A 115343-nucleotide genomic window follows, 5' to 3' on the forward strand; every position below is an offset into this window, starting at 1 on the left:
CGCGACCGACCATAGCTCTACCAGGGCCTCATTCCGTTCCTCTCCTGGGCGGCCCAAGGATGCCTCTCGCATGACGACGCTGCGACCCACTGCTCGCCCCAGCACCCCGCCCACCGCCACGGTCGCCCCGGCGGACACCGCGTCCACCAACGTCGTGACGCCGAGGGGCGGCAGCTGGAACCGCTCCGCCGCTCGCGAGGTCCCCATCGCCGAGCTCCAGACGAAGTTCGGCTGGACGGAGCAGAGCTGGGAGACCGGCCTGCTGAAGGCGGCGGACGCGGCGGGCAGCAAGACGCGCGGAGGCAATGGCCAGGTGTCCGCGGCTGAAATCGAGGCCTACCTCGCCGCGCCCACGGACGGGCGCTACCTCACCTCCACGGCGCTCCAGCAGGGCCGCGCCGCGGTGGACGCGAAGCTGGCCAAGGGTGGCGGCGCGCCCGTGGACGTGGATGCCTTCGACTCCAAGTGGCAGGACGGGCTGGCGAAGCGCGCCGACCTCCTGGGTGGCAACAGCGACGGCAAGGTCACCCAGGACGAACTGGCGGCCTACATCCAGAAGTCCAAGGCCAACCAGGTGGACGGCACGCGGTGGGTGCCGGACCAGCAGATGGCCGCCTTCCAGAGCCGCGTCGCGGAGTCCGCCGGAGAAGTGGACCCGCTGCGTCCCACGGGTGGCGAGGGCAAGGGGTTGGAGCTGGTGAAGCAGTACTCACGACTGATGCTGGACGAGGGGAAGAACGTCCCCACCTTCGTGAGCTACCTGCTGTCCGCCGCCGACATCAAGGAGACGCCCGCCGAGGTGGACCGCACGAAGAGCACCTTCGTGAGAGACCCGTTGTTGGGCAGCAAGGGCGTCACCGACTCCGACTACAACAACATGGGCTTCGACCGCGGGCACATGAAGGCCGCCGAGGACTCCCCCAACCAGGAGGCGATGAACGAGAGTCACCAGATGACCAACATCGCCCCCCAGCACGGCAACCACAACCAGCAGGTGTGGCGCACGCTGGAGCGGGCCGTGACGGACCTGGTGAAGGAGACCGGCGGCAAGGCGCACATCCTGACCGGCAACCTGTTCCTGGGCGCGGATGGCAAGCCGCTGCCCCCGGAGTCGGTGGAGACGACGGGCGCCAGGGACCGCAAGATTGGCGTGCCCACGCACAACTTCAAGACGGTGCTGCTGGAGCTGCCCAACGGCAACGTGACGATGTTCGCGTACATGGTGCCCAACGTGAAGGACGGGCCCTCGAAGAAGGACGCCATCATCCCGCTGCTGGAGTCCTCGCGCGTGCCGGTGGACCAGCTCGAGCAACTGCTGGGGCAGGACCTCTACGCGCAGCTCCCCAAGAGCGTGCAGGAGAAGCTGGAGAAGGACACGTCCGCCCCCGGCGCCTTCCAGCTCCAGGGCAGCGAGTACCAGTCCGTCACGCTGCTCACGAAGCGGTAGTGCCTCCCTCGCTCCGGGCCTTCTCCCACCGGCCCGGTGACGCGCGGTTCGCCTTCAGGGCGCAGTGGGCAGGGCGATGTAGTGCTTGCCCAGCTCGTTCAGGACGCCAGGCGCGCCCAGGAGGCTCGCGAAGCACGGGTCATTGGTCCACCGTCCGGTGAACCACGCGTAGCGGAACACGTCCGCGCGGCGCTCGCAGACGGCCACCATCTCCGTCATCTGCGCCTTCGCCTTGGCGACCGAGTCGATTTGCGCGCCATCCTGTTGCTGGTGGCAGTTGGCGAACTCGGTGACCCAGAACGGCTTGCCGTACTTGGTGAGGCGGTTGAGCTGGCCATCGAGCCCGTAGTCGTACCAGTGGAACGCCAGGTAATCGATGCGCGGCTCGCGGTTGCCGTTCTCCGCGCGATACGCGGCGAAGAAGGCATCCAGCCAGACCACGGGGTCCTGGTACCCCGACACCGTGCCCCAGTTCATCGCCGGGCCCACCAGCTTCACGCCCGTGTTGGTGGCGACGCTCTCGTACCGGGGCCACAGCCGCGCGGCGGCCTGCGGCGTCATGTTCGCCTGGTCCCTCAGGTTCGGCTCGTTGAGCAGCAGCAGGTACTCGATGTGGGGATTGTCCCGGAGCATCGCCTCGATGCGCGCGGCGTCGAAGTCGCCGTTCCAGAGCATGGGGATGAAGTCCATGCCGTAGCGGGTGCGGAAGTCCGTCGGCACGTGGGTGTTGGGACGGGAGCTCCAGTTGTACCACCAGCTCACACCTGGGGAGACGGCCGCCATGTCCTCGGGCGTCGCCAGGTCGAAGGCGATGCCGCGCTTGGCGCTCTTGATGAGCGGAGGCGTCTGGGTGCCCGCGTCCTCGGTGGAGGGACGCCCGGACTTGATGGGGTCCGCCGGGTCGCAACCCAGGAGCAGGTACAACGCGATGGAGAAGGGTGCGAGCCAGCGTCTCATGTGCCGTCACCTCCGCCCGCGAGGGCGCGTGGAGACGGTCATCCTAGTGCGAGGAATGGCGCGGTGCGGCTCTTCGATGAGGCGGCGATCTGGGCGGGTGTCCCCGCGGCGACGATGTGGCCCCCTTCGTCTCCGGCGCCGGGCCCCAGGTCGATGACCCAGTCGCTCGCGGCGACGACGCGCATGTCGTGCTCGACGAGGATGACGGTGTTGCCCGCCTCCACCAGCCCGTCGAGCTGCGCCATCAGCTTGTCCACGTCCGCGGGGTGCAGGCCCGTGGTGGGCTCGTCCAGGACATAGAGGGAGTGGCCTCGCTGCGTGCGTTGCAGCTCCGTGGCCAGCTTGATGCGCTGGGCCTCGCCGCCGGAGAGCTCCGTCGCGGGCTGGCCCAGGCGCAGGTAGCCCAGGCCCACCTCGCGCAGGACACCCAGGGCGCGGTGGACGTGGGGCTCCTCGGTGAAGAACGCGTGGGCCGCGTCCACCGTCATGCCCAGCACGTCGGCGATGTTCTTCCCCCGGTAGCGGATCTCCAGCGTCTTCGCGTTGTAGCGGGCGCCGTGGCAGGTGGGGCAGGGCGCGTAGACGCTGGGCAGGAACAGCAGCTCCACGCTCACGAAGCCCTCGCCCTCGCACGTCTCGCAGCGGCCCTTGGCCACGTTGAAGGAGAAGCGCCCGGCGTCGTACTTGCGTGATTTCGCCGCCGGTGTCGCGGCGAAGAGCTTGCGGACATGGTCGAACAGGCCCGTGTACGTCGCCAGGTTGGAGCGCGGCGTGCGGCCGATGGGCTTCTGGTCCACGCGCACCATCCGGTGGATGTCCTCCAGTCCCTCGGTGATTCGGCCGCCCGTCGTCACCACCTCGGAGCGCTCCAGCAGCTCGCCCTCCTCCTCGTCCTCGGGAGGCTCGTGGCCCAGGTGCGCGGCCACCAGCTCCACCAGCACCTGGCTCACCAGGCTCGACTTGCCGGAGCCGGAGATGCCCGTCACGGTGGTGAAGACGCCCAAGGGAAAGTCGGCGCTCAGGCCGTTCAGGTTGTTGCGGGAGACGCCTCGCAGGCGCAGCCAGCCCTTGGGGGCGCGCGGAGGTCGGGGACGCGGTGCCTCGGCCTCGAAGAGGTAGCGCCGCGTCTGGGACACCTCCACGTCCTTCAGCCCGTCCAGCGGACCGCTGTAGAGGATTTGGCCGCCCTGCTCTCCGGCGGCGGGGCCCACGTCGATGACCCAGTCCGCGTGGCGGATGACGTCCACTTCGTGCTCCACGACGAAGAGCGAGTTGCCGGAGCCCTTCAGCGAGTCGAGCGCCTTGAGCAGCGCCTGCGTGTCAGCGGGATGCAGGCCCGCGGAGGGCTCGTCCAGCACGTACACCACGCCGAACAGGTTGGAGCGCACCTGGGTGGCCAGCCGGAGCCGTTGCAGCTCACCCGGGGAGAGCGTGGGTGTGGCGCGCTCCAGCGAGAGATAACCGAGGCCCAGCTCCAGCAGGACGTCCAGGCGCTCCACCAAATCCCTGGCGATGCGCTCCGTGACGAGCGCCTTCTCGGGATGCTCGCGCGTGAGCTTCTTCAGCGCGGACGCCGTCCCTTCCGCGTAGGGCTGGAGCAGGGTGGCGACGCGCTTGAGCGGCAGGCGTGACAGCTCTCCGTAGTCCAGCCCCGCGAAGGTGACGGACAGGGACTCGGTGCGCAGGCGTTTGCCGTGGCAGACGCGGCACTCACCGCTCTCCATGTAGCGCGACACGCGCTTCTTGATGAGCGGGCTCTGCGTCGTGGCGAAGGCCTGGAGCACGTACTTTCGGGCGCTGGTGAAGGTGCCCATGTAGCTGGGGGCCGTCTTGCGCTTGAGGGCCTGACGCGTCTCCGCGGGGGTGAAGCCCGCGTACACGGGGACGGTGGGCTGCTCGTCCGTGAAGAGAATCCAGTCGCGGTCCTTCTTGGGAAGGTCTCGCCACGGCGTGTCCACGTCGTAGCCAAGCGTCACCAGGATGTCGCGCAGGTTCTGCCCGTGCCACGCGGGCGGCCACCCGGCGACGGCCCGCTCGCGAATGGTGAGCGAGTCATCCGGCACCAGCGAGCGCTCCGTCACCTCGTAGACGCGACCCAGGCCGTGACAGTTCGGGCACGCTCCCGCTGGCGTGTTGGGGGAGAAGGCGTCGGAGTCGAGGTGGGGCTGGTTCGGTGGATAGGTGCCGGCGCGCGAGTACAGGAGGCGCAGGGAGTTCGACAGCGTCGTCACGCTGCCCACGGACGAGCGCGTCGTGGGGGCGCCCCGGTGTTGCTGGAGCGCGACGGCGGGAGGAAGTCCCTCGATGGAGTCCACCTCGGGGATGCCTGCCTGGTCGATGAGGCGCCGAGCGTACGGGGCCACGGATTCGAAGTAGCGCCGCTGGGCTTCCGCGTAGAGCGTCCCGAAGGCCAGCGAGGACTTGCCCGAGCCGGAGACGCCCGTGAAGACGACCAGGGCATCGCGTGGCAGGTCCACGTCCACGTGCTTCAGGTTGTGCTCGCGGGCGCCACGGACTCGGACGAAGCCTGCCCGGGTGTTGCCGGAGCTGACTGGGATGTGGAGACGGCGGGGTCGGCTCATGGGGGACGCTCCTCCGGGCGTCCTACCGAATCTGATGCCGGAAGGCGTGGAGGAACAGGCTCCAACCGACGGAGCCCGTGGTTGAGGCCATGGGGTTGCCCGCCAGGAGTACTCGCCCTACACGTGCCGAGTCCGGCGGGTTGTGCCTAGGAAACGCCCTCCCACCCAGCGGAGGAAAATAGAGACCAGCGCCAGGACCCCCGAAGCCAAGGTCGCATAGATGGGCATGAAGATGAGGGCAACGGCCGCCTGGGCATCCGCGTCCAGATTGCTCCAGACAAAAACCTGTCCGGCGAGGATCAGCACGGGCGCACTGACAGCACCGGTGATGAGCCCCCAGGTCACCGGGGGCGTCCTGGGCACTCCGTATGCGAGAACGACACCCAAGGCGACAAGGCAAACCAGTGGGACGGCGACGTACGGGACGAGCGTGAACATGGCGCCCCGGTCCTCTGAGCCGATGTCCGAGAAGAGGCGGGCCAGCTCCGCACTCAGTGGATTGACGATGACGCTGAAGAGCGCGGCGGCGACCAGTGCCTGCAGGGACTTCATGATGCCCCCTTCTTCCTTCGTGCTCCGGACACCGTACCGGGCCTCCATGAATCCCAGTGGGAACTAATCGAACGACAATCAATCACCCATGGTTATCGATGAGGCGAAGAGGGAGGGCGCTCGCGCGGTGCCAGCTCTTGGGGCACCGCGCTCCGTCAGTCGAGCAACTGCATCAGGTCCGCGCGGGTGATGGCGGCGCCACCCGAGGCGCCTCCACCCAGCGCCGACTCGAACAGCGCGCGCTTCTTGTCCTGGAGCGTGAGGATCTTCTCCTCCACCGTGCCCTGGGACACCAGGCGGTAAACCATGACGGGGCGCTGCTGGCCGATGCGATGCGCGCGGTCCGCGGCCTGGTTCTCCACGGAGGGGTTCCACCAAGGGTCCACCAGGAACACGTGGTCCGCCGCCGTGAGATTCAGGCCCGTGGCGCCCGCCTTCAGCGAGATGAGCATCACCGGCGGACCCTTCGGGTCCTGGAAGGACTCCGCCACGGCGCCGCGATTGGACGTGCTGCCGTCCAGCCGGATGAAGCCGATGTCCGCTTCCTTCAGCGCCGGCTCGATGAGGTCCAGCATGGACGTCCACTGCGAGAAGACGAGCGCCTTGTGTCCGTCCTCCACCGCCGTGCCGAGCGCCTCCAGGAGCGCCTGGACCTTCGACGACGTCTTCGCGTGCTGCCCCGGGACGAGCGCGGGATGGCACGCCGCCTGACGCAGCCGCAGCAGTGCCTCCAGCGCCTTGAGCACGCTGCCGCCCGCCTCCAACTGGGACACCACCTCCTCGCGGGTGGCGGAGTACACCGCGTCGTAGACGGCGCGCTCATGCTCGCTGAGCGTGACGTGACGCACGGACTCGGTGCGCGGCGGAAGCTCCGGGGCCACGTCCCGCTTGAGCCTGCGCAGCACGAAGGGACGGATGCGCGCGCGCAGTCGCTCGGCGGCGCCCTTGTGGTTGTCACCGACGGGACGGGCCCAGCGCTCCTCGAACTCCTTGCGCCCGCCGAGCAGCCCCTGGTTGGTGAAGTGCATCAGGCTCCACAGCTCCTCGAGCCGGTTCTCGATGGGCGTGCCGCTGAGCGCCAGGCGGAAGGTCGCCTCCAGCCCGTACGCCGCGCGCGCCACCTGGCTGTCGGGATTCTTGATGGCCTGGGCCTCGTCGAGCACCACCATGTCCCACGTCTTCGCGCCGAGGACCTCCGCGTCCAGGCGCATCAGCGCGTAGGTGGTGAGCGTCACGTCGGCCGTCTCGTCCAGCGAGCGTCCGGGGCCGTGGTACACGGACACCTTCAACGAGGGACGGAAGCGCTTCACCTCCGCGTGCCAGTTGGGGAGCACGCTGGTGGGCGCGACGACGAGCGTGCCCTTGCCCACCATGCAGATGGTCTGCAGCGTCTTGCCCAGGCCCATGTCGTCCGCGAGCACGCCGCCCAGGCCCGCCTGACGCAAGAAGGTGAGCCAGCTCACGCCCTGGAGCTGGTACGGCCGCAGCGTCGCAGTGAGGTCCGCCGGGAGCCTCGGGTCGGGGAGCTTCTCGAAGCCCTGCACCAGGGGCGCCAGCCGCTCCAGGCCGGGCGGGGACGGATGCTCCAGCGCCTCGCACAGGTCGGTGAGCTGGGGGATGGCGTGGTTGGCGAGCCGTCCATCCGAGCCGCGCGCCGCCAGCAAGTCCGTCACGCGCTGGCCATGCGACTTCAGCCACGCGGTGGGCAGCGGCGCCCAACCACCCCCCTGAAGAGGCACGAGGCCCAGCCCCTCCTCCCACGCCTTCATCACCGCGCCCGCGTCCACCGTGCGCGGCGCATCCGGTCCCGCGCCCTCCACCTGGAAGTCGAAGGAGAAGTCCACGCGTGGGGCACCCGCCTCGGTGGTCCCCGCCTTCACGTCGAGCATGGGGCGCAGCTTCACGTCCGGGCTGACGAAGCGCGCCGCATCCCCGGTGAGTCCGCCGCGCCAGCGCCGCAGCTTGTCGGCGAGCTGCAAGGCCTCCTGGCCCTGCACCGTCACCCGGCGACCGGGGACCATGTTCAGCTCGTCGCGCAGGCCGTGGATGAGCTGCTGCTCGGCGGTCTCGTTGCGCACGGGCACCGCGCCGGTGAGGTACACCATGCGCCCGTTGTCGATGCGCACCGTGGGCGGTGAGCCGTACACGAGCGTGGGCAGCACGGAGAGTCCCGTGCCCAGCGCGTCCAGCTCCAGTGAGATGCGCGGCTTGAGCGTGCGGTCGATGCGGGGCAGCCGCTGGCTCTTCACGTCCACGGGCAGGCGCCGGGCCATCTCCGGCAGCACCTTGCCGGTGAGGTCGCCCATCTGGTCGGGCGAGAAGACGCGCTCCTGGGGCAGGTTCTCCAGCCGCGAGCCGGTGAGCGACTGCTCGCCCATGCGGAAGAGGATGCCCCCGCCCACCGCGACGCCAGCGCTGACGACTTCGGTGGCGCGTGGATCTCTATCCACCTTCAGCACCGTCTGCTCGCCCCGGTCCTCCACCGTGACGCGAGGCAGGAGCAGCTCGCTGGATATCGAGACCAGGTTTCCGTCGAAGAGCACCGTGCGCGCCGGCTCCAGCGCGCGCAGCAGCGCCTCCAGTCGCTCCGGAGGCAGCGCGCCTCGCGTGGGCTTCGCGAGCAGCGCATCGGCGACGCGGTCGCACGGCTCCACCTGGATGCGAGCGGCCTCCACGGGGTTCGTCAGCAGCGAGGACAGGCTGCGCGCCAGGAGTCGCGCGGTGTTGTCGGGCCGGACCACCAGGCGCTCCAACTGGAGTCCACCGTCCACGCGCTTGAAGCGGTACACCATCCGCTCCGGCTTCGGCGCGGCGCCAGGGCGCGGGGCGGACGGAGCCTGCATGCGAGGAGGCGCGGACGGAGCCTGCGTGCGGGGCGGCGCGGACGGAGCCTGTGTTCGGGGAGGCGCGGACGCGGCGGCGCGGGGCGGCGCGCTCTTCTGCGTGGAGTGGTGGAGGAAGAGGGCGGCGGCCACCACGTGCTCGCACGGGTCCGCCTTCCCCTTGCAGTCGCACTCCCAGATTTCGTCCTCGGGATAGAGGACGGTCGTCACCGGCGCGGGGCGACCGGTGGCGCGCACGCGCAGCACCGTCTCCTCTTCACCGACGGACTGCACCGAGACGGCGCCGGCACGAGCCAGGCCCATGCCGGCGGACCAGGTCTCCGGGCGCGCTTCCTCCTGGATGGTTTCGAGCAGGTCGGCGGTCGCGGACATACGGGGACCGCCTCCCTAGCTCCGTTGACGGACCCGGCGCAATGCTCGCCTGCGCCGGGCCTGTAGGGGCGTGGCTACGGGTAGGTGTCCAGGTACGCGCGGTGGCTGTTGGAGAACTCGAAGAGGGTGAACTTGTCCCAGTTGATGGACCAGGTCATCAGGCCCTTGAAGCCGGGGTAGCCCGCGGTGTTGCGCAGGACGTAGGTCCCACCGAAGGACTGGCCCTTGATGAGGTAGTCGAGCGCCTTGTGCACGTTGGCCGGCGTGGTGTACCCGCCTCCCGCCGCCTGCGGTGAAGAGGGCAGTCCGATGAGAATCTGGTCAGGCCGGAGCGCGGGGAACATCGCGCTGCTGTTGCCGCCCACGGGGAAGCCGCGCAGCAGCATCTCCGCCATGGCGACGTGGAAGTCCGGCGTGCTCTGCGCGTAGGCCCGGCCGTCGAGCGCCGTGACAGTCCCGGTGTTGTAGTGCTGCACGTGCAGGTACGTGAGCCTGTCGCGCAGCGAGTAGATGACGGGCAGATACGCACCCCAGGGGCCGCCGTAGGCCGCCATGCCACCCTGCACATAGGCCGTCTCCGGCGCCATCGTCAGGACGAAGCCGGAGCCGTTCTGGTTGAGCAACTGGCGGGTGGCCTGGATGAGGTTCGTGATTCGCGGCGTGGTGGGGTTGCGGAAGTCCGTGTCGCCGCCATTGAGCGACAGCGAGCTGCCCTCCAGGTCCAGGTCGAACCCGTCGAAGCCATAGGTGTTGATGAGGCCCTGCATGGTGGTGACGAAGTTCTGCCGGGCGGCGGCGTCATCCAGGTGCACGGTGCCGTTGGCTCCGCCGATGGAGATGAGCACCTTGCGCCCCTGGCTCTTGAGCAGGGCGACGTCCGCCTTGAAGTCCGCGACGCTGGAGTTGTACGGCGTGAAGGCCATGTTGCCGGAGCCGGCGCCGCCCACGGGCTCGGCGAACGCGACCTGGATGACGTTGAACTTCGCGGAGATGTCGCGCAGCCGGATGTTCGTCGAGCCGTTGTCGAAATTGTGCCAGTAGCCGACCAGGAGCTTGTTGCCCACCGGCTGCGTCCCCGTCGTCGTCGCGGAAATGCTGTTGCTCGCCGAGGAGCGGTTGCCCGCGGCGTCACGCGCCTTCGCGGTGAACGTGTACGTCGTGTTCGCGGCCAGCCCCGTCACCGTGACGCTGGTGGAGCCGGAGGTGGTGGCGGACGCGGACGCGCCGCCATTGACGAAGACCTCGTAACCGGTGACGCCCACGTTGTCCGTGGACGCGCCCCAGGACAGCGACACGCTGCTGGCGCTCACGCCGGTGGAGGCGAGGTTGGCGGGAGTGGAGGGCGCCACCGTGTCGTTCGCCGGACGGGGCGACGTCGTCACGCTGTGCGCGGTGCTCGCGGTGGAGCGGTTGCCCGCGGCGTCACGCGCCTTCACGGTGAAGGTGTACGTGGTGTTCTCCGCGAGGCCCGTCACGGTGACGCTGGTGGCCCCTGCCGTGGACGCGGAGGCGGTGGTGCTTCCGTTGGTGAAGACCTCGTAGCCGGTGACGCCGACGTTGTCCGTGGACGCGCCCCAGGTCAGCGACACGCTGTCGAAGGTCTTCGCGGTGGAGGTGAGTGAAGCGGGCGTGGATGGGAGCTGCGTGTCGGGCTGCGGATTCCCCGTACGTTCCAGCCACAAGGCCAGGACGTTGGGCGGTTCCCAGCCCACGAGGGAATAATGGGACTGACGGCAGTCGTAGGCCTTGCCTCCATAGGAGGCGATGTCGCCCACGGTGTACTGCGTGTTGGGGGCCCAGGCCCCCCGGTCCGCCGCGAACGCGGACGTGGGAAGCAGGGTGCTGAGCAGGGTGACGAAGGCCACCAGGGCGGTGAGTGCCGCCCGGGGGAGGTGTCCTGGAAGCTGCATGGCGTCTGCCTTTCGGCTGGGGGAAACCGAAGAGAGAGGGCCACCCCATTTTTCGGGTCATTCAAGCTTTACGTTTTTCCTGCGCGCCAGAGGACCGGGCGAGCGACCGGCTCCGTGATTTCTGGCGGGGTGCGCCCCATTTCCGGGGTGAGGGGCAAGGGCCGCCTGTCATTTCGCGGGGTTGACGATGGCCTTCGGAAAATAAAAAGGCCGTGTCGATCTCCCGCGAGTCTGTTCGACGAAGGAGTAGAGCCCGGGACAACGGGCACGTACGAACCCCAGGAACCTGAAGGAGAACGACATGCGATTCATGGTGCTGGTCAAGGCGACGAAGGACTCGGAAACGGGCGCGCCGCCGAACGAGAAGATGCTGACCGAGATGGGGAAGTACAACGAGGAGCTGGTGAAGGCGGGAATCATGCTCGCGGGCGAGGGACTCCACCCCAGCTCCAAGGGCGTGCGGGTGCGCTTCTCCGGCACGAGCCGGACCGTGATTGACGGCCCCTTCGCGGAGACCAAGGAGTTGGTGGCCGGCTTCTGGCTGTGGCAGGTGAAGTCGAAGGAAGAGGCCATCGAGTGGGTGAAGCGCTGTCCGAACCCGATGCCCGGCGAGTCGGAAATCGAACTCCGTCAGGTGTTCGAGATGGAGGACTTCGGCGCGGAGTTCACGCCCGAGCTGCGTGCGCAGGAAGAGCGTCTGCGTGAGCAGGTCTCGAAGAGCTAGGCGCCCCAGCCCTCTCCCACACCCCGCGGAACGCACGCGGCCCCATCGGGTGCGGGGCCCGTGCGTGACATCACCACCTCGGCGTGTATGGCATTTCTCCATGCCGCTGTGGACGCTGAGCGCGTGAGCCCCCGGTTCACGTGACGTTTGTTTTTGATGACCGCCTGTCGCACTTCGCCTGGCATTCCTTGCCCACGGCGGAGGTGCGTCTGGGTGAGCCCCTTGTGTGTGTATTCCACGGGCTGGCGCATTCCCGAAAACGTTCGTTCGTTGCCTCGCGCGTGCGTGGATTATTCCCATGCGTGTCGATTCATGTCTGTCTTTTTCGCCGCGCGAGACAGGTCGCGAGGCAATGTCAGACCCCTGGTGCACAACGCACGTGGCTCATTCATCTCCATGCGGTTCATGAATTGTGAGGGTTCAGAATGTCCCCGTCATTCCAGCAGGGCACCCGTTCGCTTGCGCAGGTCCTGGAGCAGATTCGTCGTTGTGCGGCGAGCGTCACGCGGTATCCGCTCGATATCCTCACCGCGGAGGCCCACCTCGAGGACGAGCTGGGCATCGACTCGGTGAAGCTCGCCGAGATTGCCGCCGTCGTCGCGCGGGAATTCAACCTCCCGGTGGACCGGCTGCCGCGTGGCTCGAAGGCGCGCACGCTGGGCGCCATCTCCGAGCGCGTGGTGGAGTTGTTGGCGGAAGCAGCGCCTGCTCCCGTCGCGGCGCCCGTGGTCGCCCCCTTGTCGGGAGAGCGCGCCACCCACCCGCGCGAGGTGTCTTCCTCGCCCGCTGCGTCGTCGGACCTGGAGGCCCAGGTGCGCTCCGTGTTCGCTCGTGTCACCCGGTATCCCCTGGAGCTGCTGACGCTGGAGGCGGACCTGGAGGACGAACTGGGCATCGACTCCGTCAAGCAGGCGGAGGTGATGGCGGTGCTCGTCAAGGAGCTGGGGCTGGAGGTGGGGCCGAAGCCCTCCCAGCGGCTGCGCACGCTCTCCGCGCTGTGCGAGGCGATTCGCATGTCGCGTGGGGGCGTGAGCGCGCCTCGACGCGAGGTGGAGCAGCCGGTGCGTGCCGCGCCTCCGCCCTCCGTGGCCCGGCTGCCCTTCGAAGGGAAGGTCGCGCTCGTCACGGGCTCGGGCAAGGGCATCGGCAAGGTCATCGCCATGCGGCTGGCCAGCGCGGGAGCGACAGTGGTGGTGAACTCGTTCCATTCCCGAGACGAAGGGGAGCGGACGGCCCAGGAGATTGTCGCGGCGGGGGGCAAGGCGCTGCACCTGTGGGGCTCCGTCGCGCAGGAGGAGCACCTGGAGCGGCTGTTCGCCTCCATTGGTGAGCAGTTCGGCGGTCTGGACTTCCTGGTGTGCAACGCGTCCAACGGCCTGATTGGGCCGTTCGACCGGATTTCTCCGCGCGACTGGGACAAGGCGTTCCGCACCTGCGTCACCGGCACCTACGAGTGCGCCATGCGGGCGCGGCCGTTGATGGCACGGCGGGGAGGCGGGGCCATCGTCACGATGTCCACGTCCATGTCCCAGCGGTACATGCATGACCTGGGCTGCCAGGGCGTGGTGAAGGCCGGAGTCGAGTCCCTCACGCGCTACCTGTCCGCGGAGCTGGCGCCCGAGGGCATTCGCACCAACTGCGTGTCGGCCGGGCCGGTGCACGGAGAGCTGCTGGGGATGTTCCCCAACGCTCCTGGGCGCGTTACGCGCTGGGAGTCGGCCACGCCCGGTGGGCAGCTCTGCACGGCGGATGACGTCGCGGACGTGACGGAGCTGCTCCTGGGGCCGAAGACGCAGCGGGTGAACGGCGCCATCTGGGTGGTGGACGGCGGGCTCTCCAGCACGGTGGATGGCCTGTTGCCCGTCGGGCAGCGGCCTTCCAACGGACACGACGTGCGGGCGCTGCTCGCCCTGGATTCCTGAACACCTTCGAACGGGGAGAACGCCATGGGTTACTTCGCTGTCCCGTACGTCATCCACTTCGATGACACGATGGCCTACGGGAGCCATCACTTCCTCACCAACTTCAAGTTCCAGTGCGCGGGCCGAGAGCACCTGCTCTTCGGGCCCCACTTCTTCGAGGTGCCCGAGTTCCGCCGCGACTTCGAGCGCGTTCTCCTGCTCACGTATGAGGGGTACTCGCGCAACCTCGCGCCCGCGAACCTGGGCGACCGGCTGGTGGTGCTGACGTCGTTCGAGGAGCGGGGCGAGGTGTCGGTCCGCTTCTGCTTCCGGACGTTGAAGCAGGACGGAACGCCCGTGGCCTGCGGCTACCAGACGGTGCTCTGCGCCGACAAGGAGACCGGAGCGCTCTGCCCGTTCCCCGACTCGTTCCGCCCGTGCTTCGAGTCCCTGGCCGACATGTTCGAGCCCGCCGCGACGCTGAGCTTCCGGGAGCGCGCGCTCAAGGGCGGCACCGCCATGTCGGAGCTGTTCTCGGAGAGCGTCCGGGGACTGGCGAGGCAGCTCCTCGCGGACCCGACCGCGTTGGGGTCGGCTCGGTTGGTGGAGGCGATGGCGCCGGTGCGCACCACTCCGAAGGAGGCGGCGGCCTTGGGGCTGCCTGTCGGTGCCACCGCGTTCCTGTTCGCGGGGCAGGGCTCGTTCGAGCCTGGGTTGTTCGCGCGACTGCTGCTCCTTCAGCCGGAGCTGCGCGATGAACTCGCGGCAGTGGAGGACGTGGCGCGGCGGTACGGGTTCGAGGTGGGGCCCTTGCTCGCGGCCCGTGACGCGGACGAGGTGCGGCGGGTGCTGGAGCAGTCGCCCCGGTTGGACCAGCTCGGCATCTTCTTGTCGGGAGTGCTCGGGGCGCGGTGGCTGATGCGCGAGGGCCGGGCTCCCGACATCTTCGTGGGGCACAGCTTCGGGGAGATCGCCGCGATGACGGCGGCGGGGGCGCTGGATGTGCGGGGTGGCGCGGAGGTGGTGTGCCTGCGCAGCCAGGCGCTCCAGTCGGTGTCGGACGACCTGGGAACGCTCGCCGCGGTTGCGTTGGGGGAGGCGGAGGCGTCGCGGACCCTCGCCGAGTGCGGCGCGGCTGGGCTGGTCATCGCGGGTCGCAACCACGCGAAGCAGACCGTGGTGGCGGGGGCGCGCGCGGAATTGGAGCGGCTCCGTTCACACCTGGAGCAGCGGGGACAGGGCTTCACGTTCGTGGCCAGCCGGTATCCGTTCCACCATCCAGGGCTGCGGAGCGCGGCGGAGGCGTTTCGTGCGGCGCTCGCGCGCGTCGAGATGCGGCCACCGCGAGGACCCATCTACTCGCCGATCGAGCGAAGGGTGTACTCAGGGGGGCCGGGCGAGTTGGCGGACGCGCTTGCTTCTCACCTGGTCCACCCCTTCGACTTCCAGGGCGCGGTGGAGTGGTTGTCGCGCTCGGGTTGCACGCGCTTCCTGGACTGTGGGACGGAGGGGCGACTGGCGCGCATCGTTCAGCGCATCCTCCCGGCGACCGCTGTCACCGAGCTGAGCGCCATCGCCGGGTTGCTGCCCTCGGAGGCGGCCTTCGTGGTGCCGTCGCTCGGGAAGGGTGAGGGCAGGACTCCGCCGGCGGGCTCGGCCCCCGTGGTGCCGGCTCGTGGTGATGCGGCGGAGGAAGTGCCGGAGGTCGCCATCGTCTCGCTCGGGTGTCTGTTTCCGGGTGGAGCGTCGGACCCGGAAGCCTACTGGCGGAACATCCGTCAGGGGGTGAGCGGCATCGTCGACCCGGGCGCGAGCGAGCCTTCCCTGGTCACCGACTTCGTGGGTCCCACGGGGACGCCGGACCGCGCCTACACGCTCCTCACGGGCGCGGTGCGAGACGCGGACCTGGTGGCTCCGCGAGGTGTCGACCCCGCGCGCTTCCACCGGTACGTCCGGGAGCAGAAGCTCCTGGCCATCGCGCTCGCGCAGGGAATGACAGGGCTGGAGGGCATCGCCACACGCTCGCCCGAGCGCATCCAGTGTCTTCTCGGCTCCACGGCGGAAGGGTCGTCCGAGTACGACGCGGCGCTCAGCCTGGAAGCGGGAGAGGCCCTCCTCCGAGCGAACGGGATGCACGGGGCCGACCTCGCGTTGCTGTCACAGGCGGCGCGTTCGGTGATGGGAGTGGAGACGCGGTCTTCCGAGCTGGCGCCGCATCCCACGCTTCAGGCGGTGGTGACGGACGTCGTGGGACGGGGTGTCTCCACGGTGTTGCTCGATGCCGCGTGCGCGTCCTCGCTCTATGCCATCGCGCTGGGGATGAAGTCGCTTCAGCAGGGGGATGCGGACCTGGTGCTGGCCGGCGGAGTCTTCTCGCCGGGCCCTGGCAACAGTTGTCTCTTCTCCCAGTTCAACGGGCTCTCGGGGACCGGGAGTCGTCCGTTCGATGAGCGGGCGGATGGAGTCATCTTCGGAGAGGGCGCGGGCGTCGTGGGGCTGATGCGGCTGCCGGACGCGCTCTCCGCGGGGCTTCCGGTGCGGGCCATCGTCCGGGGCACGGGGCTGTCCAGTGATGGGCGCAGCAGCTCGGCGAACGTTCCGCGCGTCGAGGGCCAGGTGTCCGCGATGAAGGCGTGCTACGCGGCGGCGGACATCGACCCGGCCACCATCCAGTACCTGGAGGCCCACGGCACGGCCACGCCGGCGGGGGATGCCACCGAGCTGAAGTCGATTGCGAAGGTCTTCGGCGGCAGGCGCGAGGGCATCCAGCTCGCGAGCGTGAAGGCGCTGATTGGCCACGTGGGCTGGGCGGCGGGCGCGGCCTCGGTCATCAAGTTGTGCAAGGCGCTGGAGCACCGACTCATTCCAAGGCAGGCGAACTTCGAGCGACCTGGCGCGGAGCTGCGCGCGCTGGGCCCCGACTTCGAGGTGAGCCTGAGCGAGCAGCCCTGGCCCGAGAATGGCGAGCATCCTCGCCGTGCCGCCACGAACGGCTTTGGCTTCGGGGGAACCAACGCGCACTTGGTGCTCGAGGAGTATCGGGGTGGGCGTGTCGCGCCGAGCGCCTCGGCACGGGCGGGCCAGCGCGGTGAGCGGGTGGCGGAGCCTCGAAGTGGGCTTCGTGCACCGAGCGCCTCGAAGCGGGCGGGGCCGAGTGGTGAGCTGGTGGTGGTGGCCGCCGAGGGGGTGTTCCCGGATTCGAGCGGCCTGCCGGGTGTCGGTGTGCCGTCCGAGGTGGGAGCACGCTTCGACGCCGCGGCCTTCAGGCTGCCGTCCTCGCTGAGGCTGTTGCCGGACATCGCCGAGGACATGGACCTGACGCAGGGGCTCGCGCTCACGGCCGCCAGTGCGCTCGTCCAGAAGCTGGAGGGCTTCGATGGACTTCGCGCGGGAACGGCCCTCGTGCTCGGCCTCGAAGGGAAGACGCGCAGAGGCGTGGAGGCCATCCAGCGCGTGTTGGCCGCGTCCACGCGTCGCAAGCTGAGAGAGCGCGTCCTGAGGGCTCCGGAGCAGGCGGCGTTGTTGCCGCTGGCGGAGCGCTTCCATGACGTGGTGCTGGGGACGCTGCGTCCCTCGGGGCCCTACACGCTGCAAGGGATGATGGCGAACGTCACGCCGGGGCGCGTGGCGGGAGCGCTGGATGTGAAGGGCCCCAACTTCGTGGTCGATGCCGGAGGGGCTTCGCTGGCCGCCGCGCTGAAGGCCGCGCGAGGGGTGTTGGAGACGGGCTTCGAGCTGGTGCTCGTGGGTGGGGCGCATGTGCTCCGCCCTGGGGCTGTCGCGAGTGGGTCTCAACCGGAGGAGGGCTTGATGTTGTTGGCGGTCACCACCGCCGAGAAAGCCGCGCGGCGAGGTCTGAAGGTGCTGTGCCGCCTCCAGATGTCGGAGGCCACGGACTCACGAACGGGGGCCGGCCATGTGCTGCCGCCACACTCTGCGCGCGAAAGCTTGGAAGTCCTCCGAGCGGTGCGGGCAGCCGCCGAAGGACGTCCCGCCACGCTGCGGTTCCATCCGGAAGCCGCGAGCGGTGTCCGACTGGAGCTTCAGCTCCTGCCGGAAGGGGCCGCGCGGCCGGAGCGTGGGCTTCAGCCTCGGTCCACCACCCAACCCGTGGGACTGGGAACCGAGAAGAGGATGGCCTCTCCGGACTCGCGTCACGCGGAGCCGAAGGAGGTCGCCGCCGAAGAGGCATCCAGCGGCTTCGACCACAGTGCGCCCATCGGCTATTACTCGCCCGTGCTCGTCGAGCACCCCGTGCGGTCAACGCGGCCCACGCGTCGCGACGTGCGTCGCGTCCTCGTCATCGCGGAGGACGAAGCGCTGGCTCACGAACTGGAGCCTCATGCACGCCGGCTGTTCGGGCCTGACCACCTCGTGCTCTTCGCGGGCGAAGCGAAGTCAGCGGGACAGGTTCGCGGCATCGACCTGACCCGCGAGGAGACGGCCGACGCGGCGCTGGAGGCGTTGGGCTTCTCACCCCAGCTCATCCTCGCCGTCAGTCGAATCGAGCCGCATGCGCGCGAGGCCGAGGTGGTCTCCGACACGGCGCTGCGCCACGAGGCGCTGGAGTTGCTCTTCCTCGCCGCCCGTCGCTCCTACGAGCCGCTCCTCACGGGAGAAGTCACGCTGGCGAGCGTGTGCGTGGGAGGCGTGGGCCCCGGGCGCGTCCTGCACCCGATGACCGGTCTGTTCGCCGGGATGCTCAAGTCCGTCGCTCGTGAAGTCCCGGCGCGAAACGTTCGCGCCATCGCGACCTCACGGCGGAGCCTGCCCGAGGCCCTGGCGCAGGCCCTGGCCGAGTTGGACTCGGAGGAGGAAGGCACCCCCTCGGTCGAGGTCTGCTTCGACGGAGAGGCTCGGTGTGTCCGCCGACTCCGTCCCACCGCCCCTCCGGTGCCTGGCTCATCCACACTCGATTCCAGCTCCGTGGTGTTGCTGACGGGAGGCGGGCGAGGTGTCACGGCGGTGCTCGCCGGGGCACTCCTGAAGCGGTACGGCTGCACGGTGGTGCTCCTGGGACGCAGCGACCCGGAAGCCGCGCCCGAGCGGGTGCTGCACGCCCCGGAGGACCAGCTTCCCGGGGTGGAGCGGGAGTTCTACGCCTCGGAGCTGGCGGCGAAGCCGGGCACGCGGATGCCCGAGCTGCGAGCACGCTTCGAGCGATACCTCGCGGTCCGGGAGCTGCGGTCCACGCTGGTGGGCCTCGCGAAGCTGCCAGGACGCATGGTCTACCGCGTCGCGGACGTCACGAGCCCGGGAGACGTGGCACGGGTGATGGACGAGCTCACTCGAGAGCACCGGCGCCTGGACCTGGTGGTCCACGGAGCGGGCACGCAGACGTCCAAGAAGCTCAACCGTCGGCGTCTCGCGGAGCTTCGCACGAACCTGGACACGAAGCTGCTCGGGCTTCGCAACCTGCACGCCGCCTGCGCGAGCCGCTTCGCGCGTCCCGTGCCGTTCCATGTCCTCACGTCCGCGTTCAGCTTCATCGGCAATGACGGACAGGCGGACTACGGCGCGGCGAACGAGGCGCTGGACCGCCTGTGCGCCTGGGCCACTGACGCCAATCCCGGGACGCCCTGGTGCAGCGTGGGGTGGCTGGCCTGGGACGGAATCGGGATGACCCGAGGCTCCGAGTATCGCGTGCTCGGCGCCAGCAGGAAGCTGCGCGGGATTCGCGCGGAGGAGGGCGAAGCGCTGTTCCTCCAACTCCTCGAGGGCACTCCGCGCGAGTCCATCCACGTGCAGCTCACGGAGAGCGAGCGCTCCTACTACGGCCTGGAGGTTCTGCCCGCGGAGCCCCCGCCAGCGACGGAGCCTTCCGCCGTGTTGAGAGACCTCGTGGTCGATGCCGCCAGCGTGCCATGCCTGGAGGACCACCTCGTCCGGGGCACGCCCACGCTGCCGGGGGCCTGGGCGCTGGACTTGATGCTGCATGCCGCGCTGGGCGACGGGCGACCGGAGCTTCGCACCGTCACCATCGAAGACGTGCGGTTCTCCCGCTTCATCCGCGTGAAGACCGGGGGACGTCAGGACCTGCGGGCCGAGTGCACCCAGCTCACCGACGAGCCTGGCCGTCACTGCGTGCGAGTGAAGCTGCTGGGCGACATCGTCCATGCCTCCGGCGTGGTGCTCGAACGAGACCTCGTCTTCGCGGAGGCCCGCTTCACGTTGTCGGCCCAGCCGCCCCAGGGCACGCCGGGGCTCGACGCCGCGACACCCTCGGGACGCGGCCTCCTCGCGGAGGACCCCCACTGCGCGCGGGGCGGACCCATCGAACTGCGGAAGATGTTCGACTGCCTGGAGGACATCCGCCTGGAGCACTCGGCGCGCTTCGCGAGGCTGGGGCTCCCCGCGCGGCGAGAAGAGGCGGGGGCCACCGTGCCCGCGCTCGTCCTGGACGCGGCGCTGCGACTGAGCGCGATGCATGTGGATGGAGTGTCGAGCGCCGTCTTCGCGCCCATCCAGTTCGAGCGAGCCACCTTCGACCGCGGGCTGGTGGGCAGGACGGATGGACCGCTGCGGCTGTCATTGAAGGCGCTGAGTCCCCGGCTGGACGGGGACATCCTCCAGTGCGGCACCGTCGCGGCGGTCGACGAGGCGGGGCGCTTGCGAATGCTGCTCGAGGGCGGCCTCGCGCGTCCCATGGCTTGAACCCTCTCTCCATCGGGTGAACACAATGAACTCCACCGCACTGTCGACGGCATCCCTGCCCATCGATGACCCGAAGCCGCTCCGCGCGGAGTTGCGTCGGGTGATGCCTCCCGAATCCTTCGAGCCACAGCCTCATCGTGGTGTCATCGCGCTGGCGCTGGTGCCAGTGATGATGGGGCTCACCGGCCTGCTGGGCTGGGGCGGACTGCCCTGGTGGCTCTGTCTGCCGCTCTCGTTCCTGCTCGGGCAGATGGTCACCACCGTGGGGCTGGCCGCGCACGAGGCGCTGCACCACGCGGTCTTCCGCAGCCGACGCTGGGAGGAGGTCCTCGGGTGGGCGGGCTTCGGCCCGTTCCTCGTCACGCCGGGCAACTGGCGTGCGTGGCATGTCCAGGCGCACCACAGCGCCGCGAACATCCACCAGAGAGACCCGGACATCCTCCCGCGTCAGCAGGACCTGAGCACCCAGCGGTTCGCGCGGTTGTTCCATGCGATTTCGCCGGGTTCGGGCACCTGGGTCAGCTACGTCAGCTTCGGCCTGTTCTTCACCGCGCAGGGCCAGGCGTTCCTGTGGCACCACATCCGCCAGCCCCAGTTCCGGCACGTCCGCATGAACCTCGTGAAGGAGCGAATCCTCACGGTGCTCGTCACGGCGGGCTGGCTCGCGCTGGGCTTCGCCATGGGGCCGCGAGGCGCGCTGTTCGCGCTCGTCATCCCCCTGCTCGTCGCCAATGTCACGCTGATGATCTACATCGCCACCAACCACTGGCTCCTGCCTGCGTCCGAGGACAGTGACAACCCCTTCGTGAACACCGCGAGCGTGGAGACCCACCCGCTGATGGACTGGGCCCATCTCAACTTCAGCTACCACCAGGAGCACCACATCTTCCCGGCCATGAGCCCCCGCTTCGCGCCGCTGTTGCGGCAACGGCTGCGGGAGCTCAAGCCGGAGGCGTCCGCCGTCTTTCCCCATGTCCACGCCCTGCGCACCCTGTACTCGCGCCCGGCGCTGTACTCGCCCACGGACGGCACCGTGCTGGTGGGCAGGGACGGCACTCCCGCCGTGAGCACGGAGGAGCTGCGCAGGCGACTCGACTCTCCCGGGCAGGCCATGTCGTGAAAAAAGGGGGCGCCTCGGACCCGATGCGCTGCTCCGAGGCGCCCTTCGCCCGCCGTGCAGGGCCGGGGGGAAAATCGCCCGGAGCGCGCGACGCCAGCGCCGTCGAGGCATCCGAGCGCCCAGCCCCCTCTGGCCCTTCGCGGGAGATGCACCCACATGGCAGGACTTTTCGACCCCCTGGCGCTCCGTGAGAATGTCGTCGCGCGCAACCGCATCTGGCTTGCGCCCCTCACGAACCAGCAGAGCCATGCGGACGGCACGCTGTCCGATGACGAACTCCACTTCCTGTCACGGCGCGCGGACGGGGGCTTCGGGCTGCTGGAGACCTGCGCTGCGCACGTGGAGCAGGACGGCAAGGCCTGGCCGGGCGAGCTGGGCGTGCACGACGACGCGATGCTGCCGGGCTTGCGCAGGCTGGCCGAGCGAATCCACCAGGGCGGCGCGCTCCTGTCCGCGCAGCTCTTCCACGGGGGGCTGCGAGCCGACCCCGCCGTCAGCGGCCTGACGCGCTGGAGCGCGAGCGCTCACACGGAAGAGGCGGACCGCTGCAGGGCGGGGACGGAGGAGGATATCCAGGGCGCCATCGAGGCCTTCGCGAGCGCGGCGCGCCGCTGCGCGCAGGCGGGCTTCGACGGCGTGGAGCTCCACGGCGCGCATGGATACCTGCTGTCGCAGTTCCTGAGCACCACGTACAACCGTCGAGAGGACCGCTGGGGCGGCTCGCTGGAGAATCGCTCCAGGCTCATCCGCGAGACGCTGGCCGCCGTCCGTCGCGCGGCGCCCGGACTGGTTCTCGCCGTGCGCCTGTCTCCCGAGGACTTCGGGCAGGCCAAGGGCCTGGACCTGGACGAGACGATTGAAGTCGCGCGGATGCTCGCCCAGGAGGGCATGGACGTCCTCCACCTGTCCCTCTGGCGCTCCGCGCTCAACACCCACAAGCGGCCGCAGGAGCACGCGACGACACTGTTCCGCGCGGCGGTGCCTCCGCGGGTCAAGATTGTCGTGGCGGGGAACATCTGGACGAAGGAGGACGCCGAGGCGCAACTGGCGCTCGGCGCGGATGCGGTGGCCCTGGGTCGCTCCGCCATCGCCAACCATGACTGGCCCGAGCGTGTCCGCCGGGGCGACGCCATCCAGCGCGCCCCCATCCCCGCGGAGGTGCTGCGGCGGGAAGGGGCGTCAGCGGGCTTCGTCGACTACCTGCGCGCCTGGAAGAACTTCGTCGTCCCATAAGGGCGGCGCCAGCGGGAGGCCCTGGCTTCCGGGGCCCCGGGTCTCCTGGAACCCCGTTTTTTGTCTCATCGAGACTTTAAATATATGACGAGGTCGTGCGTCCTAATGGGCGCCCGACAACTTGATGGTGTGGGGCCGAACACCTCACTTCTTCTTTCAGGACCTTCGTCATGAAAAGCCGCACCCAGTGGATGCTGTGCTCGCTGTCCTTCGCCCTTGCCGCCTCTCCCGCGCTGGCCGGTGACACCTACCGCCTGCAGGACGACAACGGCCAGGAGGGTTACTCCGACGAAGGCTATGCCAGCGAGGAGGCCTCGGAGGACAAGGGCGGCGGCAAGGGGTTCGCGCTGGGCCTGGGGGTTGGATACGGCGCCCCGTACGGCCAGCTCGGCTCGCCGGCGCCGGACGATGACGACGAGAACAAGCTGGGGGACCTGGTCTCCGGCGTCATCCCGATTCAGTTGGAGGCGGGCTACTTCTTCAACCCCAACGTGTACCTGGGCGCGACCTTCCAGTACGGCATCGTGAGCCTGAAGGACGAGTCCAGCAACTGCAACGACACCGGTATCAGCTGCAGCGCGAGCCAGCTCCGCCTGGGCGTCAACGTGGCCTACCACCTCAACGTCACGCCCAAGATCGACCCCTGGGTGAGCCTGGGTGTCGGCTACGAGTTCCTCAACCAGTCCGTCAAGGCCGAGGAGAGTGGTGAGTCCGCCACCGCCAAGGTCTCCGTGAAGGGCTTCGAGTTCATCGCCGCCCAGGTGGGCCTCGACTACCGCATCACCCCGAAGTTCTCGGTGGGTCCGTTCGCCACCGTCACCGCGGGCCAGTACTCGTCCGTCACGACGTCCTTCGAGACGAGCGTGGACATCCCCGGCCTCGAGGACCTCGAGGAGACCGACGACCTGGAGACGAAGAAGATCCACGGCTTCATCTACGGCGGCGTCCGCGCGCAGTACCGCTTCTAGTCGTCGTGAGACGTCGGGCCGGGATGCACCGGCCCGACGTTCCGCTGTCTGGAGCGCGGCCGTCAGATGTACTCGTCGAGCCAGTCGAACATGCGGTGATTGGCGACGGCCTGAGCGGCCTCCTGGCAGTGCAGGAGTCCGGTGTCCTCCTCCGTGAAGAGCAGGTAGTCCTTGGGGCACGTCAGCGCGTCGTAGAGCTGTCTCGCCTGGGCCCCCGAGTACGCTTCCGCGGTGCCGTCCATGACGAGCGTGCGGCAGCGGATGCGGTGGACGACCGGCACGTTGGTGAACTCCCGCAGCTTGAAGAGCAGGTCCGACGGTGAGCTGGCGCCGTGCTTGGACATGGCGTCGCGCATGTACCAGCGGTACAGGAAGACCTGCGACATGAGCTCGTAGAGCGCCGCGTCGAACGCGGCCGGGTCCGTGTCGAGCAGCTTCATGATGTCGGGGAAGTAGCCGTTGAAGTTGTCGAACTGCGACTTTCCCCAGTCGAGGACGCCCGGGTTGGGGATGAGAATCTTCAGGCGCCGCTCGAAGGCCGCCGCGCGCGGCACCAGCGCCCCGCCCATGCTCCAGCCCAGCAGCGCGAGCCTCCGCGAGTCCACGCCGGAGATTCGCACGGCGAAGTTGACCACGGGCGTGATGACCTTCTCCCAGTCGGGCCGGAACGTCAGGTGTTGCGCCCGGACGGCCATGCCCTGACCCGGCGCGTGGACGATGAGGCAGTGGTAGCCCCGCGCGAGGGCGTCATCAATCACATACTTGGACTCCTCCGGCCACGCGTCGCGGCCCTGCTGGAAGATGAGCAGCGGCGCATCCCCGCGCGTATGCGGAGCGCGGAAGAAGTAGCCGGGGAGGGTGGTGTTCTCGTAGGGAATCCGCACGGGCGTCGCCGGAATCTCGAGCAGCCTCAGGGCCTTGTCGTAGGTGTCCACGGCCTTGCGCCCCGTGGCCAGCACGCTGGGGTGTCCCGGCTCCGGGTGGTGGATGAGCGCCGCGCGATAGTAGTTGGCCGCGCGCAGGTAGGCGTTGCCCGCGCTGCGGGAGTGACGGCGGGTGAGGCTCGCGTCCCCCATGGCCCGGAGTCGGTCCGCCGTGCTGACCCACTCGGTGGGCCAGCTCCATTCGTCCTCGGGGTGGATGCGGCTGGCGGTGTCCAGCACCTCTCCGATATCCGCCTGGGCGCTGTACGTCGCGGCCAGGAAGTGCAGGAGCTGGTTCTCCATGATGGGGTCCGACAGCAATCCCAGCTCATACCAGGGCCGCGAGGGCTCCTGGGCGCCGGGTGACGGCGCCTGGCCGGGAGCTGGCGCCGCGAGCGAGGAGTTGGCGCGCAAGAGCGCGAACCCTCCGGTGAGCCCCAGGCCCGCATGGAGCAGGGAACGGCGATTCAAGCTGAAACCCATGGTGTGCTGCCTCCTGTTCAGGATTTGGAGGCTGGAACACCCGTCCCTTTTAATTCTGTCATCGCGACCCGAAATCACAGACGCGAGGGCGACAGGGCGTCGAAAAGCACATGCGGCGGCGGGAAGAGCACGGAGCGTCCCGTGCCTTCCCCAGGCTCCTTCAGGATGTGTTACTCCATCGATTGAATCGTGCGATTGGTCCGCGCGATTGTCAAGGAGGCCCGCGCCAGGCGCGGGGCTATGGCGTGGTGAACTGGGTCAGCCAGTTCAGGTTGGTCCGCAGGGACCAGGGCGCGGTGCCGGTGCGCCAGGTCGAGTCGAGGAAGAGCCCGGTGCAGCCCCCCGTGCGCATGTAGCAGTGGTCCGCGTTGAGGTCTCCGAGCTGGATGTCCTTGATGATGTACCAGCCGCTGTTGTTGCTCTGGAAGCAGGACGTCGCCAGGGGGCAGGACTGGCCTGTCGTCTCCGTGTTTTGAGCGCGGACGGAGGACTCGGTGGGGCCGACGAAGATGTCCTGCTCGCCGTTGATGATGCGCAGGCGGTTGCTCGGCAGCGCGCGGTTGCCGTTGGCCACGCAGGAGCTCAGGTTGTAGATGGAATATTGGACGCCCGCGCCCAGGCCGTAGGCGGCTTGGACTCTCGAGTCATGGTTCTTGGCGAGGATGGCCATGATGGAGCCCTGGCTGAAGCCCGCCACGACGATGCCCTTGGAGCAGTCCGCCTTGGCGCGGGCACACAGCGTACCGACGGCGCTGGTGGACCGGCTCCCGTCATAGATGCACTTGGAGCGGGTGGCCATGGAGGAGCAGGTGCCGAACGTCCCGTTGTCGTACTCGACGGTGGCGGCGACATAGCCGCGCGACGCCATCTCCTCCACGGCGGCCAGCGCCGAGGAGTGCTCGTACGGCTCCGTGGTGCCCACCGTGTAGATGAACACGGGGTACTTGCCCGAGGCCGACGGCTCCTGGCCGCGGAGGTTGTACGTGGAGCCGCACAGCGAAGTGCCTCCGCCCCGGTACGTCGCCGTGAAGCTGCTCAGGGACTGCGCTCCTGCTGAGGACGTCCAGGCCAGGGTCAGGAGCAATCCAAGACGGAAGGTCAGCTCTGTCTGCTTCATGACTTCTCCTCGTGGGTGACGTGGGACTTCAGGTCCGGGGCTTCGGGCTCCGGACCGACGTGAGCCAGCACTGCATTCACAGGCGGCCCCGTCCTCACGATTAAGACTCCGAGGATGTCTCCTCGTCTATCTGATTTTTCGTACTGTTATGTTTTTCCTCGTTTTGTTCCGCGTCGCGAAACATGGATGTCATTGTTTCGCGAGGCGGAATGTCAGTCGAGGTGTTCGGGCGACCCCGGGTGAAGCGCGACGAGGTCCCCTGGAGGAAGGGACTGCGTCCCTGGGGAGTCGTGGAGTTGCCCAGGCACATGCGCGGGGTCTCCCTGCGAGCCCTGTGGCACCAGGGTCCATCCATTGGCGGCAACGTGGACCTGTCGCTCTATCGGGGGGACCCGGCCTTCTTCGAGCGGTCCTTCACGGTCGAGACGTATGCCCCGGGGTTCGCGGCTTCGGCGTCACTGGAAGGCAGCCTCGTCTCTCAGGACCTCGAGTCCGCTGAAGCGATGCCCCCTCGGAAGAGCACCCAGCAGGCCCGCGCCGCCGAAGCCGCGAACTGGTGCTCGTGGGACCCAATCAGCTGAGGATCCTCCCGACAGGCGAGGACCGGAGGGCCGCGCTGACCTTGAAGGCCACGGTGCGCTGGGACCTGGGCACGGTGGCCGGCGTCGTGGCGGAGTTCGCCTACGTGAATGACCCGAACAAGACGGAGTTCGTCGACGATGACACCGGCGTGGCGGTGCCTGTCTTCAAGGATGCGAACACCTACGGAGCGACGGTGATGCTCCAGGCTCGTTACTGAGCGGGGCAATCCTTCGCACGGTGTCCTGGCTGTGATTGGGTTCATCCAGGGCGGGAGTCGCTCCTGGATGAACCCATGACCCCCGCGCTTCCCTCGGGCGTCCCGACTCGCGAAGCGAGGGACGTATCACCGGGTACAGCGCGGGGGGCTGGGGGCTGGCTTCAGTTGCGACGCTTGGTCGCGAGGAACTCCGCGGCCCAGCGCTTCACCGTGTCCGCCGCATCGGCGCCCTCGGCCGGGCGGAGGGTGGGGAGGATGGACGGCGCGGACGGGCCTTCTTCACCCTGGGGACCCACGGACTGCGTCTGGCCCTTCTTGCGGACCCAGACGCGGGGGCCGGTCGGAGTGGGCGTCGCGGCGCGCGCGGGCGTCTCCGCCGCGCTCTCCGAGCGACGACGGCGAGACAGGATGACATCCGGAATGGAGTGGGGCGCGGCGTGCTCGACCCAGGCGGCGTGGAGCCGGCCCGTGGCCACCATCTGCCGACGCTTCTGGTAGTGCGCCGAGCAATAGCCGAGCGTGCGGACGGGCTGTCGACACCCGATGACTGCGCAGGCCACGGGCTGCTCGACGACGGCCTGGATTTCAGGCTCGGGCGGCGGAGCGGGGGCCTTCTTCCGCACGGGGACGGAGGGGGCGGAGTAGGGCTGGCCGCTCAGGCGCTCGGACAGACGGCGCATGGCCGTCATCAGCGGGGCGAACGACTCCTGCACGGCGCCTTGCACGATGGCTTGGAAGGCCTCATCCAGTGACGGCGTCGCCGAGGAAGCGCCGCGCGCGGGAGGAGAGCGGGAGGGTCGGGGGGAGGGGGTGACGCGACGGGCTCTGGGCATGTAGCGCTTGGCGTAGCACGGCTCAGGTTGTTCGACCATTGTGAATCCAGCCCGCTCCCCTGGTGGGTCATCCAGACTCGGTCCTCGGGGCAGGCGCGCTCTTGCTCCAAAGCCTCTCCAGGTGACGAGCGCCGCTGGCGTGATTGCAAATCGCGAAGAGCGCCTTTCCCCGTGGGTCCCGTGGAAGTGGTTCATAGAGCCAGCTTCCGCGCTGCTACAGCCCGAGGCGCACAGGCCTTGTCCGCGGTTCAGTGCCCGGGGAATCGGGTCGAACTTGACCAGATTTAAACATGAGTGTCCAACTTATGGCCCATGGCGGAAGGGGAGCGTGAGAAGTGATACCCGATGAAGCAAGCAGCCGCTCCATGAAGGCAGCCATCCTTGTCGTGGGACACGGGCCTGTCGGCGCCGCGACTGCGTGCCTGCTCGGTCGGCTTGGCGTCCATACAATCGTCATCGACAAATCGAGCACGGTGTTCCCGCAGCCGCGCGCCATCGCCCTCGACAACGAGGCGCTGCGCGTCCTGCAGATGGCGGGGCTCGCGGACGATGCCTTTCCCCGAATCGCCATTCCCTGTGTGAAGCTGCATTCACCTTTCTTCGGCCAGTTCGGGCATGTGAACACGGCGGGCAGCCTCGACGGCCATCCGAAGCTGGTGACGTTCGCTCAGCCCGAACTGGAGGCGGCGCTGCGTCGACAGGTGGCGACGCTTCCCTCCGTGGAAGTCGTGTTGGGCCTCCAGGTGGTCCGTGTCGAGGAGACCGCCGATGAGGTCATCACGACGGTGCGGGACGTGGAGGGCCGTGAGCGCCGGATTCATTCCGCGTACGTGGTCGGCGCGGACGGAGCGTCCTCCTTCGCGGAGGACTGGTTGATCATCGACGCGCTCGACGTGCCCAATCCCATCGACCACATCGAGTTCATCTGTGACCCGCGCAGGCCCACCCCGCACATGCCGAGCCCCGGTGGACGTGAGCGCTGGGAGTTCATGCTGGCGCCAGGGGAGACGCGCGAGGAGATGGAGAGCAGGGCCTGGTGGCCGGCCTGCGCGATGCGGCGAACCTGGCGTGGAAGCTCGCGGCCATCGTCCAGGGCCGCGCCGTCCCCGGCATCCTCGCCAGCTACGACACCGAACGGCGTCCGCACGCCAGGGCGATAATTGATCTGGCCAGGGTCATGGGCAGCCTGGTGATGCCTCGGAGCGCGCTCCTTGCCCAGACGACGGCGCTGCTGGCGGCGGCGTAGCAGACCGGGCCCGTGGGCCAGATGAACGGCGAACGACGTTGCTACTCCCCGCGCTTCCGACGCGCCGTTGCCGCGCTCGGCTTGCCTCCGCGCGGAGTGGAGGCGGGTGCGTCGAGCAGCGCGGGCAGTTCCATCGTCGCCAGCCTGCGCGCCTCCTCGCGGGGAACGCCCAACGACTTCAAGCAGAACTCCACCGCGTCACTGCCCGCGTCACGCCAGGTGCGATGTCCCTCCAGCACCAGGAGGATGGCGCCGAGCGTGGCGCTGGCCATGAAGCTGACCGACGACGGCAACTGGTCGATGCGGAAGTCGTACTTGCCGCTCTTGTGGCCGTCGACGAGGTCCTGGGTGGGTTGTCCCATCCACAGTGACTGCATCGACTGTTCGCTCATCGCGAAGCGGAGCAGGAACCGCCCCCAATGGGGCTCTGCATGGGCACGGCGCACGTAGAAGCGGACGCCCAGGGCGAGGCGATGCGCGGGGTCCGTGACTCCCTCGCAGCTCGCCGTAATCCGGTCATACATCTCGGTGGCGAGGTCATTCGCGATCTGCCGGAAGAAGACGTCCGTCGACTCGAGATTGTTATGGACGGTGCCGCGAGCAACGCCGGCCGCCTGGGCCAGCTCGCTCATCGATACCTGCGTCGAACCCTTCTCCGCGAACAACTGCACCGCTGCTTCCTGGATGCGGCGCTGGGCGGCGCTCATCGAGCGGCGTCGGCGTGCGGTCTTCATGAACCGGACTGTCACACATCTGGTGCTCGATGGGCGGCGAGTTCATGGATTGGACACATATGTGTAATTTCAAGCCCCGTGGTCTAGATAGAAGGCGAACAGGAGCGGGAGCTGTGGTGAACCGGCCGGCATTCGCAGAACAACGGCGAACATCCCGTCGCCGTACTCCCCCTCCATGAAGCGCGAGATGCCCACGCTGGGGACGCTCATGGGCGCCACCGGGTACCACACGGCCTGCTTCGGCCAGTTCCCCGCTGAGGACCCGGCGGCCTGCGACGAGTTCATCAACTGCGACTACAACTGCATCCGCGAGAGTGATGCGCAGGTCGTCCGCCTGCTCGAGGCGCTCGACGCCAGCGGCCAGACCGAAGACACGATTGTCGTCTTCACCTCGGACCACGGCGAGATGCTCGGCGTCCACGGGATGCGCGGCAAGGGCGTGCTGCCGTATCGCGAGTCAATCCAGGTGCCGCTGCTCGTCCGCCACCCGCTGCATGCGGGAAGCTGCTCGACGGCGACGCTGGCCAGCCACATCGCCATGGCGCCGACGCTCCTGGGCCTTGCCGGTGTGCCGACGGAGACCGTCCTTCGCGAGGTCCCAGCGCTGGTCGAGAGGGACCTCAGCGGCGTGATTCGCGCGCGTGACGACGCGGACCCTCGCGCCAACGGGGACGGCAGCCTGCTCCACTGGACCAGCCTCGTGTACCAGGACCATGTCGCGGCGCTGGCGTTCGACGAGGAGCACAAGCACAGCGGTGGCGCCACCCGCGTGTTCTCCCTGGGCAAGTCACAGTTCCGCGGAACGCTGACCCGGCGCGGGCAGATGCGAGGTGTCTTCAACGGCCGGTACACGTTCGCGCGCTACTTCGCGCCGACCCAGCACAACACGCCAGGAGACCTGGGATGCGCTGATGGCGCTGAACGACCTGGAGCTCTACGACACCGAAACCGACCCCGGCGAGCTCCACCACGTCGCCAGCAACCCGGAAGCGGCCCGCGAGCAGGTGATGCGGATGAACGCCAGGCTCAACCGGCTGCTCGCGAAAGAGGTCGGCGTCGACGACGGCCGCCACCTTCCAGGACCGGCCCGCTTCTGGCGTGCGTCCTAGCGCGTAGCAGCCCGCCATTCCCTCCCGCGCGCGGCGAGCCTGCCGCGGTTCCGGGCAGGCGGTTCGGCACGCAGGGGCGGCGCATGGGCCGCATTCCGTGCCATCGCGGGAGGCCCTCTGCCGTGAAGTGGCGAGACCCGAGACCGCGGCACTCAGGGATGAAGGAGGCTGCCGCGATGGACCGGTCCGTGGTGACAGTGGGTTGTGACAGCGCGGGTCCAGAAAAGAAAAAACCCCAGTAAGTCCGGAGACTTACTGGGGCAATTCCTGGCGAGGAGTACGGGACTTGAACCCGTGGCCTCCGGCGTGACAGGCCGGCGTTCTAACCAACTGAACTAACTCCCCATAAACCTTGGGCGGAACAGGGATTGAACCTGTGACCCTCGCCTTGTAAGGGCGACGCTCTGCCGCTGAGCTATCCGCCCGCAGGCGTGTTCCGCGTTGCGACGAGCGGGCTTTTATAAGTGGCCCACTCCCCTGTCAAGCACCTGTTTCGAAGACCCAGGATCTTCGTCACCGGCCGCGCGGAGCGTGAAAACGCTCGTGCGGCCGGTGACTTAGGTCCCTAGGGGACGGGCGCGACGTCCACCGTGCCCAGGTTCTCCGGGGCCACGCCATTACCCGAGCCACCCGGCTGCCCATCCGGCTGCCAGTCGCCGTAGCAGTACGGGCCGGTGCCGACCCGGAATCGCCACAGGTAGCCGTCGTTCAGGGCGGCGTTCGCCGGCAGGTCCGCCCGGTACTCGTCATCGTTGTTGGTGTCGCTCTGCACCACGCCGGCGACCCAGGTCCACGCCGGGCTCACACCCGGGTCCTGCGTCTTGGGGCCATGGCCCAGCTCGGCCGAGAGGGTGGTGGCCGGGGGAGGGGCGTTGGTGACGCCGTCCTCGTAGATGAACCCGTACATCGTCCTGCCGCCGCCCAGGTCGCTGAGCTTCAGCGGCCACTGGAGCCGGCAGTAGTCGATGCCCGAGTGGTTGCCCACGGTGAGGGCGTGCTGCTGGCCCTGCGTGTAGCCGCCCACGTCGCTGCCGTCCTTGTCGCAGTAGGTCCACGTGGAGCCGTCCGTGGTGTAGCGCAGGCTCACGGCCCGGCTCGTCGTGTAGGCCGGACGCAGCTCCGTGGTGAACTCGTCCGTGTCCGCCTCCCCCGAGGCCTCGCCGGAGTACGTCGCCGGCTTCCAGGAGAACGACGCCGGGGTGACGGAGGCGTCCACGTCCGCGTTGCCCAGGCCGACCTGCACCTGGAGCCCCGTGCCCGCGCCAGGCCCGTTGGTGACACCGGGGATGCGCACGCGGCCCGTCACGGTGACGGCGTCGCCGCTGCCCACCGTCGTCCCGCTCACGCCCTGGAGCCGGCAGACGCCCGTGGCCGCCGCCTGCACCGTCAACGTGCCCGAGTCCGCGATGTCGAAGTCGTCATCCGTCCCGTCCGCGTCGCAATACACGTAGGGGCCGGTGTCCAGCTTCACGCGGTAGGCGAAGCGGAAGGTGCCCGCCGTGCCCGGGTTGGGCAGGGTGGCCCGGTACTCGTCATTCTGGTTGTTGCCCGTGTCGGCGCCATGCGTCGCCGCCACCCACTGCCAGCCTCCGCCCGTGTGAGGGCTGCCGGCGGGGCCATAGCCCAGCTCCGCGACGATGCCCGCACCGGCGCCCGCGCCCGGCGTCACGCCCGCCTCGTGCACCTGCACCGCGATGACCTTCGAGGCCGCCTCGCCAATGGCGTAGGCCTCGACAGGGGGCGCCGCTTGCGTCTCACCGCCCAGGCGGCACCAGTCCACCTGGGGAGGCACCACCGCGGCCACCGTCAGGACCGACGCCTGCGCCGTCTGGTAGCCGTTGGCGCTGCCATCCCGGTCGCAGTAGGCCCAGGCCCCGGTCTGATACCGGAAGCGCACGGCCACCGCGTAGGTTCCCTCCGTCGAGGGCGCCGTCAGCGACGTCTCGTAGGAGTCCTGCGCCCCGCTGTCCGTCTCGCCCGAGAAGCTCGCGGCCGTCCAGCTCCAGCCCGTCCCCGTCGCCGGGTCCGAGTTCGCCGGGCCATGGCCCACTTCCGAGGTGATGCCCGCGCCCGCCGCGCCGCTCGTGACGTCCGTCACCGTCGTCACCAGCACCTTGCCGTGCACCACCTGCGTGGCGCCGCCCGGCGTCGCGGTCAAGGTGGCCGGACCCACGAGCTGGCACGTGTCCACCGCCACGGGCTTCACCTCCAGGTCGCCGGCCTGGTCCAGCGAGAAGCCGTTGCCGAGCCCGTCCGCGTCGCAGTAGCGGTACGCACCGCCATTCACATTGAAGCGGAAGGCGAACTTGTAGCGGCCCACCGTGCCCGGGTTGGGCAGGGCGGCCTTCCACTCGTCGTTGCTCCCGCCGCCCGACTCCCGGTTGAAGCTGGTGCCCGTGGAGGTCCACTGCCAGCCCGCGGAGTCCGGAGCAGCCGCCTCCGGGCCATAACCCACCTGACCCTGGATGCCCGTGCCTCCGCCCGTGCCCGGCGTGACGCCCTCCATGTAGACCTGGGCGTAGATCTCCTTCGTCGCCTGGCCCACGCGGTACACCTCGCTGGGCGGCGTCTCGGTGGCCTCACCGCCGAGCTTGCACCAGCCGATGGAGATGTCCTGCGCCGCGCTCACGGTGAGCGTGCCCATCTTCGTCGTGTCGAAGCCCGTGGGGCCGCCGCTGTTGCCATCCGAGTCGCACAGCAGATACGCGCCGTCGTTCACCTTGAAGCGGTACGCGAAGCGGTAGCTGCCCAGCGTGCCCGGGTTGGGCAGCGTCGTCTCGAACTGGTCGTTGTTGCCGACCTCGTCCTTGTACACAGCGGTCGTCGTCCAGTTCCACTGCGCCGATGTGGCCGGATCCGCCGCCGCCGCCGGCCCCCAGCCCAACTGGCCCACCAGGCCCGTGCCCGCGCCCGCGCCGCTCGTCACGCCCTGCACGAAGACCTGCGCCAGCACCTTGCGGTTGGCCACCGCGTCCGTCGCGTACGTCACCGTCTCCGGCGTCGTGTTCCCATCCGGCCCCAGCTTGCAGTAGCCGATGACCTTGGGGACCACGACTTCACCCGCGACGGTGAGCTGGCCCAGCTGCGCCAGCTCGAACTCCTGGCCGCCGTCATCCACGCCGTTGCCGTCGCAGACGCGGAGGGGGCCGCCGTTGGCGCTGAAGCGCACCGCGTAGCGGTAGTCGCCATTGAGGCCGGGGTTGGGCAGCGTGCCCTTCCACTCGTCGTTGACCTCGAAGTTGTCCTTGTTCCAGGCCAGCGGCGTGGCCCAGTTCCACAAGGGCGAGGTGCGCGGGTCCTCACCCGCGGGACCCCAGCCGAGCTGACCGGAGATGCCCGGGCCCGCGCCCACCTTGTCCGTCACGCCCGGCAGGTGCACCTGGGCGAAGACCGTCTTGAGCCCCGTCGTCTGCGTGGTCTGGTAGTTGATGACCTCGGGGGCCTTCTGGTCTTCGCCAATCTTGCACCAGCTGACCTGCGGCTTCGGCGCCTCGGTGCCGACGGTGAGCGTGCCCAGCTTCGCCAGGCTGAAGGCCAGCTCGCCCTCGGCGCTGTCGTTGACGCCGTCCGCGTCACACACGCGCCACGCGTTCTCACTGATGCTGAAGCGGAAGGCCAGCTTGTACGTGCCCACCGTGCCCGGGTTGGGCAGGTCCGCTTCCCACTCGTCGTTGTTGCCGTGCTCGGCCTTGTAGACGGCGGGGACCCAGGTCCACGCGGCGGAGTCGCGCGGGTCCGAGTCCACCGGCCCCATGCCCAACTGGGCCACCAGCCCCGAGCCCGCGCCAGCGCCCTGGGTGATGCCCGCCGCGTACACCTGGCCGGCCACCTTGAGCAGCGTGGTGTCCGTGGGACGGTAGAACAGCTCCGGGTTGGCGCGGTTCCCGTCCGGGCCCAGCTTGCAGTAGTCCACGCGCGGCCGGGTGATGAACACGCGGCGCAGCATGTCCTCCGCCACGCCGTTGGCGATGCCGTCGCCGTCCGCCATCACCCACGTCTTCCCTCCGTCGATGGTGAAGCGGATGGTGATGACCCACTCGCGGCTCTCCCCGCCGATGGCCGGCTGGAGCAGGACGTTGCCCTTGTAGATGTCCGCCTCGCCGCTGTCGGAGTCGCCCTCGTACGTGGCCTCCTCCCAGGTGTAGCTGTCCTGGATGAGCAGCTCGCCGTTCGCCGGCGCGAAGCCCACCTGCGCGCGCACGCCGCCGCCCTGGCCCACGCCCCGGGTGAGGCCGGCCACGGTGATTGCGCCGCGCACCAGCACGCCCACCGGCTGCCCGCCGCTCACCGCGTCGAGGTTGCCGTTGATGATTTCGGCCTGGTCGATGTTCGCCGCCGGGGGGCCCTCGTAGTTGAAGCCCCTCACCAGCACGCCATAGGCGCCGTCCGGATTGACCACCCGCACGTCCACCTGCGCGGTGCTCGCCGAGGGCGAGTAGCCGTAGATGCGGAAGGCGTTGACCACGACGACGCGCAGCGCCTCCTGGTTGCCCAGGTAGAGCTTCGCGCCCGGCTCGAAGCCGGAGCCATAGACGTTGATGAGCGTGTTGCCCGCGATGGGGCCGCCGTTGGGGGTGATTTCCCTCACGGTGGGCGGGGTGGCCGAAGGAGGCAGGCCACCCTCCGGGTCATCACCACAGGCGGCGAGGAGCAACGACAACACGAGAAGAAGGGACCTCGGACAACGCGACGACATCGGCCATCACCCCTTGACGCCGCCGGCGGTCAACCCGCCGACGAGGTGCTTCTGGAGAGCGAAGAACAACGCCATGACCGGCGCGGAGACAATCAACGCGCAGGCGGCGAACTTGCCCCATTCCACCTTGTACTCGCCCACGTACCGCTGGAGGGCGACGGGCAGGGTGAAGCGGGTCGGGTCATTGATCAGCGTGGCGGCGAGGACGAACTCGTTCCACGCCGTCATGAAGGAGAACAGCGCCGTCACGGCCAGCGCGGGGCGGGCCAGCGGCAATACCACCTTGATGAACACCTGGAAGGGCGAGGCCCCGTCCATCACCGCCGCCTCCTCCAACTCGCGCGGCAGCGTGTCGAAGTAGCCCTTCAACATCCAGATGCAGAAGGGCAGGGCGGTGGTGGCGTACACCAGCACCAGCCCGGTGAGGCTGTCGAGCAGCCGCAGCCTCTGGAGGATGCCGTAGATGGGCACCAGCATCAGCGTCGCCGGGAACATCTGGGTGACGAGCAGGGCCTGCATGCCGCCCTCCTTGCCCGGGAACTTGAAGCGCGACAGCGCATACGCCGCCGTCACCGCGAGCGTCAGCCCCACCACCGTCGTGGCACCGGAGACGATGAAGCTCGCCATCACCTGCCGGCCGAACACCCATCTCCCCTGCGCATCCGAGCTGAGCAGCACCTCCCGGAAGTGGTCGAACGTCACCGCGTCCGGGAACGGGTTGGCGGTGAGCGACATGCTGTCCGACGGCGACAGCGCCATCTTCACCACCCACAGCACCGGGTAGAGCGTCACCATGCACATCAGGCTCAGCCCCATGTGGATGAGGGCCATCTTCAAGCCGGAGGGCTTCTTCATGACGCCTCCTCGGGCTTCATCAGGCGCCGGGTGAAGACCGACCAGCCCATCAGCACCACGAAGATGAGGACCGAGTACGCCGCCGCGAAGCCGTACTGCTCGTTGCGCTGGAAGGCCCAGCGGAACGCCTCCGACACCAGGATGTCCGTGGCGCCGCCCGGCTCGCCTCCGGACACCAGGTAGATGATGTTGAACATGTTGAACGTCCACACGCTGCCCAGGATGACGGCGGGCAGCATCGCGGGCTTGAGCAGGGGCAGGGTGATTCGCCGGAACTGCGTCCACTTGCTGGCCCCGTCCACCTCCGCGGCCTCGTACAGCTCCGGGGGGATGGACTGCAGCGCGCCCAGCGCCACCACCATCATGAACGGGAAGCCCAGCCACGTGTTGGTGGCCACGTTGGCCGCGAAGGCCGTGGAGAAGCGGGTGAACCAGCTCACCGGCTCCAGGTCCAACGCCACGAGCAGGCCGTTGATGGCGCCGAACTGCCGGTGGAACATGCCCTTCCACATCAGCGCGGTGATGTAGTTGGGCACCGCCCACGGGATGATGAGCAGCACCCGATACACCCCGCGCATCTTGAGCAGCGGGTCCTTCAGGATGAGCGCCAGCCCCAGGCCGATGCTCACGTGCAGCACCACGTTCACCACCGCCCACAAGAGCGTCACCGCGAGCGTGAAGTAGAACGAGAGCGGCTCGGTGATGCTGTAGCCACGGCTGGCCAGGATGTCGACGAAGTTGGCCAGGCCCACGAACGTGTACTGCCCCGCGTCGTGGTGGAACAGCGACAGCGTCAGGCCCACCGCGAAGGGGATGAACACCAGCACCAGCAGGCCCGCCGCCGCGGGCGCGACGTACGTCACCGCGCGCGAGACATCCGGATAGCGCTGACGGAACGTCTGGCTCTGTGCCGGCCGCCGCAGCACCCACGCGGTGCCTCCTCCCAAGGCCATCACTCCCGCGAGCGTGAGCCAGGGCATGGGGCTGGCTTCGGGCGGACGCTCCCGGTGCAGGGCCCGGTAGCGACGGTCCGCGAGCGCGCCCGCGTCCTCGGGCCGGGTTCCGCCCTGGAGCACCGCGCGCAAGGTCAGCTTCATGGGCTCCCACACGCGCGCCATCTCCAGCGTGTTGGGCATGGGCGTGGCGTCCTTCGCCGCCTCGCGGAAGGAGGAGATGAGCGTGTCGTCCTTCACCTCCTGGAACTGGTAGGCGGCGACGTTCGCCGGAATCTGCCGGCCCACCGTGGTGCGCACCCGCGAGGACTCGCCCAGCGACAGGAAGCGCGCCAGCTCGTGCGCCCGCGCGGACTGCTCCGAGCGCGAGGAGACGAACGCCGCCTCCACGCCGAGGAAGGGCTTCATCGGCGTGCCCGTCTCGCTCACCGTGGGCAGCGCCACCACGCGGTACCGCACCGACGGCGCGATTTCTCCCGCGAACCAGGGGCCGCTGATGGTCATCGCCACGCGGCCGTCGTTGAAGAGCGTCTTCACCAGCGCCCCCGACACCTCCTGGGGCATCATCCGCTCGTCCTGGAGCTTCTTCACGAAGGCCAGCGAGCGCGCCATCCCTGGCGTGTCGAAGCTCGCGCGGCCCGTGGCGTCGAACAGCGGCCCGTCGAAGCCGAAGAGGAACGGCGCGTGGAAGTAGAAGTCCCCGCTCTCGTACGCCAGGCCGAAGCGCCCCTCCGCCGGGTTCGACAGCGTGGGCAGCAGCGCCAGCAGCTCCGCGGTGGTGGTGGGCGGGCGCGGCACCAGCTTCGTATTCACGTAGAGCGCCAGCGACTTGAGCGACATCGGATAGCCGTACACCTGGCCATCCACCTCCAGCGCCGCCACCGTGTTGGCGAAGTAGTCGGCACGGACGAGGGTGCCCGTCGTCGGCGCCAGCAGGTTCTGTCCCTGGAAGTTGCGCAGCCGCTCGTGGTTGAAGATGAAGACGTCGGGGCCCGCGCCGTGGGGAATGGCGTTGGTCAGCTTGGCCGCGTAGGCGTCATAGGGCAGGGCGAGCATGTCCACCCGCACGCCCGTCTTCTCGGTGAAGAGCGTGGTGGCCTGGAGGAGCGCGGCCTCCTCTCCACCCCGGTACGCGTGCCACAGCTTGAGGGGCTCGGGCTGGGCTTCCGCCGCGTGCGCGCTCCACGCCATGGCGAGCAGCACCAGCGCCACGAGCCTGTTCAAGATGCCACCTCCAGCGACTCGCGCTCCACCGGGTGGCGCAAGGCCACGGAGCCGTCCTCGGTGAACACGTGCAGCGCGTCCGCCATGGGCGCCAGGAACACCTTGTCGCCCACCGACACCTGGGTGCCCTTGTCGAAGCGCGCGGCCACCGGCCCCGACTCCGTGTTGACGAAGGCGTACCCGTCGAACCCCAGCCGCTCCACCGCGTCCACCGTGCCCGCCAGGGGCCCCAGCGCCGCCACGCGCAGGTCCTGGGGACGCAGCCCCACCAGGACGTTGGCCGCGCCCGGGGAGAGGTCCGCCGGGGAGAGCAGCGTGAAGCCCTTGCCCACCAGGTTCGCCCCGTCGCGCCGGGCCTCCAGGAAGTTCATCGCCGGTGAGCCCAGGAAGCCCGCGACGAAGCGGTTCGCCGGTCGGTTGTACAGCTCCAACGGGGGCCCCACCTGCTGCAACACGCCCGCGTTGAAGACGGCCACCCGGGTGGCCAGCGTCATCGCCTCTACCTGGTCATGGGTGACGTAGATCATCGTCGCGCCCAGCCGGCGGTGCAGCCGCGCCAGCTCCCCGCGCATCTGCACCCGCAGGGCCGTGTCCAGGTTGGACAGGGGCTCGTCGAAGAGGAAGACCTTCGGCCGCCGGACGATGGCGCGCCCCATGGCCACGCGCTGACGTTGACCGCCCGACAACGCCTTCGGCTTGCGCTCCAACAGGTGGCCCAGCTCCAGCATCGCCGCGACTTCGTCCACCCGGGAGGCGATCTCCGCCTGGGGGAACTTCCGCAGCGTCAGGCCGAAGGCCAGGTTCTCCCGCACCGTCATGTGGGGGTAGAGCGCGTACGACTGGAAGACCATCGCCACGTCGCGGTCTCTCGGGGGCACGTCGTTGACGCGCGCTCCGCCGATTCGCACCTCGCCCGCGTCCACCTGCTCCAGCCCCGCGATGAGCCGCAGGAGCGTCGTCTTCCCACAGCCCGAGGGGCCCACCATGACCAGGAACTCGCCCTGTCCCACCTGAAGGTCCACGCCCTTCACGATGAGATTCGAGCCAAACGACTTCTTGATTCCGTTCAGGGTGACTTCGGACAAGACACACTCGGAAAATGAGGGGAGGAACGGCGGGGCACATTACCCGGAGCCTCGCGCTTTCCTCAAACCCGCCGGGTTGGGCGCGGTGCGTCATTCTCGCGCCGGGCCATCCAGAAGTTTCCGGGGTCCGTAGAGTGGCAACGGGGGTGGCCGCCTTGTCAGCCCCGGAAGGCGCTTGTTATGGAAGACGACATCCGGTTCGCCGAGGTCTACCCCACCGTATGAGCACTCCCCGTTGGTCCCTCCCGAGGGGCGCGACCCTGGTCGCTTTTCTGTTCGCCGTCGGTTGCAGCGAAAGCGACTACGTCCGGCTCTACCACAGCGAGGCCCGCGCCCCGAGCTACACCGTCGAGGACGTCGAGTCGATGAAGCACATGGGAGCGACGTTCACCGACCAGGGGGTCAACTTCGCCCTCTACTCGGAGAACGCGACGCGGCTGGAGCTGCTCCTGTTCGATGACCCGGAAGGCAACCGGCCCTCGCGCACGTATCCGCTGACGCGCTACGGGGACGTGTGGAACGTCTACGTGGAGGGCGTGGGCCTGGGGCAGCACTACGGCTTCCGCGCGTGGGGCCCCAACTGGGAGTTCGACGAGCGCTGGTTCCCCGGCTCCATCCACGGCTTCCGCGCCGACGCGGACGTGGACGGCAACCGCTTCAACCCGAACAAGCTCCTGACGGACCCCTATTCGCAGGCGCTGCACCGGGACCACGACTGGAGCAAGGGCAGCACCGCCAGCGGCCCCGCGCGCACGGAGGTGACGTACGCGGCCTCCGCCAAGAGCGTGCTGGTGCAGAGCGGCTACCAGTGGGGCGAGGCGGAGCGGCAGTGGCGGGACAACCGCCAGAACGAGCAGTGGGCGGGCCACAAGTGGCAGGACCTCATCGTCTACGAGGTCCACGCCAAGGGCTTCACCGCGGACCCCGCCAGCGGCGTGCGCTTCCCCGGCACCTACCGGGGCCTGGGCGAGAAGGCCGACTACTTCAAGGACCTGGGCATCACCGCCGTGGAGCTGCTCCCCATCCACGAGAAGCCGCTGGATGGCGGCTACTGGGGCTACCAGACCATCAACTTCTTCGCGCCCGAGCTGTCCTACGCCGCCTTCAAGCGGCCGAACGAGGTCATCGACGAGTTCAAGTGGATGGTGGAGGAGCTGCACAAGCGCGACATCGAGGTCATCGTCGACGTCGTCTACAACCACACCGGCGAGGGCGGGCTCTGGCGCGAGAAGCTGGAGTCGGATGACGTGCTGCCTGGCGATCCACTGGACTCGTTGGACCCGGCGGAAGTGGCGGGCGTGTACTCGTTCCGCGGCATCGACAATCAGGCGTACTACGGCCTCACGGGGGACCGGCGGCTGTACTGGAACAACACGGGCGTGGGCAACCAGACCCGGCCCAACCACCGGCCCATGCGCAAGCTCATCATCGACAGCCTGCGCTTCTACACCGAGGAGCTGCACGTCGACGGCTTCCGCTTCGACCTGGCGCCGATCCTGGGCGAGAGAGATCAGGACTACAACCGCTGGGACGACCCGAAGAACACGGTGCTTCAGGAGATTGTCGATGACCCGGTGCTCCAGAAGTACAACACGCGCATCATCGCGGAGCCCTGGAGCGCGGGCGGCTGGTACTGCATGCCCATGGGCGAGTTCCCCAACTCGCAGACGCAGCCGGGCAACGGCTGGTACGAGTGGAACGGCCGCTTCCGCGACTGGTGGCGCGCGTTCATCAACCGCGACGACTGGAAGCTCAACTCCAACGAGGGCTCGCTGTGCGGCAGGCCGGGCTCGGCGGACGGCGCCTTCCTGATGTACGGCAGCAAGGAGTGGTACTCGCGCAACGGCCGCCGCCCGTATCACTCGATGAACTTCATCACCGTGCACGACGGCTTCACGATGTACGACCTGTTCACCTACGAGGTGAAGCAGAACAAGTGCGGCCCGCTCAACCCGGTGTGCTGTGACACGCCCAACAGCCCCTTCTGCGACAAGGTGAGCGGCGAGGACCACAACCGCTCGCGCAACTGGGGCCCGGTGGGTGACACGCGCGGGGAGAGCATGCGCCGGCAGATGATGCGCAACGCCTTCATGGCGATGATGATCTCCCACGGCACGCCGATGATTCTGGGCGGCGACGAGTGGATGCGCACGCAGCTGGGCAACAACAACGCCTACTCCACGCGCGCGGACAACCCGTTCAACTGGTACCAGTGGGGCGCGTACCTGGCGCGCGACGAGCGGCACCGGATGTACGAGTTCGTCAAGGCGGCCATCCGCCTGCGCAAGGAGCACGCCTACGCCTTCGCGCCATCGGACTACGAGAAGGGCTCGCCCCTGGTGTGGAAGAGCGCCCAGAACACCGAGGAGGTGGGCTGGGACACCAAGCAGTTGATGATGCACTACCCGGACACGTCCTACGGCCCGGAGCTGGTGGTGCTCATCAACATGGAGCCGCGCGCGGTGGAGTTCACCCTGCCGCCGGGGCGCCAGTGGAAGCGGCTCATCGACACGCAGGCCTACTTCGACAGCCCCGAGTACCTGTCCGCCACGGGCCTGGAGTCCCGTGTCACGGGCAACTCCTGGCTGGACGCGCCGTCCCCCGTGACGGGGGTGACCTACGGGGTGCCCGAGCGCACCATCGTCGTCCTGCGCGCGGAGTAGGGGCAGGCAGCCGAGGTGCGCTATAAGCAGGGCCCGTCCATGCGAGTCCTGCCAGCGCGCCTCGGCGCCCTCCTGCTGCTCCTCATCCCGCTCGTCACCCTGGCCGACGCATCGAGAGATCGCTTCGGCGCAGCGGGCTACTTCCGCATCATGACCCGCCCGGACTTCTCGGGAGGCTCCGGTCAGCTCGGTTACTACTGGCTGTACGGCCGGCTCCTCAACGAGAGCCCCTACGGCGAGCTGAACCTGCGACTGGACGTGCTCCAGTCCGCGCCCGGAACGGATGAAGCGTGGGCGGAGGTGCACACGCGCTTCTCCGGCACGTCGTTCCGCTCGGCGGACCCGGGCAACGGCTCCTTCGTCAACTTCCGCGCGGACTACCTGTTCGTGCGCGCCGGCAACATCCTGCTCGACAGGGTGACGTGGCAGCTCGGCACGCTCGAGGACCGGTGGAATGACTTGCACATCTACGACCAGCGCCCGGCGACGCTGCTCTGGGACACGGTGGGCCTGTCCGGCACGTACCAGGCGGAGCGCTACGACGTGCTGCTGGCGGTGGGTGACAGCGGCTACACGCTGCGTCCCCAGAAGTACAACACGGTGCTCACCGGCGCCGCGTCCTTCCGCTACCGGCTGATTCCGGGACACCTGGAGTTGGGCATCCGCGGGCAGCTCGGCTACGAGCCGAAGGTGCGGGGCAATCGCAACGCGCTCTACGCGTCGCCCAACACCAACTACGAGGACTTCGTGCGGCGCGAAGTCGTGCAGCGCTACTTCGAGCAGAACCCGGGACAGGCGGACTACGAGGTGGGGCGCCTGACCCCGCGCAGCGCGCTGTCGTACCGGGCCGCGGGTTACGTGGGCTTCGGCAACGTGGGGCCGCTCATCTGGGACAACCTGTACCTCACCTTCGAGCGCAAGCACCCCGACCAGGCCTATACGGAGTTCGTGCGCGACAGGGAGTTCCAGGTCTTCATCGCGGACCAGACGGACGAGCGCTACGAGGCGGCGCTGGGCAACGAGGCGTACCTGAAAATCATCCCCGACAAGCTGGAGGCCCTGTGGGGCGTCTGGGTGGGGTACGCGTACAACAAGGACAACGCCATCAAGCCCGGCGACGATGACCGCTTCATCGCGTCCACGGTGCTGCGGCTCCAGTACTTCCTCACCGAGCGCGTGCACCTCCTGGCGGAGACGAGCATCGCCACGGAGCGCAGCCAGAACGGCAACCTGTATCGCAACCACATGGACTCGGTGTTCACCAACACCGGGGGCATCCCGGACTCGCGCGGCTTGGAGTACGGCGACAGCGACACGCGCAACACGTGGCAGGGAAAAATCGGTGTCGTGCTCACGCCGACGGGACGGGGCATCTACGCGCGCCCCAGCCTGCGGCTCCTGTACGGCATCCAGCACTCCTCGCAGCACGCGGCGTTCGGCAATTCGTTCGTGGATAGCCTGGACCAGTACAACACGTACATCGGCCCCGAGCGCCACTGGCACTCGGTGGTCGCCATCGAGGCCGAAGGATGGTTCTGAGACAGCGGTGGATGGTCGTCCTCCTCCTGGCGCTCACGGCGTCGGGCTGCCTGAAGCGGCAGGGGCCGCCGGTGCTGGCGCCCGAGGGCACGGTGGTGGCGGTGGCCTATATCCGGGACGACGCGCAGCGACGTGGCACCGTGGCGCAGGTCCCCGAAGGTGTCCGGCAGCGCATTCAAGAGGCCCTGGCCAGGCGCAACCTCAAGGTGGAGGAGGTGCCCTACGAGCGGTACGCCACCGAGTTCGCGAAGGTGACGGACTCGCAGCGCCGCTTCGCGATGCTCAAGCAGCAGGCCCCGGAGGCCCCGCTGCTGCTCCTGGTGGAGACGCGGGTGTCGTTCTTCGGCCAGGTGGGCGGGCGCTTCTCCTGGGACGTGTACGTGAAGACGACGGCGAACCGCGCATCGTCCAAGCTGGAGCCGACCAGCGACTTGCAGGACTACGGCGCCGCGCTCCAGTTCGACCAGCAGCGCGAGGATGACGCGCAGAACGAGGTGTCCCGCCAGATTTCGGGACAGGCCGCCGCGCTGTTCGACTCGTTCCTCGCCTCGCCCATGCTGGTGCCGAACACGGAGGGTGGCCCTGGCGTGGTGCCCGGCCTGGACGCGCCGGCGGGCGAGGGAATCGAGCCGGGCAAGAGCACCCCGTCGGAGCTGCCGCCGCCCGGGCCCGAGGCTCCGCCCGTGCCGCCTCCCACGCCCAAGCCGTACCGGGGCCTGTGGATGCCGCCGGAGGGCGATGCCATCTACTTCGCGCTGGTGGACCGCTTCTCCAACGGGGATGCGGGCAATGACGGGACGGTGGATGCGAAGGACGCGCAGGCCTTTCACGGCGGAGACCTGCAAGGTGTCATCGACCGACTGGACGGGCTGAAGTCGCTCGGTGTCCGCACGGTGTGGCTTTCACCCGTCTTCCAGATGCGGACGGAGAAGTTCCATGGCTACGGCGCCTTCCACGGGTACTGGGTGGAGGACTTCGACCGGATAGAGCCTCGCTTCGGTGACGCGGCCCTGCTGACGCGGCTGTCGGAGGAGCTGCGGCGCCGGGGCATGCGGCTGGTGCTGGACGTGGTGCTCAACCACGTGGGGCCGGAGACTCGGCTCGCGCGTGAGAAGCCCGAGTGGTTCCACGGCCTGGGTCCCATCAAGAACTGGGAGGACTCGCGCGAGCTGGTGATGCGCGACGTGCACGGGCTGCCGGACCTCGCGGTGGAGCAGGAGGAGGTCTACGCGCACCTGCTGTCGAAGTCGCTGAAGTGGGTGGACGCGGTGAAGCCGGCGGGCTTCCGCCTGGATGCCGTCAAGCACCTGCCGATGGACTTCTGGGCCCGCTACAACGACGACGTGCGCGCGCACGCGGGCAACGACTTCCTCCTCCTGGGCGAGCTCTTGGACGGCGACCCGGTGCTGCTGGCGCGGGTGATGAAGGAGGGGCGCTTCGGGACGATGTTCGACTTCCCGCTGGCCTTCGCGCTGGTGGATGTCTTCTGTCGCAACCGCTCGCCGGCGCACCTGGGCGCGGTGCTCTTCAACGACAGGTTGAACCCCGCGCCCGGCTCGCTGGTGACGCTGCTGGACAACCACGATTTGCCCCGCGTCATGAGTGAGTGCGGCGGGGATGTGGAGAAGGTGAAGCGCGCGCTGGCGGTGCAGCTCACCGCGCGGGGTGTCCCGGCGCTGACGTACGGCATCGAGGAAGGACTCACCGGCGCGAAGGAGCCGGAGAACCGTGGTGACATGCGCTTCACGCCGGACCACCCGCTGCGTTCGTGGATTGGTCGGCTGTTGGAGCTGCGGCGGGGCAGTGGGGCCCTCCAGCGTGGCGAGACACTGGTGCTCGCCGCCCGGGAGGACCTCTTCGCCTACGCCCGTGTGACGCCCGACGAGGCGATGCTCATCGCCATCAACTCCGGGACGAAGCCCCGCGACGTGTTCCTCCCCAGGGAGCTGGGCGAGGCCGGACGTGCCGCCGACCCGCTGACGGGCTCCGAGGGCATGCTGCCCCGGCTCGCCGAGTCTCCGTACTTCCACGTCTCGACGCCGCCTGGAGCGGTGACGTTGCGTCGGCTGAAGCCCCGCGCGCCGGGTGGCTTCGCGGCGCTCGCCACGAAGGCGCGGGCGTGGTGGCGCGGAGAAGGCGCACGGCGCACGGTGGTGCTCGCGACGGGGGACGCCTCCGTGCGCGTGGTGGGCGGCGGGCCGGAGCTGGGCGGGTGGAAGGCCGAGCGCTCGCTGCGCCCGGAGGCGGGCGCCGTGACACTGTCGCTGCCCGTGGGCGGCCTCTTCGAGTACAAGCTCGTCCGGGACGACGGCCCGGGGAAGTTCGCCTGGGAAGGCGGCCCGAACCGGCTGCTCTTCGTTCCCGAGCCGGACGCGTCAGGCCTCGACAGCCAGGGTCCCCTCCGCGTGGAGGTGGCCTGGGAGCAAAGCCCCGTCGTCGCGGCACCGTCCGCCCTCGTCACCCCTCATCTCCTCCGCTCCCGACCGGAGCCCTGACCCAGAGCTCGAAGTGAACGACCGACTCCTCCGCGCCGCACGCCGCCAGCCCACCGACACCACCCCGGTCTGGCTCATGCGTCAGGCGGGCCGCTACCTGCCCGAGTACCGCGCCATCCGCGGCAACATCGCCTTCCTGGACCTGTGCAAGCACCCGGACCTGGCCGCCGAAGTGACGGTGCAGCCGGTGACTCGGCTGGGCGTGGACGCGGCCATCATCTTCTCCGACATCCTGATTCCCGTGGAGGCGATGGGAATCACGCTGGAGCTGGGCGACAAGGGCCCGCACTTCCCCCAGCCCGTGCGCACCGCGGCGGACATCGACAAGCTGGGCGTGCCGGACCCGGTGGAGGGCACCGGCTTCGTGGCGGAGGCCATCCGCCGCACGCGCAAGGCGCTCAACGACTCCGTGCCCGTCATCGGCTTCGCGGGCGCGCCCTTCACGCTGGCCGCGTACATGGTGGAGGGCGGCGGCTCCAAGAGCTACATCCTCATCAAGCGGCTGATGTTCGAGCAGCCGGAGCTGGCGCACCGCCTGTTCGGCAAGCTCACCGACACGCTCATCCCCTACCTCAAGATGCAGGTGGAGGCGGGCGCGAGCATCGTCCAGATTTTCGACTCGTGGGGCGGCGAGCTGTCGCCGTGGGACTACGAGCGCTTCTGCATGCCCTACCTGACGCGCATGGTGTCCGAGCTGAAGGCCACGGGCGTGCCCGTCATCGTCTTCGGCGTGGGCATGTCCACACACCTGCCGCTGCTCAAGCGCACGGGCGCGGACGTGGTGGGCCTGGACTGGACGATGCCCATGGACGAAGGCCGCCGCGTGCTGGGGCCGGACGTTTCCGTCCAGGGCAATCTGGACCCGCTGCACCTGTTCCTTCCGCGTGAGGAATTGGATGGGCGCGTCAAAGACATCCTCCTGCGCGCCGGCCCCGTGGGGCACATCTTCAACCTGGGCCACGGCATCCTCCCGCCCACGGACCCCGAGGCCGCGAAGTTCGCCGTGGAGGCCGTGCACCGCCACGGTGTCGCCCTCCGTCAGGGAACGCTGACGCCGTAAAGCTTCAGGGCCGCTGCGCGCCCGTCTGGGAATGCGCGCGGCCCGCCGTAACCTTTCACGCCACACGGAGCCCGACTCTTGTGGCGTGAAAGGTCTCTGCGCGAGTCATTGGGCGCCGCGTCATCCCTGTACTGTCTGTGTTTGGTTTCAGGCACGGGCATTGCTCCGTCGCCGGCCAGCAGCCCGCCATTCATTCGCTCAACTCGATTCTGACCTCTTCGACCCGGACCGGTGCGGCTGAACCCGCGGCACCACGAGGAGCGTATGCACCATCGTCAATCACACCCCCGAACCACCTTCAGCTCTGCCATCACCTTGTTGGCCCTGGTGGCCTTCACCTGGAGCGGCACGGCCCAGGCGCAGACCTTCACCCAGGGCATCGCGGACAACTTCGTCGCGCCCACCGAGCCGGTGTCGCCCAGCGCCGGCATGCTCAGCTACATCACGTCGGTCTACAGCGTCCCCGGCTCGCGTCCCTTCGACGACGCGAGCGGCGACCGGTGGTTCGCCACCACCTTCACCAACCTGCGCCGCAATGGCCCCATCTGTGGTGCCACCCTGCGCATGACGGTGCGCAACCTGGGCAGCAATGACTCCATGGGCTTCATGTTCATGGGACCGGGCGGCACGCCGCTCGCCACCGGGTGGGGCGACTCCCTGCCGAACCTGGGCGTGGCCTTCGGCGCCACGGGCACCATCAACCTCAACCTGGCGGCGCTCCCGGGCGCGGTCAACCTCATCCCCACCCTCAACGCGCAGGGCTTCGTGGACGTCATCGTGCAGGACGACTCCGCGGTGGACTTCGTCTCGCTCACCGTCACCCAGTGTCGCGTGGACGTGTACTCGAAGGACACCCTCAGCGACGTCGGCAACACGCCGACGGTGGACCCCATCTGGGTCAGCCCCGACATTCGCGTCTGTCAGACGCTCGGCTGCGTCGGCCACCAGAACCCCGAGTTCGGCCAGCCGAACTACGTCTACGTGACGCTGCGCAACAACGGTCCGCTCGTACCCGTGGGCAACCCGGCGAGTGGCACGCTGCTCGTCTATTACACCGGCTCCGGCGGCGCGGCTGTGTGGCCCACGGACTGGGCGCCCATCGGCTCCATCCCCGTCAGCCTCGCCGCGGGTGCCACGCAGGAGTTCTTCGTGCCCTGGACGACCGTGCCGGCGCCGGGCCACTACTGCCTGCTGACGCGCTGGGTGTCCGCGCAGGACCCGATGACGCTGGTGGAGTTGCCGGGCTCCAACACGCTCAACAACACGCGCTGGAACAACAACCTGGCGTGGAAGAACATCAACGTGGTGAACCTGACGTCGTTCGCGCCCTCGAGCGAGTTCGACTTCCGCCTGCGCAACCTGCTGCGTGACGCCCCCGGCACGGCGGCCCTGGAGGTTCGCATCCCCCAGCGCACCGGTGGTCCGTCCTTCCTGCAGCGCGGTCAGCTCATCCTCACGCTGCCCCAGGAGCTGTGGGCCCGTTGGCAGCATCAGGGCACGGGCTTCGAGGTGGTGGGCGAGCGCCAGGTGCGCATCGTCAACCCGAATGGCGCGCGGCTGGAGGGCCTGACGTTGGATCCGGACGGCGCTCACCACGTGGGTGTGCGCTTCTCCGCGCAGGTGACGGATGCAGACCAGGGCAAGTTCGAGGTGGAACTCGTCCAGCACTCGGCCAGCCAGGAGAACCCGACCAAGGTCGAGGAGGCGGGTGGTGTTCGCTTCGACATCACCGTGGGTCAGCCGGCGAACACCCAGCCGAAGTAGTCGTGCGCGGGGCCTGGCCCCGTGAGTCACCGGACGAGGGGGTGGAAGTGCCCGTCATGGGCCCTTCGCCCCCTCGTTCGCTTGCGGGGACGACGTGCCCCCGGCCAAGTGCTCGCGGATTGACTCTTGAGTCAATCGCGGGTTGACGCGGCGCATCACCGCCCGTTAGATGGGCCTCACTCGTCGTCTTGGGAGGGTGAGGCACACATGGCAAGCGAGAAGCGTAACGGTCACCGCAGGGTGGCCATCGTCCGCGGCCTGCGGACCCCATTCGTCAAGGCGGGCACCGTCTTCGCCGGGCTCACCGCGCTGGATTTGGGCCGCATGGTGGTCCAGGAGCTGGTGCAGCGCTCGGACCTGGACCCGAACCTCATCGACCAGTTGGTGTTCGGCACGGTGATTCCTTCGCTGACGGCGCCGTCCATCGCCCGCGAAGTCGTCATCGCCGCGGGCCTGCCGATGAAGATTGAAGCGGCGACGGTGACGAAGGCCTGCGCGACGTCCATCCAGGCGATGACGACGGCGGCCAACTCAATCGCGGTGGGCGAGGTGGACGTGGCCATCGCCGGTGGCACCGAGGCGATGTCGGACGCGCCCGTGTTCACCAGCCGGCCCCTGGCGCACGCGCTGGCGGCGGCCTCCAAGGGGCGCTCGCTGCCGGAGAAGCTCAAGCCCTTCCAGAAGCTCAAGGCGACGGATTTGGTTCCCGTGCCGCCCGCCATCGCCGAGTACTCCACGGGCCTGTCCATGGGCGAGAGCGCGGAGAAGATGGCCAAGGAGAACGGCATCTCCCGCGACGAGCAGGACCGGATTGCCCTGGCGTCGCACAAGAACGCGGCGGCGGCGTGGAAGGACGGCCGCTTCGACGACGAGGTGATGCACGTGTCGGTGCCGCCCCGGTACGAGACGACGGCGACGCGCGACAACATCATCCGCGAGGACTCCACGCTGGAGGCGCTGGGCAAGCTCAAGCCGGTGTTCGACCGCAAGTACGGCACCGTCACCGCGGGTAACGCGTCGCCGCTCACGGATGGCGCCGCGGCGCTGCTGTTGATGAGCGAGGAGCGCGCCCGGGCGCTGGGGTACGAGCCCTTGGGCTACCTGCGCTCGCACGCATACGCGGCCACGGACCCGGGGGACCAACTGCTCCAGGGGCCGGTGTACGCGGTGCCCACGGCGCTCAAGCGCGCGGGGCTGAAGCTGTCGGACATCGACCTCGTCGAGATGCACGAGGCCTTCGCCGCGCAGGTGGGCAGCAACCTCCAGGCGCTGGCGTCCAAGTCGTTCGCGAAGAAGGCGGGCTGGAGCGAGCCGGTGGGGGAGATTGACCGGGAGCGGCTCAACGTCACGGGAGGCTCCATCGCCATTGGTCATCCCTTCGGGGCGACGGGGGCGCGCATCGTCACCCAGGCCCTGAACGAGCTGAAGCGTCGGAACAAGAACACGGTGATGTGCACCGTCTGCGCCGCCGGCGGCCTGGGCGCCGTGGTGGTCCTGGAGCGTGCGTGATGGCCATCAAGCTTGAAGAGCTCGAGGCGAAGCAGGGCTTCTCCCTCTCCGTGGAGGACGGCGTCGCCGTCGTCTCGTTCGACCTGCCGGACTCGGCCGTCAACACGCTGTCCCCCGAGGTGGGCGCGGCCTTCACGCTCCTGCTGGAAGAGGTGGAGCGCGAGTCCCACGTGAAGGCGGTGGTGCTCATCTCCGGCAAGAAGGACAGCTTCGTCGCCGGGGCGAAGATCGACTACCTCCAGACGCTCAAGACGGCGGAGGAGGCCACCCTCATGAGCCAGCAGGGGCAGGCGGGCTTCGACCGGCTGGAGGCGTTCCCCAAGCCCGTCGTCGCGGCCATCCACGGCGCATGTCTGGGCGGAGGCCTGGAGTGGGCGCTGGCGTGCCACTACCGCATCGCCACGGACAGCCCCAAGACGACGCTCGGCCTGCCGGAGGTACAGCTCGGCCTGATTCCCGGGGCGGGTGGTACGCAGCGGCTGCCCGCGCTCATCGGTGTTCAGGCGGCGCTGGACCTCATCCTCACCGGGAAGAACGTCAAGCCGTCCAAGGCGAAGAAGCTGGGCATCGTCGACGAAGTCGTGCCGACGCCCATCCTCCGCGCGGTCGCGCTCCAGCGCGCCCGGGAGCTGGCCGAGGGCACGCTGAAGCCCGAGCGCACGCACGGCCAGGGCTTCAAGGCGGTGGGGCAGAAGAAGGGCGTCGCGGGCTTCTTCCAGGGGCTGGCGAACAAGGAGCTGTGGGCGGAGGTGGCGTTGGAGGACAACCCGCTGGGCCGCAAGGTCCTCTTCGACCAGGCACGCAAGCAGCTGCGCAAGAAGACGCGGGGCAAGTACCCGGCGCCGGAGAAGGCGTTGCAGGTGGTGCGCGCGGGCCTGGAGTCCGGGCGCAAGGCGGGCCTGGAGGCGGAGGCGAAGGCGTTCGGCGAGCTGGTGATGTCGGACGTGTCGAAGCGGCTGGTGGAGGTCTTCTTCGCGACCACGGCGCTCAAGAAGGAGAACGGCACGGCCGACGCCAGCGTGAAGCCGCGCGAGGTGAAGAAGGTCGCGGTGCTGGGCGGCGGGTTGATGGGCGGCGGAATCGCCTACGTGGCCGGCGTGCTCCAGGGCGTGCAGGTGCGGGTGAAGGACAAGGACGACGCGGGGACGAGCCGCGCGCTGAAGCAGGTGCAGGGCATCCTGGACGAGCGCGTGAAGCGGCGCTCACTCACGTGGCGCGAGGCGGCGGCGAAGCAGGCGCGAATCACCGCGGGCACCGACTACAGCGGCTTCAAGGCGGCGGACCTGGTCATCGAGGCGGTGTTCGAGGACCTGAAGCTCAAGCACCGCATCCTCGCGGAGGTGGAGGCCGTCACCGGCCCCGACGCCATCTTCGCGTCCAACACCTCCAGCATCCCGATTACGGAGCTGGCCAAGGGCAGCCAGCGGCCGGCGCAGGTCATCGGCATGCATTACTTCAGCCCGGTCAACAAGATGCCGCTCTTGGAGATCATCACCCACGCGGGCACGGCGGACTGGGTGACGGCCACGTGCGTGGAGGTGGGGCGCAAGCAGGGCAAGACGGTCATCGTGGTGAATGACGGGCCGGGCTTCTACACCTCGCGCATCCTCGCGCCGTACATGAACGAGGCCGCGCACCTGCTGGCCGAGGGCGCCGACATCGCCGCGCTGGACAAGGCGCTGGTGGAGTTCGGCTTCCCGGTGGGGCCGATGACGCTGTTGGACGAGGTGGGCATCGACGTGGCCCACAAAGTCGGGCCCATCATGGAGGCGGCCTTCGGCAAGCGCATGGCGGCGCCGAAGTCGCTGGACGGCGTGGTGGCCGATGGCCGGCTGGGTCGCAAGAGCCAGAAGGGCTTCTACGTCTACGAGAACGGCAAGAAGAAGGAAGTGGACCCGACCGTCTATGCCCTCCTGCCGCATGGCAAGGAGCGCAAGTCGTTCGATGCCTCGGAGATGGCGGAGCGGCTGGTGTTGCAGATGGTGAACGAGGCCATCCGCTGCCTGGGCGAGGGCATCCTCCGCAGCGCGCGCGACGGTGACGTGGGCGCCATCTTCGGATTGGGCTTCCCGCCGTTCCTCGGTGGGCCGTTCCACTACGCCGACAGCCGTGGGCCGGCGGAGGTGCTGCGCAAGCTGGAGCACTACCAGGACAAGCTCGGTGAGCGCTTCACGCCGGCGCCGCTGCTGGTGGAGATGGTGAAGGCGGGCAAGACGTTCTACCCGCGCTGAGCCCGTGGCCGCCGGGGTGGGGGAGCGTGACTTCCCACCCCGGTGCTTGACCAGGGCGGTGTTCTAGGAACAGCCTGCCGCCCGAATGGCCCGCTCCGCGTCTCGCACCATCGCCCTGGTCGTCCTCGTCGCAGTCCTGCTGTGCAGTGCCGCCGCGGCGGCCGGGGCGTGGCGCTACTTCCACAAGAATCCGCAGAACCCCGTCGTCCGCCTGGACGAGTACGTCACCATGGGTTGGGTGGCGTGGGACTCGAGCTGGTACATGCGGATTGCCCAGGAGGGCTACCAGTACACGCCGGGCGAGCAGAGCTCGGTGGCCTTCTTCCCGCTCTATCCGCTGCTCATCCGCGCGGTGGAGACGCTGGGGCCCAACGTCTATCAGGCCGGGGTGCTGATAACGCTGCTGTGTGGCCCGCTGGCGCTGCTCATGTTCACGCGCTGGGCGAAGCTGCTGACGGATGACGACACGGCGCTCAAGGCCGGGCTGCTGATGGCGATGTATCCCTTCACCATGTACTTCTACGGCGCCATGTACTCGGACGCGCTGTTCGTCCTGCTGGTGGTGTCGGCCTTCCTGTTGTTGGAGAAGGGGCACCTGGCGCCCGCGGTGCTGGTGGCGGCGGTGGCGACGGCGGCGCGGCCGGTGGCCCCCGCGGTGGTGCTGGGGTTGTTGGTGCGGCGGCTGGAGTGGAAGCACGCCCGGGGCGAGAAGTGGGGCGTGGTGGACTTCATGCCGGTGCTCTCGGGGTTGGGCTTCGGTTGTTACATGCTCTTCCTGTGGCACAAGTTCGGAGACCCGTTCGCGTTCGTGAAGGTGCAGGGCGCGCAGGGCTGGGAGCAGACCCCCGGCTGGCACACATGGCTCAAGGTGAGCTGGTTCGAGCGCGTGGTGCTGAATCCCTCGGACAAGCGCGAGGCATTCCGACTGGCGGCGCACGCGTTCTTCACCTTCCTGGCGCTGGCGCTGGTGTGGCCCACGCGCAAGCTCTTGGGGTGGGGCTATGCGGTGTATGTGCTGGCGATTGTCGGCCTGCCCGCGTGGTCCACGAAGGACTTCATGGGCATGGGGCGATATCTGCTGTCCTCGTTCCCGGTGTTTCTCACGGGAGCGCTGTTGTTGAGGCAGCGGCCTCGGGTGCTCCAGGGTGCGCTGGCGGTGGGTGCGGTGTCGCTGCTCGTGTTGTCCTGGGCCTTTGGCGCGGACTACTACATCTCATGAGCACGCTCCTCGAGCAGGCCTTGGCGCTGTACTCCGGGCTCCCCGCCGCCGAGCGTTTTCATGTGCATGCGCGTGCGTCGTCCGCGCCGCTGCTCGCGGTGGCCGAGCGGGTGTCGGGTGGCACCGTGGCGGACCTCGGTTGTGGGCACGGTCTGCTCTCCGCGCTGCTGGCGTTGGCGGAGCCGAGTCGCACGGTGCACGGCGTGGACCCGGACCCGCGCAAGGTGGAGTGGGCGCGCCGGGCGCTGGCGGGAGTGCCCCAGGTGAAGCTGTCGGAGGGCACGGTGGAGGACGTGCTGGCGCCCGCGCTGCCGGGAGCGTGTGACACGGCGGTGGTGTGCGACGTGCTCTACCTGCTGCCCGAGGCGAAGTGGCCCGCGTTCCTGCGCACGGTGCACGGGCTGCTCAAGCCAGGAGGGCGCTTCCTGCTGAAGGAGGTGGAAGGGGATGGCTCCTGGAAGCACCGCAAGGCGCTGGCGCAGGAGTGGGTGATGGTGTCGCTGCTCGGGCGCACGAAGGCGAGCGGTGGAATGGTGCTCAAGCCTCGCGCGGAGATGACGGTGCTGCTCGAGGACGCGGGCTTCGTCGTGCGCGACGTGGTGGACCTGGGGCGAGGCTATACGACACCCCATGTGCTCTATGTCGCGGAGGCGAGTGCTCCGTAGGTCGTGCCGCGACGGAGCAGGGTGGCCGCCTTCCGTCGTGAGGTCACGTCCGACGCGGTGCAGGTTGACCGCGCGCTGAGTCTCTGCGGCGAGCGTCGCGGATGTCATGCCGCGTTGCGGGCTGCTCCCGCTGGTGCGCTCTAATTCGCGGAAGCGAGAGTCGCGTAGCTATGGAGCTGGATGCCCCGCTCGGTGAGGCACGCCCTCACGAGAGGGCTGGTGAGGGCCGCCAGCTCCGCCTGCCAGCCATAGCGCCACGCTGGGTCCTCCGGCACATGCGGAGCGCCCTCACCAGGGTGACAACCCAGCTCGAAGTCTCCCGAGGGCAGTGCGTCCAGAGCGGCCAGCAACGCCGCCTCGTCCAGTCGCCCCGCCTCGAACACGCCGCCCGCGCTCACCCGGCGCACTCCCTGGGCCGCACGAGGCGCGGTGCGCGCCAGCACCGTCAGCAGCGTCGTCTTCAGCGCGGGCCCAGGCGTCCGCAGCCACCGCATACGGGGCAACGCATCCGGCCAGCGCAACGGCAGCTTCTCCCGCGCGGCCAGTGCCTCCACGAGAGGCCGGATGCCCGGAAGCACATGCAGGTGCTGGTGCCCATCCAGGTGGTCCACCGCCACGCCCAGCGCGCGCGCCCGCCGCAGCTGCGCGTCCAGCTCCAGCGCCACCTCCTCACGCCGGACCTTCCCCATCAACCAGTCCCTCGCGAAGTCCGCCCAGCTCCCGCGCAGCCTTCCCCCGGGCGCCACCGTCCTCACCGCATGCGCGGGAGCGGCCGGAGTCAGCCGGGTGGACAGCGCCAGATGCAGCCCCACCGCGAGCCCTTGAGCCCTCGCGCGGTCCGCCGCCTCCGACGCCGTGGGCCCCATCGCCAGCAGCGTGGCGCTGGTGACGATGCCCTCGCGATGCGCGCGGAGGATGCCCGCGTCCAGCGACGGGTGCAGCCCCAGGTCGTCCGCATTCACTACGAGGCGCGTGGGGCGTGAAGTCACGGCGGGCTCTCAGCCCCGCGCCGTGCGGCCGGACACCGTGCGCAGCGGCTGCACCGACGGCGGCAGGCGCACCGGCTGCGTCGGCGGCGCTGGCGTGCGCGTCTCCGGGTACAGCTTCACCAGCTCCTTCACCATCTTCACGATGACCGACGGCGAGGCCAGCGTGGACACGCCACGCGTGCGCGGGAAGTAATCCACACCCATCTGGAACACGCGGAAGCCCTTGCGGATGGCCTTCACCACCAGCTCCGCGTCGATGAACGAGCCCTGGCTCTTGAGCTCCATGGACTCCAGCACCCGGCGGTGCATCACCTTGAAGCTGAAGTTGACGTCCTTGATCTGGATGTCGAACAACGCGCGGATGAGCATGTTGTAGACGAACGAGTAGACGATGCGCTTGGGCCCCTCGCTCGTGCGGTCGAACCGGAAGGCGCAAATCATGTCCGCCTCCAGGTAGTCCATCAGGTGCAGTGAGCGCTCCAGCTCCCGCAAATCCCACGGCAGGTCGATGTCCGAGTAGACGACGATGTCCTTCGTCGACGCCGCCAGCCCCGTGCGCATCGCTCCACCCAGCTTCAGGTTCACCGGATGGTTGATGACCCGCAGCTGCGGAATCCGCTGCGTCATCGCCTCCGCCAGCTCCTGCGTGCGGTCCGTCGACGCGTCGTTGACGACGATGATTTCGAAGTCGTCCGTCAGCTGGGAGAGCGCCTCCACCGCGCGCCCCACCGCCCGCTCGACGTAGTCCTCCTCGTTCCATGCGGGAAGGAAGAGGCTGATGCTGGGGTACTTGGCCACGGAGGACCTCGGGGTACGGGGGGACTGCTCGGGCGGCTCGGTACCAAGCCCCGGGTCCTAAATCAATCATGGGACTCCCACCTGAAATCACCTGTGTGGTACCGTGGAGTCACCATTTTCCGGGGATACTGTGACCATCAGGCCCTGCACCTTGTTGGTGGTGGACGAAGCGGAATCAACCCTGGCCCGGCTGGCGCGGGCGCTCGGGCCGGACGACTTCTGCCTCCGGCTCGTCTCTCCCGGCCCCGAGGTGGGTCGGCTGGCGCGGGAGGTGGACCTGGTGGTGTGGGTCGCCCGCCCGCCTGGAGAGCCGCCAGCCCGGGACTGGCTCGACAAACTGCTGGCCCTGGAAGGACCGCCAGGGCCTCCCGTGGTGGTCCTGGCAGATAGGGAAACCCGGGCCTTTTGGGTGGGTGCGCTGGCCCTGGGTGCCGAGGTCGTCTTTGACCCATGGGATGCGGAAGAACTGCGGGCCCGGGTGGGCAAGAGTCTGCGGACCCAGGCCCGTCTGACTCAGCTATCCAACCAGGTGGGTGAGCTGCAGCGGCTGTCTTCGACGGATGGTTTGACGGGGGTCCACAACCACCGCCATTTCCAGGAGCGGCTGCGCGAGGAGTTCCGCCGGGCGCAGCGCTACGACGACCCGCTGGCGCTCATCCTGTTGGACCTGGACCACTTCAAGCAGGTGAACGACAGGCATGGCCACACCACGGGGGACGGAGTGCTCCGGGAGGTGGCCGCCACCCTCCAGGCCAGCGTGCGCGAAACGGACCTGGTGGCTCGCTACGGGGGCGAGGAGTTCGCCGTCCTGCTACCCCGTACCCACCTGACGGGGGCCCTCTCGGTGGCGGAGCGTGTGCGCCGCGATTTGGCGACCTTACGGGTAGGGCCGGATGGAGCACTTCAAGTCACGGCCTCCCTGGGCGTCTCCAGTTTTCCCCACCGCACCGTCCTCAGCCCCGAGCAGCTCCTGCTCACCGCCGATGAAGCGCTCTACCGGGCCAAGGACGAGGGGCGGGATCGCATCTGTCTCCACTCTCAAATGCCCCTCTTGCCGCCCTCCTCGTCGCAGGGCGACTGACCTGGGTCAAAGACCCTGGGTTGATATTGACCCGGCAATAGGGGATGAGTCTAGGATGACCCCGGCCCCCGATTGTCGGGGAGTCGAATCATCTCGTGATTCCATGGGTTTGCAGTGCCCCACCGGCTGGCAAACGCATTGCAAATGTCATGGGACGGAAAGAATCCCATGGGACCCCTCGCCGCACAGCTCCCGAAGCCCGAAGCCGCCCCGCGCGGCCGGCTGCTGCTCGTGGACGACGAGGAGAACATCCTCAAGTCCATCCGGCGGGTGCTGCGTCGAGGTGACTGGGATATCGAAACCGCGACGGACGCCGAACAGGCGCTGAGGACGGTGGAGGAGTTCCGTCCCGAGGTCGTCATCTCCGACTTCCGCATGCCCGGCATGAACGGGGTGGAGTTCCTGACGCGGGTGAAGCAGCAGGAGCCGCGCGCCCAGCGCATCATGCTCACGGGTCAGGCGGACCAGCAGGCCATTGAAGAGGCCATCAACCGCTCCGAAATCTTCCGCTTCATCTCCAAGCCCTGGAACGACAGCCACCTGGTGCTGACGGTGAAGAGCGCGTTCGAGCAGTACGCGCTGCAGGCGGAGAACGAGCGGCTGTACCGGGTGACGACGGCGCAGAACGCGGAGCTGAAGCTGCTCAACGCGGACCTGGAGGAGCGCGTCGCGCAGCGCACGCGGATGCTCAGCCAGGCCAAGCGCGAGTGGGAGCTGTCGTTCGACTGCATGGAGACGCCGCTGTGTGTCGTCCGCGGTCGCGACTTCGCGGTGCGGCGGGCGAACCTGGCGTATGCGCATGTGGCCGGGCGCTCCATCGAGCAGATTCCGTCGGACGTCGCCTGCTATCGCTACCTCTTCGGCCGCAACGAGCCGTGCACGGGGTGCCCGCTGCCGGCGGCGATGGAGAGTGGCAAGGGCGCGCGGGGTGAGGTGCAGCAGGGGGGCCGGACGTACGTGGTGGCCGCGTACCCCATGGCGGGGGATGAGCGGGTGGTGTGCACCTATCGCGACGTCACCGAGGAGCAGGCGATGACGCGCCGGCTCATCGAGACGGAGAAGATGGCGGCGGTGGGGCAGCTGGCGGGGGGCGTGGCGCATGAAATCAACAATCCGCTGGGCGGAATCCTCGCGTTCGCGCAGCTCATGTCGCGCGACGCGGGCCGCGACGACGCGGACCTGGAATCGTTGGGACTGATTGAAGAGAGCGCGCTTCGCTGCAAGCGCATCGTCGAGAGCCTGCTGAAGTTCAGCCGGCACAGCCGCGTGGAGGACCGGCGGCTGTTCGACTTGTCGCGCTGCGTGGAAGACGCGGCGGTGCTCTTCCGCGCGCAAATCAAGGCGACGCCTCGCGCGGTGCTGTCCCTGGGTTTGAAGGAAGGGCTCCCCAAGGTGTACGGGGACCCCGGCACGCTCGCGCAGGTGGTGCTCAACCTGCTCCAGAATGGCCTTCAGGCGCTGCCCAAGCGCGAAGGCAAGCTGACGCTGGAGACGGGCCGCGAGGGAGACCGCTGCTTCTTCGCGGTGTCCGACACCGGCTGCGGAATCGAAGAGCGGCACCTGCCGCGCATCTTCGAGCCTTCCTTCACCACCAAACCCCCCGGTGAGGGCACCGGGCTGGGTCTGTCCATCGCGTACCGCATCGTTCAGGACCACGGGGGCAGCTTCCACGTCGACACCCAGGTGGGCGCCGGCTCCCGTTTCACCGTCTTCCTGCCCATTCCCCTGCAGCTCGAGAGGTTGCCGTGAACCAAGTCAAGCGCGCCAAAGTCCTCGTCGTGGATGACGACTCCGTCGTCCTCAAGGCCGTGACGCAGATTCTCCAGCGCGAGGGCCACCCGGTGGTGGCCATTGATGATGCGGTGGAAGGTCTGACGGCGGCCAAGGACCCGTCCATCGACGTCGTCGTCCTCGACATCAAGATGCCGAACCTGTCCGGCATGGACCTGCTCCGCGGAATCAAGGCGGACCGTCCGGATGTGGAGGTCATCATGATGACGGCCTTCGCCACCGTGGAGACGGCGGTGGAGGCGGTGAAGGCGGGGGCGTACGACTACCTCACCAAGCCCTTCGAGAACATCGACGAGGTGAGCCTCACGGTGGCCAAGGCGGCCGAGCGCAAGGCGCTCAAGGACCGCACCCGCGCGCTGGAAGAGGCGCTCACCGTGCGCAGCCAGTTCGAGGACCTCATCGGCCAGTCGCCGCAGATGCGCTCGGTCTTCAAGCTGGTGGAGACCGTCAGCCACTCCACGGCCACGGTGCTCATCCAGGGCGAGAGCGGCACGGGCAAGGAGCTGGTGGCGCGCGCCATCCACTACCGCAGCTCGCGCAAGGACAAGCCCTTCGTCGCCGTCAACTGCTCGGCGCTCACGGAGACGCTGCTGGAGAGCGAGCTGTTCGGCCACATCAAGGGCAGCTTCACCGGCGCCACGGGCAACAAGAAGGGCCTGTTTGAAGCGGCCGACGGCGGCACCATCTTCCTGGACGAGATTGGCGACGTGCCTCCCGCCACCCAGGTTCGCCTGCTGCGCGTCCTCCAGGAGGGCGAGGTGAAGCGGGTCGGCGCCAACGAGCCCGTCAAGGTGGACGTGCGCGTCATCGCCGCCACGCACGTGGACCTGTCCCGCGCCAAGGAGCAGGGCAAGTTCCGCGAGGACCTCTTCTACCGCCTCAACGTCATCACCATCGACCTGCCGCCCCTGCGCGACAGGCCGCAGGACGTGCCGCTGCTCGCGCACCACTTCCTGAAGCTGTACGCATCCAAGGCGGACAAGAAGGTGGCGGGCATCTCTCCGCGCGCCATGGAGGCCCTCACCTGCAACCGGTGGACGGGCAACGTGCGCGAGCTGGAGAACGTCATCGAGCGCGCGGTGGTGCTCACCAGCAACGAGGTCATCGACGTGGAGGACCTGCCGCCCGGCTTCCAGTCGGCGCCGCAGGCCGACTCGGCGGTGGAGGTCTTCTCGCTGGCGCACCTGCCGTACGCCCAGGCCAAGCGCCTGGCGATGCGCGCCTTCGAGCGCCGCTACCTGTCCGCGCTCCTGGAGAAGAACAACCAGAACGTCTCCAGCGCCGCGCGCGCCGCGGGCGTGGACCGCTCCAACTTCCGTCGCCTCCTCAAGCAGTACGAGGTGGCCGGCCGCTCCATGAAGCCGCGCGTCCTCAAGGACGACGACGTCGACGGAGTCGAGCCGTTGGAAGCAGCCTCCTAGTTCAACCCTCTTCGCCAGGCTCGCGGACGCGCTCCGCGAGCTGGCGTTGAATCGTCTCGTAGCGCTCGGCCAGCTCCGCCTCGAGCCCGTTCCGGGTGGGGGTGTAGAAGCGCCGGGCGCGCAGGGCCTCCGGCAGGTAGTCCTCCGGGACGTAGTTGCCCTCGAAGTTGTGCGGGTACTTGTAGCCGCCCCCGTAGCCCAGCGACTTCATCAGCTTCGTGGGCGCGTTGCGCAGGTGCAGCGGCACCGGCAGCGCGCCTTCCTTCGTCACGGCCTCGCGCACGGCGGTGTACGCGGCGATGACCGCGTTCGACTTGGGCGCCAGGGCCAGGTACGTCACGGCCTGGGTGAGGGGCAGGGTGCCCTCGGGCAGCCCCACGAGCTGGAAGGCCTGCAGCGCGTCCACCGCCACGCTCAGCGCGCGCGGGTCCGCGTTGCCGATGTCCTCCGAGGCGAAGATGACCATGCGCCGGAGCACGAAGAGGGGGTCCTCGCCCGCCTCCAGCATCCGCACCATCCAGTACAGCGCGCCGTCCACGTCGCTGCCGCGCATGGATTTGATGAAGGCGCTGATGACATTGTAGTGCTCCTCGCCGCCCTTGTCGTAGAGCAGCGTCTTCTGCTGGAGCGCCTCCTCCGCGACCTTCCGGTCCACCTTCTCGCCGCCGTGGGCCGCGGCCACCTCCAGGCCGGTGAGGGCCTTGCGCGCGTCACCGCCGGCCGTGCTCGCGAGGAAGCTCAGCGCGTCCTCCTCCACCACCACCTTGCCGCCCAGGCCTCGTGCGTCCTCGACGGCCCGGCGCAACAGCGGCACCAGTTCCTCTTCCTCCAGCCCGCGCAGGGTGACGACGCGGCAGCGGGACAGGAGCGCGGCGTTCACCTCGAACGACGGGTTCTCCGTGGTGGCGCCGATGAGCGTCACGGTGCCCTTCTCCACGTGGGGCAGCAGGGCGTCCTGCTGCGACTTGTTGAAGCGGTGGATTTCGTCGATGAACAGGAAGGTGCGCTGGCGATTCAGGTTCCAGCGCTCCTGGGCGCGGGCCACCGTCTCGCGGATGTCCTTCACGCCGGCGAGGACGGCGGACACCGAGTCGAAGGCGGCGCCGGTGGAGCGGGCCACCAGCCCCGCGAGCGTCGTCTTGCCGGTGCCCGGAGGTCCCCAGAGGATGAGGCTGGGGACCTGGTCGCTTTCGATGGCGCGGCGCAGGAAGCGACCCTCTCCGGTGATGTGCTCCTGGCCGACGAACTCGTCGAGGGCCCGGGGACGCATCCGCTCCGCGAGCGGCGCCCGGCGGGCCTGCTCCTTCTGGCCGGCGTGTTCGAAGAGGTCCATGGAAGCCCCAAACCTAGCGCCCCGAAGGCCGCCTCGCCGGGGCCTCTGTCTGGTGGGCGGGCCCTCGCGCAAATCAGGGGAGCGCCCGGGTGCCCGCCTGGATTAAAAAGCCCCCGCGTGCAGACCCTCGTCATCGTCGCGAAGAAGGACAACCCGGAGGCGGTGGCGCTGGCGGCGCGTATCCGGGAGACGTACCCGCACCTCACCGTGCTGGGGGACCGCTCCCTGGCCCATGTCCTGGGCTGGCCTCGGATAGAGGACCGGGAGCTGGCGGCCCGGGCGGACCTGACGGTGGTGCTGGGAGGCGACGGCACCCTCATCTACGCGGCGCGCCTGTTGGGCGGACGCGGCGTGCCCATCCTCGGCGTCAACCTGGGCAGCCTGGGCTTCATGACGGAGATTCCCGTGGAGGAGCTGTTCTCCACGCTGGAGGAGGTGCAGGCCGGCCGCTTCCAGGTGGACTCGCGCATGAAGCTGACGTGCCGGCTCATCCGCAACGGCAGCGTGCTCATCGAGGACGAAATCCTCAACGACGTGGTCATCAACAAGGGCGCGCTGGCGCGCATCGCCGACCACGAGACGTCCATCGATGGGGTGCCCATCACCACGTACAAGGCGGACGGCGTCATCCTCGCCACGCCCACGGGCTCCACGGCCTACTCGCTGTCGGCCGGCGGGCCCATCGTCCACCCGTCGGTGGACTGCACGGTGCTGTCGCCCATCTGCTCGCACGCGCTCACCCAGCGCTCCATCGTCGTGCCGGCGGACCGGGTCATCCGAATCACCCTGCGCAGCGAGACGGCGGACACGTACCTGACGCTGGACGGACAGACGGGCCACGGGCTGCAGGGCGGCGACTGCATCGAGGTGGTGCGCTCCGCCAACCGCGTCAACCTGGTGCGCAACCCCCGCGTGGCCTACTTCTCCATCCTTCGCCAGAAGCTCCACTGGGGCGAGCGCTGAAGGGCCATCGCGTCCCGTGTTCCTGATTCTCTCGAAGGTGCTGGACCTCTTCCTGGCACCCCTGACGTGGGCGTTGCTGCTGCTCGTCGTCGGAGGCGCGCTGCTTCGCCGCAGGCCCCGGCTCTCCCGGGGGCTCACGCTCGCGGGCCTGGGGGTGCTCTACCTCTTCTCCACCGACGTGGTGTCCACGCTGCTGACGTCCGTGGCGGAGTCGGGCGCGAAGGACACGTCCGAGCCGGGCGTGACGTACGACGCCGTCATCGTCCTGGGCGGAGGGTTGGACCCGGCCGCCACGGAGCGCACTGGGCGCGTCGAGTTCAACGCCGCATCGGAGCGTGTGCTGAAGGGCTTCGAGCTGGTGCGCGAGGGGCGCGCTCGCCACGTCTTCATCTCGGGCGGCTCGTTGGACCCGCGTCCCGAGGCCGTGGTGGAGGCGGACGTGTTGTCGCGCTTGCTTCAAGAGTGGGGCGTGCCTGCGGAGCGCATCGTCACCGAGGGCCGGAGCCGGAACACGCGGGAGAACGCGCTGGAGTCCGAGCGCATCATCAGCGAGCGGGGCTGGAAGCGGCTGCTCCTGGTGACGAGCGCGGCGCACATGCCTCGCGCCGCGGGCTGCTTCGCCGCCGTGGGACTGCGGCCGGACACGCTGCCGGTGGACGCGCGGATGCCCGCCACGCGCCCGGGGAGACTGAGCTGGGTGCCCCGGGCGTCCTCCCTGTCGCAGAGCACGGACGTCCTGCGCGAGCTGGCGGGACGTGTCGTGTATCGACTCCGGGGCTGGACGACGCCGTGACGTCGGCGCCGTCGTCGAGGGCCCTCAGCTCGCGGCGCGGCGCAGCGGCACCTCCTCCACGGGCGCGGTGCGCTGGACGGCATCCGCGCGCAGCCAGGCCAGCGTCGTCAGGCGGTCCTCGTCGAGGATGCGCTGGGTGGTGACGCGGTCCGGGTAGCAGCGCATGAACATGTTGGTGAAGTGCGAGCCGTAGTGGATGAACTCGTCACGCGTGGGCTCCCGCAGCGGACGCACGCACGCCTCGAAGTGGGGCTCGTGGAAGTAGGCCATCGCGAAGCGCTCCCGCGTGTTGAGGGCGACCTTGTGCGGCGTCGAGAGGAGATAGCCCCGCGTGAGGAACTGGAGGATGTCTCCGGGAAAGACGGTCAGGACATCGGGCACGGGCTTCACGAAGGTCCACGGTTCCTCGTGCTCGTACATGCCCGCGGAGCTCTCGCCCGGCAGCCAGTTGCGGAGGCGCTTCTCGCCCTCCACGGGGGGGCGGATGTAGAGGCCTCCCACATCGTCCTGCGCGGCGATGACCAGCATTCCGTAGTCGGTGTGCGCGCCGATGCCTCGGGTCGCCATGGGGGAGCGGGCCGGGAAGCGCAGCACGCGCATGTGGTGCCACCCGTCTCGAGTCAGCGCCGTGAGCGTGTCCACCTCCAGGCCCAGGCCCAGCGCCACCAGACGCAGCAGGCGCTCTCCCGTGGAGCCCAGCTCGTCGGTGTGTTCCTTCATGTCGTGGCGGTACGCCTCGTCCGGCCAGGGCGCGGGGCCGTGGCAGGGCCAGCGCGACTGCACGCGCGCGTCCGTGAGGGGCACGTCCTTGCAGACGGTGAAGACCTCCGAGTAGTCCGCCTCGCCCGCCGTCAGCTCCTCGCCGGAGGCGACGTAGCCGCTGTAGGTCAAATCACTCACGCAGCGGGACTTGGCGTCGAGCGGCTGGCGGAAGAAGCGGCGGCTCGACTCGAAGGCGCGCCGGGCCTTGTCCGCCTGGGTGGGACTCATGCCGAGCTGGAAGATGCCGTCGCGCCTCCAGGCTCGAATCAGGGAGAGCCCGAGTGCGACGTCGGACTCGCTTCCACTCACGGATTGCGGCAACTGAAACGTCTCGAGCTCGGCCATGGGAACTCCCGCGTGGGGGTGGTGGGGAGCTCGCCCGGGCCGGGTTTGTCACGTCGCAGAAGAAGGGGTGCTCCGCCGGCGCGGCAGTGGAGCAATCCCTCGCGTTCATTGCCAGACACGGGGCAAAAGGCACCCAGGTTTCAAGCGGCCCGAGTGTCTGGAAGTGAATGAGAGGGGCGGGTCAATTCCAGCCAGGGCTACTTCATGGGCGGTGCGGGTCGGCGCGCGTCGGGGGCCAGCGTGCTCCCGCCCAACCGGATGATGCGGCCTTCGGGCTTCGCGCGCGGCGCGGGCTTGCCCGACTTGAACGCGTCGGCGAGCACGTCCAGTGGCGAGCGTCCGTCCTTCAGCGCGGGCGTGGTGGGCAGGCCCTTGAGCACGTCGTAGCCATCCTTGCCGCTGGTGAGGAAGTTCAGCGTGGCGAGCCGGTACGTCGCCTCGGCGTCCAGCGGCTTGCCGTTCACCTTCACGTCCACCACGCGCGCTCCGGCGGGCTTGCGCGGGTCGAACGTGAAGCGCAGGCCCGACACCTGGAGGAATCGGCCGGGCCGGGCGTCCTCGCGGGCCAGGCTGACGCCATTCTCCAGGGCCGCGCGCAGCGTGGCGCCCTTCACCTCCGCCACCACCAGCTCGTCCGTGTACGGCATCAGCGAGTGTAGATCCCTGCGCGTCATCACTCCGGCGGGCAGCACGCTGTCCGCGCGCAGCGCCCCTCCGTTGACGATGGCCACGTCCGAGCCCGCCGCCTCGCGGAAGGCATCCGCGACGAACGAGCCCAGGTTCGTCTCCCGAGTGCGCACGTGCGCGGTGAGTGCATCCAGCGCCACCGGCGTCTTGCCCACCGGCTCCGCCAGCCGCGCGAACAGCGGCCCATAGGCCTTCATGGCCTCGTTGAACCCGGCATCCTCCGGCGCCTTCTTCGTGACGGGAATCCGCGTCCAGGACGTCTTGCGAACGGTGCCCGTCGCCGGGTCCACGTCCAGCGACAGCCTGCCCAGCTCCAGCGCGTCCGAGGGCACCTTGAAGATGGGCGTGCCCGTGGTGCGGTCCGCCGCGCCCACGTGGTCATGGCCGCCCAGAATCACGTCGACCTTCACGCACTTCGCCAGTTGCCGGTCCTGCTCCAGCGGCAGGTGCGTCAGGCCCACCACCACCTTGGCCCCGGCCTCGCGCAGCTTCGCCACCGCGTCCTTCGCCGCCGCGCAGATGTCGCCGAATTGGGTGTCCGGCCCCGCCTTCGTCGAAGTCTTCGTCTCGGTCAGCACCACGCCGAACAGGCCGACGGGGATGCCTCCCACCTCGCGGACCTCGTAGGCCTTCACGCCCTCGAACAGCGCGCCCGTCTTCGCGTCCGTCACGTTGGCGCCCAGCCACGTGAAGCGCGACTGGCGGATGCGCTCGCGCAGCACCTCGTCGCCGAAGTCGAACTCGTGGTTGCCGAGCACCGCGACATCCAGGCCCAGCGCGTTCCACGCGTCCACCATGTGCCGGCCCTTGAGCTGCTGGCCGTCCACGTCGAGCAGCGACTCCACCGACGGCGACAGCGTGTCGCCTCCCATCACCGTCAGCACGTGCGGGGCAGGCGTCTCGTTCAGCACCTGCTTGCGCAGCGTGGCCACCCTCGCGAGCCCGCCCCGGTCGCCATGCTCCTGCGGCTGCACCTGGTACACGTCCGCCAGGTGGAGGAACGTCAGGCGCGTCGTCCCCTTGGGCGCGGCGGGGACGGCGGCCCTCGATTGGCTCGGAGTCAGTGCCAGGAACAGCGCGAGCGGCAGGAGCAGGACCCCACGTCGGGCCAGCGCTGTCGAGGTCGTCATCGCGAGTCGTTCTCCAGGGGCGCCCGCACGGCGCCGGGGCTCGCGGAAGTAGCGCACTCACGCGGGGAAGGCGAGCGCCCCGCCTTCACGGCCCGTCCTGACACGAGGTCAGCTCTGGAAAACGTGAATCGCTGCTGCGCCGTGTCATGACTGAAAGTTACAGAAATCACACGTAGGCGGTTTGCTCGCACTTCACTGCGGTTGCTAGGACCCGCCTTGACCCCAAGAGGAGGTTGTCACCATGCGATACAACGTGTTGAGCGCGTTGCTGCTGGCCGGTCTGTTCGGCTGCGGCGACTCCGCGCTCGAGAAGCAACAGGGCTCCGGTCAGGAGACAGCGCAGGTCGTCCAGCAGCTCACGTCATCGACGCGGCCGGGCATGGGTGCCACCGTCTATTCGGGTGGCACGACGTTCCGCACCTGGGCTCCGCTGGCCAGTCGCGTCTTCGTGGCGGGCGACTTCAGCAGTTGGGGCTGGGTGGAGCTCGGCAACGAGTTCAACGGCAACTTCTCCGCCGACGTCGCGGGCGCGGTGAAGGGGCAGAAGTACAAGTTCGTCACGCGCAACCAGTGGGGCAGCGACGCTTGGCGCGCGGACCCGCGTTCGGCGTGGCAGGAGAACTCCACGGGCGCCAGCATCATCTACGACCAGGGCGAGTACTGGTGGAACGCGCAGCAGTTCAGCACGCCGGGCTTCAACGACATGGTCATCTACGAGATGCACGTGGGGACCTTCAACGACTCTCCGGGCTTCGGGCCGGGCAACTGGAACAGCGCCATCGCCAGGCTCGACCACGTGCGCGACTTGGGCATCAACATGGTCCAGGTGATGCCGGCGTACGAGTTCGCCGGGGACTTCTCCTGGGGCTACAACGCGGCCTTCCCGTTCGCGCCGGAGAGCGCCTACGGCTCGCCCAACGACATGAAGCGCTTCGTGGACGAGGCGCACTACCGGGGCATCGGCGTCATCTTCGACGTGGTGCACAACCACTACGGGCCCAGCGACCTGCCCATGTGGTGCTTCAGCGGTGACTGCCTGGGCAACGGCGGCGAGTACTTCTTCACGGACAGCCGCAAGGTGACGCCGTGGGGTGACACGCGTCCGGACTACGGCCGTCCCGAGGTGCGTGCGTACATCCGCGACTCGATGATGAACCTGACGGACAACTTCCGCGCGGACGGTCTGCGCTGGGATGCCACGAAGTACATGCGCACGATTGACGGCTCGGGTGACATCCCGTCGGCGTGGCAGGTGTTCCGCTCCATCAACCGCGAAATCAACGCGAACAAGCCCTGGAAGATCTCCATCGCCGAGGACTTCGGCGGCGGTGACTCCATCACCAACGACGCGACCAGCGACTTCGCGGGCGGCGCGGGCTTCGACGCGCAGTGGACGGCGGAGTTCGTGCACCCGGTGCGCACGGCGGTCATCGAGCAGAACGACGCGAACCGGAACATGTTCGCGGTGCGTGACGCGATTACCCAGCGCTTCAGCGGCCGGGCCCTCTCGCGCATCATCTACACGGAGAGCCACGACGAGGTGGCCAACGGCCATGCGCGCGTTCCCGAGGAGATCTGGCCGGGCAACGCGGGGAGCTGGGCTGCGAAGAAGCGTTCCACGCTGGCCGCGGGCATCGCCTTCACCTCGCCGGGCATCCCGATGATGTTCCAGGGCCAGGAGTTCCTGGAGGATGGTTTCTTCGCGGACGGCGACCCGCTGGACTGGGGCAAGCTGACCACCTACGGCGGCATCAAGACGCTGTACCGCGACCTCATCCGCCTGCGCCGCAACTGGAACAACAACACGCGCGGCCTGCGCGGTGGCAACGTCAACGTCCACCACGTCAACAACACCAACAAGCTGATTGCGTATCACCGCTGGGACAGTGGCGGTGGCGGGGATGACGTCGTCGTCGTCGCCAACTTCAGCGGCACCTACTACGCCAGCTACAACATCGGCTTCCCCCGGGCGGGGACGTGGTACCTGCGCTTCAACAGCGACTGGAACGGGTACTCGTCCGACTTCGGCAACACCGCGTCGGCGAACACCTCCACGAACGGCGGCACCAAGGACGGCATGGCCCAGAACGCCAGTTTCGCCATCGGTCCGTACTCGCTGCTCATCTTCTCGCAGTAGCGGATGGACAGGGACGTGGGCGCCCGTTGCCTCGCGGGGCGGGCGCCTGCGTCCTCAGACGGTGTAGCGACGGCCTTGCTGGAGCGGCTCGATGACGCTGGCCGCGGTGTCGAAGTCGTCGGGGTAGTGGATGAGGCGCATGCGGGCGCGCAGACCTTCGGGCAGTGCGGCGAGCTTCTCGTAGGGCGTGTGCACGCCATAGTTCGTCTCGTGGATGACCAGGTCCGCGCGTGACAGCCAGTCGATGAGGCCCTCGTCGAAGGCGGTGTCCGCGCTGTAGCCCAGGCACCGGCCTCCCGCGTGGATGCGCAGCGCGGTGGTGGGCACGTGGTGGTAGGTCATCCGGGCCTCGACGAGGAAGGGCCCGTGCCGCACGGCCGACTCGGTGGAGAGCGGCGTGTGCTCGAAGTAGTCCTCGAAGTGCTTCGGGTTGGGAGGCTCGCCCTTCTTCTCGATGAGGCACTCCATTCCGGCGGCCAGGTGGCCCTCCCAGAGGCGCTCGGCCACGTCTGGGTGGGTGAGCAGCTCCAGCTTCTTCTTGAGCACGAAGAAGGAGAAGTAGCCCAGGCCCTCCAGTCCGGACGCGTGGTCCGCGTGCAGGTGCGTGAGGGCCACGGCGCTGACGCGGTCCACATCGAGCGGGACGCCGGAGGACAGCGATGCCTCCCGCATCATCTTCCGGATGGGGTGGGGACAGTCGACCAGGAGGACCTGGTCCTCCGCCTCCACAGCGAGACAGGACGAGTAGTAGAGGGCGGAGAAGGCGTCACCGACGCCCAGGGGAGTGAAGGACAGGCTCATGGCTGACTCCGGAGGGACGGGTCGAGTCGCTCGCGCAGCTTCGCCGCGACGGCGGGAGGACAGAAGGCCGAAACGTCCTCGCCTCGGGCGACGCGCTGCTTGAGTCCGCTGCTGCTCACCTCGGCGAGGTGGGCTTCGGCGGGAAGGAAGAGGGTGGAGATTTCAGGCGCGAGGGCGCGGTTGTTCTGGGCGAGCTCCGTCTCGAACTGCGCATCGGTGGCGCCGCGCACGCCGCGAAGGAGGACGCTGGCGCCGATGTCCCGCGCGTAGTCGACGATGAGCCCTTGGGTCCACGCCACCGTGACGTTGGGGTGCATGGCCACGGCCTCGCGCACCAGGGCCATGCGCTCGTCTTGAGTGAGCAGGGTGTTCTTGGCGGGGTTGATGGCGACGACGACGACGACGTGGCCGAACAGTCGCGCGGCCTGCCGGACGACGGACAGGTGTCCCGCCGTGACGGGGTCGAAGCTGCCTGCGTAGACGGCGATGGTCATGACGACACCTCGGGCATCCCGGGCGTCAACTCCCGGGACGGGTGGAAGGCGAGTGCCACGTAGAGGGTGCCCGCGAGGCAGAGCAGGGCGGACAGGGCGAAGTGGCCGGGGTAGCCCAGGGCCTGCGCGCTGAAGCCGCTGACAGCCGCCGCCGCGCCGGTGGCGAGCACCACGAGCGAGGCCTGCACGGTGTAGTCGGTGGCGGCGTGCTCGGGTCGGCACGCGTCCATCATCGCGGTGAAGAGGGTGGCGGTGGCCATGCCGCTGGCCACGTGCTCCACCGCGCACACGGCGGTCAGCCAGGTCATCGACGAGGGGAAGCTGGCGACGAGGGCGTACAGCAGCACCGCAGTGGCCTGGATGACGCCGAAGAGGAGCAGTGCCCGGCGTCGTCCCAGTCGCGCCACCAGGCTGCCGCCGATGAGCGCGCCGAGGAGGCCCGCCGTGAAGCCCACGCCGCCCAAGAGCCACGCGATGTCCGTCAGCGTCAGGCCCCGGTCCACCAGGAAGGTGCGCAGCATGCCCGTGGCCAGCGCCTCGCCCGCCTTGTAGGCGACGAGCAGGAGGAGCCACGTCGTGGCACCGGGCCGGCGCCACCACCACGCGAGGCCCAGACTCGCGCGAGGAGACGGCTCGGTGGGGGGCTCGCGATAGAGGGCCACGGGTACGGTGGCGACGAGCAAGACCAGTCCGAGGGCGAGGAGCGTGGGACGCCAGCCCGCCTTGTCGAACACGGCGAGCATGACGCCGCCGCCCAGAATCATGCCCACGCGATAAGCGGCCACCTGGATGCCGTTGCCCCAGCCGCGCTCGGACGGCGAGAGCAGCGTCACCGCGAGCCCATCAGTGGCCACGTCCTGCGTCGCCGCGAGCAGGTTGACGCCGAGCACCGCCGCGAGCAGCAGGCGCGTGTCCACGGTGGACTCGGGCAGCGCGAGAGACAGCAACAGGCCCGCGCTGAGGCACTGCAACGGGAGGATGTAGCCGCGCCGCAGTCCCCAGCGCGCGGAGCCGTGCCGGTCCATGAAGGGCGCCCAGAGGAACTTCAGGGCCCACGGCAACGCGAGCAGGTGGGCCAGGCCGATGGCCGGAAGCGACAGGCCCTGGTGGCGCAGCAGCACCGGAAGCGCCTGGGTGAAGAAGCCGAACGGCAGGCCCTGCGAGAGATAGAGGCTCGACAGCAGACCCAGCTTCGTGGAGGTCTTCATGCGCCCTCCCGGGCCGCCGAGGTGTCGAGGAGGCCCGCGGCCATGTGCTTCACGGTGTTCGCCGCCGAGCCCACCGGCACCAGTCCGGGCGAGCTGGCCGAGAGGACGAAGTAGCCCTGCACCGCCGCGAAGAGTCCCGCCGCCAGCGCCCGCGCCTTGCGCTTGCCCACCAGCGTCGCCACCAGCGCCTCGAGCTGCTCCAGGTCCGCGCGCACCACCTGCTCGTAGGCGGCGCGGACCTCCGGCTGCCGAATCGCCTCCGCGCTGATGGTGACCCAGCCCGCCACCGCGCTCGTGTCCGCGTCCGCGCCCGTCGCGAGGAACGCATCCAGGAAGGCGTCGATGCGGCCGCGCGCGTCGTCAACGGCGAGTCGCTCAAAGCGCTTCGCCACCCGCGCCCGAGCGCGCGCCGCGAGCTGCTCCACCAGGACGAGCAGGATCTCCTGCTTGTCGCTGAAGTGGTAGTGCACCAGCCCCGGGCTCAGCCCCGCCGCCTTCGCGATTTCGTTGACCGAGGCCCGCTCGTAGCCGCGCTCCGACATGACGCGCAGCAGTCCCGAGACGATTTGCTGTCGGCGCTCCTCGGTGTTGGACGGACGGGGCATGGTGGCCTTGTTTATTGGTTGTGTGACCAACTTATAAACAGGCGAGGCGGTGGTGTCAATCGCTCCAGGGGTGGCGAGGGAAGGTCAGCCCGGAGGGCCGAGGTCCATGTGGCTCGTGCTGATGGCCGTCCTGCGTCCGGAGACGAGCGCCTCGATTCCGACGGCGACGAGCTGTGGCACTTCCAGCGTGGGCAGGTGGCTGATGGCGGGCAGCTTCATGACGTGGAACCACGGATGGGTGGCGGCGAAGGCCACCTGGGTCTCCAGGTAGTCGTGCGCGTCCGGCTGCGAGTACAGGTGCAGGGTCGGCGTCGAGGGGCTCAGTCCAGCGAGCGCGCGCAGGGGTGAGCCCTCCCGCGAGTAGGCGGCGGCGATTTCGCGCGCGGCCCGGGCCCACATCTCCTCGGAGAACTCGAGCATGTCCTCGTGGACCGCGCTCAGGACGGCCTCGTTCTCCACGCCCCGGGTCCACTCCTGGAGCAGTTCGTCCCGGGTGCGTCCCCATCGCTCCGACATCAGGCCTCGCAGTGTCGCGAGGAAGGGAGGGGGAGGCTCGGTGACAATCCAGTCCAGCACGGCGAGCCGGGGGACTCGCTCGGCTCCCAGCTCGCGCCGCAGGTCCAACGCCCAGAAACCCGCGTGGGAGATGGCCACCGGCACCACCTGCTTCGCGCCGCTGGCCTCCACCACCGCGAGCAGGTCCTCGAGCACGGTGCCGCTGTCGAAGTCAGCCTCGCCGTGTTCGGACTCTCCGTGGCCTCGCAGGTCCACGCTGAGCACCCGGTGTCGCTCGGCGCAGAGGGGGACGAGCGGGGTGAAGACATCGCGGCGGGTGCACCAGCCGGGAATGAAGAGCAGCGTGAGCGCTCCCTGGCCGACGTCGTCATAGCGAATGCGGGCACCGTCCGCGGAGCGCACCTCGGGCATGTCTCCCCCTGTGGAACGAGGCTTCCATCCTCAGGTGGACATGAGCCCGGGGCGCGGCAGCAGGCGGGCGGGGAAGGGATGGAGGCCCGGGCCGCTCGGACTTGCCGAATCCGCTCGTCGGCGCGCCCCGTCAGAACGTCAGCAGCGTCGTCACCTTGTCGTGCCCCAGGCGCTTGTAGCCCTGGAGGAAGTCGAGGGTGATGAGGAAGCTGAAGCCGACCAGCTCGCCACCCAGTCGCTTCACCAGCTTCGCGGTGGCCTCCGCCGTGCCTCCGGTGGCGAGCACGTCATCCACCACCAGCACGCGCTCGCCCTGGAGGATGGCGTCCTCGTGCATCTCCACGCCGTCCGCGCCGTACTCCAGCGAGTAGCGCTCGACGATGGAGCGGTGCGGCAGCTTGCCCGGCTTGCGCGCGGGGACGAAGCCCGCGCCCAGCGCGAGGGCGATGGGGGCGCCCAGGAGGAACCCGCGGGCCTCCACGCCGACGACCTTGGTGAGGTGCTCGCCCCGGAACGGCGCGGCCATGGCGTTGATGACCCGGCCGAACAGGCGCGGGTCGGCGAGCACGGGGGTGATGTCCTTGAAGACGATGCCGGGCTTGGGGAAGTCGGGCACGTCGCGCAGGCGGGCGTTCAGGTCGGCGACGAGGGTGGTGTCGGGGATGCTCACGGCGGGCGCGGTCATTCGAAGACCTCCGGGTTGACGCAGTGGGGTGGCCGCCGTCCCTCCAGCGCGGCCAGCAGGTTGTCCACCGCCATGGAGGCCATGCGCCCCCGGGTGGCATGTGACGCGCTGGCGATGTGCGGCGCCAGCAGGACGTTGGGCAGGGTCATCAGCGGGCTGTCCAGAGGCAGGGGCTCGGGCTCCGTCACGTCCAGGGCCGCCCCGCCCAGCCTTCCCTCGCGAAGGGCGTCGACGAGGGCGTCCTGGTCGACGATTCCGCCGCGCGCCGTGTTGACGAGCAGCGCTCCCGGCTTCATCGCCGCAAACTCCGCGCGTCCCACCCAGTGCTTCGTCGCGGGAGTCAGGGGGACATGCAGGGTGAGGATGTCCGCTTCGGCCAGGAGCGTGGCCTTGTCCACCTGGCGGGCGCCCGTCTGGGCCTCCAGCGCGGGCTTCGGCTCGCGGCTGGCGTACAGGATGCGCATCCCGAAGCCTCGGGCCCGCCTGGCCACCGCCGAGCCGATGGCCCCAGGGCCGACGATACCCAGGGTGGCGCCGTACACGTCCGTGCCCAGGAGGAGGGTGGGGCTCCAGGTCCGCCACTGGCCTGCCCGGACGAAGGCGTCCGCCTCCGCCACGCGCCGGGCCAGTCCCAGAATCAGGGCGAAGGCGAAGTCCGCGGAGGTCTCCGTGAGGGCGCCCGGGGTGTTTCCGACCGCCACGCGCCGCCCGGTACAGGCCGGAACGTCGATATTGTCGTAGCCGACCGCCACGTTGCTGACCACGCGGAGCCCTGGAGCGCAGTCAAGCAGGCGAGCGTCCACCCGGTCCGTCAGCAGGGTGACGAGCCCCTCGGCGAGGGCCGCCTGGGTCAGCAGGGCGTCACGGGAGGGTGGCAGTTCCTCCTCCCAGACGGACAGGTCCACGTGCCTGCTCAGTCGGCCGAGGGCCTCTCCAGGGAGCTGGCGGGTCACGAAGACACGGGGGCGGACGGTCCGGGCCATGGCGAGCGTTGATGGTCTCATAGCCTGATGTCGGTGGCTGCTTCCGCTGGCCGACTCATCCAAATTTCCCGCGAGCGGGAGCCCTCTTGCTGTGCTAGTGGCAGGGGTTCCCCGGCGCTTAGGAGCCAGGGGCCTGTGCCAGCCGTGCAATCCACCGCCGACATCCGAGACGCCCTCCCTCCTCAGGACACCCAGTGGCTCAGGGCCCTGAAGGCTGAAGTCCAACCCACCATCTTCAAGCAGGGCCGCGAGGTGGCTGAGTCCCGCCGCGTCTTCGGGCTCCAACGTGAAGGGGACCACATCCGCGCGCAGGTCGCCGGCTCCACGGGCGAGCGCTATGAAGTCGTGCTCGCGCTGGGAGACGGTCGAGCCACGTCCACCTGCACGTGTCGGTCGTGGAACGTCGATGGTCCCCACTGCAAGCATGTGGTGGCCGCCGCGCTCATCTACGCCGCGCGCTTCCGTCCGCCGCCCCGGCCTCAACCGGTGGTGGCGACGCCTGTCGAACCCACCGCGCCCAACGGCAACAACGAGGTGGTGGACAACGAAGTCCCCGTGGAGCCGGAAGGCCCCCCGGTGGACGCCGTCAACCTGCCGGCGCTCGCGAAGGTGGAGAGCTGGCTGGGCCTGTCCTCTCAGCCGGATTACGAGTTCTTCTACCGGCTGACGGCGGCGAACACGAACTCGGGCAGTCGCCAGTGGGTCGTGGACGTGCGTCGGCAGGACGCGCAGACCAAGGGTCCCATCCACGTCAAGCGGACCCTCCAGACCGGGGGACGCATCTCCCCGGCCGACGAGCGCGTCTTCATGGCGTTGTCCCGTCACGAGCATCGCTATGACTCGCGCATCGTCCTGTCGGACGAGGAGTTGAGCGAGGCGATGGACCTGCTGCGCCAGCGGCGGGTCATCTACCGGGGCACTGCGCTCATCAACACGGAAGTGCCCATCCGTCCGCAGATTCGGCTGGAGTCCCGGCCGGACGGCGCCACCGCGCGCATCGAGCTGCTCTTCCCGGACGGGCTGAGCTACTCGCTCAAGGACGTCATCATCCTGTCGGGCCGACGCACCTGGGTCATCCAGGCGCAGAACCTCCACCCCGTGGAGCCCGACTTCCCGCCCCGGCTGCTGCGCAAGTGGCTGCTGGAGCCCAGCATGTCCTTCCCCTCGGGACAGTTGGATCGGGTGCTGACGTTCTTCGCCGCGCACCTGCCGCGCTTCCGCATGTCGTTGAAGGCGGACGACATCGAGGTGGACGAGGCGGTGGAGCCGCACTTCGTGCTGACGCTCGAGGGCACTCCGGAGCGCGTGAAGGTGCAACTGGCCGCCCGCTACGGGCAGACGACGGCGCCGGTGTCACCCACGGCCACGCACCTGGGCTACGCCAGTGGCGTGGGCGGGGACAGCCGCAAGCTGTACCGCCGTCGAGAGGACCTGGAGCGCGCCGCGGGCAAGCTGCTCTTGGACCTGGGGCTGCGCTTCGAGCCGCAGGCGCAGGTCTTCGACGCGACGGGCGACGTGGCGCTGGAGTTCTGGGCGCGCGGACTGGCCTCGTTGCCGGAGGCGTGGGAGCGCTTCGGTGTGCAGGCGCCCAAGGTGCGGCTGCGCCCCAAGCTCAAGCCGCGCATCCGCGTGGGCATGAGCGGCGTGCAGTGGTTCGACCTGGACGCCGAGTTCGTCACGGATGACCAGGCGGTGGACCTGGGCGCGGTGCGCATGTGGCTGGACTCCGGCCGCAAGTTCGTGCCGCTGAAGGACGGTTCGTTCGCCGAAGCGGACCCGGCCGAAATCAAGCGCGTGGCGGACCTGCTCGAAGAGGCGGGTGCGCTGCCAGGGCGCTCTCGCACGCGGCTGCCGCTGCATCAGGCGGTGGCGTTGGACCTGCTCGCGGACCTGGGTGAGTTCACCGAGGTGGAGGCGAAGGCGCGGCAGGCGATGCTGGAGCTGCGCGAGACGGCGGGCGTTCCGAAGGTGGCGGTGCCCGACGGGCTCCATGCCACGCTCCGGCACTACCAGGAGGCGGGCCTGTCCTGGCTCTGGTTCCTGCGCCGCCATGGCCTGTCCGGCATCCTCGCGGACGACATGGGCTTGGGAAAGACGGTCCAGTCGCTCAGCCTCCTGCAGAAGATGGCGAACGAAGAGGGGCGCAAGCCGTCGCTCGTCGTCGCGCCCACCAGCGTGCTCGCCAACTGGGAGCGCGAGGCGGAGCGCTTCACGCCGGGCCTCAAGGTCATGGTGTGGCACGGGCAGGACCGCAAGGAGCGCGCCGAGGACCTGAAGGAGATGGACCTGGTCCTCACGTCCTACGCGCTGGTGCGAAGGGACTTGGATCAGCTGTCCCAGGTGGGCTTCCGCTTCGTGATTCTGGACGAGGCGCAGAACATCAAGAACGCGGACAGCGCCACGGCGCAGGCGTGCAAGTCGCTTCCGAGCGACACGCGCCTGGCGCTCACCGGTACGCCGCTGGAGAACCGGCTGTCGGAGCTGTGGAGCATCTTCGACTTCCTCATGCCGGGCTTCCTCGGCAGCGCGGACAGCTTCAGCGACCGGTACGAGCAGCCCATCCAGGTGGCGAACGATGCCTCCGCGAGGGACAGGCTGCGCCGGCGCATCCAGCCCTTCATCCTGCGTCGCCTGAAGACGGAGGTGGCCAAGGACCTGCCGCCGAAGACGGAGAGCGTCGCCTGGTGCGAGATGGAGCCGGGTCAGGCCGCCCTCTATCGCGAGGTGATGGAGGAGAGCCGCCGCAAGGTCAGCGAGAGCATCGAGAAGGTCGGCTTCAAGCGCAGCCGCGTGTCGATTCTCGCCGCGCTGATGCGGCTGCGGCAGGTGTGTTGTGATCCGCGCCTGCTCAAGATGCCGCCGGGCACGCTGTTGCCGCCCAGCGCCAAGGTCGAGCGCTTCATGGAGCTGGTGGAGGACCTGGTGGCGGAAGGCCACCGGGCCCTGGTGTTCAGCCAGTTCACGGAGATGCTGGAGCTGCTCAAGCAGGAGGCGGACAAGAAGGGCCTGCGCTACCTCTACCTGGACGGTCGCACCAAGGACCGCATGGGCAAGGTGGACGAGTACAACCGCCCGGACGGACCGCCCCTGTTCTTCATCTCGTTGAAGGCGGGTGGCACCGGCCTCAACCTCACCGCGGCCGACTACGTCATCCACTTCGACCCGTGGTGGAACCCGGCCGTCGAGGACCAGGCCACGGACCGTACGCACCGCATCGGTCAGACGCGCGCCGTCATCAGCTACAAGCTGATTACGCGCGGCACGGTGGAGGAGAAGATCCTCTCCCTCCAGCGTCGCAAGCGAGACCTCGCCGCCGGAGTGCTCGGTGGTGACGGTGACGAGATGGCGAGGACGCTCACCGAGCAGGACATCCAGGAGCTCTTCACCGAGAGCCAGACCTGAGACGGAGGGGATGGTTGGGGTTCCGACGGAACCCCGCCTCCCCCGCCCGCCATCCGTGCGGCTGACCAGAACGCCTGTGCAGTGTCAGTGGGACCTGCTAGGGTGTTCAGTGCCAGGGCCGTCGTACGGACATTGGAGGGCGCGCGTGCTGCTGGGTCTGCGGATTTCGAACGTGGCGGTGATCGAGGAGGTGGAGGTGGCGTTCGGAGCCGGCCTCACCGTCCTCACGGGTGAGACAGGTGCGGGCAAGTCCATCCTCGTGGATTCATTGGGCCTGCTGCTGGGAGGCAGGGCGGACGCGGATGTCATCCGCGCCGGCTGCGAGGAGGCGTCCGTGGAGGGCGTCTTCGCGCGCACGCCGGTGCTGGGCGCGCGCCTGGAGGAGTTGGGCCTTCCAGACCTGGGCGAGGAGGTGCTGGTGCGCCGCGTGTTGGGGCGCACCGGAAGGGGCAAGGTCTACGTCAACGGCGCCCTCGTCACGGTGGGGGTGCTGGCCAAGCTGACGCGGGGGGCGGTGGACCTCGCGGGGCAGCACGAGCACGTCAGCCTCTTCGACTCGGGTCTGCACCGGGTGCTGCTCGACAGGTACGGGGAGGTGGAGGAGGCGCTCGCGGCCTACTTCGGGGAGTACTCCGCGCTGCGGGAGGTGGATGCGCGCATGGAGGCCCTGGGTGGGGACGAGGCCAAGGTGCGGGATCGCGCGGAGTTCCTGCGCTTCCAACTCGACGAAATCACGCGCATCGACCCGGAGCCCGGCGAGGACGTGAAGCTGGACGCCGAGCGCAAGCGGCTGTCGAGCGCGGAGAAGCTCAAGCGCCTGGGTGCCGAGGCGGAGCTGCTGGTGGCCGGGGAGGAAGCCTCGGCCCTGGAGACGGTGGGCCGGGCCCTGGGCCTGGTGCACGACGCGGTGAAGTGCGACGCGACGCTTTCGCCGGTGGCCCAGTCGCTGAGCACGGCCCTGTCGGAGCTGGAGGAGGCGCAGCGGCGGCTCAACCGGTACGTGGAGGGGCTGGAGTCGGACCCGACGCGGCTGGCGGACGTGGACGAGCGGCTGGATGGCCTCAAGCGGCTGTGCCGCAAGCACGGCGCCACGCTGGATGGCGTGCTGAAGAAGCGCGGCGAAATCGAGACCGAGCTGGGCACGCTGGAGAACCGCCAGGAGGTGCTGGAGGAGCTGGCCTCGGAGCGGCGCAAGGTGGAGGAGCGGGCGCGCAAGGCGGCCCGGGCGCTGTCGAAGGCCCGCACGAAGAGCGCCGTCGAGTTCTCCGCTCAGGTGCGCGAGGGCCTGGGGCACCTGGCCATGGGCAAGGCGGCCTTCGAGGTGCGCGTGACGCCTGGGGAGACGCTGCGTCCGGACGGAGCGGACGAGGTGGAGTTCTACTTCAGCGCGAACCCCGGCGAGCCGGCGCGGCCCCTGGCGAAGGTGGCCTCGGGTGGCGAGGCGAGCCGGTTGCTCTTGGCCCTGAAGCGGGCCCTGGCGGGCAGCGACGCGTGTGGCTGCTACGTGCTGGACGAGGCCGACGCGGGCGTCAGCGGCGCGATTGCGGACGTGGTGGGGCGGATGATCAAGGAGGTGAGCGGCCACCGTCAGGTGCTCTGCATCACCCATCTGCCCCAGGTGGCGGCCTACGCGGACGCCCACCTGCTCATCCGCAAGGCGGTGAAGGCGGAGCGAACCGTCTCCCAGGTGACTGTTCTGGCGGCGGGCGCGGACCGCACGCGGGAGCTGGCTCGGATGATGTCCGGCGTGGAGGTCACCCGGGAGGCCCTGGGCGCCGCGGAGGCCCTGGTGCGCTCGGCCCACCGTTCCCTGGGGGCGCCGAGGACTCGGAGGGAGTCCGGACCCGAGGGCGGACCCCGTGGCCGCCTCCGAAGATTGGCTTGACGCGCTGCAAGGTCATCCGTGTCCTTGCCCCATCGGTGGGTCTCACATAGCATCATTAGTGTGTCCAACACCGCAGGGCAGACCGCGGCCTCCCGCCTGAAAGTCGTTTCCGCTGGCCTGACGGATGTCGGGCGGAAGCGCAATCACAACGAGGACAGCTTCCTCATCGACGATGAGCTCCAGCTCTACGTCGTGGCGGATGGAATGGGCGGCCATGCCGGCGGCGGTACCGCGTCGCGCATCGCCGTCGAGACCATCGACAAGGAGCTCCGACGAGCTCGGGAGGGCAAGGACAACCCGTTCCTTTCCGTGCCGAACTTGCAGGACTCACCGATACCGGAGGCCCTGCGCACGGCCGTGGAGAAGGCGTGTCTCGCCATCTACACGGCGGCGCAGGAAGACCCACGGTTGTCGGGCATGGGCACCACGGTGATTTCGCTCGTGGTGCGCGAGGAGCACGCCTTCTTCGCCCACGTGGGCGACAGTCGCGCGTACCTCATCCGGGGCGACCTCATCCAGCAGATCTCCGAGGACCACTCGCTGGTCAACGAGCAGATCAAGGCCGGAATGATTACCCCCGAGGAGGCCAAGCACTCCCGGTACAAGAACATCATCACCCGCTCCGTGGGCTTCGAAGAGGAGGTCCAGGTGGACGTGATGGGTCTCGTCTCCGAGCCCGGCGACGTGTTCCTGCTCTGTTCGGACGGCCTCGCCAACATGCTCGAGGACCGCGAAATCCACGAAGTGGTGGCCCAGGCCCCGAGCTTCGAGGAAGTGCCCAAGCTCCTCGTCGACTTCGCCAACGAGCGTGGCGGCGACGACAACATCACCGTCATCGTGGTGCGGGTCGCCCCCTGAGGTACCCGGCCGCGGGGCCGACAAACACCGCGTCAGGTCACTGTTGACCTTGACACTCTTGGAAACTGAATGGTAGCTGCCCAAACGTTTCCAATCCGGGCAGACGTCGCCCGGAGACGAAGTCGGCGGGGTGTGGCGGTGGGGGGAGGTGTTGGGCGACAGGGAGCGACTTAGCTTCTGGCGCCGGATGTCCCACGCAAGCAGGGAGCTGTCCCGTGGCGAAAAAGTCCTTCACGTTGATGGTGATCCCGGACCATGACGCGCCGGTGAAGCGGTACACCATCCAACGCTCGTTCCTGATGCAGGTGGGGATGGGGTTGATGCTGGTGGTGGGACTGAGCGCGGGTGCGAGCATCCACTACTTCCAGGTGGCGGCGGACGCCTCCGAGAACCGCATCCTCCGCGAGGAGAACCTGACGCTGCGCTCGCAGCTCAAGTCGGTGCGGGAGCGAATCGAGCACATCGGCTCCACGTTGGACCGGGTGGAGCGCTTCGACCAGAAGCTCCGGGCGATGACGCTGCTGTCGGATCCGCAGCGCAACCTGGCCATGGGTCCCACGGAGCCGGAGGCGGGCACCCAGGTGCCGGCGACGGACACCCAGTTCACCCAGCTCACCACGACGGAGACGCCCAAGTTGCTGATGGGCCGCCTGGACAAGCTGAGCGCGGAGGCCACCCGTCAGGAGCAGAGCCTCCAGGAACTGCAGGCGTACTTCCAGGACCAGAAGTCGCTCCTGGCCTCCACGCCGTCCGTCTGGCCCGCGCGTGGTTGGGTGACGAGCGACTTCGGTCAGCGCGTGGACCCGTACACCGCCGACCGCGTCATGCACGCCGGTCTCGATATCGCCGCGCCCCACGGGAAGGAAGTCTTCTCGCCGTCGGACGGCACGGTGGTGTTCGCGGGCCTGGAGGGTGGCTACGGCAACGTCATCGTCGTGGACCACGGCTATGGCATCAAGACGCGCTATGGCCACCTGGCGAAGATGCTGGTGAAGGCGGGCGACAGGGTGAAGCGCGGCGCGCTCATCGCCGCGGTCGGCAACACGGGCCGCTCCACCGGACCGCACCTGCACTACGAGGTCCGCGTCAACGGCATCCCGCAGAACCCGCGGAAGTTCATCCTCGAGGAGTAGTCCTCGGGGAGTGTGGTGCCTCCCGAGCCCGGCTCGGGAGCGTGGCTGTCCCAGCAGACCCCAGGGACGTCGGGCCGCTCTGGCTCGCCCCTGGGAGGCCCTGCTTCCCTTCTTCAGCGTGAGAGCGTGGCGGGCCCGGGGATGGATGCGTCCAACCGGAGTCGTCGCTGCTGGAGTCCATCGGCGCGACCGCTGCGCTGCATGACGTGGGCGCGCTCCAGCTCCGCCCAGAGCAGCGGCCCCAGCACCTGCCAGTGCGAGGGCGAATCCACCGTCACCTCCAGCAGGCTGACCGTCCAGCTTGGCGCCTCGGCGTCGGGCGTGCCCTCGGGGAGCACCCGGCGCACGTCGCGCGAGAGGCGCTCGTGGGTGGGGCCGGCCAGGTCCGCGCTGACGGTGAGCTGGGAGGTGGGCACCAGCAGCGCGGCGAAGGCGTCCGGGTGGAGGCGAAGCACCTTGGCGCCCGGGTACTGCGCGGCGAGCGACTCCACGGTGGCGCGCAGAATCGCGTCGCCAGTGGCGAAGCCGAAGCGGGCGTTGAGGGAGATCATCTCCTTCACGTCCGCGATGACCGCGCCCACGCGCCACCCGTCATGGTGCGCGTGCGTGGACAAGTCGTACTCCTCCTTCAGGAGGTTGCCCTGGGTGAGGGCGGGCACCTGGAGCGCGCCCGTCTTCGGGTCCGGGTGGCCCCTGCGGGCCTGCTCGGCCTGGAGGAGCACCTCGACGGCCGCCTGCACGGGCGCCTGGGGGCTGCGGGTCAGCACCCAGGGGTGGAGGGCGATGAGGGCGGTGGCGGTGGCGTCGTCGAGCGGGTAGGGCATCTTGCTCGCATCTCTAGCGCGTCGCGCGTCCTCGCGCAGGGGCTTCCCGTCAGCGCAGCCGGTGGGCCGTCACCGTCACTTCATCCCGGTCATGGTAGAGCTGCCGGACGGTGAGGCCCTCCCAGCCGCCCTCCTCGACGAGCGTGTGGCGCACTCGCAAGAGGACGGGGTTCTTGTCCTTCATGGGCAACTTGATGTTGGCGACGAGGTGGCTCGCCCAGCCCCGGCGCCCCCACTTGGCCAGCAGCTGGGCCACCTCCAGCGGACGCCACGCCATGTCGCAGAAGAGCCAGTCCGCGCTCTCCTCGGGGGCGTAGGAGAAGGCGCTCTCCTGGATGTGCTTCACCCGGCCATTCGAGGCCAGCTCGGGCATCAGCTTCGCAGGGTCCACCGCCACGACTTTCGCGCCCCGCGCCACCAGTCGCTGCGTCCACCCGCCGGGTGCGGCGCCGAGGTCCACGCAGACGTCACCTCGTCCCGGCTCGAAGGCCAGCCCGTCCAGCGCCTCCTCCAGCTTCATGGCGGCTCGGGAAGGGGACTCCACCTCCCGGCGCATCCGCCGCCGCCCACCAGGGGCCAGGGACAGCGCCTCCCGCGCGGAGACCGCGCCCACGGCCGTCACGCCGTCGGGGGCCACGCACAGCGCCACCAGCCGGGCGCCGGACTCTCGGGCCCGGGCTGTGTCCTCCAGCAGCCGCTCCACCGGCAGTCGCGCGCGCACCGCCGCCTCCAGCGCCTCCGCGGGCGCCGCCAGCGTGTTGCCCCGGGGGGTGTCAGGCGTGAAGGCCTGGAGGACCCAGGGGCCCGCCCCTGGCATGGCGAGGATGGCCCGGGCCGCCGCGTCGGCGTGGGCCTCTGGGGTGCCAGGGGGGAGCGCGGCGACCACCCGCCAGGCGGCGCGCGCGAAGGCGGGGACCAGGCCGGGCTGGGAGTCGCTCTCCACCAGCGCCTCGCCAAGCAGGCGAGGGGCCATGCCCGCCCAGGCCAGCTCCTCGAAGAGGTGGGGCTCGAAGCCGGCCCGGCAGGTCCACAGCCAGCGCCCGACCTGGGGAGGCTGGGTCTGTGCGGGCATGGGGGGAATGCGCGCCCTGGGAGGGGCGGGCGGGGGGGGCGGCGCGGTGCGTGCAGGAGCCGCCTTGCCCTGGGTGGGAGCGGACTTGCGGTGGGGGGGCGGCGCCGGGCGGTCAGGGCGACGAGGGGACTTCGAGGGGGCGCCCCGGGCAGGCCGGCGGCGGGGATTTCGCGGAGGGGACATTGCGTGGGCTCCTTTCCGCTTTACTCTGAACCGATGCGCGCTGGGCAACCGGCCGAGAGGAAGTTTCAAGAGGCGCGCGTGGTTTCCCACCAAGCCTCCCTTACATCTCCAGGGATTTCCCTTCACTCGCCGCCGTCCTTCGAGGATTCTCCGGCCGCGAGAGAGTCAACGAATGATCGAATGGACGCTGAAGAAGCTCATCGGGACCAAGAATGAGCGCGAGCTCAAGAAGGCCCGCGAGAAGGTCATCCGCATCAACGAGCTGGAGAGCCGGATGCGGGCCCTCAAGGACGAGGACTTTCCTGCCGAGACGGCTCGGCTGAAGCAGGAGATTCAGAACGGGAGGCCGCTCGACAGCATGCTCTTCGAGGCCTTCGCGCTCATCCGTGAAGGCGCGCGCCGGGAAATCGGCCAGCGTCACTATGACGTCCAGCTCATCGGCGGCATGTTCCTGCACGAGGGGTGCATCGCGGAGATGCGCACCGGTGAAGGCAAGACGCTGACGGCCACCTTGCCTTGCTACCTCAACGCCCTGTCCGGGCGCGGGGTGCACGTGGTGACGGTGAACGACTACCTCGCCCGCCGCGACGCGGAGTGGATGGGGCGCGTCTACAAGTTCATGGGCATGACGACGGGCTGCGTGCTCCACGAGCTGTCGGACAAGCAGCGCCAGGAAGCGTACCGCTCGGACATCACCTACGGGCAGAACAACGAGTTCGGCTTCGACTACCTGCGCGACAACATGAAGTTCCGCTTGCAGGACTACGTCCAGCGCGAGCTGAACTACGCCATCGTCGACGAAGTGGACTCCATCCTCATCGACGAGGCCCGCACCCCGCTCATCATCTCCGGTCCCACCGAGGACAGCACGGACAAGTACTACCGGGTGGACCAGGTCATCCCCGGCCTCGTCCCGGACCAGGACTTCACCCTGGATGAGAAGCACCGCTCGGTGTCCCTGACGGATGACGGAATCGAAAAGCTGCAGAAGCGGCTGAGCGTGTCCAACCTCTACGACCCGGGCGAAATCGAGACGCTCCACCACGTCGAGCAGGGCCTGCGCGCGCACACGCTCTACAAGCGCGACAAGGACTACGTGGTGAAGGACGGCGAGGTCGTCATCGTCGACGAGTTCACCGGCCGCCAGATGCCGGGCCGCCGCTGGTCCGACGGCCTCCACCAGGCCATCGAGGCCAAGGAGGGCGTGAAGATCGAGAACGAGAACCAGACGCTGGCGACCATCTCGTTCCAGAACTACTTCCGCATGTACACCAAGCTGTCCGGCATGACGGGCACCGCGGACACGGAGGCGGAGGAGTTCGCGAAGATCTACAACCTGGACGTCCGCGTCATCCCGACCAACCGCACCAACGTCCGCAAGGACCAGCAGGACGTGGTCTACAAGACGGAGCGCGAGAAGTTCGAGGCGGTGGCCGCCCAGATTGAAGAGCTGCACAAGAACGGGCAGCCGGTGCTGGTGGGCACGGTGTCCATCGCCAAGAGCGAGGTGGTCGCCAACTTCCTGAAGAAGCGTGGCGTCCCCCACAACGTCCTCAACGCCAAGCAGCACCAGCGCGAGGCGGACATCGTCGCGCAGGCGGGCCGCAAGGGCGCCGTCACCATCTCCACCAACATGGCCGGCCGTGGAACGGACATCCTCCTGGGCGGCAACGCGGAGGTGCTCGCCAAGGCCTCCGTGGGCCCCGCGCCGGAGGCTCCCGAGCCCCTGCCGCCCGCGGCGGATGGCGCCGCGCCGCAGGTGGACCCGATGGTGGCCTACCAGGAGGCGCTGGCCGACTGGGAGCAGCGGTTGGTCGCCGCGCAGGCCCGGCTGGAGACGGAGACGAAGCAGGAGCGCGAGGAGGTGATGAAGGCCGGCGGCCTGTTCATCATCGGCACCGAGCGCCACGAGTCGCGCCGCGTGGACAACCAGCTGCGTGGCCGCGCCGGTCGCCAGGGTGACCCGGGCGCCAGCCGGTTCTTCCTCTCGCTCGAGGATGACCTGATGCGCATCTTCGGCTCGGAGCGCATCCAGGGACTCATGGAGCGGCTGGGCATGGAGGAGGGCGAGGTCATCGAGCACATCTGGCTGTCCCGAGCGATTGAAGGGGCCCAGAAGCGCGTCGAGGGACACAACTTCGACATCCGCAAGAACCTGCTCGAGTACGACGACGTGATGAACCAGCAGCGGCGCACCATCTACAAGCTGCGGCGTCAGGTGCTGGCCGCGGGCGCGGGCGTGCCCCTGGTGGAGTTCACCGAGGACCCGAAGACGCGCGTGAAGAGCCGCTCCGAGCGGATGGTGAGCTGGGCGGACTTCAAGGAGATGGTCCTGGACGCGCTGGAGGACGTCATCGTCTCCACCGTCGACACGTACGCGCCCACCAAGGGCTCGGACGGGTGGGACCTGGATGCCCTCTCGAAGAACGTGAAGGAGACGTTCGACCTGGAGATGGGCTTCGAGGGCGTGGGCAACCGCGACGAGCTCCAGGACCACATCTTCAAGGCGGCGGAGAAGGTCTTCCGCACCCGCGACGAGGAGTTCGGCGAGAACTTCCTGCGCTTCCTCCAGTACAACTACCTGGCGACCATCGACCGGCTCTGGAAGGAGCACCTGCTGGGCATGGACCACCTGCGCCAGGGCATCGGCCTGCGTGGCTACGGCCAGAAGGACCCCAAGCAGGAGTACAAGCGCGAGGGCTACCAGGGCTTCATCCAGACCCTGTCCGCCATCAAGGCGCAGTTCGTCTCGCAGCTCATGCGCGTGCAGCCCCGCTCCGCCACCAGCGCGGAGGAAGAGGCCGTCCGCATCCAGCGCCAGCTGGCCCAGCAGCAGCGCAAGGCGGTGGAAGGCCGTGGCACGGCGGAGGGCAAGCTGGACGAGGCCTCCGTGGCCGCGGCGGCCCGTCCTCCGGCCGCCCAGCAGGGCCCCCGCGTGGGCCGCAATGACCCCTGCCCCTGCGGCAGCGGTCGCAAGTACAAGAAGTGCCACGGCGCGGCGGAAGCCAGCGTCTAAGCAGGCCCTTCTCGGGGATGTCAGGAGCAGGGCGCCGGCGCGGCGCCGCCCGGGGTTGTCGGGCGGCGGGCCGCGCCGGTCCTCTTTCCAGCGTCCGGCATGCCCTGTGGGGCCCTGGAAAGGGCGCCAGGAGGGCAGGAGGGCGGGCACGAGCCTTCTTCCCGCCACGGCGGTGAAGCGAAGCTTGCGCCGCCGGGAAGGGTTCTGTTAAGGACCCCCCGCCTCGTAGCCTGAGGTCGGGGGTGTCAACCCCGAGTCGTACCCACTTCACACACGCCCGTGCCGGTCGCCGGTGCTCTCGTGAGTGGAGGACTTCCTCCGAAAGGAGGGTCCTCGCTCCCGGAAGTCACGGCCGGAGCAACACCCGGGTGTGGCGGAACAACCGGAGAAACACATGTCGATCGACACGCAGGAAACGCAGACGCAGCAGCAGGCCATGGCCGCCGCCGGCGGCATCACGATGCGGCAGCTCCTGGAGGCCGGCGTCCACTTCGGCCACCAGACGAAGCGCTGGAACCCGAAGATGAAGCCCTACATCTTCGGTGCCCGCAACGGCATCTACATCATCGACCTGCAGAAGACGGTCTCCATGGCCCGTTCGGCGTTCCGCTTCGTGGCGGACGTGACGGCCCGTGGCGGCACGGTGCTGTTCGTCGGAACCAAGAAGCAGGCGCAGGACGTCATCCGCGAGGAGGCCGCTCGCGCCGGTCAGTACTTCGTCACCAGCCGCTGGCTGGGTGGCACGCTGACCAACTTCAAGACCATCAAGCAGGGCATCGACCGGCTGAAGACGCTGGAGAAGATGGCCGAGGACGGGACGTTCGACCGTCTGCCCAAGAAGGAAGTCGCGTCGCTGGAGCGCGAGCGCGAGAAGCTGGAGAAGAACCTGGGCGGCGTGAAGGAGATGTCGAAGCTGCCCCGCTGCGTCTTCATCATCGACCCGAAGAAGGAGCACATCGCCATCCACGAGGCGACCCGCCTGGGCATCCCCGTGATTGGCCTGGTGGACACGAACTGCGATCCCGACGGCATCGACTTCGTGATTCCCGGCAACGACGACGCCATCCGCTCCATCAAGCTCTTCACGTCGAAGATCGCCGAGGCCTGCATCGAGGGCGCCGCCCGTTACCGCGCGTCTGGCGCGGCGGAGCGCGACGAGCAGGAGGAGCGCGAGGGTCGTGATGACCGCCGCGACCGCGACGACCGCCGTGGCCCGCGCCGCGACAACCGGGATCGCCGGGGTGGCGACCGCGGTGGTGACCGTGGCGGCGGCGAGCGCCGTGGCCCCCTCGTGGAGATGAAGGGCGCCCCGGTCGTGGCCGAGCAGCCCGCCGCGGTCGAGCAGCCCGCGGCCGAGGGTGGCGAGGCGGCGAAGGAGTAGTCGCCTCCCGCTGTACCTCAGTCTTCGTGGCGGCCGGGTGGCGCATCAGAATGCCTGCGACCCGGCCGTCCTTGTTTTCGCCGTAGCCGTATCCCCTTGAACCCGGATGCTCCGCCCGGCGCCTGGCGCCCTCGTGACGGTGGAGACAGGAGCCGAACATGGCCGAAATCACGGCCCAGATGGTGAAGGACCTGCGCGAGCGGACCAGCGCGCCCATGATGGATTGCAAGAAGGCGCTCACCGAGACTGGTGGCGACTTCGCCAAGGCCGAGGAGTGGCTGCGCAAGAAGGGCATCTCCAAGGCGGCGGGCAAGGAAGGTCGCGTCGCGGCCGAGGGCCTCGTCGGCACGTACGTCCACGGCGGCCGTATCGGCGTGCTGGTGGAGGTCAACTGCGAGACGGACTTCGTCGCTCGCAACCCTGACTTCCAGGAGCTGGTGAAGGAAGTGGCGATGCAGATCGCCGCGGCCAGCCCCAAGTTCGTCCGTCGCGAGGAAGTCCCCACGGACAACATGGACAAGGAGCGCGAGATTCAGCGCGAGCTGCTCAAGCAGCAGGGCAAGCCCGAGGCGATGCTGGACAAGATCCTCGTCGGGAAGATGGAGAAGTTCTACGAGCAGGTCTGCCTCGTGGACCAGTTCTGGGTGAAGGACGACAAGAAGAAGTTCGGTGACATGCTCACCGAGCGCGCCGCGAAGATTGGCGAGAAGGTCTCCGTGCGCCGCTTCGTCCGGTTCGAGGTGGGTGAGGGCATCGAGAAGAAGAAGGACGACCTCGCCGCCGAAGTCGCCAAGACGCTGGGCCAGGGCTGACCTCACGGCCCTCCCGGGCCATGAAGGGCTTGCCGTCGGGCCCTGAGGGCCGCGCGCTCCGTTCCCCTCACCGGGGGCGGGGGACGCGGCCCTCGCCTTTTGCGGGCCCTGGGGCTCCTCCAGGCGATTGGCATCTGACGGTGTGAGAGGGAGTGTCCGACTCGGGCGTTGATATGGCGGCAGGCGGGGGATAGAAGCGGACGCGCATGTCCTCCGACACGACCCAACCGCTCCGCTTCAAGCGCATCCTCCTCAAGCTCTCGGGCGAGGCCCTGATGGGAGAAGGGAAGTACGGCATCCACCCACCCACGCTCAGTGGCATCGCCGACGAGGTCATCAAGCTGGCGGCGGCCGGGGTGGAGGTGGCCCTCGTCATTGGCGGAGGCAACATCTTCCGCGGCGTGGCGGGCGCGACGGAGGGGATGGACCGGGCCAGCGCCGACTACATGGGCATGCTGGCCACGTGCATCAACTCCATGGCGATGCAGGACGCGCTGGAGAAGAAGGGCATGCACACGCGCGTGCTGTCCGCCATCAAGATGGAGCAGATCGCCGAGCCCTACATCCGCCGGCGCGCGGTGCGCCACCTGGAGAAGGGGCGGGTGGTGATTTTCGCCGCGGGCACGGGCAATCCGTACTTCACGACGGACACGGCCGCGTCGCTGCGCGCCATGGAAATCAACGCCCAGGTCATCCTCAAGGCGACGAAGGTGGACGGCATCTACAACGCGGATCCGAAGAAGGACCCGACGGCGCGCCGCTACCGCACGCTGACGTACATGGACGTGTTGAAGCAGAACCTCAACGTGATGGACTCCACGGCCATCTCGCTGTGCATGGACAACAAGCTGCCCATCATCGTCTTCGACCTCACCGTGCCGGGAAACATCCAGCGCGCGGTGCTGGGGGGCGGAGAGATTGGTACCGTCGTGGGCGGCAACGAGACGGTCTGGGCCTGACCCCTCGTATTCATCCCGACTCGTGTTCAAGGAGAGCTCGCATATGAGCGGTGACATCGTCGTCGAATTGAAGGGCCGTATCGACAAGTCCCTCGAGGACCTCAAGCGGGAGCTGACCAAGGTGCGCACCGGACGCGCCAGCACCGCCATCCTCGACAACATCCGCGTGGACTACTACGGCACGCCCACCCCGCTGTCCGGCGTGGCCAGCGTCAGCGCCCCGGAGCCCCGGCTCATCATCATCAAGCCGTGGGAGAAGACGGTCCTGAAGGAGATCGAGAAGGCCCTGCGCGAGGCCAACCTCGGCATCAACCCGATGAACGACGGGGAGATGATTCGCCTGCCCTTCCCGCCGCTCACCGAGGAGCGCCGCAAGGACATCGCCAAGCAGGTGAAGACGAAGGGTGAGGACCACAAGGTCGCCATCCGCAACATCCGCCGCGACGCCAACGAGGCGCTCAAGGTGCAGTTGAAGGACAAGAAGATCACCGAGGACGACCACAAGCGCATCTCCGAGAAGGTCCAGAAGGAGACCGACGGCGGCGTGGCCCAGGTGGATGACATCATCAAGAAGAAGGAGAAGGAGGTCATGGAGGTCTGATGGCCTTCGTGCTCCTCGCCGAGCCCGCCGCTCCGGTGGCGGGTGTCTTGCGCCGGTTCCTCGAGGGAGCCGGCCACGAAGTGAGTTGGGTGGCCAGCGCGGACGAGGCTCAACGCGCCTCGCGAGAGCGGCCGCCCTCGGTGGTCCTGGCCTCGGGGCTGGGGCCGCTGGATGGAGAGGCGCTGTGCCGGAGCCTGCGTGCCCAGGGGCACCAGATTCCGGTGCTGCTGGTGTACCCGCCGGACGAGGAGCAGGCCGACGAGCGCGCCGCCCAGGCGGGTGCGGACGGCAGCCTGGTGGGTCCCCTCAAGCGCGTCACCGTGCTGACGTGCGTCTCGCTCCTGATGCAGCGCGAGGACGCTAGGCGCGCCGTTGTGGCGCCTTCCGCGCCGTCTCCAGCCACGACGCCGGCGGTGGAACCCGAGGCCCGACGCGCCACTCGTCCGGAGCCGGCCGCGTCCGCGGGCGGCACGTCGGCGGACTTCGAGTTCCTCAAGCGGCTGATGCTGATGGAGGTGAAGCGCAGCCGGCGCTACCGCTATCCCATCGCCCTGCTGATGGTGGAGGTGGACCGCTTCACGGAGCGGGCCGCGGCGCTGTCACCCACGGCGAGGCGCGGAGCGCTGGCGGAGACGCTGGGCCTGCTGGTGGAGGGCGTGCGCGACATCGACGTGGCCGTGCCCTTCGCGGACAGCCGCTTCGTCGTCTTCCTTCCGCACACGCCTCGTTCGGGTGCGCGGGTGGTGGCGGAGCGCCTGCGGGAGAAGCTGAAGGCCGTGCAGGGCCTGCCTCCTGGCACCGCGTCCGTGGGTGTGGCCGTGTCCGAGCCTCCGGCTGGCAACAAGAGCGCGCCACCGGGTGCCCCGGGACAGCAGGTCAGTTTCGGCGGGCTGCTGAAGGACGCGGGAGACGCACTGCGACGCGCGCAGGCGGCCGGTGGTGACTGGGTGGAGGTGGCCAGCGATGCCGCCAGCCGGACTCAGGACGGGTAGATGAAGTCCACGTCGCTGATGTCGTGCACGACGTCGGCGACGAAGCGGAACAGCTCCAGGCCGCGCCCCTTGTCGTCCTGCCAGGTGCCGCTGGCTTCGTCGTAGTTGAAGTGGATGCCCTGGCCTCGTCCCGCCACCCAGACCTGCTTCACGGCGCGCTGGGTGTTGACGATGCACTTCTCCCGGGAGCGGGCGGTGAGGGTGAGCATGTCACCCGTGCTCTCCGCCTCCAGGATGTCCGGGTCGATGGCGTCCGCGGCGGCAATCATCCGCTTGAAGACGCGGGCCACGAGCTGGTTGTAGCGGGCTTCGTCCATCATGGCCGCACGGGCCTCACTGGATGACTTCAAGCACCTGCTGGCCGGGGGCCGCGTAGAACAGGAACTTGAAGTGCGGCGGCGTCTCGCTCTCGATGCGCTCCAGGGCGATGACGGTGCCCGGGTTGACGGGCTTGGGGAACGACTGCATCCCCAGGAGATGAGCGGCGAGAGCGCCCATGGAAGGCTGGTGGCCGACCAGGACCAGGTTCTGGTCCGCGTGCTCGGCGAGCACCGGCTCCACAGCGCCCACCGGCATGTCCGGGAGCAGGCTGCGGTGCGCCTTCAGCAGGCCCTCGTGCTTCGTCGCGAACGACAGAATCTGCGACGTTTGCATCGTGCGAGCCACGGGGCTGGTCAGGATGAGGCCGATAGGGCCCATGCGCTCGGACAACGATGCGAAGTGTGCGGCGGTACTTGCACGCGCCTTCGCTGTGAGCGCGCGCGCCTCGTCACCGAGACCCTCGGGGATCTCAGCGTCCGCGTCGCCGTGCCTAACCAGGAAAATCCTCAAAGCCCCTCCACCGGTACGACAGGACCGCGGTTCGTACACGACCGCAGCCGGGTTGGTCAAAGGTAATGCGGCGATTGTTCAGTGGCCGCAACAACCTCCGCATGGCAGACAGGAGTTGGCCGCCCTCCGCCGCATGCGTCCGCGCAGCATACAGCGGGGACTGACGTGCCGTGTCTCTCAGGAGGAGTCTGGATGCGCAAGGCGCTGTGGGTCCTGGCCGGGCTGTTGGCCTTCTCGGGCTGTAAGAAGGATGGGGCCACGGGTAGCGATGCACCCGGGGTGGTGGATGGCGGTGGCGTCGCCGGCCTGGAGGCCGAGGAGGCGAGCGGCGCGGGGCCCTATGTGGTGACGCCCGAGAAGCTGACGGCCTACGTGGACTACCAGCGGCGGATGCTGGAGGTGTACGGCTCCCAGGTGAAGGGACTCCAGGGATTGGGCGCGCTGGTGGATGCGGGCACGCCGGAGGCCATGGCGGAGGTGCGCGCGGGCCTCAAGGTGGTGGAGGCCAAGGCCAAGGCGGAGTCGGAGGCGCGCGCGCAGGCGGGGCTGAGCGTGAGCGACGTCAACGGGCTGGCCGAAGTGGTGACGGCCGTCGTCAGCCAGCGGCAGCTCGGGCGCACGCTCCAGTACGAGGAGGAGCTCCGGAAGCTGGAGGAGCTTCAGGAGAAGCTGCCGCCCGAACAGCGCCAGGAGCTGGCGGCGCAGGTGGCCTCCATGCGCCAGCAGGTGGAGTCGTTCCAGAAGCTGACGGACGTGCGGCGCGAGTACGGCGACGCCAACGTGGACGTGGTCCTCACGCGCGAGGACGAGCTGATGAAGAACTACCAGGAGATGCTGCGAGTCTTCACCGGCACGCGCCGGTGAAGACCCGGGAAGGCCACGGCCTCAGACGCGCTTGAGGTGCGGGGCCTTCTTGAGCAGCTGCGCCAGGTAGAGGTCGGCGACCTTCTCCATCACCGTGTTGCCGCGCAGGCGCTGGTTCAGGTTGACGAAGTCCACCTGGTCCAACCGCTGGTCCTGGTTGTAGCAGGAGAACACCCACGTCTCCTTGCCGGTGCGCGGGTCCACGTGCCGCTGGAGGCACTGGGCGCAGATCTCCTTCATCATGCACTGCATCGGCGAGTTGATGGAGCCGATGGCCTCGTGCTCGGGCTTCAGGTACGGCTGGAGCACCGTGTGCCGGGCCTCGGCCACCGCGCGCATCATCCGGTCCGAGCCGATGGCGATGATGCGGTCCACCTCCGACAGCGGGATGAGGCCGGGCGTGGCGAGCTTGCCCTCGGCGTAGGCCACCATGGCCTGCACCACGTTGCCCCGGAAGGCGGCGTCCTGCGGACGGCGCGGCTCAATCAAGTCGCCGCTGTCCACGGACCACACAATCTGGTCCGTGCCGGCCTCGATTTCGTCGTGCTTGAAGGAGTCCGACTTGAGGCGGTACGCGGCGAAGTAGACGACGCGGCAGCCGGCCGCCTTGAGCGAGCGGGCGATGGAGAAGAGCACCGCGTTGCCCAGGCCGCCACCCACGAGCACCACCGTCTCGTTGTGGCCAATCTCCGTGGGCGCGCCGGTGGGGCCCATCAGCACCACGGACTCGCCCGGGGTGAGCGCGGCGCACAGGCGCGACGAGGAGCCCATCTCCAGGACGATGGTGCCCATCAGTCCCTTCTCCTTGTCCACCCACGCGCCGGTGAGGGCCAGGCCCTCCATGGTGAGGCGCATGCCGTCGACGACGGGGGCGTTCCGCTCGAAGTTCTGGAGCCGGTAGAACTGGCCGGGCTGGAAGTGGCTGGCCGCGAAGGGCGCCTTCACCACGACTTCCACAATCGTCGGCGTCAGGCGAGTGACGGACACCACGGTGGCGTTGAACGCCGCGTCCAGCTTGGCGAAGTGCGCGGCGCGCAGCTCCTCGCGGCGGGCCTGGGCGACCTCGTCGTCGAAGTCGAGCGCCGCCACCTCCTTCGCGTACAGGCGAGCGACTTCGGAGTAGCCGTCCTTCGCGCTGGCCATGGCCTTCACCACGTTGCCCGCGTACGTCGGGTGGTTGTCTCCGTAGAAGGAGATGAAGTGCCCGTCCTTCGCGTACGAGGTGAAGAAGCCCACCTTGGAGTCCAGGTCCTCGCTGGCCTCCACGGGCTCCAGCGTGAAGCCCTGCTCACCGTCCACCAGGGAGTAGCCCTGGAAGTAGTCGCCGCCCTCGTCGAGCTTGAAGGTGCCTGGGTACTCGCGCTCGTACGTGACGTTGGGCGAGGTGCCGGCGGCCACGCAGACGGTGCGCGCGGGCAGCTCGAAGAACTGGCCGCTGCCCTTGAGCTTGCCGTCCACCGTCACCATGCGTTCGAAGCGCAGCGCTCGCACCGCGCCCGTCGCGTCCTGCAGCGCCTCCACCGGGCTCATGCGCTCGATGAAGCGGATGCCTTCCTCCAGCGCCTTGGACACCTCCTCGTGGTTGAGGCGGTAGGCGGGGGACTCGGTGAGGCCGCGGCGGTAGGCCAGGCTGACGCCGCCCCATGCGCGCACCAGCTTGATGAAGTCCGGGGTGCGGCCCTCCGCCTTTGCCTGCTCACGCTCGGCGCGCACCGCGCGGCCGTGCTCCAGGAAGGTCTGGTAGGTGGCGCGCTCCTCGGCGTCCAGCCTCGCGAGGATGGCCTCGTCACCCAGCTCCGCGGAGAGCTTCTCGTGGCGGGCGAGCGCCTTCTCCACCTGCACCGGGTAGTACGCCATCAGCTCCGTGGCGGTGTCGACGCCGGTGAGGCCGCCGCCGATGACGATGGCGGGCAGCTGCACCTGGAGGTTCGCCAGCGAGTCCTTCTTGAAGGCGCCCGTGAGCTGGAGCGACATGAGGAAGTCGCTCGCCTTGCGGATGCCCCGGATGAGGTTGTTCTTCATCCCGATGATGGTGGGACGCCCGGCGCCCGCGGCGATGGCGATGTGGTCGAAGCCCAGCTCCCACGCGTCCTCGATGGTGAGCGTGCCACCGAAGCGCACGCCGCCGTGGATGCGGAAGCCCTCGCGCCGCGCCAGCGTCAGGTGGATGAGCGTGAGGAAGTTCTTGTCCCAGCGCACGGTGATTCCGTACTCGGACACGCCGCCGAAACCCTCCAGCACGCGCTCATCCAGCTCGTGCGTGAGCGAACGCCAGTCGCGGATGGGCTTGAGGGCGTGGCCGTTGCGGCCGGCCAGCTCGTCGGAGAACGGCTCAATCTTGAGGCCGTCCATGCCGGTGACGCCGAAGCCCTCGTTGAGCAGGTAGTGCGACAGCGTGTAGCCGGCGGGCCCCAGGCCCACCACCAGCACGTTGCGACCCACGTAGGGCAGGGCATACGGACGGCGGACGTTGAGCGGATTCCAGCGCGTGAGCAGCCCGTAGATTTCGAAGCCCCACGGCAGGTCCAACACGTCCGTCAGCGCCGCCGTCTCCGCCAGCGGGATGTTCACCGGCTCCTGCTTCTGGAAGATGCACGCCTTCATGCAGTCATTGCAGATGCGGTGGCCGGTGCCGGGGCACATCGGGTTGTCGAGCGTGATGACGGCCAGCGCCGCGAGCGAGTTGCCCTCGCGCTTGAGCAGGTGCGCCTCGGAGATGCGCTCGTCGAGCGGACAGCCCGTGAGGGGGATGCCCAGCGGGTTCTTCTTGTAGCTGTGGCCCTCGGCGACCTTGTCCTTCGCGGGGAAGCCCTTGGAGCAGGAGTCCTTCTGGCGCTCGTGGCAGAGCACGCAGTAGTCCACCTCGTTCATCACGTCGCGCGAGGTGCCTCGGCGGTCGGTGAGCTTGAAGCCGTCGCGGTGGCGGAGGTGGTGATGCAGGCCCTCGGTGGCCTCGGGCAGCTCGGCGTCCGGACGCTGGAGCTGCACCAACTGGTCGAACACCAGCGGCTTGGGGATGCGGTGGGTGGGCCAGGTGTGGAACTGGTCCTTGGTCTCCGGGTGCAGCGCGCGCGCGTACGTCCAGCGGTCCGCCAGTGACAGCAGCGCGCGGACGGCCTGGAGCTCCGCGGCGTCATCTCCCTGGGTGATGAGGCTGGAGCCGAAGGCCTCGCGACCTTCCGGCGTGGCCGTCAGCGAGGCGCGCAGCGCGGACCAGCGGGCGCGCAGGGCCTCCGCCTTCGCCTGCTCCTCCGCGGGCAGGTTGCCGGAGAACAGCCGCTCCAAATCCATGAGGCTGAGGACGGACTCGGCGAGGCCGCGCTCGAAGTCGCCCATGGAGAGCGCCTCCGGGAAGCCGAGCTGGAGCAGCAGCCGCATGCGGCCATCCAGTGAGGGGAACTCGGCCAGCGCCGGACGGTCCGGGGCGCCCTTCTTGAAAACGCGGCGGGTGATGAACTCGCGCTTGAAGTCGAAGAGGGGCAGCTCCCCCTTCAGGTGGCCCATCTGCCGCTCCAGCTCCTGGTCGACGCGGAAGAGCCGGGAGACGAAGCGCGACATGTGCCGGGCCACGCGCACCAACAGGTCCGACTCGGCCGGGCCGGTGAGGCCGGTGCCGCCGGCCTTGCGGTAGGCGTCGAAGCTCTTGAAGAGCTCGGGCTCGTCCTCGGCGAGCCGCGCGTCGAAGCTCTGGGCCAGCCGGCGCAGTCCGCGCGGGCGGTAGAGGTCTTCGAAGGTGAAGCCCGGCAGACCCAGTTGAAGGGAGGGGCCAGGGTCGGAGGGCAGGTCGGTCAGGGCGCGCATATCACTGAAGGTGTAGGAGGAACCCGGAGCAACGGCTCGCGTGCGGGGCCTATTTCGCGGTGAGCCGCCCGGAAAGCAAGCGGCCTCGCGACGCCGCGTGAAACCAGGCGATGGGAGGGAGTGACTCTGCTGGAGTTGTAACGCACGAGCCCGACGCCAGCCTCCCCGTTCGCCTTGTCCTTTGGGGCAGGAGCTCCCTCCCAGGGTACGACGGCACACCGCGCCATGTGTTGCGGTGCCCGCACAGGGGCGCGGCTGTGCGCCAGCCACTTCGGATTTCCGCTGGGAGCGTGCGCCGAGGGACTTCGGGCGCCCTGCTGGTCGCTCGTCGTGCAGGGGAGGGGCCTGCCACCGCGTCGGAGGAGACCCGCCAGGTGGCGGGCCGGTCCATGGCGATGCCGCTGTTACCGGGTATCGATTCCCGGGAGGGCGGCGGGCAATGTCGCGCTCTGCTCGGGGGCGGGCAGAGAGACGCCCTCCAGGCGGCGGCGGAGCTTGAAGAGCCCCCAGAACATGCGGGCCGCGTCCAGGCCGGGGACGACCTTGGAGCCGCCGAAGTCCTCCCAGTCGATGGGGACCTCGAGGCAGCGGGCGCCCTGTCGCTTGAGCAGCGCGAGCAGCTCCACGTCGAGCAGCCAGCGCTCCTCGCGCAGCACATCGAGCAGCGGGCGCAGCACGGAGGCTCGGACGAGCTTCACGCCGCATTGCGTGTCGTAGAAGCGCAGGCCGAAGTGGAAGTCGGTCAGGGTGGCGAAGATTCGGCCCTGCAGATGTCGGTGGAGATTCCGCACCACGCGGCGGCCGGCCATGAGGATGCGCGAGCCGGCCAGCACCTCGACACCCTGCGCCTCGGGGGAGTCGGTCATTCGAACAAGCCGGAACAGCTCCTCCGCGTTGATGGCGCCGTCCGCGTCCAGGAACGCGAGCCAGGTGGCCCCGGGGGAAGCATGACGCCAGCCAAGGCGGATGGCGGAGCCCTTGCCGCCGTTGCGAGGCGCCGCGACGTACGTGAATCGGTGGGGCGATTTCGCGGCGGAGAGCCGGGCCTGGGCTTCATCGACGCTGGCGCGCTGAAGGGTGGAGTGCTCGGGCGCGCTGCCATCATCCGCGATGATGAACTCCACCCGGGGCGTCGGCTGGAGCAGGGCGACACGGGAGAGCGACTCCACGAAGCGAGGTAGACGCTGCCCCTCGTTGTAGGCGGGGATGACGACGCTGATGGAGGGGACTTCCACGCGCCGGGTTTGAACACGGAGGGAAAGGGGCGTCAATGCGAGCGCACCACCCGCTCCGCGCCTCTGGGCGGGAGGGGGATGTGGTGTGCTTTCCCGATGCACTCCTCCGAGCGGCGAGGCCTGGCGGCACGAGGGGCGAGGGTGCCTGCGCTACCGCCGCTTCGGCCGGCGCGGCTTGGGAGCGTTGGGCTTGCGGGCGGGCTTCCCGGAAGGAGGCGAGGGCTTCTTCTTCGCAGGGGTCCCAGCGGAAGCAGTGGGAGGCTGCGTCTGCCGGAGCACGGACTCGGTCTTGTGGGTCCGGGGCTTGGGGAGGACCGCCGCCGCCTCGGTCGAGGCCTCGTCCTGCATCGCGCCACGCCCCGTATGTGCCCGAGTGGCGGGGGCCGCCTTCGCTCGCGATTGCTCCGACGGGGTACGAGCAGGACCGGCCGAGTGCTCGGACGGCCGAGATGGCGCCGCGTGCTGTGCCGCGTGCTGCTGCTCCTTCGTCGCCTGCGAAGAAGGAGCGCGTGTGGGGCGTGCCGCCGCTGATGTCTCAGACGCCCGTGGCTGCGTCGTGCTCGATATCTCCGCCGTCACGGGCGTGGCCTGTCTGGCGCGCAGTTGCTCCACCTCGCGGCGCAGGCGGACGACCTCGGCGGAGAGCTGGGCGTACGAATCGCGCACGTGTCCGTTGAAGATGCGCTGACGACCCAGGGTCTCGTTGATGAACACCTGGCACGACTTGCGGAAGGCCCACTTCGCCACCACCACGAGCTGACCCGCGCCTCCACGGTGCGTCTGCAGCGGCAGCGCGCGCGTGGCGTCGGCGTTCTCCTCCAGCGCGTGCAGGTTGAACGTCAGCGGCTCCACCCGAGGCTCGACGCCCTCGGAGGGCACCTCCACCGCTTCGGAAGTGGGCAGCCCCCGCGTTCGCAGGCGCTCCTCGATGCGGGCCAGCAGCTCCCGCGCCGGAATGTCGCGTCCCAGCAGCTTCATCGATGCTTCTCCTCGAGGATGCGTTGCAGCTCGTCCTGGTAGGCGGCCACCACCTGCGGCCACCCTTGTTTCTTCACATACGCCAGGCCCCTGGCGCCGAGCGCCTTTCGAGCCTCGCCCACTTCGCGCAGCCCCTGGATGAACGAGTCCAGGTCCGTATACGCGCGTCCCGCGCCACTGCGCGCCACCTGCCCCACCAGCACATCGGAGCGCCCGTTCACCAGCACCGGCGTGCCCTGTGCGAAGGCCTCCAACGTGAGCAGCGAGAGGCTCTCGTAGCGAGAGGGCACCACCACCGCCAGGGCTCCGGCCAGCGCGTCGTGCTTGTCCTGCTCGGGGATGCGTCCCAGGTAGCGCACGCCGTCGCCTTCCAGCGGCATGTGCGCGTCACCCGCGAGCACCAGGTCCGGTGCATCCGCGTACCGCTGCTTCAAGGCCTGATGGAACTGGAGCAACTCCGGCACGCCCTTGCCCGGCTCCTGTCGTCCCACGTAGAGCAGGTAGTCGCGATGCACGCCGTGCTTCTGGCGGAAGCGAGTCCCGTCGGCGGCCGGACGCTCAACGCCCACCCCCACCACGCGCGTCCGCGCATGGCCCGGGAAGTACTTCTCGATGATGGTCAGCTCCTCCGGCGTCAGGCAGAGCAGCGCGCGGGGAAGCTCGAAGACATCGCGGTACGCATCGAAGCGGATGGGCGCCTCGTCGTGCGTCGTCGGCACGAGCAGCGAGCGGTCCGCCACCAGCGGCATGCCCCACACCGTGGGCGCATAGAGGTACGTGAAGAACAGGTAGCCGTCATACGTGTTCCGCGTGTCGGCCAGATGCCGCAGCAGCCCCGGCGCCAGCGGGCCCTGCTCGGCCACCCATTGCTCCTCGCGCAGCCGCTCGTTGCTCTTGTCGAAGAGCCTTCGCGACAGCCCGTTGAAGCCGCGGATGTCGCGCACCCGCGTCACGGGAAAGCGCAGCACGTCCACGCCGCGAACCTGGTCCTGTCCCTCCGGGAAGTCATTCTCCCAGGACAGGTGGTTTCTCGCGCACGTGGTCAACACCGTGATGTCCCAGTGCGGCGTGAGACGCTCGGCCACCTGCGCGGCCAGCATCTCCGCGCCTCCCGTCACCTCGCCATAGCGCTGCACCACCACCGCGACGCGAGGCCGCTTTGGTGGCGCGCGACGGGGACGCGGCGCGGGCAGGAACGGCTTCAGGGCTTGTGACAGCGCTCCCTGCACGGACGCGGAGGAGAAGTGCTCCAGCCGGCGCCGCTGACCGGCGATGATGGGCTCGCGAAGCGACAGGTCCTCGCTCAGGTCCACCGCCAGCTCCGCGAGGAACGCGAAGCGCTTCTGGTCGAACGCGATTCCCGCGCCGCCCAACGTCTCCGGCACCGCCGCGGCGCCATACGCCAGCACGGGCACGTCCGACGCCATCGCCTCGATGAGCGGAACCCCGAAGCCCTCGTGCTCGCTCATCGACACGAACACGGACGCGGAGCGGTACGCGGCCACCAGCTCCGCGTGGCTCAACCGGCCCAGGAAGCTCACACCGCTCAGGCCCTTCGTCTCGCGCTTGAGCGACCGGAAGTAGCGACTGCCCGGCTCGTACCCGCCCACCATCAACAGACGTGCCTGGGGACGCAGCCGCAGCACCTCGCGGTGCAGGGCGATGAGGTCCTCGAAGCGCTTGTGCGGCATCACCCGGCTGACGCCGAGCAGCACGGGGCCCGGGCCCGACAGCTTGCGCAGCAGCTTCGCGTCCGCGCGGTCGGGGCCGAAGCGCTCCGGTTCGATGAGCAGCGGCACCGTGTGGACGTTGCGGTAGCCCGCGACGCGCAGCTCGGCGGCGTTGTAGTCCGACACGCCGATGGCCACGTCCACGAAGGGCGCCATCGCGGCGAGCTGCGCGCGCCCGGCCACCAGCGCGTTCTCCAACGACAGGCCCGAGTAGAAGCGCGCGGGGCTGATGTTGTGGAACACGAGGCCGCGGCGACACTGCAGGTGCATCAGCCGGCTGCTCAGCGGCGAGGCGATGCCGTGGTGGTAGAGCACCAGGTCGCCCGGCTCCGGCTTCAGCGTCGACGCGGGGCTGGCCAATCCCTCCAGGCCCGCGCCCACCTCATCGGCATACAGGCCACCCCACACACCCAACCGGCGCAGGAGGAGCTGCAGATGCAACGCGGCCTGCCCGGTGGCGTCTCCGGGCACGAAGCTCGCTATCAACTGGTGAATCGCCATGCGCGCCCTGCCTATCACAGGGGCGTGGTATGAGGCGCTCCGTGTCCACCGGCCCCATCGCTTTCGACGCGACGCTCTGGGATGAGCCCACCACCGGAATCGGCCTCTACACCCGCTGTCTCGCGGGCGCGCTGGAAGCCAAGGGTGTGCGGTTGGAGAAGCTGGGCGCGCGGGGCTCGGGCGACCATCCGAGGGGCGACAGTGGCCGCACCGCCTGGACGCTCGCCCGGCTTCCTCGGGTGCTGGAGCGCTCGCGGCCCGCGCTGTACCACGCGCTCGGAAACTTCAATCTGCCCCTGACGCGGATACCCGGCACGGCGTATGTGCTCACGGTGTTGGACCTGATTCCGCTCATCATGCCGGACACCGTCTCGGCGAAGTTCCGCTGGCAGTTCCGGCTGTGGTTGTCGCGCAGCCTGATGCTGGCCGACCGGGTGGTGTGCATCAGCGAGCGCACTCGGAATGACTTGCTGGAGCGCTTCCCTGAAGTGGAGTCGCGCGCCGTGGTGGTGCCCATCGGCGTGGACCATGTCCATGCGCCCGTGCTCGACGCGACGAGCGTGGACTTCCTGCGCGCGCTCGCGCTGCCCAAGGACTTCGTCCTCTACGCGGGCTCGCTCGACGTGCGCAAGAACGTGGACCTGGTGCTGGACGCGATGGAGCGTCTGAAGGCCCAGGGGCGTCCGGCTTCGCTCGTGCTCGCGGGGCAGAGCTGGTTCGGCTCGGGCCGCGTGGAGTCGCGCATCTCCAGGCTGCGCGCGGAGGGGCTCGACATCCGTCCGCTGGGCTACCAGGCGGAGCCGGTGTTCTACGAGCTGATGCGGCGCGCGTCCCTGTTCGTCTTCCCCTCGCGCTACGAGGGCTTCGGCCTGCCTCCGCTGGAGGCGATGCGCCTGGGCACGCCGGCCATCGTCTCGACAGCGGGCTCGCTCCCGGAGGTCTGCGGCAGCGCGGCCCTGGCGGTGAGTCCGGACGACGCGGAGGGGCTCGCGGAGGCCATCCATCGGCTGCTGCGCTCACCGACGGAACGCAGCGCCCTGGCGGAGAAGGGCAAGGCCCGGGCCGCGGAGTTCACCTGGGAACGGACGGCGGAAGGAACGCTGGCGGTGTACGAGGCCGCGCTCCGACGCTGAGCGCGGGAGCGAAGTGGGCGGTTCCTCGCGGTCGAATCGAAAGTGGAGGATGACGATGCGAAAGCTCATGTGGAGTGGCCTCGTGCTGAGCGGTCTCCTGGTCGGGTGCGCGAACGCTCCCGGGAAGCAGAACCCTGGAGAGCCTCAGGTGGAGCAGGACGCAGCGGCCTCTCCCAGCGCGGAGGCTCCGTCGCCCGGTGAAGCGGTGAAGCCCGCCGATGCGCTGCCCCTTCAAGTCGCGGCCAATCCCCAGCCCCAGGACCCCATCAACATCGAGGGGGCGAAGGTCACCGGCGACATCCTGACGCTCAACGTCTCGCATGGCGGCGGTTGCGCCGAGCACACGTACACGCTGGCCTGGGACGGCACGTTCCAGCAGAACGCCAGCGCGGCTCCGGTGGCGAACCTGGTGATGATTCACAACGCCAATGGGGACCGCTGCAAGGCCATGAAGTTCGCCGAACTCCGGTATGACTTGAGCCCCATCTCCAAGACCTGGGCCGCGCAGGCCAGCAAGGGTTCCGGCACGGTGGAGCTGGCCCTGCCTGGACTGTCCGCGCCCGTGAGCTACTCGTTCTGAACCTCGTGGTGGACCTGGACGCGACATGAAGCTCTCGGAGGCCCTGGCCGTACTGGAGCAGCGCTTCAGCGGCTTGGAGGAAGGTGCCACTCGGCTCGTCGAGGCGGAGGAGGACCGCTTCGCCTTGCGGCCGAGCGCGGTGTGGCTCGAGTACCGCTGGTACGTGCGCGCGGGCGGAATGGCGGAGGTGTTCCTCAAGTCGGAGCGCGTCCGTCCGGAGGCCCGCTTCCAGGCGGAGGCCACGGTGCTGCGGGTGCACCTGCTCGGTGCTTCCTCGGAGCTGTCGGAGCGCTCGGAGAAGTTGCTCGTGGGCGGTCGTCCCGCGCCGGAGCGGCTCATGGGTCTGTTCGGTGACGATGGTGTGCGCCGCGAGGTGGTCGCCTTCGGCCGCACGAGCGTCACCGTGGAGCACTGGGACGCGCCCGGCCCGCGCCCCCTGTTGGCCGAGGCGCGCTTCCAGGCCCTCGCGGAGCGACTGGCGGACCCGGCCTCGACGCCGGAGGAGCGCCACGAGGCGGTGCAGCGTCTCGCCGACGAGCGCAGTCCTCGCGTGGTGGAGGTGCTGCTGGAGCTGCTCTCGCGTCAGTCCTCGCTGATGGCGCTGCGCGTGTTGTCCGAGTGGGGCGAGGAACGCTCAAGAGCGCCGCTGCTGCGCGCCCTGGAGGCGGTGCGCCCCGACAACCCCGCGGACCTGTGGACGCTCACTGCCCTGGTGCGACGTCTGGATGCGTGGACACACGTGAAGCGCTGACGGAGGCCACCGTGAATCCCTCCGCGATGAGGTCCTCACGCAGGCGCGTCAGCACCTTGCCCAGGAGATTGAGCCCCCTCCACTTGGATGGGTCCTGGATGAGGGGGTTGTCCATGCTCAACCCCACGCCCCAGATGCGGTCCAGGGGACTGGCTTCCACCAGCTCCGTGCCCGCGGTGGCCAACAACGCCTCCAGCAGCGACGCGTTCTGGGTGAACTTCGCGCGATTGCCCTCGTAGACGATGCGCTCGCGCTCACGCTCCCAGGTGGCGCCATCGAAGCCGCGCACCTTGCGACCCAGCGCCTTCTGCGCCTTGGGCGCCGACGTCTTCAGGATGCTGGCGAGCACCTCCGCGTCACCGAAGACGCGCGCCTTGCCCGCCATCATGTACTGCTCCGTGCAGCCGTAGGCGACTCCGTCCACCACGAAGGCGGAGCGGTGCCACTGCGAGAAGGGCGACTCTTCCTTCCAGAAAAAGGTGAACCTGCCCTGTCGCTGAGTGCCAGCCATCACGAGCCTCCTGGTTGGTGTTGATTGCACACCAACGCCTGGGGCTCGATGCCCTGACAAGCGCCGTCCAGTCGGGCAACCGCTGGACGGGAGGCGCCCCAAGTGAGGCACCTCCCGTGCGGTACGGGCCTCAGCCCTGGGCGCGGATGGCGCCCGGAACCTTGGGGCCGAGCACGTCGCGCAGCGCGTCCGTCACCGTCAGCTTCGGCGTCCAGCCCAGCGCGCGCAGCTTGTCGGGAGCGCCGATGAGGCTGGGGATGTCGGAGGGGCGCAGGCGCGCGGGGTCCAGCTCGATGCGCGCATTCACTCCCGCGAGCGTCAGCATCTCCTCCAGCAGGCTGCGGATGGTGCGTCCCTCGCCGCTGCAGATGTTGTACGCCTGCCCGGGCTCGCCCTTCACCAGCAGCAGCCGGTACGCCTCCACCACGTCACGCACGTGGGAGAAGTCGCGCACCGCGTCCAGGTTGCCCGTGCGCAACACCGGGTCCACCGTGCCCAGGCCAATCGCTCGAATCTGCGAGGCGAAGGAGGGCACGACGAACGTCGGATCCTGTCCAGCGCCCAGGTGGTTGAAGGGCCGCGCCATCATGACTTCCAGCCCGTAGCTGCGGTGGAACTGCACACCCGCCAGCTCCGCCGCCGACTTGGAGGCCGCGTAGGGACTCAGCGGCACCGCGCCGGTGTCCTCGGTGGCGCGCGTGCCCTCGGGCACCGGGCCGTACACCTCGCCCGAGCCCACGAGGACGACGCGCGTCTTCGGCGCGTTCTCCCGCAGCGCCGTCAACAGGTGCACCACCCCCATGGTGTTCACCGCGAACACGCGCGAGGGGTTGTGGTGGCTCTTGGCGACCGAGCTGAAGCCCGCGAGGTGGATGACGCCGTCCGGCTTCGCCTCGGCCACGGCGGCCTTCACCGCGGCCTCGTTGGCGACGTCGAAGTGAAGGGCGCTGCTGCTGACGCCCTCTCCGCGTGGCCCGTGCGCTTCGACCACCTCGTCACCGGCGGCGCGCAGAAGCGCGCACAGATGCCTGCCGACGAACCCATCCGCTCCCGTGACGAGAACCCGCATCTACCGCTGCCCCGCCTTCACGCGCTCCAGGTCCGCGTCCACCATCATCTCCACCAACTGCTTGAAGCGGACCTTCGGCTCCCAGCCCAGCTTCGCCTTCGCCTTGGCCGGGTCTCCGATGAGCAGGTCCACCTCGGCGGGGCGCACGAAGGCCGGGTCGATGTGGACGAACTTCTGGTAGTCCAGCCCCACGCGGCCGAAGGCAATCTCCACCAACTCGCGCACCGTGTGCGTCTCGTTGGTGGCCACCACGTAGTCCTCGGCCTGGTCCTGCTGGAGCATCAGCCACATGGCCTCCACGTAGTCGCCCGCGAAGCCCCAGTCGCGCTTGGCGTCCAGGTTGCCCATGGGCAGCTTGTCCTGGAGGCCCAGCTTGATGCGCGCCACGTTGTAGGTGACCTTGCGCGTGACGAACTCGAGGCCACGGCGTGGAGACTCGTGGTTGAAGAGGATGCCGCTCACCGCGAACAGGCCGAAGGACTCACGGTAGTTCACGGTGATGTGGTGGCCGTAGGCCTTGGCCACGCCGTACGGGCTGCGCGGATAGAAGGGCGTGTCCTCCGTCTGGGGGACCTCCAGCACCTTGCCGAACATCTCGCTGGACGACGCCTGGTAGAAGCGCGCCTGGGGCCGCGTGTGGCGGACGGCCTCCAGCATCTTCGTCACGCCCAGCGCGGTGAACTCACCGGTGAGCACCGGCTGGTTCCAACTGGTGGGGACGAAGGACTGGGCCGCGAGGTTGTAGACCTCGTCCGGCTTGACGAGATTGAGCAACGCCGCAATCGAGAACTGGTCCAGCAAGTCGCCCTGGTGGAGCTGAATCTTGCCGTGCAGGTGCTGGATGCGCTCGAACTTCTCTTCCGACGAGCGGCGCACCATGCCGTGCACCTCGTAGCCCTTCGACAGAAGAAGCTCCGCGAGATAGCTGCCGTCCTGCCCCGTGATGCCAGTAATGAGTGCGCGCTTGGTCGCCATGGTCTTTTTCGATGTTGGCTGGAGGACGCACTTTGTACCTGACGCGGTTGCCCGGAGCCAACCGTTCCCGATGGCTTCGTACTTGAAAGGCACACCCCTCGTGCGAAGTTACGCAGGACCCACCTTGCCTGGAGCGCCCTGGCCATGCGTCACCCTCTCTTCTTCGCCCTGGCGGCTGTCGTCGCGGGCTCCGTTGCCTCGGCCCAACCCACCCAGCCCTTGCAGGTGCCCGCACAGCGCGAGACGACACCCGGGCCCCCCGCGACAGGTGGCCTCATCCAGGACGTCGCTGTCTGGGTAGGACCGCCCGGCGTCGGTGGGGCGGATGCGGGCCTCGGCCTGCTGCTCACGGCCTATGACAATCAGAACTCCGGCCTCTCCACGTTCGGGCTGGATGGTCAACAACTGGAGCAGGAGCAGGATGGGCCCACGGTGAGCGTCGCGGTCCGAGACGGCTTCCGGCTGGGGCAGGCGACGCGTTCCCTGGCGGTGACGGCGAACTCCGTCGTCGGCTTGTCGGCCTACGTCGTGGATGGTTTCCAGACGACGAATCGGGTGCAGCGGATTGGCTCTGGACCGTTCGTCGCCAACAGCACGGTCTTCAACACCGTGGCGCTCTATCGCAGCCCCGGCACGGGCCGCTTCTTCGTGTTCGCGGGGACCGCGACGGGCTCCCTCCAGCAGTTCGAGCTGTCCGGCGAGGATGGCGGGCTGTCGTCCACCCTGGTGCGTCCGGCCATCGACGTGGGAGGCCCCATCACCGGGCTGGTCGCCGACGAGGAGCTGGGCTTCGTCTACGTCGTGCAGGCCGGTGAGGCCATCTGGCGCTACAACGCCGAGCCCAACGGTGGCACCACCCGCGTGTCGGTGGCTTCGCTGACGGGCGCGAACCGCAACCTGTCCGGCACCGTCAACCACCTGGCGCTGTACCGCGCCGCCAACGCGCAGGGTTACCTGCTGGCGGCGGATACGGGCTCGGGCACGTTCGCCGTGTTGGACCGCCGCACGTATGCCTTCCTGGGTTCGTTCCTCGTGGTGGCGGGGGATGGAGGCGTCGGCGCCGCGGAGTCTCCACGCGCGCTGGCGGTGACCGCGCTGCCAGTGGGCGCCGAGTTTCCCGAAGGACTTTTCGTCGCGCAGGATTCCATCAATGGCGGCACGGACAACCTGAAGCTCTTGCGTTGGGACGCCGTGGCCGCGGCCTTCACTCCGCCGCTGCGCGTCGACACCCGACCGGTGACGGATGACGGTGGCACGGACGCGGGCTCGGACGGCGGCACCGATGGTGGCTCGGACGGCGGCACCGATGGTGGCTCGGATGGAGGGGGGGGCGGTGGTGGTGGAGGACGGCCCGACCCGGGTGGTGGCGGCCTCCCCACTGACTCCGGCACCTCGGGCTGCGACTGCACCGCCGCCTCCGTGCCCGGTAGTGTGCTCCTCGGCCTGCTGGCCCTGGGGTTGTCGGTGCGCCGACGCCGCGAGCGCTGAAGCGCGTTGCCATGGGGCGCGGGGCACGATGAAGTGCGACCGCTCATGCGTTCCCCGCGCCCCTTCCTCCTCGCGCTCGTGACTTGTGCCGCCGCCTGCGCCGGCACCCAGCCCTCCGCGCCCGTCGTCGCGCCTCCCATCTCGCCGGTGCGAATCACGCTGGTGGGCCTCAACGACTTCCACGGGCAGGTGGAGCCGCACCGCGCGAAGCTCGCGGATGGACGCGTGGTGGAGGAGGGCGGTGCCGCCATGCTCGCCGCGTATGTCGCGCGGCTTCGCGAGGACAATCCCGGGGGCGTGTTGCTGCTGGATGGCGGCGACCTCTTCCAGGGCACGCTGGCGTCGAACCTCACCGAGGGCGCCATCGTCGTCGACGTGTACAACCACCTGGGCTTCACGGCGGCGGCCATCGGCAACCATGAGTTCGACTACGGACCCGCGGGGCCCGCGCCCATGGCCGCGGGTTCCGGCGAGGACCCGCTCGGTGCCCTCAAGGCGCGCGTGAAGCAGGCGCGCTTTCCGCTCCTGTCCGCCAACCTCCGCGACGCGGCGACGGGCAAGTCTCCCTCATGGCTGGGCAACGACGGTACGCACATCGTCGTGGTGAAGGGGCTGCGCGTCGGCGTGCTGGGCCTCACCACCGAGTCCACCCCGAGCGTCACCAATCCGGCCAACGTGGACTCGCTGCGCTTCGCGCCCCTGGCGTCCTCGGCGCTGGAGGCCTCACGCTCCCTGCGCGAGCGCGGCGCGGACGTGGTCGTGGCGGTGGCGCACGCGGGCGGCCAGTGCTCGGACCTGCGCAATCCCCGGGACACGTCGAGCTGCGACAAGGGCGACGCGGAGATTCTCGACATGCTGGCCGCGCTGCCCCAGGGCACGCTCGACGCGGTGGTGGCCGGGCACACGCACCAGACGATGGGCCACTTCTTCGACGGCGTGCCCATCATCGAGACGACGGGACAGGCTCGCTCGCTGGGCGTGGTGGAGCTCTTCGTCGACCCGGTGAAGCGCCGCGTGGACCCGTCGCTCACTCGCATCCAGGCCGCCGTTCCATTGTGCACCCAGGTGGACGCCGTCCACGGTGACTGTGACGGACGCCGCCTGCGCGAGCGCGCCGAGGTGAAGCTGTCTCCGTCGGTCTTCCTGGGCACCGCCATGCGGCCGGACGCGGAGGTGACGCGGCTGCTCGCGCCCACGCTGGCGAAGGTCGACGAGGCCCAGGGCCGAGCCTCGGGCGTGTCCTGCGCGTCACCCCTGGCGCGCGGCTTCACGGAGGAGGGCGCGCTGGGCAACGTCATCGCGGACGCGCTGCGCGAGGCGGCCGGCGCGGACGCCGCGGTGATGAACCCCGGGGGCATCCGGGCCGACCTGCCAGGTGGGACGCTGTCCTTCGGCCACGTCTACCAGGCGCTCCCATTCGACAACACGGTGGCCGTGCTCACGCTCACCGGCGCGGAGCTGCGGCACCTGCTGGAGCTGGCGCATGGCGTGGAGCGCGGCGCCGTGTTCGCGGTGTCTGGCCTGGAATTGACGCTGGCCCGCTGTCCGGGCCCCGGCCGGTTGCAGGGCGTCACGTTGGAGGGCGGCAAGCCGCTCGTGCCGGAGCAGCGCTACCGCGTCGCGGTGCCAGACTTCCTCGCACGGGGAGGTGACGGCGTGGACGGCGTGACGCGGCCCCTGCCTCCAGAACGCGCCGAGCTGTCCCCATTCCGGGGAATGGACCTGCGCGAGGCGCTGATCGCCTACGGCCGCTCCCACGGGGGTGTCCTGCCCGCGCCCGCGCTGGGACGCGTGCGCTACAGCGGTGTCGCACAGGTGTGTCCCACAGCGTCTCGCTGAGGGAGCCTGGGCTGAAAATTCGACCGCGAGCTGATCCGCCGGCGGTGAAGGGGACCGCCAACCCTTGGAAAGATCAGCGGAAACGCTCCAGGGCCGATTTTTCGGCCTGGGATCAGTTTTCAACGGGAGGAAGAGTCCTTACTCTAGGGCTCGCGAGTGCCCGTGCCGAGGTGGCCCCATCATCAGGGACTGCGTGCGGAGGCCCTCGAGAGCGAGGGACTGACATGCTCTACAAAGTGACCCCGATGATGCCGCCGCCGCCGGAGAAGGCGAAGCCGCGTGAGCCGGGGCAGGCCCAGCCACGCAAGCGGCGCAAGTCCGCCGTCTACGACGCGGATGGCCACGAGGTGCTCATCTCGTTGATGTGCATCAAGTGTCGCACCCTGAAGCCGTTGGCCCAGTTCGGTCTGCGTAAAATGGCGGACGGCGCCATCCGCAACCAGCCCTGGTGCCGGACGTGCCGCTCGGGCGCGGGCACCAAGAAACCCAAGGCTGGCAAGGGCGAGACTCCCGCCGCGCCCGCCGAGGCCACGCCGGTGCTCCAGGTCGTCGAGCGCGCCGCTCCGAAGGCCACCGCTGAAGTCGCCGCGCCCGCCTCGCCCACGCGGGGCTGAAGCGCTTCAGGCCGCGGCGGTCACTCCTCCGGGTCGACCAGGGACTGGCCGACCCGAAGGGACGTTTTCGAGCCGGACGTCACGACAGTCGCAAGCCCGCCGGCAGCGTGTCACCGAGCGCACGGGCTTCGTCCGCCGCTTCCAACGCCACGACTTCGCGCACCATGCGCACCCACGTCTCCGACGCCTGGGCCGCGACGAGCGCTTGCGCCGCGCGCTCCCGCAGGGCCGGGTCCAAGTCCCGCGTGCGGTCGCCGGTGAGCCTCGCGAGCTGCGCGGCGGCGAAGGGCGCGCCGTCAATCTTCCGCAGATCCATCTCCAGGAGCAGCGTGAGCCACGCCTCCGCGGTCTCCACGTCCACCACCTTGTGGCCGCTGCCGTAGAGCGGCACGCGCGCGCCCAGTCGTCCCAGGGCCCAGGCCCAGGGGCCGCCGGACTTCGCCTCCGCCTTCAGCCGCTCGGCCACCCACCGCCCCATCTCCGCCTTGTCGGAGGGCGGCAGGTGCTCCAGTGAGGCAGCCGTGCGCACCATCTCCTCCAATCCCTCGGGTTGGATTCCCTTGAGCTTCCCAGGCGGCGGCGTGCCGGGGGGCACCTTCCTCGCGAGGTGCGGCTGCAGGTAGGCGTAGAGCTTCTGCTGCTGTGCCTCGGTGAGTCCGCCGGCGATGCGGCGCCACATCACCCAGAACTCCGTCCACACCGCCTTGTCCGAGTGGTGCTGCACCAGCGCGTCGAAGAGGCTGAAGGTCTGCTCCGCGCGCCAGCCGTCCAGCGGGTAGCCGAAGCCCGGGCGCAGGGTGAAGCCCGCGAGGCTGTAGAAGACGCGCTCGTGGTCCTCGCTGCGGCGGCGTTTGCTGGCGCCCGCGTACAGCGTGCTCCACATCTCTCGCAGCACCGGCACGCGCCACGTGTCGCGAGGCCCCAGCGCCTTCTCCAGCGTCCGGGACAGCTGCTTCACGTCCTTGGGGCCCAGGGGCAGTGGCTTGTTTCCGTAGACGCGCTCGATGTTGTCCTTCGCCTCGGCGAAGCGCGCGGGCATGGACTCGGTGACGGTCAGCTCGTGGGAGCCGCCCGTGCCGCGCAGCTCGAACTCCAGACGCCACCGCTCGTCCGCGACGTCGGAGACGCAGTACAGCTCCAGCGTGCCAATCTCCGTCAGCGCCGCCTGGAGGTGCACCGGGACTTCCGCCACCTTCCCCGACGCGCCCTTGAGCAGCGTGTGGATGGGCGGCAGGGGCTTCAAGTCCTCCGCCAGCGGCACCAAATCTCCTGGCTTGTCGATGCGGTCGCTCGTCGTCGAGTAGAGCTGGAACTGCACGGGTCGGCCGAGCGTGAGCGTGAAGGGGCGCTCACCCAGGTCGACCTTCTGGCCCTCCTCGAAGCCTCGGGGGATGAGGCAGAGGGCGGGCTGCTCCGCGCTGTCCGCCGCGCGCTGCAGGCCCACGTAATACGCGCGCGCCGCGCCACCGCCGATGCGCAGGCCGTGCCCGCGCCGCACCAGGCCGTAGTACGCGGCGCCGCGCGCCACGGCCAGCTCCAGCGACACGTGGCGCAAGAGGGAGATTTTCGGCGCGTCCGGCCACCAAGCGGACACGGCCTCCACCAGTCGCTCCGAAATCCAGGGCGAGTTGAAGACGCCGCCGTTGAGGAGGATGGCGTCGGGGCGGGGGAGGGCGCCCTCGAAAGGCGGGGCCTCGCCCAGGGCCGCGAAGCCCGCCGCCGCGTGCTGCGCGAGGAAGGCGGCCAGGTGGCGTGTCACCGCCGCGTCCTGCACGTACGGCAGGCCCAGCTCCTGGAGCGCCATGCGCGCGGCGCGACGGGGCCGCTCGCCAGGCGGGGTGCGCGGGAAGAAGCCGTCCATCACCAGCGCGTGGGCCTCCTCTCGCGTCAGCTCGGAGGACAACGTTCCGCCCAAGAGGCGGCTGCCCTCGCCCGCGAGCGAGACGCCGTACTTCTCTGGAGGCTCCTTGCCCAGCAGTGCTTCCTTCGCGGTGCGCGCGGCTTGAATCGCCTGCGTCCACTGCGTGGCGGACAGGCGGCGTCCGGCCGCCACGAGCTTCTCCTCGACACGCCGGGCCAGCGCGGCGTCCATGTTGTCGCCACCCAGCATCAGGTGGTCACCCACCGCCAGGCGCCGCAGCATGGGACCTTCCGGCGACACGCCCGCGTGCACCAGCGTGAAGTCGGTGGTGCCTCCGCCCACGTCCACCACCAGCACCAGCCGGACGTGGGAGAGCGTCTGCTCCAGGTCCGCGCGGTGGCGCGCGGTGTAGTCGTAGAAGGCGGCCTGGGGCTCCTCGAGCAGGGTGAACTTCTCCAGCCCGGCCTTGCGCGCGGCGCTCACGGTGAGGGCGCGCGCGGCCTCGTCGAAGGAGGCGGGGACGGTGATGACCACCTCCTGCTTCGACAGGGGGGCGTCCGGATGCGTGTAGTCCCACGCGCGCGCCAGGTGCGTCAGGAGCAGGGCGCTGGCGTCGACGGGGGACAGCTTCTGGACGTCGGCCGGAGCGCCCCAGGGGAGGATGGGCGCGGAGCGGTCCACGCCCGGGTGGCACAGCCAGCTCTTGGCGCTGGCCACCAGTCGTCCCGGAACGCGGGCGCCCTGCCAGCGGGCCAGCTCTCCCACCACCCACGGGCCGCCGTCGTCACCCCAGGGAAGCTGGAGGGACTCGGTGCTCAGCTCGTGGCCCGCGGGCACGTACACGGTGGAGGGCAGCAGCGCGCGCGGCGCTACCTCCCCCTGACGGACGAGCTGGGGAACGGGGAAGTCCTCCACGGGCGCGCTCGCGCCCCGAGAGGGGTCCACGGACGCCACCGCGCAGTGGGTGGTACCCAGGTCGATGCCGACGATTCGCATACACCTCCGTTTGCCGGCCGGCGTTCTACTCCTTCATGCGGACGTTGAGCTCCAGCTTCCAACGTCCCGAGCCACCTTTCTCCAGGCACCGCAGCTCCAGCGTCCCCACCTCCGTCACCGCGGCCTGCAGGTTGACGGGGGTCAAATCGCCATAGGTCGACGCCTGTCCGGGCATGGTCGTCTCGATGGGGGCCAGCTCCTCCATCTCCCCCTTGGCCAGCTCGTCCGCCACGTCATCCACCATGACGCCGACCTTGTCGTCGCGCCGCATGGAGGAGGAGAAGAAGCGGAAGCTGGTGGGCTCGCCGGTGACGAGGCCGAACTCCTGCGGCGGCACATCCGCCTGCGTGCCTTCCTCCATGCCGAAGGGCGCCACGCACAGTGCCTTCACGGGAGGCTCGAAGCCGGGCACCGCGGGCATCGCCGACTCCACGCCCACGTAGTACGCGCGCGCCGTGCCGCCTCGGATGCGCAGGCCATTGCCCTGGCGCACCCAGCCGTAATACGCCGCGCCGCGCGCCACCGCGAGGTCCAGGTCCGCGCCCTCCAGCTCCTTCGCCGGCTGGCCCCCGTCCGCCTTCAGCCACAGGTTGAGCACCTCCATGACGCGCTCCTTGAGAGGGCCCGCCTTGAAGACGCCGCCGTTGAAGAGCACCGCCGTCGGGTGGAGGAAGGACTTGTCGCCCACGTCCACCGGTGCGTCGTGGCTCGCCGCCAGCGCCTGGGCCTGCCGCGTGAGGAAGGCCGCCAGGTGCCGCGAGACGCCCGGGTCCTGCGCGTAGGGCAGCGCCATCTGCGCCAGGCCCATGCGCCGCGCGGTGCGGGGCAGCTCCGCCAGGGGCGTCACGGGGAAGAAGCCCTCGGTGAGGACGCGATCCAACTCCTCGCGTGTCAGCTCCGTGCGCAGCGTGCCGCCGATGAGGGACGAGCCCCGGCCGGGGATGGAGATGGGCACCTTGTCCAGCGAGGTGTCGCCGTACAGCGTCTCCTTCGCCTGCCGGCAGCCGTAGGTGAGGGCGTTGAACTGCCACGGGTCCAGCTTCTTGCCGTCGGCGGCCAGGCGCTGGTTGAGCGTGTGCGCCAGCGCCAGGTCCATGTTGTCGCCGCCCAACAGGATGTGGTCGCCCACCGCCACGCGCAGCAGCTCCACCTCGCCGCCGCTGTCGCGCACGGTGATGACGGAGAAGTCGGACGTGCCGCCGCCCACGTCGACGACGAGGATGACCTCGCCGGGCTTCACCTGCTGCCGGAAGTTCTCCCCCATCGCCTCCAGCCACGCGTACAGCGCGGCCTGCGGCTCCTCGAGCAGGGTGAGGTGCTCGATTCCCGCCGCTTTCGCGGCCTCCAGCGTCAGCTCTCGCGCCGCCGCATCGAAGGACGCGGGGACGGTGACGATGACGTCCTGGGTGGCCAGCGCGTTGCCGGACTCGTCGTCCCCCTGCGCGAAGGTGGAGTCCCACGCCTCCTTGAGGTGGCGCAGGAAGCGCGCGGACGCGTCCAACGGGGACACGCGCTGCACGTCCTGCGGAGCCTGCCATGGCAGGAGCGCCGAGCGCCGGTCCACGCCGGGGTGGGACAGCCAGCTCTTGGGTGACGACACCAGCCGGGTGGGGACCTTGGCGCCGTGGGAGCGGGCGAACTCACCGATGATGGAGGAGGCGTCCTTGTTCCACGGCAGCGCCAGGCTGCCCTGGGGAAATTCCTGGGCGGAGGGCAGGTAGAGGAAGGAGGGCAGGAGCGGGCGCGACTCCAGCGTGCCGGGCGCCGTCAGCTGGGGAATCGGCAACATCGACTGCGCGCGTCCCCGGGCCTTGCTGTCCTCGAGGTTGAAGTACGACACCGCGGAGTGCGTGGTGCCAAGGTCGATGCCGATGGAATAGCGGGCCATATCGGGCTTGAACTCCTTGAAGGCTCCCTTTTGTCCGGTCTGCGTGTCCGTCGAGCGACGCTCAGGCGAGCTCGACTTCCGCTGGAGCGAGCACTCGCGGGTCCATGGCGGGGCTCACGACCGGAAACTTCACTTCCGACGTCACCCACCCGTGGTGGCGCAGCGTGCCGGTGTGGGGAGGC

83 protein-coding genes and 2 tRNA genes (1 of these 85 running past the window's edge) are annotated in these 115343 nt (G+C 69.1%); 44 read left to right on the forward strand and 41 right to left on the reverse strand.

From position 1 onward, the window contains the following. Positions 1 to 70: 70 nt before the first annotated feature. Positions 71 to 1447 carry a DNA/RNA non-specific endonuclease gene (locus G4D83_RS00485; RefSeq protein ID WP_163861233.1) on the forward strand — a complete coding sequence of 459 codons (1377 nt, stop codon included), beginning with the start codon at positions 71 to 73 and terminating at the stop codon, positions 1445 to 1447. 54 nt (positions 1448 to 1501) lie between these two features. Here the strand turns inward: G4D83_RS00485 and G4D83_RS00490 are convergent, their stop codons facing one another. The 5 genes from G4D83_RS00490 to G4D83_RS00510 all read right to left on the reverse strand — a co-directional run bounded on the left by G4D83_RS00490 (position 1502) and on the right by G4D83_RS00510 (position 10663). Continuing rightward, positions 1502 to 2404 carry a glycosyl hydrolase gene (locus G4D83_RS00490; RefSeq protein WP_163861235.1) on the reverse strand — a complete coding sequence of 301 codons (903 nt, stop codon included), beginning with the start codon at positions 2402 to 2404 and terminating at the stop codon, positions 1502 to 1504. A 38-nt stretch (positions 2405 to 2442) separates the two neighbouring features. Next, entirely contained in the window at positions 2443 to 4986 is a 2544-nt protein-coding gene (uvrA, locus tag G4D83_RS00495) for an excinuclease ABC subunit UvrA (protein ID WP_163861236.1), read from the reverse strand. A 117-nt stretch (positions 4987 to 5103) separates the two neighbouring features. After that, complete coding sequence (locus tag G4D83_RS00500; protein ID WP_163861238.1) at positions 5104 to 5538, reverse strand: hypothetical protein; 435 nt, start codon at positions 5536 to 5538, stop codon at positions 5104 to 5106. Positions 5539 to 5693: 155 nt separating this feature from the next. Continuing rightward, positions 5694 to 8753, reverse strand: a complete 3060-nt coding sequence (locus tag G4D83_RS00505; RefSeq protein WP_163861241.1) for a DEAD/DEAH box helicase — start codon at positions 8751 to 8753, stop codon at positions 5694 to 5696. A gap of 74 nt (positions 8754 to 8827) precedes the next feature. After that, positions 8828 to 10663, reverse strand: coding sequence for a fibronectin type III domain-containing protein (locus tag G4D83_RS00510; RefSeq protein WP_163861244.1), 1836 nt, complete (start codon positions 10661 to 10663; stop codon positions 8828 to 8830). A 301-nt stretch (positions 10664 to 10964) separates the two neighbouring features. Here G4D83_RS00510 and G4D83_RS00515 point away from each other — a divergent pair, with 301 nt between their 5' ends. The 6 genes from G4D83_RS00515 to G4D83_RS00540 all read left to right on the forward strand — a co-directional run bounded on the left by G4D83_RS00515 (position 10965) and on the right by G4D83_RS00540 (position 23263). Then, positions 10965 to 11387, forward strand: coding sequence for a YciI family protein (locus G4D83_RS00515; RefSeq protein WP_163861247.1), 423 nt, complete (start codon positions 10965 to 10967; stop codon positions 11385 to 11387). Positions 11388 to 11812: 425 nt separating this feature from the next. After that, complete coding sequence (locus G4D83_RS00520; protein WP_163861250.1) at positions 11813 to 13309, forward strand: SDR family oxidoreductase; 1497 nt, start codon at positions 11813 to 11815, stop codon at positions 13307 to 13309. A gap of 24 nt (positions 13310 to 13333) precedes the next feature. Continuing rightward, positions 13334 to 19942, forward strand: a complete 6609-nt coding sequence (locus G4D83_RS00525) for a type I polyketide synthase (protein WP_163861252.1) — start codon at positions 13334 to 13336, stop codon at positions 19940 to 19942. A gap of 25 nt (positions 19943 to 19967) precedes the next feature. Next, positions 19968 to 21062 (forward strand): fatty acid desaturase family protein, encoded by a 1095-nt coding sequence (locus G4D83_RS00530; protein ID WP_163861254.1) that lies wholly within the window; start codon positions 19968 to 19970, stop codon positions 21060 to 21062. A gap of 156 nt (positions 21063 to 21218) precedes the next feature. Further along, positions 21219 to 22295 carry an NADH:flavin oxidoreductase gene (locus tag G4D83_RS00535; protein ID WP_163861259.1) on the forward strand — a complete coding sequence of 359 codons (1077 nt, stop codon included), beginning with the start codon at positions 21219 to 21221 and terminating at the stop codon, positions 22293 to 22295. Between the two features lie 170 nt (positions 22296 to 22465). Then, complete coding sequence (locus G4D83_RS00540; protein ID WP_163861262.1) at positions 22466 to 23263, forward strand: outer membrane beta-barrel protein; 798 nt, start codon at positions 22466 to 22468, stop codon at positions 23261 to 23263. A gap of 62 nt (positions 23264 to 23325) precedes the next feature. Here the strand turns inward: G4D83_RS00540 and G4D83_RS00545 are convergent, their stop codons facing one another. Both G4D83_RS00545 and G4D83_RS00550 read right to left on the reverse strand, forming a co-directional pair. After that, complete coding sequence (locus tag G4D83_RS00545; RefSeq protein ID WP_163861265.1) at positions 23326 to 24669, reverse strand: alpha/beta hydrolase family protein; 1344 nt, start codon at positions 24667 to 24669, stop codon at positions 23326 to 23328. Between the two features lie 238 nt (positions 24670 to 24907). Next, positions 24908 to 25786, reverse strand: coding sequence for an alpha/beta hydrolase family protein (locus G4D83_RS00550; protein WP_163861268.1), 879 nt, complete (start codon positions 25784 to 25786; stop codon positions 24908 to 24910). A gap of 308 nt (positions 25787 to 26094) precedes the next feature. Here G4D83_RS00550 and G4D83_RS00555 point away from each other — a divergent pair, with 308 nt between their 5' ends. Beyond that, positions 26095 to 26367 (forward strand): hypothetical protein, encoded by a 273-nt coding sequence (locus G4D83_RS00555; protein WP_163861271.1) that lies wholly within the window; start codon positions 26095 to 26097, stop codon positions 26365 to 26367. Positions 26368 to 26408: 41 nt separating this feature from the next. Next, positions 26409 to 26585, forward strand: a complete 177-nt coding sequence (locus G4D83_RS00560) for a hypothetical protein (protein ID WP_163861274.1) — start codon at positions 26409 to 26411, stop codon at positions 26583 to 26585. 161 nt (positions 26586 to 26746) lie between these two features. Here G4D83_RS00560 and G4D83_RS00570 read toward each other — a convergent pair whose 3' ends face one another. After that, complete coding sequence (locus tag G4D83_RS00570; RefSeq protein ID WP_240356077.1) at positions 26747 to 27310, reverse strand: cell wall protein; 564 nt, start codon at positions 27308 to 27310, stop codon at positions 26747 to 26749. Between the two features lie 473 nt (positions 27311 to 27783). Here G4D83_RS00570 and G4D83_RS45790 point away from each other — a divergent pair, with 473 nt between their 5' ends. Both G4D83_RS45790 and G4D83_RS45795 read left to right on the forward strand, forming a co-directional pair. Further along, positions 27784 to 28578 (forward strand): FAD-dependent monooxygenase, encoded by a 795-nt coding sequence (locus tag G4D83_RS45790; RefSeq protein WP_240356078.1) that lies wholly within the window; start codon positions 27784 to 27786, stop codon positions 28576 to 28578. Next, positions 28503 to 28664: a hypothetical protein gene (locus G4D83_RS45795; RefSeq protein WP_240356124.1), complete on the forward strand. Its 162-nt coding sequence runs from the start codon at positions 28503 to 28505 to the stop codon at positions 28662 to 28664. Before G4D83_RS45790 ends, G4D83_RS45795 begins: the two co-directional genes overlap by 76 nt. A 41-nt stretch (positions 28665 to 28705) precedes the next feature. Here G4D83_RS45795 and G4D83_RS00580 read toward each other — a convergent pair whose 3' ends face one another. Continuing rightward, the gene (locus tag G4D83_RS00580) at positions 28706 to 29398 is read right to left on the reverse strand and encodes a TetR/AcrR family transcriptional regulator (protein ID WP_205522543.1); all 693 of its coding nucleotides are present in this window, start codon (positions 29396 to 29398) and stop codon (positions 28706 to 28708) included. Positions 29399 to 29573: 175 nt separating this feature from the next. On the opposite strand from G4D83_RS00580, the gene G4D83_RS00585 reads away from it, so the two are divergent. Beyond that, complete coding sequence (locus tag G4D83_RS00585) at positions 29574 to 30749, forward strand: sulfatase-like hydrolase/transferase (protein WP_163861277.1); 1176 nt, start codon at positions 29574 to 29576, stop codon at positions 30747 to 30749. Positions 30750 to 30775: 26 nt separating this feature from the next. Here the strand turns inward: G4D83_RS00585 and G4D83_RS00590 are convergent. The 6 genes from G4D83_RS00590 to G4D83_RS00615 all read right to left on the reverse strand — a co-directional run bounded on the left by G4D83_RS00590 (position 30776) and on the right by G4D83_RS00615 (position 39320). Beyond that, positions 30776 to 30852: transfer RNA gene (locus G4D83_RS00590), tRNA-Asp, on the reverse strand. An 8-nt stretch (positions 30853 to 30860) separates the two neighbouring features. Continuing rightward, a tRNA-Val gene (locus G4D83_RS00595) sits at positions 30861 to 30932 on the reverse strand. Positions 30933 to 31072: 140 nt separating this feature from the next. Next, complete coding sequence (locus tag G4D83_RS00600; RefSeq protein ID WP_240356079.1) at positions 31073 to 35170, reverse strand: IPT/TIG domain-containing protein; 4098 nt, start codon at positions 35168 to 35170, stop codon at positions 31073 to 31075. Positions 35171 to 35209: 39 nt separating this feature from the next. Next, a complete protein-coding gene (locus tag G4D83_RS00605; protein WP_163861283.1) occupies positions 35210 to 36058 on the reverse strand; it encodes a sugar ABC transporter permease in 849 nt (282 codons plus the stop codon). Continuing rightward, positions 36055 to 38235 (reverse strand): extracellular solute-binding protein, encoded by a 2181-nt coding sequence (locus G4D83_RS00610; protein WP_163861287.1) that lies wholly within the window; start codon positions 38233 to 38235, stop codon positions 36055 to 36057. Before G4D83_RS00610 ends, G4D83_RS00605 begins: the two co-directional genes overlap by 4 nt. Next, positions 38232 to 39320: an ABC transporter ATP-binding protein gene (locus tag G4D83_RS00615; RefSeq protein WP_163861289.1), complete on the reverse strand. Its 1089-nt coding sequence runs from the start codon at positions 39318 to 39320 to the stop codon at positions 38232 to 38234. The genes G4D83_RS00610 and G4D83_RS00615 overlap by 4 nt, the downstream gene beginning before the upstream one ends. A gap of 221 nt (positions 39321 to 39541) precedes the next feature. Here G4D83_RS00615 and G4D83_RS00620 point away from each other — a divergent pair, with 221 nt between their 5' ends. From G4D83_RS00620 to G4D83_RS00660, 9 genes are all read left to right on the forward strand, one after another. Beyond that, complete coding sequence (locus G4D83_RS00620) at positions 39542 to 41983, forward strand: glycogen debranching protein (protein ID WP_163861291.1); 2442 nt, start codon at positions 39542 to 39544, stop codon at positions 41981 to 41983. 39 nt (positions 41984 to 42022) lie between these two features. After that, positions 42023 to 43522, forward strand: a complete 1500-nt coding sequence (locus tag G4D83_RS00625) for a hypothetical protein (RefSeq protein WP_163861294.1) — start codon at positions 42023 to 42025, stop codon at positions 43520 to 43522. Beyond that, positions 43513 to 46017, forward strand: coding sequence for an alpha-amylase family glycosyl hydrolase (locus G4D83_RS00630; protein ID WP_163861297.1), 2505 nt, complete (start codon positions 43513 to 43515; stop codon positions 46015 to 46017). Before G4D83_RS00625 ends, G4D83_RS00630 begins: the two co-directional genes overlap by 10 nt. A gap of 13 nt (positions 46018 to 46030) precedes the next feature. Continuing rightward, on the forward strand, positions 46031 to 47077 hold the full coding sequence (gene hemE / locus G4D83_RS00635) for a uroporphyrinogen decarboxylase (protein ID WP_163861300.1): 1047 nt from the start codon (positions 46031 to 46033) through the stop codon (positions 47075 to 47077). Between the two features lie 264 nt (positions 47078 to 47341). Next, positions 47342 to 48841 (forward strand): hypothetical protein, encoded by a 1500-nt coding sequence (locus G4D83_RS00640; RefSeq protein WP_163861303.1) that lies wholly within the window; start codon positions 47342 to 47344, stop codon positions 48839 to 48841. Between the two features lie 207 nt (positions 48842 to 49048). Further along, complete coding sequence (fadI, locus tag G4D83_RS00645; protein ID WP_163861305.1) at positions 49049 to 50350, forward strand: acetyl-CoA C-acyltransferase FadI; 1302 nt, start codon at positions 49049 to 49051, stop codon at positions 50348 to 50350. Next, positions 50350 to 52581: a fatty acid oxidation complex subunit alpha FadJ gene (fadJ, locus tag G4D83_RS00650; RefSeq protein ID WP_163861308.1), complete on the forward strand. Its 2232-nt coding sequence runs from the start codon at positions 50350 to 50352 to the stop codon at positions 52579 to 52581. Before fadI ends, fadJ begins: the two co-directional genes overlap by 1 nt. A gap of 85 nt (positions 52582 to 52666) precedes the next feature. Beyond that, positions 52667 to 53800 carry a mannosyltransferase family protein gene (locus G4D83_RS00655; protein ID WP_163861311.1) on the forward strand — a complete coding sequence of 378 codons (1134 nt, stop codon included), beginning with the start codon at positions 52667 to 52669 and terminating at the stop codon, positions 53798 to 53800. Next, on the forward strand, positions 53797 to 54465 hold the full coding sequence (locus G4D83_RS00660) for a class I SAM-dependent methyltransferase (RefSeq protein ID WP_163861314.1): 669 nt from the start codon (positions 53797 to 53799) through the stop codon (positions 54463 to 54465). Before G4D83_RS00655 ends, G4D83_RS00660 begins: the two co-directional genes overlap by 4 nt. 140 nt (positions 54466 to 54605) lie before the next feature. On the opposite strand, the gene G4D83_RS00665 is transcribed toward G4D83_RS00660, so the two are convergent. Both G4D83_RS00665 and G4D83_RS00670 read right to left on the reverse strand, forming a co-directional pair. Beyond that, positions 54606 to 55454: a ChbG/HpnK family deacetylase gene (locus G4D83_RS00665; RefSeq protein ID WP_163861317.1), complete on the reverse strand. Its 849-nt coding sequence runs from the start codon at positions 55452 to 55454 to the stop codon at positions 54606 to 54608. A gap of 9 nt (positions 55455 to 55463) precedes the next feature. Beyond that, positions 55464 to 56252: a glycosyltransferase family 2 protein gene (locus tag G4D83_RS00670; RefSeq protein ID WP_163861320.1), complete on the reverse strand. Its 789-nt coding sequence runs from the start codon at positions 56250 to 56252 to the stop codon at positions 55464 to 55466. A gap of 130 nt (positions 56253 to 56382) precedes the next feature. On the opposite strand from G4D83_RS00670, the gene G4D83_RS00675 reads away from it, so the two are divergent. The 3 genes from G4D83_RS00675 (at position 56383) to G4D83_RS00685 (ending at position 60545) form a co-directional block, all read left to right on the forward strand. Further along, positions 56383 to 57333, forward strand: a complete 951-nt coding sequence (locus G4D83_RS00675; RefSeq protein WP_176434233.1) for a diguanylate cyclase — start codon at positions 56383 to 56385, stop codon at positions 57331 to 57333. A gap of 168 nt (positions 57334 to 57501) precedes the next feature. After that, positions 57502 to 59082 (forward strand): ATP-binding protein, encoded by a 1581-nt coding sequence (locus G4D83_RS00680; protein ID WP_163861326.1) that lies wholly within the window; start codon positions 57502 to 57504, stop codon positions 59080 to 59082. Continuing rightward, positions 59079 to 60545 carry a sigma-54-dependent transcriptional regulator gene (locus G4D83_RS00685; RefSeq protein WP_163861329.1) on the forward strand — a complete coding sequence of 489 codons (1467 nt, stop codon included), beginning with the start codon at positions 59079 to 59081 and terminating at the stop codon, positions 60543 to 60545. Before G4D83_RS00680 ends, G4D83_RS00685 begins: the two co-directional genes overlap by 4 nt. 1 nt (position 60546) lies before the next feature. Here the strand turns inward: G4D83_RS00685 and G4D83_RS00690 are convergent, their stop codons facing one another. Continuing rightward, positions 60547 to 61878, reverse strand: a complete 1332-nt coding sequence (locus G4D83_RS00690) for a replication-associated recombination protein A (protein WP_163861332.1) — start codon at positions 61876 to 61878, stop codon at positions 60547 to 60549. Between the two features lie 117 nt (positions 61879 to 61995). Between G4D83_RS00690 and G4D83_RS00695 the strand changes: the two genes are divergently transcribed. Together G4D83_RS00695 and G4D83_RS00700 are read left to right on the forward strand one after the other, a co-directional pair. Beyond that, entirely contained in the window at positions 61996 to 62841 is an 846-nt protein-coding gene (locus G4D83_RS00695) for an NAD(+)/NADH kinase (protein WP_163861335.1), read from the forward strand. A 16-nt stretch (positions 62842 to 62857) separates the two neighbouring features. Continuing rightward, a complete protein-coding gene (locus G4D83_RS00700; RefSeq protein WP_163861339.1) occupies positions 62858 to 63634 on the forward strand; it encodes a YdcF family protein in 777 nt (258 codons plus the stop codon). A 24-nt stretch (positions 63635 to 63658) separates the two neighbouring features. On the opposite strand, the gene G4D83_RS00705 is transcribed toward G4D83_RS00700, so the two are convergent. Both G4D83_RS00705 and G4D83_RS00710 read right to left on the reverse strand, forming a co-directional pair. Beyond that, positions 63659 to 64741: an isopenicillin N synthase family oxygenase gene (locus G4D83_RS00705; RefSeq protein ID WP_163861341.1), complete on the reverse strand. Its 1083-nt coding sequence runs from the start codon at positions 64739 to 64741 to the stop codon at positions 63659 to 63661. A 197-nt stretch (positions 64742 to 64938) separates the two neighbouring features. Beyond that, a complete protein-coding gene (locus G4D83_RS00710; RefSeq protein WP_163861344.1) occupies positions 64939 to 66558 on the reverse strand; it encodes a bifunctional metallophosphatase/5'-nucleotidase in 1620 nt (539 codons plus the stop codon). 241 nt (positions 66559 to 66799) lie between these two features. Between G4D83_RS00710 and G4D83_RS00715 the strand changes: the two genes are divergently transcribed. Beyond that, a complete protein-coding gene (locus tag G4D83_RS00715) occupies positions 66800 to 68695 on the forward strand; it encodes an alpha-amylase family glycosyl hydrolase (protein WP_163861346.1) in 1896 nt (631 codons plus the stop codon). 54 nt (positions 68696 to 68749) lie between these two features. On the opposite strand, the gene G4D83_RS00720 is transcribed toward G4D83_RS00715, so the two are convergent. The 7 genes from G4D83_RS00720 to G4D83_RS00750 all read right to left on the reverse strand — a co-directional run bounded on the left by G4D83_RS00720 (position 68750) and on the right by G4D83_RS00750 (position 74398). Then, entirely contained in the window at positions 68750 to 69496 is a 747-nt protein-coding gene (locus G4D83_RS00720) for an MBL fold metallo-hydrolase (protein ID WP_163861349.1), read from the reverse strand. Next, positions 69493 to 69990, reverse strand: a complete 498-nt coding sequence (coaD, locus tag G4D83_RS00725; RefSeq protein WP_163861352.1) for a pantetheine-phosphate adenylyltransferase — start codon at positions 69988 to 69990, stop codon at positions 69493 to 69495. The genes G4D83_RS00720 and coaD overlap by 4 nt, the downstream gene beginning before the upstream one ends. Next, on the reverse strand, positions 69987 to 71198 hold the full coding sequence (locus G4D83_RS00730; protein WP_163861355.1) for an MFS transporter: 1212 nt from the start codon (positions 71196 to 71198) through the stop codon (positions 69987 to 69989). Before G4D83_RS00730 ends, coaD begins: the two co-directional genes overlap by 4 nt. After that, positions 71195 to 71803 carry a TetR/AcrR family transcriptional regulator gene (locus G4D83_RS00735; protein ID WP_163861358.1) on the reverse strand — a complete coding sequence of 203 codons (609 nt, stop codon included), beginning with the start codon at positions 71801 to 71803 and terminating at the stop codon, positions 71195 to 71197. The genes G4D83_RS00730 and G4D83_RS00735 overlap by 4 nt, the downstream gene beginning before the upstream one ends. Before the next feature lie 84 nt (positions 71804 to 71887). Continuing rightward, a complete protein-coding gene (locus G4D83_RS00740; protein WP_163861361.1) occupies positions 71888 to 72730 on the reverse strand; it encodes an alpha/beta fold hydrolase in 843 nt (280 codons plus the stop codon). Between the two features lie 130 nt (positions 72731 to 72860). Continuing rightward, positions 72861 to 73415, reverse strand: a complete 555-nt coding sequence (locus G4D83_RS00745; RefSeq protein ID WP_163861363.1) for an adenine phosphoribosyltransferase — start codon at positions 73413 to 73415, stop codon at positions 72861 to 72863. Then, positions 73412 to 74398: a 2-hydroxyacid dehydrogenase gene (locus G4D83_RS00750; RefSeq protein WP_163861366.1), complete on the reverse strand. Its 987-nt coding sequence runs from the start codon at positions 74396 to 74398 to the stop codon at positions 73412 to 73414. Before G4D83_RS00750 ends, G4D83_RS00745 begins: the two co-directional genes overlap by 4 nt. A gap of 135 nt (positions 74399 to 74533) precedes the next feature. Between G4D83_RS00750 and G4D83_RS00755 the strand changes: the two genes are divergently transcribed. The 4 genes from G4D83_RS00755 (at position 74534) to G4D83_RS00770 (ending at position 81676) form a co-directional block, all read left to right on the forward strand. After that, positions 74534 to 77800 (forward strand): DEAD/DEAH box helicase, encoded by a 3267-nt coding sequence (locus G4D83_RS00755; RefSeq protein WP_420826612.1) that lies wholly within the window; start codon positions 74534 to 74536, stop codon positions 77798 to 77800. A gap of 145 nt (positions 77801 to 77945) precedes the next feature. Then, the gene (recN, locus tag G4D83_RS00760; protein WP_163861369.1) at positions 77946 to 79685 is read left to right on the forward strand and encodes a DNA repair protein RecN; all 1740 of its coding nucleotides are present in this window, start codon (positions 77946 to 77948) and stop codon (positions 79683 to 79685) included. 60 nt (positions 79686 to 79745) lie between these two features. Beyond that, the gene (locus G4D83_RS00765) at positions 79746 to 80543 is read left to right on the forward strand and encodes a Stp1/IreP family PP2C-type Ser/Thr phosphatase (protein ID WP_163861372.1); all 798 of its coding nucleotides are present in this window, start codon (positions 79746 to 79748) and stop codon (positions 80541 to 80543) included. 215 nt (positions 80544 to 80758) lie between these two features. Next, positions 80759 to 81676 carry a M23 family metallopeptidase gene (locus tag G4D83_RS00770; RefSeq protein WP_163861375.1) on the forward strand — a complete coding sequence of 306 codons (918 nt, stop codon included), beginning with the start codon at positions 80759 to 80761 and terminating at the stop codon, positions 81674 to 81676. A 113-nt stretch (positions 81677 to 81789) separates the two neighbouring features. On the opposite strand, the gene G4D83_RS00775 is transcribed toward G4D83_RS00770, so the two are convergent. Next, on the reverse strand, positions 81790 to 82500 hold the full coding sequence (locus tag G4D83_RS00775) for a diguanylate cyclase (RefSeq protein ID WP_163861378.1): 711 nt from the start codon (positions 82498 to 82500) through the stop codon (positions 81790 to 81792). Between the two features lie 49 nt (positions 82501 to 82549). Then, the gene (gene rlmM, locus G4D83_RS00780) at positions 82550 to 83572 is read right to left on the reverse strand and encodes a 23S rRNA (cytidine(2498)-2'-O)-methyltransferase RlmM (protein WP_163861381.1); all 1023 of its coding nucleotides are present in this window, start codon (positions 83570 to 83572) and stop codon (positions 82550 to 82552) included. A gap of 355 nt (positions 83573 to 83927) precedes the next feature. Here rlmM and secA point away from each other — a divergent pair, with 355 nt between their 5' ends. The 6 genes from secA (at position 83928) to G4D83_RS00810 (ending at position 91516) form a co-directional block, all read left to right on the forward strand. After that, positions 83928 to 86771, forward strand: a complete 2844-nt coding sequence (gene secA, locus G4D83_RS00785) for a preprotein translocase subunit SecA (RefSeq protein ID WP_163861386.1) — start codon at positions 83928 to 83930, stop codon at positions 86769 to 86771. A gap of 394 nt (positions 86772 to 87165) precedes the next feature. Next, a complete protein-coding gene (rpsB, locus tag G4D83_RS00790) occupies positions 87166 to 88152 on the forward strand; it encodes a 30S ribosomal protein S2 (RefSeq protein WP_163861389.1) in 987 nt (328 codons plus the stop codon). A 158-nt stretch (positions 88153 to 88310) separates the two neighbouring features. Then, positions 88311 to 88964 carry a translation elongation factor Ts gene (tsf, locus tag G4D83_RS00795; RefSeq protein ID WP_163861392.1) on the forward strand — a complete coding sequence of 218 codons (654 nt, stop codon included), beginning with the start codon at positions 88311 to 88313 and terminating at the stop codon, positions 88962 to 88964. Between the two features lie 206 nt (positions 88965 to 89170). After that, positions 89171 to 89923: a UMP kinase gene (gene pyrH / locus G4D83_RS00800; protein WP_163861395.1), complete on the forward strand. Its 753-nt coding sequence runs from the start codon at positions 89171 to 89173 to the stop codon at positions 89921 to 89923. 43 nt (positions 89924 to 89966) lie between these two features. After that, a complete protein-coding gene (frr, locus tag G4D83_RS00805) occupies positions 89967 to 90524 on the forward strand; it encodes a ribosome recycling factor (RefSeq protein WP_163861398.1) in 558 nt (185 codons plus the stop codon). Beyond that, complete coding sequence (locus G4D83_RS00810; protein WP_163861401.1) at positions 90524 to 91516, forward strand: diguanylate cyclase; 993 nt, start codon at positions 90524 to 90526, stop codon at positions 91514 to 91516. Before frr ends, G4D83_RS00810 begins: the two co-directional genes overlap by 1 nt. Here the strand turns inward: G4D83_RS00810 and cyaY are convergent. Both cyaY and G4D83_RS00820 read right to left on the reverse strand, forming a co-directional pair. Continuing rightward, positions 91504 to 91836 carry an iron donor protein CyaY gene (gene cyaY / locus G4D83_RS00815; RefSeq protein ID WP_163861403.1) on the reverse strand — a complete coding sequence of 111 codons (333 nt, stop codon included), beginning with the start codon at positions 91834 to 91836 and terminating at the stop codon, positions 91504 to 91506. The two genes, G4D83_RS00810 and cyaY, sit on opposite strands and share 13 nt — an antisense overlap. A 13-nt stretch (positions 91837 to 91849) precedes the next feature. Next, positions 91850 to 92347 (reverse strand): SixA phosphatase family protein, encoded by a 498-nt coding sequence (locus G4D83_RS00820; protein ID WP_163861406.1) that lies wholly within the window; start codon positions 92345 to 92347, stop codon positions 91850 to 91852. 192 nt (positions 92348 to 92539) lie between these two features. On the opposite strand from G4D83_RS00820, the gene G4D83_RS00825 reads away from it, so the two are divergent. After that, positions 92540 to 93211, forward strand: a complete 672-nt coding sequence (locus G4D83_RS00825; RefSeq protein WP_163861409.1) for a hypothetical protein — start codon at positions 92540 to 92542, stop codon at positions 93209 to 93211. A gap of 21 nt (positions 93212 to 93232) precedes the next feature. Here G4D83_RS00825 and G4D83_RS00830 read toward each other — a convergent pair whose 3' ends face one another. The 4 genes from G4D83_RS00830 to G4D83_RS00845 all read right to left on the reverse strand — a co-directional run bounded on the left by G4D83_RS00830 (position 93233) and on the right by G4D83_RS00845 (position 101456). Continuing rightward, positions 93233 to 97012, reverse strand: a complete 3780-nt coding sequence (locus tag G4D83_RS00830; RefSeq protein ID WP_163861412.1) for an FAD-dependent oxidoreductase — start codon at positions 97010 to 97012, stop codon at positions 93233 to 93235. A 404-nt stretch (positions 97013 to 97416) separates the two neighbouring features. Continuing rightward, on the reverse strand, positions 97417 to 98247 hold the full coding sequence (locus tag G4D83_RS00835; RefSeq protein ID WP_163861415.1) for a glycosyltransferase: 831 nt from the start codon (positions 98245 to 98247) through the stop codon (positions 97417 to 97419). Between the two features lie 150 nt (positions 98248 to 98397). Beyond that, entirely contained in the window at positions 98398 to 99225 is an 828-nt protein-coding gene (locus G4D83_RS45800; protein WP_240356081.1) for a hypothetical protein, read from the reverse strand. Continuing rightward, positions 99222 to 101456 carry a glycosyltransferase gene (locus G4D83_RS00845; protein ID WP_163861418.1) on the reverse strand — a complete coding sequence of 745 codons (2235 nt, stop codon included), beginning with the start codon at positions 101454 to 101456 and terminating at the stop codon, positions 99222 to 99224. The genes G4D83_RS45800 and G4D83_RS00845 overlap by 4 nt, the downstream gene beginning before the upstream one ends. Before the next feature lie 29 nt (positions 101457 to 101485). Between G4D83_RS00845 and G4D83_RS00850 the strand changes: the two genes are divergently transcribed. The 3 genes from G4D83_RS00850 to G4D83_RS00860 are packed head-to-tail and all read left to right on the forward strand — an operon-like array spanning position 101486 to position 103920. Continuing rightward, entirely contained in the window at positions 101486 to 102589 is a 1104-nt protein-coding gene (locus G4D83_RS00850; protein ID WP_163861421.1) for a glycosyltransferase family 4 protein, read from the forward strand. Between the two features lie 55 nt (positions 102590 to 102644). After that, complete coding sequence (locus G4D83_RS00855) at positions 102645 to 103169, forward strand: hypothetical protein (RefSeq protein WP_163861424.1); 525 nt, start codon at positions 102645 to 102647, stop codon at positions 103167 to 103169. A 25-nt stretch (positions 103170 to 103194) separates the two neighbouring features. Beyond that, a complete protein-coding gene (locus G4D83_RS00860; protein WP_163861427.1) occupies positions 103195 to 103920 on the forward strand; it encodes a hypothetical protein in 726 nt (241 codons plus the stop codon). On the opposite strand, the gene G4D83_RS00865 is transcribed toward G4D83_RS00860, so the two are convergent. From G4D83_RS00865 to gmd, 3 genes are all read right to left on the reverse strand, one after another. Continuing rightward, complete coding sequence (locus G4D83_RS00865) at positions 103871 to 104431, reverse strand: NADAR family protein (RefSeq protein ID WP_163861429.1); 561 nt, start codon at positions 104429 to 104431, stop codon at positions 103871 to 103873. The two genes, G4D83_RS00860 and G4D83_RS00865, sit on opposite strands and share 50 nt — an antisense overlap. Positions 104432 to 104561: 130 nt before the next feature. After that, positions 104562 to 105500, reverse strand: coding sequence for a GDP-mannose 4,6-dehydratase (locus G4D83_RS00870; RefSeq protein WP_163861432.1), 939 nt, complete (start codon positions 105498 to 105500; stop codon positions 104562 to 104564). Beyond that, on the reverse strand, positions 105501 to 106475 hold the full coding sequence (gene gmd / locus G4D83_RS00875; RefSeq protein ID WP_163861435.1) for a GDP-mannose 4,6-dehydratase: 975 nt from the start codon (positions 106473 to 106475) through the stop codon (positions 105501 to 105503). A 144-nt stretch (positions 106476 to 106619) separates the two neighbouring features. Between gmd and G4D83_RS00880 the strand changes: the two genes are divergently transcribed. The 3 genes from G4D83_RS00880 (at position 106620) to G4D83_RS00890 (ending at position 110416) form a co-directional block, all read left to right on the forward strand. After that, the gene (locus G4D83_RS00880; protein ID WP_163862738.1) at positions 106620 to 107963 is read left to right on the forward strand and encodes a myxosortase-dependent phytase-like phosphatase; all 1344 of its coding nucleotides are present in this window, start codon (positions 106620 to 106622) and stop codon (positions 107961 to 107963) included. Positions 107964 to 108008: 45 nt separating this feature from the next. Further along, positions 108009 to 109802 carry a bifunctional metallophosphatase/5'-nucleotidase gene (locus G4D83_RS00885; RefSeq protein ID WP_163861438.1) on the forward strand — a complete coding sequence of 598 codons (1794 nt, stop codon included), beginning with the start codon at positions 108009 to 108011 and terminating at the stop codon, positions 109800 to 109802. A gap of 224 nt (positions 109803 to 110026) precedes the next feature. Continuing rightward, a complete protein-coding gene (locus G4D83_RS00890) occupies positions 110027 to 110416 on the forward strand; it encodes a hypothetical protein (protein WP_163861441.1) in 390 nt (129 codons plus the stop codon). A gap of 79 nt (positions 110417 to 110495) precedes the next feature. On the opposite strand, the gene G4D83_RS00895 is transcribed toward G4D83_RS00890, so the two are convergent. From G4D83_RS00895 to G4D83_RS00905, 3 genes are all read right to left on the reverse strand, one after another. Then, complete coding sequence (locus G4D83_RS00895; RefSeq protein ID WP_163861444.1) at positions 110496 to 113273, reverse strand: Hsp70 family protein; 2778 nt, start codon at positions 113271 to 113273, stop codon at positions 110496 to 110498. Positions 113274 to 113298: 25 nt separating this feature from the next. Continuing rightward, complete coding sequence (locus G4D83_RS00900) at positions 113299 to 115161, reverse strand: Hsp70 family protein (protein ID WP_163861474.1); 1863 nt, start codon at positions 115159 to 115161, stop codon at positions 113299 to 113301. 61 nt (positions 115162 to 115222) lie between these two features. Continuing rightward, a protein-coding gene (locus tag G4D83_RS00905; RefSeq protein ID WP_163861477.1) for a DUF2760 domain-containing protein crosses the window boundary here: on the reverse strand, positions 115223 to 115343 show its end. Its footprint extends 482 nt past the window's final position; only the last 121 of its 603 coding nucleotides appear in the window; its start codon lies off the right edge, out of view; its stop codon occupies positions 115223 to 115225.

The organism is Myxococcus eversor, assembly GCF_010894455.1.
Classification (GTDB): Bacteria; Myxococcota; Myxococcia; order Myxococcales; family Myxococcaceae; genus Myxococcus; species Myxococcus eversor.

Bases quoted from the DNA above. Each gene is read 5' to 3' on its own strand.
- G4D83_RS00485 (WP_163861233.1), top strand. From the start codon at position 71: ATGACGACGCTGCGACCCACTGCTCGCCCCAGCACCCCGCCCACCGCC.
- G4D83_RS00490 (WP_163861235.1), bottom strand. From the start codon at position 2,404: ATGAGACGCTGGCTCGCACCCTTCTCCATCGCGTTGTACCTGCTCCTG.
- uvrA (WP_163861236.1), bottom strand. From the start codon at position 4,986: ATGAGCCGACCCCGCCGTCTCCACATCCCAGTCAGCTCCGGCAACACC.
- G4D83_RS00500 (WP_163861238.1), bottom strand. From the start codon at position 5,538: ATGAAGTCCCTGCAGGCACTGGTCGCCGCCGCGCTCTTCAGCGTCATC.
- G4D83_RS00505 (WP_163861241.1), bottom strand. From the start codon at position 8,753: ATGTCCGCGACCGCCGACCTGCTCGAAACCATCCAGGAGGAAGCGCGC.
- G4D83_RS00510 (WP_163861244.1), bottom strand. From the start codon at position 10,663: ATGCAGCTTCCAGGACACCTCCCCCGGGCGGCACTCACCGCCCTGGTG.
- G4D83_RS00515 (WP_163861247.1), top strand. From the start codon at position 10,965: ATGCGATTCATGGTGCTGGTCAAGGCGACGAAGGACTCGGAAACGGGC.
- G4D83_RS00520 (WP_163861250.1), top strand. From the start codon at position 11,813: ATGTCCCCGTCATTCCAGCAGGGCACCCGTTCGCTTGCGCAGGTCCTG.
- G4D83_RS00525 (WP_163861252.1), top strand. From the start codon at position 13,334: ATGGGTTACTTCGCTGTCCCGTACGTCATCCACTTCGATGACACGATG.
- G4D83_RS00530 (WP_163861254.1), top strand. From the start codon at position 19,968: ATGAACTCCACCGCACTGTCGACGGCATCCCTGCCCATCGATGACCCG.
- G4D83_RS00535 (WP_163861259.1), top strand. From the start codon at position 21,219: ATGGCAGGACTTTTCGACCCCCTGGCGCTCCGTGAGAATGTCGTCGCG.
- G4D83_RS00540 (WP_163861262.1), top strand. From the start codon at position 22,466: ATGAAAAGCCGCACCCAGTGGATGCTGTGCTCGCTGTCCTTCGCCCTT.
- G4D83_RS00545 (WP_163861265.1), bottom strand. From the start codon at position 24,669: ATGGGTTTCAGCTTGAATCGCCGTTCCCTGCTCCATGCGGGCCTGGGG.
- G4D83_RS00550 (WP_163861268.1), bottom strand. From the start codon at position 25,786: ATGAAGCAGACAGAGCTGACCTTCCGTCTTGGATTGCTCCTGACCCTG.
- G4D83_RS00555 (WP_163861271.1), top strand. From the start codon at position 26,095: ATGCGCGGGGTCTCCCTGCGAGCCCTGTGGCACCAGGGTCCATCCATT.
- G4D83_RS45790 (WP_240356078.1), top strand. From the start codon at position 27,784: ATGAAGGCAGCCATCCTTGTCGTGGGACACGGGCCTGTCGGCGCCGCG.
- G4D83_RS00580 (WP_205522543.1), bottom strand. From the start codon at position 29,398: ATGAAGACCGCACGCCGACGCCGCTCGATGAGCGCCGCCCAGCGCCGC.
- G4D83_RS00585 (WP_163861277.1), top strand. From the start codon at position 29,574: ATGAAGCGCGAGATGCCCACGCTGGGGACGCTCATGGGCGCCACCGGG.
- G4D83_RS00605 (WP_163861283.1), bottom strand. From the start codon at position 36,058: ATGAAGAAGCCCTCCGGCTTGAAGATGGCCCTCATCCACATGGGGCTG.
- G4D83_RS00620 (WP_163861291.1), top strand. From the start codon at position 39,542: ATGAGCACTCCCCGTTGGTCCCTCCCGAGGGGCGCGACCCTGGTCGCT.
- G4D83_RS00625 (WP_163861294.1), top strand. From the start codon at position 42,023: ATGCGAGTCCTGCCAGCGCGCCTCGGCGCCCTCCTGCTGCTCCTCATC.
- G4D83_RS00630 (WP_163861297.1), top strand. From the start codon at position 43,513: ATGGTTCTGAGACAGCGGTGGATGGTCGTCCTCCTCCTGGCGCTCACG.
- G4D83_RS00640 (WP_163861303.1), top strand. From the start codon at position 47,342: ATGCACCATCGTCAATCACACCCCCGAACCACCTTCAGCTCTGCCATC.
- fadI (WP_163861305.1), top strand. From the start codon at position 49,049: ATGGCAAGCGAGAAGCGTAACGGTCACCGCAGGGTGGCCATCGTCCGC.
- fadJ (WP_163861308.1), top strand. From the start codon at position 50,350: ATGGCCATCAAGCTTGAAGAGCTCGAGGCGAAGCAGGGCTTCTCCCTC.
- G4D83_RS00655 (WP_163861311.1), top strand. From the start codon at position 52,667: ATGGCCCGCTCCGCGTCTCGCACCATCGCCCTGGTCGTCCTCGTCGCA.
- G4D83_RS00660 (WP_163861314.1), top strand. From the start codon at position 53,797: ATGAGCACGCTCCTCGAGCAGGCCTTGGCGCTGTACTCCGGGCTCCCC.
- G4D83_RS00680 (WP_163861326.1), top strand. From the start codon at position 57,502: ATGGGACCCCTCGCCGCACAGCTCCCGAAGCCCGAAGCCGCCCCGCGC.
- G4D83_RS00690 (WP_163861332.1), bottom strand. From the start codon at position 61,878: ATGGACCTCTTCGAACACGCCGGCCAGAAGGAGCAGGCCCGCCGGGCG.
- G4D83_RS00705 (WP_163861341.1), bottom strand. From the start codon at position 64,741: ATGGCCGAGCTCGAGACGTTTCAGTTGCCGCAATCCGTGAGTGGAAGC.
- G4D83_RS00710 (WP_163861344.1), bottom strand. From the start codon at position 66,558: ATGACGACCTCGACAGCGCTGGCCCGACGTGGGGTCCTGCTCCTGCCG.
- G4D83_RS00715 (WP_163861346.1), top strand. From the start codon at position 66,800: ATGCGATACAACGTGTTGAGCGCGTTGCTGCTGGCCGGTCTGTTCGGC.
- G4D83_RS00720 (WP_163861349.1), bottom strand. From the start codon at position 69,496: ATGAGCCTGTCCTTCACTCCCCTGGGCGTCGGTGACGCCTTCTCCGCC.
- coaD (WP_163861352.1), bottom strand. From the start codon at position 69,990: ATGACCATCGCCGTCTACGCAGGCAGCTTCGACCCCGTCACGGCGGGA.
- G4D83_RS00730 (WP_163861355.1), bottom strand. From the start codon at position 71,198: ATGAAGACCTCCACGAAGCTGGGTCTGCTGTCGAGCCTCTATCTCTCG.
- G4D83_RS00735 (WP_163861358.1), bottom strand. From the start codon at position 71,803: ATGCCCCGTCCGTCCAACACCGAGGAGCGCCGACAGCAAATCGTCTCG.
- G4D83_RS00740 (WP_163861361.1), bottom strand. From the start codon at position 72,730: ATGCCCGAGGTGCGCTCCGCGGACGGTGCCCGCATTCGCTATGACGAC.
- G4D83_RS00745 (WP_163861363.1), bottom strand. From the start codon at position 73,415: ATGACCGCGCCCGCCGTGAGCATCCCCGACACCACCCTCGTCGCCGAC.
- G4D83_RS00750 (WP_163861366.1), bottom strand. From the start codon at position 74,398: ATGGCCCGGACCGTCCGCCCCCGTGTCTTCGTGACCCGCCAGCTCCCT.
- G4D83_RS00775 (WP_163861378.1), bottom strand. From the start codon at position 82,500: ATGCCCTACCCGCTCGACGACGCCACCGCCACCGCCCTCATCGCCCTC.
- rlmM (WP_163861381.1), bottom strand. From the start codon at position 83,572: ATGCCCGCACAGACCCAGCCTCCCCAGGTCGGGCGCTGGCTGTGGACC.
- secA (WP_163861386.1), top strand. From the start codon at position 83,928: ATGATCGAATGGACGCTGAAGAAGCTCATCGGGACCAAGAATGAGCGC.
- rpsB (WP_163861389.1), top strand. From the start codon at position 87,166: ATGTCGATCGACACGCAGGAAACGCAGACGCAGCAGCAGGCCATGGCC.
- tsf (WP_163861392.1), top strand. From the start codon at position 88,311: ATGGCCGAAATCACGGCCCAGATGGTGAAGGACCTGCGCGAGCGGACC.
- pyrH (WP_163861395.1), top strand. From the start codon at position 89,171: ATGTCCTCCGACACGACCCAACCGCTCCGCTTCAAGCGCATCCTCCTC.
- frr (WP_163861398.1), top strand. From the start codon at position 89,967: ATGAGCGGTGACATCGTCGTCGAATTGAAGGGCCGTATCGACAAGTCC.
- G4D83_RS00810 (WP_163861401.1), top strand. From the start codon at position 90,524: ATGGCCTTCGTGCTCCTCGCCGAGCCCGCCGCTCCGGTGGCGGGTGTC.
- cyaY (WP_163861403.1), bottom strand. From the start codon at position 91,836: ATGATGGACGAAGCCCGCTACAACCAGCTCGTGGCCCGCGTCTTCAAG.
- G4D83_RS00825 (WP_163861409.1), top strand. From the start codon at position 92,540: ATGCGCAAGGCGCTGTGGGTCCTGGCCGGGCTGTTGGCCTTCTCGGGC.
- G4D83_RS00830 (WP_163861412.1), bottom strand. From the start codon at position 97,012: ATGCGCGCCCTGACCGACCTGCCCTCCGACCCTGGCCCCTCCCTTCAA.
- G4D83_RS45800 (WP_240356081.1), bottom strand. From the start codon at position 99,225: ATGAAGCTGCTGGGACGCGACATTCCGGCGCGGGAGCTGCTGGCCCGC.
- G4D83_RS00845 (WP_163861418.1), bottom strand. From the start codon at position 101,456: ATGGCGATTCACCAGTTGATAGCGAGCTTCGTGCCCGGAGACGCCACC.
- G4D83_RS00850 (WP_163861421.1), top strand. From the start codon at position 101,486: ATGAGGCGCTCCGTGTCCACCGGCCCCATCGCTTTCGACGCGACGCTC.
- G4D83_RS00855 (WP_163861424.1), top strand. From the start codon at position 102,645: ATGCGAAAGCTCATGTGGAGTGGCCTCGTGCTGAGCGGTCTCCTGGTC.
- G4D83_RS00860 (WP_163861427.1), top strand. From the start codon at position 103,195: ATGAAGCTCTCGGAGGCCCTGGCCGTACTGGAGCAGCGCTTCAGCGGC.
- G4D83_RS00865 (WP_163861429.1), bottom strand. From the start codon at position 104,431: ATGGCTGGCACTCAGCGACAGGGCAGGTTCACCTTTTTCTGGAAGGAA.
- G4D83_RS00870 (WP_163861432.1), bottom strand. From the start codon at position 105,500: ATGCGGGTTCTCGTCACGGGAGCGGATGGGTTCGTCGGCAGGCATCTG.
- gmd (WP_163861435.1), bottom strand. From the start codon at position 106,475: ATGGCGACCAAGCGCGCACTCATTACTGGCATCACGGGGCAGGACGGC.
- G4D83_RS00880 (WP_163862738.1), top strand. From the start codon at position 106,620: ATGCGTCACCCTCTCTTCTTCGCCCTGGCGGCTGTCGTCGCGGGCTCC.
- G4D83_RS00885 (WP_163861438.1), top strand. From the start codon at position 108,009: ATGCGTTCCCCGCGCCCCTTCCTCCTCGCGCTCGTGACTTGTGCCGCC.
- G4D83_RS00890 (WP_163861441.1), top strand. From the start codon at position 110,027: ATGCTCTACAAAGTGACCCCGATGATGCCGCCGCCGCCGGAGAAGGCG.
- G4D83_RS00895 (WP_163861444.1), bottom strand. From the start codon at position 113,273: ATGCGAATCGTCGGCATCGACCTGGGTACCACCCACTGCGCGGTGGCG.
- G4D83_RS00900 (WP_163861474.1), bottom strand. From the start codon at position 115,161: ATGGCCCGCTATTCCATCGGCATCGACCTTGGCACCACGCACTCCGCG.